This is a genomic window from Natrinema sp. 1APR25-10V2 (assembly GCF_031626495.1).
In the GTDB taxonomy this organism is placed as follows: domain Archaea; phylum Halobacteriota; class Halobacteria; order Halobacteriales; family Natrialbaceae; genus Natrinema.
In genome coordinates, this window is record NZ_JAMQOJ010000005.1 from 1 (window position 1) to 110997 (window position 110997).

The 110997-nt window shown below is 66.5% G+C and carries 115 protein-coding genes, 1 tRNA gene and 1 pseudogene (1 of these 117 only partly in view); 56 read left to right on the top strand and 61 right to left on the bottom strand.

Annotation, left to right across the window (positions count from 1 at the left end):
- Nucleotides 1-236: 236 nt before the first annotated feature.
- From NDO75_RS15785 to NDO75_RS15815, 7 genes and pseudogenes are all read right to left on the bottom strand, one after another.
- Nucleotides 237-2942 carry a valine--tRNA ligase gene (locus tag NDO75_RS15785; protein ID WP_310908073.1) on the bottom strand — a complete coding sequence of 902 codons (2706 nt, stop codon included), beginning with the start codon at nt 2940-2942 and terminating at the stop codon, nt 237-239.
- 576 nt (nt 2943-3518) lie between these two features.
- A complete protein-coding gene (locus NDO75_RS15790) occupies nt 3519-4433 on the bottom strand; it encodes a DUF6293 family protein (protein ID WP_310907552.1) in 915 nt (304 codons plus the stop codon).
- Between the two features lie 107 nt (nt 4434-4540).
- Nucleotides 4541-5545, bottom strand: a complete 1005-nt coding sequence (locus tag NDO75_RS15795) for a hypothetical protein (protein WP_310907553.1) — start codon at nt 5543-5545, stop codon at nt 4541-4543.
- A gap of 163 nt (nt 5546-5708) precedes the next feature.
- Nucleotides 5709-5921 (bottom strand): annotated as a pseudogene (locus NDO75_RS15800) (DUF6293 family protein); the annotation flags it as partial.
- Nucleotides 5922-5972: 51 nt separating this feature from the next.
- Nucleotides 5973-6200 (bottom strand): hypothetical protein, encoded by a 228-nt coding sequence (locus tag NDO75_RS15805; protein ID WP_310907555.1) that lies wholly within the window; start codon nt 6198-6200, stop codon nt 5973-5975.
- A gap of 81 nt (nt 6201-6281) precedes the next feature.
- On the bottom strand, nt 6282-7622 hold the full coding sequence (locus NDO75_RS15810; RefSeq protein ID WP_310907556.1) for an FAD-dependent oxidoreductase: 1341 nt from the start codon (nt 7620-7622) through the stop codon (nt 6282-6284).
- 91 nt (nt 7623-7713) lie between these two features.
- The gene (locus tag NDO75_RS15815) at nt 7714-8361 is read right to left on the bottom strand and encodes a hypothetical protein (protein ID WP_310907557.1); all 648 of its coding nucleotides are present in this window, start codon (nt 8359-8361) and stop codon (nt 7714-7716) included.
- A 467-nt stretch (nt 8362-8828) separates the two neighbouring features.
- Between NDO75_RS15815 and NDO75_RS15820 the strand changes: the two genes are divergently transcribed.
- On the top strand, nt 8829-9287 hold the full coding sequence (locus tag NDO75_RS15820; RefSeq protein ID WP_310907558.1) for a MaoC family dehydratase: 459 nt from the start codon (nt 8829-8831) through the stop codon (nt 9285-9287).
- Nucleotides 9288-9362: 75 nt separating this feature from the next.
- On the opposite strand, the gene NDO75_RS15825 is transcribed toward NDO75_RS15820, so the two are convergent.
- Both NDO75_RS15825 and NDO75_RS15830 read right to left on the bottom strand, forming a co-directional pair.
- Entirely contained in the window at nt 9363-10841 is a 1479-nt protein-coding gene (locus tag NDO75_RS15825) for a sodium:solute symporter family protein (RefSeq protein ID WP_310907559.1), read from the bottom strand.
- Nucleotides 10838-11119, bottom strand: coding sequence for a DUF3311 domain-containing protein (locus NDO75_RS15830; protein ID WP_310907560.1), 282 nt, complete (start codon nt 11117-11119; stop codon nt 10838-10840). The genes NDO75_RS15825 and NDO75_RS15830 overlap by 4 nt, the downstream gene beginning before the upstream one ends.
- A gap of 176 nt (nt 11120-11295) precedes the next feature.
- On the opposite strand from NDO75_RS15830, the gene NDO75_RS15835 reads away from it, so the two are divergent.
- From NDO75_RS15835 to NDO75_RS15845, 3 genes are all read left to right on the top strand, one after another.
- Complete coding sequence (locus NDO75_RS15835; RefSeq protein ID WP_310907561.1) at nt 11296-12072, top strand: helix-turn-helix domain-containing protein; 777 nt, start codon at nt 11296-11298, stop codon at nt 12070-12072.
- A gap of 346 nt (nt 12073-12418) precedes the next feature.
- Nucleotides 12419-13891 (top strand): DNA primase DnaG, encoded by a 1473-nt coding sequence (gene dnaG, locus NDO75_RS15840; protein WP_310907563.1) that lies wholly within the window; start codon nt 12419-12421, stop codon nt 13889-13891.
- 91 nt (nt 13892-13982) lie between these two features.
- A complete protein-coding gene (locus NDO75_RS15845; RefSeq protein ID WP_310907565.1) occupies nt 13983-14186 on the top strand; it encodes a hypothetical protein in 204 nt (67 codons plus the stop codon).
- 63 nt (nt 14187-14249) lie between these two features.
- Here NDO75_RS15845 and NDO75_RS15850 read toward each other — a convergent pair whose 3' ends face one another.
- Nucleotides 14250-15575 (bottom strand): DUF92 domain-containing protein, encoded by a 1326-nt coding sequence (locus NDO75_RS15850; RefSeq protein WP_310907566.1) that lies wholly within the window; start codon nt 15573-15575, stop codon nt 14250-14252.
- A gap of 159 nt (nt 15576-15734) precedes the next feature.
- Here NDO75_RS15850 and NDO75_RS15855 point away from each other — a divergent pair, with 159 nt between their 5' ends.
- Nucleotides 15735-16340 carry an undecaprenyl diphosphate synthase family protein gene (locus tag NDO75_RS15855; protein ID WP_310907567.1) on the top strand — a complete coding sequence of 202 codons (606 nt, stop codon included), beginning with the start codon at nt 15735-15737 and terminating at the stop codon, nt 16338-16340.
- A gap of 34 nt (nt 16341-16374) precedes the next feature.
- Here the strand turns inward: NDO75_RS15855 and NDO75_RS15860 are convergent, their stop codons facing one another.
- Both NDO75_RS15860 and uppS read right to left on the bottom strand, forming a co-directional pair.
- Nucleotides 16375-16725, bottom strand: a complete 351-nt coding sequence (locus tag NDO75_RS15860) for a hypothetical protein (RefSeq protein WP_310907568.1) — start codon at nt 16723-16725, stop codon at nt 16375-16377.
- A 78-nt stretch (nt 16726-16803) separates the two neighbouring features.
- Complete coding sequence (gene uppS, locus NDO75_RS15865) at nt 16804-17736, bottom strand: polyprenyl diphosphate synthase (RefSeq protein ID WP_310907569.1); 933 nt, start codon at nt 17734-17736, stop codon at nt 16804-16806.
- 177 nt (nt 17737-17913) lie between these two features.
- Between uppS and NDO75_RS15870 the strand changes: the two genes are divergently transcribed.
- Genes NDO75_RS15870 through hemA form a run of 4 tightly spaced genes read left to right on the top strand, consistent with a single transcriptional unit; the run spans nt 17914 to nt 21499 of the window.
- Nucleotides 17914-18315: a DUF5778 family protein gene (locus NDO75_RS15870; protein WP_310907570.1), complete on the top strand. Its 402-nt coding sequence runs from the start codon at nt 17914-17916 to the stop codon at nt 18313-18315.
- Nucleotides 18316-18375: 60 nt separating this feature from the next.
- Nucleotides 18376-19464 (top strand): Lrp/AsnC family transcriptional regulator, encoded by a 1089-nt coding sequence (locus NDO75_RS15875; protein ID WP_310907571.1) that lies wholly within the window; start codon nt 18376-18378, stop codon nt 19462-19464.
- Nucleotides 19465-19487: 23 nt separating this feature from the next.
- A complete protein-coding gene (locus tag NDO75_RS15880; protein ID WP_310907572.1) occupies nt 19488-20144 on the top strand; it encodes a bifunctional precorrin-2 dehydrogenase/sirohydrochlorin ferrochelatase in 657 nt (218 codons plus the stop codon).
- A complete protein-coding gene (gene hemA / locus NDO75_RS15885) occupies nt 20144-21499 on the top strand; it encodes a glutamyl-tRNA reductase (RefSeq protein WP_310908074.1) in 1356 nt (451 codons plus the stop codon). The genes NDO75_RS15880 and hemA overlap by 1 nt, the downstream gene beginning before the upstream one ends.
- A gap of 126 nt (nt 21500-21625) precedes the next feature.
- Here the strand turns inward: hemA and NDO75_RS15890 are convergent, their stop codons facing one another.
- Entirely contained in the window at nt 21626-21958 is a 333-nt protein-coding gene (locus NDO75_RS15890; protein WP_310907574.1) for a hypothetical protein, read from the bottom strand.
- Between the two features lie 146 nt (nt 21959-22104).
- Between NDO75_RS15890 and NDO75_RS15895 the strand changes: the two genes are divergently transcribed.
- On the top strand, nt 22105-22365 hold the full coding sequence (locus NDO75_RS15895) for a glutathione S-transferase N-terminal domain-containing protein (RefSeq protein WP_310907575.1): 261 nt from the start codon (nt 22105-22107) through the stop codon (nt 22363-22365).
- Nucleotides 22366-22452: 87 nt separating this feature from the next.
- Here NDO75_RS15895 and NDO75_RS15900 read toward each other — a convergent pair whose 3' ends face one another.
- From NDO75_RS15900 to NDO75_RS15930, 7 genes are all read right to left on the bottom strand, one after another.
- Nucleotides 22453-22650: a hypothetical protein gene (locus tag NDO75_RS15900; protein ID WP_310907576.1), complete on the bottom strand. Its 198-nt coding sequence runs from the start codon at nt 22648-22650 to the stop codon at nt 22453-22455.
- Entirely contained in the window at nt 22647-22955 is a 309-nt protein-coding gene (locus NDO75_RS15905) for a HalOD1 output domain-containing protein (RefSeq protein ID WP_310907577.1), read from the bottom strand. The genes NDO75_RS15900 and NDO75_RS15905 overlap by 4 nt, the downstream gene beginning before the upstream one ends.
- Before the next feature lie 141 nt (nt 22956-23096).
- Nucleotides 23097-23579 (bottom strand): Lrp/AsnC family transcriptional regulator, encoded by a 483-nt coding sequence (locus NDO75_RS15910; RefSeq protein WP_310907578.1) that lies wholly within the window; start codon nt 23577-23579, stop codon nt 23097-23099.
- Nucleotides 23580-23660: 81 nt separating this feature from the next.
- Nucleotides 23661-24296 (bottom strand): HAD family hydrolase, encoded by a 636-nt coding sequence (locus tag NDO75_RS15915; RefSeq protein ID WP_310907579.1) that lies wholly within the window; start codon nt 24294-24296, stop codon nt 23661-23663.
- An 86-nt stretch (nt 24297-24382) separates the two neighbouring features.
- Nucleotides 24383-25360: an ABC transporter substrate-binding protein gene (locus NDO75_RS15920; RefSeq protein WP_310907580.1), complete on the bottom strand. Its 978-nt coding sequence runs from the start codon at nt 25358-25360 to the stop codon at nt 24383-24385.
- Nucleotides 25357-26376: an ABC transporter substrate-binding protein gene (locus tag NDO75_RS15925; RefSeq protein WP_310907581.1), complete on the bottom strand. Its 1020-nt coding sequence runs from the start codon at nt 26374-26376 to the stop codon at nt 25357-25359. The genes NDO75_RS15920 and NDO75_RS15925 overlap by 4 nt, the downstream gene beginning before the upstream one ends.
- A gap of 35 nt (nt 26377-26411) precedes the next feature.
- On the bottom strand, nt 26412-27305 hold the full coding sequence (locus tag NDO75_RS15930; protein WP_310907583.1) for an ABC transporter substrate-binding protein: 894 nt from the start codon (nt 27303-27305) through the stop codon (nt 26412-26414).
- Nucleotides 27306-27388: 83 nt separating this feature from the next.
- Between NDO75_RS15930 and NDO75_RS15935 the strand changes: the two genes are divergently transcribed.
- Both NDO75_RS15935 and NDO75_RS15940 read left to right on the top strand, forming a co-directional pair.
- Nucleotides 27389-27757 (top strand): cupin domain-containing protein, encoded by a 369-nt coding sequence (locus tag NDO75_RS15935; protein ID WP_310907584.1) that lies wholly within the window; start codon nt 27389-27391, stop codon nt 27755-27757.
- Between the two features lie 103 nt (nt 27758-27860).
- A complete protein-coding gene (locus tag NDO75_RS15940; RefSeq protein WP_310907585.1) occupies nt 27861-28289 on the top strand; it encodes a VOC family protein in 429 nt (142 codons plus the stop codon).
- 33 nt (nt 28290-28322) lie between these two features.
- Here NDO75_RS15940 and NDO75_RS15945 read toward each other — a convergent pair whose 3' ends face one another.
- The 5 genes from NDO75_RS15945 to NDO75_RS15965 all read right to left on the bottom strand — a co-directional run bounded on the left by NDO75_RS15945 (nt 28323) and on the right by NDO75_RS15965 (nt 30638).
- The gene (locus tag NDO75_RS15945) at nt 28323-28877 is read right to left on the bottom strand and encodes an HTH domain-containing protein (RefSeq protein ID WP_310907586.1); all 555 of its coding nucleotides are present in this window, start codon (nt 28875-28877) and stop codon (nt 28323-28325) included.
- Nucleotides 28864-29079, bottom strand: a complete 216-nt coding sequence (locus tag NDO75_RS15950) for a MarR family transcriptional regulator (RefSeq protein ID WP_310907587.1) — start codon at nt 29077-29079, stop codon at nt 28864-28866. The genes NDO75_RS15945 and NDO75_RS15950 overlap by 14 nt, the downstream gene beginning before the upstream one ends.
- Before the next feature lie 125 nt (nt 29080-29204).
- Entirely contained in the window at nt 29205-29600 is a 396-nt protein-coding gene (gene lwrS, locus NDO75_RS15955) for an LWR-salt protein (RefSeq protein WP_310907588.1), read from the bottom strand.
- Between the two features lie 15 nt (nt 29601-29615).
- Nucleotides 29616-29897: a 4a-hydroxytetrahydrobiopterin dehydratase gene (locus NDO75_RS15960; protein WP_310907589.1), complete on the bottom strand. Its 282-nt coding sequence runs from the start codon at nt 29895-29897 to the stop codon at nt 29616-29618.
- An 81-nt stretch (nt 29898-29978) separates the two neighbouring features.
- Nucleotides 29979-30638 (bottom strand): helix-turn-helix domain-containing protein, encoded by a 660-nt coding sequence (locus NDO75_RS15965; protein WP_310907590.1) that lies wholly within the window; start codon nt 30636-30638, stop codon nt 29979-29981.
- Between the two features lie 159 nt (nt 30639-30797).
- Between NDO75_RS15965 and NDO75_RS15970 the strand changes: the two genes are divergently transcribed.
- Nucleotides 30798-31205, top strand: coding sequence for a hypothetical protein (locus NDO75_RS15970; RefSeq protein WP_310907591.1), 408 nt, complete (start codon nt 30798-30800; stop codon nt 31203-31205).
- 57 nt (nt 31206-31262) lie between these two features.
- Nucleotides 31263-32600, top strand: coding sequence for a TIGR00341 family protein (locus tag NDO75_RS15975; protein WP_310907593.1), 1338 nt, complete (start codon nt 31263-31265; stop codon nt 32598-32600).
- A 60-nt stretch (nt 32601-32660) separates the two neighbouring features.
- On the opposite strand, the gene NDO75_RS15980 is transcribed toward NDO75_RS15975, so the two are convergent.
- The 3 genes from NDO75_RS15980 to NDO75_RS15990 all read right to left on the bottom strand — a co-directional run bounded on the left by NDO75_RS15980 (nt 32661) and on the right by NDO75_RS15990 (nt 35549).
- Nucleotides 32661-34091, bottom strand: a complete 1431-nt coding sequence (locus NDO75_RS15980; protein WP_310907594.1) for an MATE family efflux transporter — start codon at nt 34089-34091, stop codon at nt 32661-32663.
- 97 nt (nt 34092-34188) lie between these two features.
- Entirely contained in the window at nt 34189-35280 is a 1092-nt protein-coding gene (locus NDO75_RS15985; protein ID WP_310907595.1) for a geranylgeranyl reductase family protein, read from the bottom strand.
- A gap of 89 nt (nt 35281-35369) precedes the next feature.
- A complete protein-coding gene (locus NDO75_RS15990; protein ID WP_310907596.1) occupies nt 35370-35549 on the bottom strand; it encodes a hypothetical protein in 180 nt (59 codons plus the stop codon).
- Between the two features lie 141 nt (nt 35550-35690).
- On the opposite strand from NDO75_RS15990, the gene NDO75_RS15995 reads away from it, so the two are divergent.
- Nucleotides 35691-36515, top strand: coding sequence for a cyclase family protein (locus tag NDO75_RS15995; RefSeq protein WP_310907597.1), 825 nt, complete (start codon nt 35691-35693; stop codon nt 36513-36515).
- Complete coding sequence (locus NDO75_RS16000) at nt 36512-37507, top strand: fumarylacetoacetate hydrolase family protein (protein ID WP_310907599.1); 996 nt, start codon at nt 36512-36514, stop codon at nt 37505-37507. Before NDO75_RS15995 ends, NDO75_RS16000 begins: the two co-directional genes overlap by 4 nt.
- A gap of 27 nt (nt 37508-37534) precedes the next feature.
- On the opposite strand, the gene NDO75_RS16005 is transcribed toward NDO75_RS16000, so the two are convergent.
- From NDO75_RS16005 to NDO75_RS16030, 6 genes are all read right to left on the bottom strand, one after another.
- Nucleotides 37535-40069: an MMPL family transporter gene (locus NDO75_RS16005; RefSeq protein ID WP_310907600.1), complete on the bottom strand. Its 2535-nt coding sequence runs from the start codon at nt 40067-40069 to the stop codon at nt 37535-37537.
- A 213-nt stretch (nt 40070-40282) separates the two neighbouring features.
- Entirely contained in the window at nt 40283-40867 is a 585-nt protein-coding gene (locus NDO75_RS16010; protein WP_310907601.1) for a GTP-dependent dephospho-CoA kinase family protein, read from the bottom strand.
- 4 nt (nt 40868-40871) lie between these two features.
- Nucleotides 40872-41069 carry a transcription elongation factor subunit Spt4 gene (gene spt4, locus NDO75_RS16015; RefSeq protein ID WP_310907602.1) on the bottom strand — a complete coding sequence of 66 codons (198 nt, stop codon included), beginning with the start codon at nt 41067-41069 and terminating at the stop codon, nt 40872-40874.
- A gap of 2 nt (nt 41070-41071) precedes the next feature.
- The gene (locus NDO75_RS16020) at nt 41072-41641 is read right to left on the bottom strand and encodes a DNA-directed RNA polymerase (RefSeq protein WP_254761985.1); all 570 of its coding nucleotides are present in this window, start codon (nt 41639-41641) and stop codon (nt 41072-41074) included.
- Nucleotides 41642-42034, bottom strand: coding sequence for a DUF188 domain-containing protein (locus tag NDO75_RS16025; RefSeq protein WP_310907604.1), 393 nt, complete (start codon nt 42032-42034; stop codon nt 41642-41644).
- Nucleotide 42035: 1 nt separating this feature from the next.
- Nucleotides 42036-43268, bottom strand: coding sequence for a translation initiation factor IF-2 subunit gamma (locus tag NDO75_RS16030; protein ID WP_310907605.1), 1233 nt, complete (start codon nt 43266-43268; stop codon nt 42036-42038).
- Between the two features lie 147 nt (nt 43269-43415).
- Here NDO75_RS16030 and NDO75_RS16035 point away from each other — a divergent pair, with 147 nt between their 5' ends.
- Nucleotides 43416-44414: a DUF5787 family protein gene (locus NDO75_RS16035; RefSeq protein ID WP_310907606.1), complete on the top strand. Its 999-nt coding sequence runs from the start codon at nt 43416-43418 to the stop codon at nt 44412-44414.
- Between the two features lie 94 nt (nt 44415-44508).
- Here NDO75_RS16035 and NDO75_RS16040 read toward each other — a convergent pair whose 3' ends face one another.
- Together NDO75_RS16040 and NDO75_RS16045 are read right to left on the bottom strand one after the other, a co-directional pair.
- Complete coding sequence (locus NDO75_RS16040; RefSeq protein WP_310907607.1) at nt 44509-45333, bottom strand: MBL fold metallo-hydrolase; 825 nt, start codon at nt 45331-45333, stop codon at nt 44509-44511.
- A gap of 63 nt (nt 45334-45396) precedes the next feature.
- Entirely contained in the window at nt 45397-45726 is a 330-nt protein-coding gene (locus NDO75_RS16045; RefSeq protein ID WP_310907608.1) for a hypothetical protein, read from the bottom strand.
- A 263-nt stretch (nt 45727-45989) separates the two neighbouring features.
- Between NDO75_RS16045 and NDO75_RS16050 the strand changes: the two genes are divergently transcribed.
- Nucleotides 45990-46853, top strand: a complete 864-nt coding sequence (locus tag NDO75_RS16050; protein ID WP_310907609.1) for a formate/nitrite transporter family protein — start codon at nt 45990-45992, stop codon at nt 46851-46853.
- A 43-nt stretch (nt 46854-46896) separates the two neighbouring features.
- On the opposite strand, the gene NDO75_RS16055 is transcribed toward NDO75_RS16050, so the two are convergent.
- Nucleotides 46897-48333: an ATP-binding protein gene (locus NDO75_RS16055; protein ID WP_310907610.1), complete on the bottom strand. Its 1437-nt coding sequence runs from the start codon at nt 48331-48333 to the stop codon at nt 46897-46899.
- A gap of 167 nt (nt 48334-48500) precedes the next feature.
- Between NDO75_RS16055 and NDO75_RS16060 the strand changes: the two genes are divergently transcribed.
- Together NDO75_RS16060 and NDO75_RS16065 are read left to right on the top strand one after the other, a co-directional pair.
- On the top strand, nt 48501-48872 hold the full coding sequence (locus NDO75_RS16060; RefSeq protein WP_310907611.1) for a universal stress protein: 372 nt from the start codon (nt 48501-48503) through the stop codon (nt 48870-48872).
- 2 nt (nt 48873-48874) lie between these two features.
- On the top strand, nt 48875-49462 hold the full coding sequence (locus NDO75_RS16065) for a GNAT family N-acetyltransferase (RefSeq protein ID WP_310907613.1): 588 nt from the start codon (nt 48875-48877) through the stop codon (nt 49460-49462).
- A gap of 41 nt (nt 49463-49503) precedes the next feature.
- On the opposite strand, the gene NDO75_RS16070 is transcribed toward NDO75_RS16065, so the two are convergent.
- Complete coding sequence (locus NDO75_RS16070; protein WP_310907614.1) at nt 49504-49962, bottom strand: universal stress protein; 459 nt, start codon at nt 49960-49962, stop codon at nt 49504-49506.
- A gap of 135 nt (nt 49963-50097) precedes the next feature.
- Here NDO75_RS16070 and NDO75_RS16075 point away from each other — a divergent pair, with 135 nt between their 5' ends.
- Together NDO75_RS16075 and NDO75_RS16080 are read left to right on the top strand one after the other, a co-directional pair.
- Nucleotides 50098-50559, top strand: a complete 462-nt coding sequence (locus tag NDO75_RS16075) for a universal stress protein (protein WP_310907615.1) — start codon at nt 50098-50100, stop codon at nt 50557-50559.
- Nucleotides 50560-50663: 104 nt separating this feature from the next.
- Entirely contained in the window at nt 50664-51929 is a 1266-nt protein-coding gene (locus NDO75_RS16080; RefSeq protein WP_310907616.1) for a phosphohydrolase, read from the top strand.
- Nucleotides 51930-52124: 195 nt separating this feature from the next.
- Here the strand turns inward: NDO75_RS16080 and NDO75_RS16085 are convergent, their stop codons facing one another.
- The 4 genes from NDO75_RS16085 to NDO75_RS16100 form a co-directional block, all read right to left on the bottom strand.
- Entirely contained in the window at nt 52125-52820 is a 696-nt protein-coding gene (locus NDO75_RS16085) for a hypothetical protein (protein ID WP_310907618.1), read from the bottom strand.
- A 104-nt stretch (nt 52821-52924) separates the two neighbouring features.
- Nucleotides 52925-53353, bottom strand: a complete 429-nt coding sequence (locus NDO75_RS16090; protein ID WP_310907619.1) for a DUF5807 family protein — start codon at nt 53351-53353, stop codon at nt 52925-52927.
- Nucleotides 53354-53507: 154 nt separating this feature from the next.
- On the bottom strand, nt 53508-53957 hold the full coding sequence (locus NDO75_RS16095; protein WP_310907620.1) for a hypothetical protein: 450 nt from the start codon (nt 53955-53957) through the stop codon (nt 53508-53510).
- A gap of 27 nt (nt 53958-53984) precedes the next feature.
- Nucleotides 53985-54587, bottom strand: a complete 603-nt coding sequence (locus NDO75_RS16100) for an archaellin/type IV pilin N-terminal domain-containing protein (protein ID WP_310907621.1) — start codon at nt 54585-54587, stop codon at nt 53985-53987.
- A gap of 438 nt (nt 54588-55025) precedes the next feature.
- Between NDO75_RS16100 and NDO75_RS16105 the strand changes: the two genes are divergently transcribed.
- From NDO75_RS16105 to NDO75_RS16140, 8 genes are all read left to right on the top strand, one after another.
- Nucleotides 55026-56144 (top strand): FlaD/FlaE family flagellar protein, encoded by a 1119-nt coding sequence (locus NDO75_RS16105; protein ID WP_310907622.1) that lies wholly within the window; start codon nt 55026-55028, stop codon nt 56142-56144.
- Between the two features lie 35 nt (nt 56145-56179).
- Nucleotides 56180-56611 carry a flagellin gene (locus NDO75_RS16110; RefSeq protein ID WP_310907624.1) on the top strand — a complete coding sequence of 144 codons (432 nt, stop codon included), beginning with the start codon at nt 56180-56182 and terminating at the stop codon, nt 56609-56611.
- A gap of 3 nt (nt 56612-56614) precedes the next feature.
- A complete protein-coding gene (locus NDO75_RS16115) occupies nt 56615-57079 on the top strand; it encodes a flagellar protein G (protein WP_310907625.1) in 465 nt (154 codons plus the stop codon).
- Nucleotides 57076-57804 carry an ATPase domain-containing protein gene (locus NDO75_RS16120; RefSeq protein WP_310907626.1) on the top strand — a complete coding sequence of 243 codons (729 nt, stop codon included), beginning with the start codon at nt 57076-57078 and terminating at the stop codon, nt 57802-57804. Before NDO75_RS16115 ends, NDO75_RS16120 begins: the two co-directional genes overlap by 4 nt.
- A complete protein-coding gene (locus NDO75_RS16125; RefSeq protein WP_310907627.1) occupies nt 57805-59484 on the top strand; it encodes a type II/IV secretion system ATPase subunit in 1680 nt (559 codons plus the stop codon).
- 3 nt (nt 59485-59487) lie between these two features.
- On the top strand, nt 59488-61221 hold the full coding sequence (flaJ, locus tag NDO75_RS16130) for an archaellar assembly protein FlaJ (RefSeq protein WP_310907628.1): 1734 nt from the start codon (nt 59488-59490) through the stop codon (nt 61219-61221).
- 133 nt (nt 61222-61354) lie between these two features.
- Complete coding sequence (locus tag NDO75_RS16135; protein ID WP_310907630.1) at nt 61355-61816, top strand: FlaD/FlaE family flagellar protein; 462 nt, start codon at nt 61355-61357, stop codon at nt 61814-61816.
- A gap of 335 nt (nt 61817-62151) precedes the next feature.
- Entirely contained in the window at nt 62152-62652 is a 501-nt protein-coding gene (locus NDO75_RS16140; protein WP_310907632.1) for a helix-turn-helix transcriptional regulator, read from the top strand.
- Between the two features lie 144 nt (nt 62653-62796).
- Here the strand turns inward: NDO75_RS16140 and NDO75_RS16145 are convergent, their stop codons facing one another.
- Entirely contained in the window at nt 62797-63231 is a 435-nt protein-coding gene (locus tag NDO75_RS16145) for a hypothetical protein (protein ID WP_310907634.1), read from the bottom strand.
- 29 nt (nt 63232-63260) lie between these two features.
- Nucleotides 63261-63665, bottom strand: a complete 405-nt coding sequence (locus tag NDO75_RS16150) for a 30S ribosomal protein S6e (protein WP_310907636.1) — start codon at nt 63663-63665, stop codon at nt 63261-63263.
- Nucleotides 63666-64010: 345 nt separating this feature from the next.
- On the opposite strand from NDO75_RS16150, the gene NDO75_RS16155 reads away from it, so the two are divergent.
- The 5 genes from NDO75_RS16155 to NDO75_RS16175 all read left to right on the top strand — a co-directional run bounded on the left by NDO75_RS16155 (nt 64011) and on the right by NDO75_RS16175 (nt 67058).
- Nucleotides 64011-64289 (top strand): hypothetical protein, encoded by a 279-nt coding sequence (locus NDO75_RS16155; protein ID WP_310907637.1) that lies wholly within the window; start codon nt 64011-64013, stop codon nt 64287-64289.
- A gap of 53 nt (nt 64290-64342) precedes the next feature.
- Nucleotides 64343-64687, top strand: a complete 345-nt coding sequence (locus NDO75_RS16160) for a hypothetical protein (RefSeq protein WP_310907639.1) — start codon at nt 64343-64345, stop codon at nt 64685-64687.
- Nucleotides 64688-64794: 107 nt separating this feature from the next.
- Nucleotides 64795-65217, top strand: a complete 423-nt coding sequence (locus NDO75_RS16165; protein ID WP_310907640.1) for an SHOCT domain-containing protein — start codon at nt 64795-64797, stop codon at nt 65215-65217.
- Nucleotides 65218-65299: 82 nt separating this feature from the next.
- Nucleotides 65300-66538 (top strand): MBL fold metallo-hydrolase, encoded by a 1239-nt coding sequence (locus NDO75_RS16170; RefSeq protein WP_310907642.1) that lies wholly within the window; start codon nt 65300-65302, stop codon nt 66536-66538.
- Nucleotides 66539-66623: 85 nt separating this feature from the next.
- Nucleotides 66624-67058: a hypothetical protein gene (locus tag NDO75_RS16175; protein ID WP_310907644.1), complete on the top strand. Its 435-nt coding sequence runs from the start codon at nt 66624-66626 to the stop codon at nt 67056-67058.
- Between the two features lie 31 nt (nt 67059-67089).
- On the opposite strand, the gene NDO75_RS16180 is transcribed toward NDO75_RS16175, so the two are convergent.
- A complete protein-coding gene (locus tag NDO75_RS16180; protein ID WP_310907646.1) occupies nt 67090-67476 on the bottom strand; it encodes a MaoC family dehydratase N-terminal domain-containing protein in 387 nt (128 codons plus the stop codon).
- A 90-nt stretch (nt 67477-67566) separates the two neighbouring features.
- Complete coding sequence (locus NDO75_RS16185) at nt 67567-68832, bottom strand: hypothetical protein (RefSeq protein WP_310907647.1); 1266 nt, start codon at nt 68830-68832, stop codon at nt 67567-67569.
- A 292-nt stretch (nt 68833-69124) separates the two neighbouring features.
- On the opposite strand from NDO75_RS16185, the gene NDO75_RS16190 reads away from it, so the two are divergent.
- The 5 genes from NDO75_RS16190 to NDO75_RS16210 all read left to right on the top strand — a co-directional run bounded on the left by NDO75_RS16190 (nt 69125) and on the right by NDO75_RS16210 (nt 75766).
- A complete protein-coding gene (locus tag NDO75_RS16190) occupies nt 69125-70126 on the top strand; it encodes a zinc ribbon domain-containing protein (protein ID WP_310907648.1) in 1002 nt (333 codons plus the stop codon).
- 177 nt (nt 70127-70303) lie between these two features.
- A complete protein-coding gene (locus NDO75_RS16195) occupies nt 70304-71509 on the top strand; it encodes a VWA domain-containing protein (RefSeq protein WP_310907649.1) in 1206 nt (401 codons plus the stop codon).
- Between the two features lie 50 nt (nt 71510-71559).
- A complete protein-coding gene (locus NDO75_RS16200) occupies nt 71560-72828 on the top strand; it encodes a protein kinase (RefSeq protein ID WP_310907650.1) in 1269 nt (422 codons plus the stop codon).
- A gap of 2 nt (nt 72829-72830) precedes the next feature.
- Nucleotides 72831-74528 (top strand): protein phosphatase 2C domain-containing protein, encoded by a 1698-nt coding sequence (locus NDO75_RS16205; protein WP_310907651.1) that lies wholly within the window; start codon nt 72831-72833, stop codon nt 74526-74528.
- Between the two features lie 17 nt (nt 74529-74545).
- Nucleotides 74546-75766 carry a protein kinase gene (locus NDO75_RS16210; protein ID WP_310907652.1) on the top strand — a complete coding sequence of 407 codons (1221 nt, stop codon included), beginning with the start codon at nt 74546-74548 and terminating at the stop codon, nt 75764-75766.
- A 73-nt stretch (nt 75767-75839) separates the two neighbouring features.
- On the opposite strand, the gene NDO75_RS16215 is transcribed toward NDO75_RS16210, so the two are convergent.
- Together NDO75_RS16215 and NDO75_RS16220 are read right to left on the bottom strand one after the other, a co-directional pair.
- On the bottom strand, nt 75840-76760 hold the full coding sequence (locus tag NDO75_RS16215) for an LLM class oxidoreductase (RefSeq protein ID WP_310907653.1): 921 nt from the start codon (nt 76758-76760) through the stop codon (nt 75840-75842).
- Between the two features lie 142 nt (nt 76761-76902).
- Nucleotides 76903-78876: an aconitate hydratase gene (locus tag NDO75_RS16220; RefSeq protein WP_310907654.1), complete on the bottom strand. Its 1974-nt coding sequence runs from the start codon at nt 78874-78876 to the stop codon at nt 76903-76905.
- Between the two features lie 311 nt (nt 78877-79187).
- Here NDO75_RS16220 and NDO75_RS16225 point away from each other — a divergent pair, with 311 nt between their 5' ends.
- The 9 genes from NDO75_RS16225 to NDO75_RS16265 all read left to right on the top strand — a co-directional run bounded on the left by NDO75_RS16225 (nt 79188) and on the right by NDO75_RS16265 (nt 89081).
- Complete coding sequence (locus NDO75_RS16225) at nt 79188-79670, top strand: deoxyuridine 5'-triphosphate nucleotidohydrolase (RefSeq protein ID WP_310907655.1); 483 nt, start codon at nt 79188-79190, stop codon at nt 79668-79670.
- A gap of 68 nt (nt 79671-79738) precedes the next feature.
- Nucleotides 79739-80293 (top strand): metal-dependent hydrolase, encoded by a 555-nt coding sequence (locus NDO75_RS16230; protein WP_310907656.1) that lies wholly within the window; start codon nt 79739-79741, stop codon nt 80291-80293.
- 89 nt (nt 80294-80382) lie between these two features.
- Nucleotides 80383-80847: a copper resistance protein CopD gene (locus NDO75_RS16235; RefSeq protein WP_310907657.1), complete on the top strand. Its 465-nt coding sequence runs from the start codon at nt 80383-80385 to the stop codon at nt 80845-80847.
- Nucleotides 80848-80939: 92 nt separating this feature from the next.
- Nucleotides 80940-81374: a hypothetical protein gene (locus NDO75_RS16240; protein WP_310907658.1), complete on the top strand. Its 435-nt coding sequence runs from the start codon at nt 80940-80942 to the stop codon at nt 81372-81374.
- A gap of 79 nt (nt 81375-81453) precedes the next feature.
- Nucleotides 81454-83442, top strand: coding sequence for a GAF domain-containing protein (locus tag NDO75_RS16245; RefSeq protein ID WP_310907659.1), 1989 nt, complete (start codon nt 81454-81456; stop codon nt 83440-83442).
- A 100-nt stretch (nt 83443-83542) separates the two neighbouring features.
- Entirely contained in the window at nt 83543-84442 is a 900-nt protein-coding gene (gene gnd, locus NDO75_RS16250) for a phosphogluconate dehydrogenase (NAD(+)-dependent, decarboxylating) (protein WP_310907660.1), read from the top strand.
- 179 nt (nt 84443-84621) lie between these two features.
- A complete protein-coding gene (locus NDO75_RS16255) occupies nt 84622-84927 on the top strand; it encodes a HalOD1 output domain-containing protein (RefSeq protein WP_310907661.1) in 306 nt (101 codons plus the stop codon).
- A gap of 80 nt (nt 84928-85007) precedes the next feature.
- Nucleotides 85008-85163 (top strand) — tRNA-Arg (locus tag NDO75_RS16260).
- 468 nt (nt 85164-85631) lie between these two features.
- On the top strand, nt 85632-89081 hold the full coding sequence (locus NDO75_RS16265; protein WP_310907662.1) for a PAS domain S-box protein: 3450 nt from the start codon (nt 85632-85634) through the stop codon (nt 89079-89081).
- A 314-nt stretch (nt 89082-89395) separates the two neighbouring features.
- Here NDO75_RS16265 and NDO75_RS16270 read toward each other — a convergent pair whose 3' ends face one another.
- Together NDO75_RS16270 and NDO75_RS16275 are read right to left on the bottom strand one after the other, a co-directional pair.
- The gene (locus NDO75_RS16270) at nt 89396-90643 is read right to left on the bottom strand and encodes a hypothetical protein (protein ID WP_310907663.1); all 1248 of its coding nucleotides are present in this window, start codon (nt 90641-90643) and stop codon (nt 89396-89398) included.
- A 55-nt stretch (nt 90644-90698) separates the two neighbouring features.
- Nucleotides 90699-90893 (bottom strand): hypothetical protein, encoded by a 195-nt coding sequence (locus NDO75_RS16275; RefSeq protein ID WP_310907664.1) that lies wholly within the window; start codon nt 90891-90893, stop codon nt 90699-90701.
- A gap of 136 nt (nt 90894-91029) precedes the next feature.
- Between NDO75_RS16275 and NDO75_RS16280 the strand changes: the two genes are divergently transcribed.
- On the top strand, nt 91030-91416 hold the full coding sequence (locus NDO75_RS16280) for a DCC1-like thiol-disulfide oxidoreductase family protein (protein WP_310907665.1): 387 nt from the start codon (nt 91030-91032) through the stop codon (nt 91414-91416).
- A 27-nt stretch (nt 91417-91443) separates the two neighbouring features.
- Here NDO75_RS16280 and NDO75_RS16285 read toward each other — a convergent pair whose 3' ends face one another.
- Entirely contained in the window at nt 91444-92901 is a 1458-nt protein-coding gene (locus NDO75_RS16285) for a lipase maturation factor family protein (RefSeq protein ID WP_310907666.1), read from the bottom strand.
- Between the two features lie 90 nt (nt 92902-92991).
- The gene (locus tag NDO75_RS16290) at nt 92992-94230 is read right to left on the bottom strand and encodes an MFS transporter (RefSeq protein ID WP_310908075.1); all 1239 of its coding nucleotides are present in this window, start codon (nt 94228-94230) and stop codon (nt 92992-92994) included.
- 108 nt (nt 94231-94338) lie between these two features.
- Between NDO75_RS16290 and NDO75_RS16295 the strand changes: the two genes are divergently transcribed.
- The gene (locus NDO75_RS16295) at nt 94339-94812 is read left to right on the top strand and encodes a TIGR03668 family PPOX class F420-dependent oxidoreductase (protein WP_310907667.1); all 474 of its coding nucleotides are present in this window, start codon (nt 94339-94341) and stop codon (nt 94810-94812) included.
- Nucleotides 94813-94855: 43 nt separating this feature from the next.
- Here the strand turns inward: NDO75_RS16295 and NDO75_RS16300 are convergent, their stop codons facing one another.
- From NDO75_RS16300 to NDO75_RS16315, 4 genes are all read right to left on the bottom strand, one after another.
- Nucleotides 94856-97372, bottom strand: a complete 2517-nt coding sequence (locus NDO75_RS16300; RefSeq protein WP_310907668.1) for a heavy metal translocating P-type ATPase — start codon at nt 97370-97372, stop codon at nt 94856-94858.
- A 108-nt stretch (nt 97373-97480) separates the two neighbouring features.
- Nucleotides 97481-98608 (bottom strand): GNAT family N-acetyltransferase, encoded by a 1128-nt coding sequence (locus NDO75_RS16305; protein WP_310907669.1) that lies wholly within the window; start codon nt 98606-98608, stop codon nt 97481-97483.
- 287 nt (nt 98609-98895) lie between these two features.
- On the bottom strand, nt 98896-100191 hold the full coding sequence (locus tag NDO75_RS16310; protein ID WP_310907670.1) for a hypothetical protein: 1296 nt from the start codon (nt 100189-100191) through the stop codon (nt 98896-98898).
- A gap of 201 nt (nt 100192-100392) precedes the next feature.
- Nucleotides 100393-100689 carry an Hsp20/alpha crystallin family protein gene (locus tag NDO75_RS16315; protein ID WP_310907671.1) on the bottom strand — a complete coding sequence of 99 codons (297 nt, stop codon included), beginning with the start codon at nt 100687-100689 and terminating at the stop codon, nt 100393-100395.
- 254 nt (nt 100690-100943) lie between these two features.
- Between NDO75_RS16315 and NDO75_RS16320 the strand changes: the two genes are divergently transcribed.
- Nucleotides 100944-101687 carry a hypothetical protein gene (locus tag NDO75_RS16320; protein WP_310907672.1) on the top strand — a complete coding sequence of 248 codons (744 nt, stop codon included), beginning with the start codon at nt 100944-100946 and terminating at the stop codon, nt 101685-101687.
- 54 nt (nt 101688-101741) lie between these two features.
- Here the strand turns inward: NDO75_RS16320 and NDO75_RS16325 are convergent, their stop codons facing one another.
- Nucleotides 101742-103313 (bottom strand): sulfatase, encoded by a 1572-nt coding sequence (locus NDO75_RS16325; protein ID WP_310907673.1) that lies wholly within the window; start codon nt 103311-103313, stop codon nt 101742-101744.
- A 203-nt stretch (nt 103314-103516) separates the two neighbouring features.
- On the opposite strand from NDO75_RS16325, the gene NDO75_RS16330 reads away from it, so the two are divergent.
- Nucleotides 103517-104404, top strand: coding sequence for a hypothetical protein (locus tag NDO75_RS16330; protein WP_310907674.1), 888 nt, complete (start codon nt 103517-103519; stop codon nt 104402-104404).
- Nucleotides 104405-104442: 38 nt separating this feature from the next.
- On the opposite strand, the gene NDO75_RS16335 is transcribed toward NDO75_RS16330, so the two are convergent.
- Nucleotides 104443-105378 (bottom strand): phosphatase PAP2 family protein, encoded by a 936-nt coding sequence (locus NDO75_RS16335; RefSeq protein ID WP_310907675.1) that lies wholly within the window; start codon nt 105376-105378, stop codon nt 104443-104445.
- Between the two features lie 188 nt (nt 105379-105566).
- On the opposite strand from NDO75_RS16335, the gene NDO75_RS16340 reads away from it, so the two are divergent.
- From NDO75_RS16340 to trpB, 3 genes are all read left to right on the top strand, one after another.
- Nucleotides 105567-106229, top strand: coding sequence for a trimeric intracellular cation channel family protein (locus NDO75_RS16340; RefSeq protein WP_310907676.1), 663 nt, complete (start codon nt 105567-105569; stop codon nt 106227-106229).
- Between the two features lie 329 nt (nt 106230-106558).
- On the top strand, nt 106559-106750 hold the full coding sequence (locus NDO75_RS16345; protein WP_310907677.1) for a hypothetical protein: 192 nt from the start codon (nt 106559-106561) through the stop codon (nt 106748-106750).
- Between the two features lie 110 nt (nt 106751-106860).
- Nucleotides 106861-108012, top strand: coding sequence for a tryptophan synthase subunit beta (gene trpB / locus NDO75_RS16350; protein WP_310907678.1), 1152 nt, complete (start codon nt 106861-106863; stop codon nt 108010-108012).
- A gap of 44 nt (nt 108013-108056) precedes the next feature.
- On the opposite strand, the gene NDO75_RS16355 is transcribed toward trpB, so the two are convergent.
- From NDO75_RS16355 to NDO75_RS16365, 3 genes are all read right to left on the bottom strand, one after another.
- Complete coding sequence (locus NDO75_RS16355) at nt 108057-108473, bottom strand: HIT domain-containing protein (RefSeq protein ID WP_310907679.1); 417 nt, start codon at nt 108471-108473, stop codon at nt 108057-108059.
- A gap of 66 nt (nt 108474-108539) precedes the next feature.
- Nucleotides 108540-109601: a glycosyltransferase gene (locus NDO75_RS16360; protein WP_310907680.1), complete on the bottom strand. Its 1062-nt coding sequence runs from the start codon at nt 109599-109601 to the stop codon at nt 108540-108542.
- Between the two features lie 87 nt (nt 109602-109688).
- On the bottom strand, nt 109689-110997 hold the 3' portion of the coding sequence (locus tag NDO75_RS16365; protein WP_310907681.1) for a PQQ-binding-like beta-propeller repeat protein. 23 nt of this gene lie beyond the right edge of the window; 1309 of the gene's 1332 nt are visible here — the last part of the coding sequence; its start codon lies beyond the right edge, outside the window — the gene reads right to left on this strand; it ends in the stop codon at nt 109689-109691.

Below are 110997 nucleotides of genomic sequence, written 5' to 3' on the forward strand. Positions count from 1 at the left end.
CGCTCACGCTCCCAAGCTTCATCCAATTCCGCCGCGTAGCACTCGCTGAGCAGGTCTGCGAGCATCATAGCCAAACTAGCTCTACGACCTGCTCGCTTCTCAAACCGCGCTAACTAGACGGTGCCCTTCGTCAAGACCTCACACTTGGATGGTCGATCGACGAATCGCGGCTCGAGGTGCAGTCGATCCGGTTCGTGAGTCCGAACGGGCGGCCACGCGGTGAACTGTCCGGCTCCCTACTCGAGGATGACGACCGCCGACTCGGTCTCGATCATCTCGCCCTCACCCGAGTAGGTCCGTTCGAACTCGACCTCGAACAGGTCGTCCTCGAGTTCCTCGCCGGCGACACGAAGGACGCGCCCCTCTCGCGGCTCATCGCCGCTCGAGTCTTCCGAGGCGCTACGCGCCTCGCTGTCCTCGACGATCTCGTACTCGCCGCTCTCGATACCGCTGTCGATCTCGCCGACCTTCGACCCGAACTTGGGGCCGAGCGTCGAGTAATCGAGGTCGATCGAGGCCACCTCGGTCGAGATCTCCGGCTGTTCCTCGAGCACCGTCAGCTCCTGGACGTGCATCACGTGCTGAATCGCGTCCTCGAAGCCGTCGACCGGCCCGTAGACGGCCACCGACTCGAGGTCGGCGTTCAGCGGCAGCTGGTTTTCGCTCTTGTAGCGTCGCAGCGCGGAGATGACCTCCATGGCGGCCTCGCCGGCCTCGAGGTCGGCCTCGTACCCCTGTGGCTCGGGCCACTCGCGGCTGTGGATGCTACTACTGGCGAGGTCCTCGCCGTCAGCGTAGACGGCCTGCCAGATCTCCTCCGTCACGTGCGGCAGGAACGGTGCCCACAGCTCGAGGAACGTCCGGTGTGCGGTCCGCAGCGCGTACTGCGTCGACGGCTCGTCCTCGCGGGTCTTGGCGATCTCGAGGTAGTCGTCGCAGAACGTGTTCCAGAAGAACGTCCGCAGGCGGTCGCGGGCCTTCGCGAACTCGTAGGCCTCGAGGTGGTCGGTGAGATCGGCGACGGCGTCGTCGAGTTCCGCGAGCAGCCAGCGGTCGATGGCCTCGAGTTCGGCGGGTTCCTCGGGCTCGCGCGGCGCGAGCGAGTCGACGAGCTTCGAAGCGTTCCAGAGCTTGCGCAGGAGCTTCTCCCCGGCCGTGAGGTCTTTCTCCTGGTACGGGAAGTCGTCGCCGACGGCGGCGCTGGCCGCCCAGAACCGGACCGCGTCGACGGGGTACTCCGCGAGTACCTCGTCGGGTTCGACGACGTTGCCCCGCGACTTGGACATCTTCTCGCGGTTCTCGTCTAACACGTGGCCGTTGATCATCGTCGCGTCGAACGGCACCTCGCCGGTGTGCTCGTAGCACTTGACGATGGTGTGGAACAGCCAGAACGAGATGATGTCGTGGCCCTGGGGACGCAGGTCGAAGGGGTAGAGCTCGGGGTTGTCCATCGTGAACTCCTCGCTCTCCGCGTCCCAGTCCCAGCCGGCGTTGATGAGCGGGGTCAGCGACGACGTGGCCCAGGTGTCGAAGACGTCTTCCTCGGCCTCGAACTCGTCGCCGCCACACTCCGGACAGCTGTCGACGGGCGGCTCGTCGCTCAGGGGATCGACGGGCAGGTCCTCGCGCTCGGCCATGATCTCGTGGTCGCAGTCCGCGCAGTACCAGACCGGGAACGGAATCCCCGAGTCGCGCTGGCGCGAGATCAGCCAGTCCCACTCGAGACCCTCGATCCAGTGCCGATAGCGGGTGAACATCTTCTCGGGGTACCAGTCCATCTCCCGGCCGGCCTCGAGGTACTCCTCCTTGTGGTCGAGGATCTCGACGTACCACTGCTTGGAGACGCGGAACTCGACGGGGGTGTCACAGCGCTCGTGAACCTGCACGGTGTGGGAGATCTCCCAGCGGTCGCGCAGGTAGCCCTCGTCGTCCAGATCCTCGACGATAGCTTCGCGGGCCTCCTCGGTGGACATGCCCTCGTAGTCGCCGGCGAGGTCGGTCATCGTCGCGGACTCGTCGATGGCGACCCGCAGCGGCAGGTCGTGGGCCTGGTACCACTCGATGTCCTTCTGGTCGCCGAAGGTACAGCACATGACGATCCCGCTGCCCTTCTCCATGTCGACGCGCTCGTCTTCGATGATCGGCACCTCGTGTCCGAACAGCGGAATGCGTGCCGTTTCGCCGACGAGGTCCTGATTGTCCTCGTCGTCGGGGTGGACGAAGACGGAGACGCAGGCCGGGATGAGTTCCGGTCGCGTCGTCGAGATGACGAACTCGTCGCGGGGGGCGTCGTCCCCAACGAGCTCGAACGCGATGTCGTTGAAGTGCGAGCCGCGCTCGTCGTCTTCCATCTCGACCTGCGAGATCGCCGTCTCGCACTCCGGACACCAGATCGCCGGAGCCTTTTTGCGGTACTCGCGGCCCTTCTCGTAGAGATCGAGGAAGGACAGTTGCGAAATGCGCTGGACGCGCGGTTCGATCGTCTTGTAGGTGTTGTTCCAGTCGATCGAACAGCCCAGCCCCTGCATCTTCTCAGTAAACTCTGCCTCGTACTCCGAACAGACTTCCCGGCAGAGCTCCTGAAACTCGCGGCGCTCGTAGTCCTGGTGGCGAATATCGAGTTCGGACTCGGTCAGGCGCTCGCTGGCGATCCCGTTGTCGTCGTAGCCGAACGGAAAGAGCACGTCGCCGTCGGCCATCCGCTGGTATCGTGCCGCGAAGTCCTGCAGGGTGTGGCCGTAGAGGTGGCCCATGTGCAGGCTCCCCGAGACCGTCGGCGGCGGCGTGTCGATCGAGTAGACCGTGTTCGGGTCCCGCTCCGCGTCGCCCTCGTAGGCGTAGACGTCCTCGTCGATCCAGCGCTGCTGCCAGCGCGATTCGACGGCCTCGGGGTCGTAGCCGCCCTCGAGTGACGGTTCGTCTTCCTGCTCCGGCGTGTCCATGCTCATGTTCTCACCGCCCGTCGCGGGCGTCGTCGGTGCGTCGTCCATCCGTATCGTTGACTATCGTCCATAGAGCGGTCGTTGTGCTGTGAATGCTGGTCGGCGACAATACATCCGTCGAATCGGGGTTGGGAAGCAGGGCTACGGGGCCCCTACGAAAACGGTGCCACACGGCCCCCCGCGGCGGACGAACGCGACCGTACCGGAGACTGGCATACTCGTCACTTGGCCCGGCAAGCCTGATAGCATTTTCGTCGTGAGAGTTACTTTCGGGCAACGCGCAGCGAGTGATGGACCCACGGAAACCGCATCGCTCACAGAGCGGGGGTATCGAAGCGACTCGACGCGTACGGACCCGGACCGGAGGGCCTTTATAGCGAGAGGAGAGAGCGAGACGTAGACGGCACGGTCAGGCAGCACCTTTCAGCTCGCGTGGTTTCCACGTGTGGTCACCGCTGACTGACCTACCCCGTCACTTTACTACCCACGAGCCGCTGCTATCGTCGCGCAGAAGACCCATACTGGAGAGGCAGTACGCATACCGACGACCGCTGTCGCTCGAGTTGCCGTTCGCACTCACGGCTCAGTCTCGGTATCGTCCGAGTGAGCCCGAACCCACAGTTCGCCGATCCGCGACAGCCGCGTCCGGTAGGACTTGCCGTGTTCCTCGCGTTCGATGTACCCCTTCCCGCCCGGCCCGAGCCGGTCGACGTTGTAGATGACCTTCGACCGGAAGCTGTCGGTGTACTCCTCGTTGAGTTCGCGGGCCAGCGACTCCGCCAGTTCCGAGACGGAGTCGAATTCGCCGTCCTCGCCGAGTTTGTAGAGGATGAGTTCCTCGAATGGCTTGACGTTCGAGAAGGAGGCGACCGGCAACTCGACGATGTGCTTGCCGTCGATCTCCTTCGCACCGATGGTCGTCCCGCGCTCGTCGAACTCGTCGAGGAGGTCGCAGGCGCTCTCGAGGCGGGTCGTCAACCGCTCGTCCGCGACGCCGTCGTCGGCCTGCTCCTCACGGAGTTCCTCGAGCAGCGCGATCTGTTCGCGCAGTTCCTCGGCGAGTTCGGTCTCGAGGTACTTCTCGGGGGCGGTGTAGTAGGTGTGGATCCCCTCGCGGTCCTCCTGGCGTTCGACCATCAGCGAGTGGGCGGCGGTCGCGAACGCGAAGCTTACCGTCCGGGGCATCGCAGCGACGTTGACCCACACCTCGTTGCCTCGATCGAGTTCGGCGGTGATCAGGTCGTAGGCCTGCTCAAAGGCCTCGTCGTAGTCGTAGACGTCCTCGAGGACGAACCGTTCCGTTTCAGCACCTAGGAGGTTCTTGAAGTCCGTCTCGAGCTTCCGCGAGATGTGCCGGGAGTACTCGACGTTGGCCTCGCTGCCGACGGCCCCCTCGAGGAGAATGACGCTGTCGACGTCGATCTGATCGCGCACCAGTGGCGCGATCAGCCGGTCGTAATCGAAGCCGACCGGGACGATGTGGGTCTGCATACGGTGTGGGTAGCGGTGGCGTTCATAAAAAGCATCAGTCTCCGTACCGTCGATACGGATTGTGGCCGAGGCCTATCGCCGCGCTCCGCCGCTCTATATCGAGCGGTTCAGGACTGATAGCCCAGCGCCCGGAGGTGTTCTTCGACGATGTCTTCGTCGACGTCGCCCCGTTCGACCGGCTCTTCCGCCACGATATCGCGCCTGTGCTCCCACGGGGTGACTAACCACGGAACGAGTCGGAGTTCCGGCGTCCAGACGAATCCGGGGTGTTCGTACCGGTCGCCGGTGAGTCTGGAGTACAGATTCGTCGACTCGCCGAGTAACTCGCCGTGGTCGGCGGTGATGACCGTCTTGCCGTCGAGTCGCTCGAGGAGTTCATCGACGTGCTCGAGGACCAGTTTCAGGTTTTCAACGTACACGTCCTGAAGTTCGGCCGGGGAAACGTATCCCGCCTCCGCGGCGTCCATCAGATATACCATGCCGTCCGACCGACTGGTCACGCTCGTCTCCGACTCCCACGCGGAGAATTCGATCCCGTGGTCCGCCCGGAGGCGTTCCCGCAACCGCTCGGCTTTCGGGCCGAAGTACGGCCCGTGGGGCTGCATGAAGTGGACGAGCAACCGCTTGTCCGGATGTCGATCGTAGGTCTCGACGGCCCTCTTGCGAACGATCTCCGGGTGATAGTTCCGGTAGAGTTCGCTGTCGAGGACCTCCCGCTGGGACTCGGGGTACGTGGACACGAATTCGTGGAAAGTGCCCGCCTCCAAGTGATGTGAAAACCCGTTCGCGGACACGTACACCGTATCGTGAAACGTCTTTCCGGCGAACGTCTTCTCCATGAACTCGTTGCTCGTCGAGGCGACTGAGACGGCGAGATCCAGCTCACCGTCTATCGAGTTGTACTCGGAGAGGTAGTCGTACCTGCAGGCGTCCAAGATCAGCAGATTGTCCCAGTCCGCTTCCATGACGTCGGTGGGACGCCCGTACTTGCGGTAGAAGCGGCGTTTGTTCACGTCCCCGTACCGCTTTTTGAGTTCGTGCTTGAACTTCGCGGGGTTCTTGCACGCCTCAATGAAATTGGAGAAAGTGTACTTTTCCGGGGAGAGATCCATCGCTTCGACCTCCAACTGGACGGTCAATCAATTTTAGGATCTATAATTGAACACGTCAGTCACGAACACGAGAACGTACCGGGAGCGTTCGGACCGCCGCCACCGAACGAACGCGGCGAGGCTCGAGGTGTCACGACGCGTCCGACGACTCGTCGGAGTCGTCGTCCTCGAGGACGAACCGTTCCGTTTCGGCGCCCAGCAGGTTCTTGAAGTCCGTCTCGAGCTTCCGCGAGATGTGCCGGGAGTACTCGACGTTGGCCTCGCTGCCGACGGCCCCCTCGAGGAGGATGACGCTGTCGACGTCGATCTGATCGCGCACGAGCGGCGCGATCAGCCGGTCGTAGTCGAAGCCGACCGGGACGATGTGAGTTTGCATGGTCGACAGTGAGGGAGGGGCGGTTACAAAACCACCGAGTCGGCGGCCCGCTCACTCGACGAGCGGCATGATGATGCCGAACAGGAACGGCGAGGCGAACCCGATGGCGAACCCGACGATCGTCAGCGCGAAAAACAGCGTGTTCTCCCACTGCGGGAGCGAGCCGAACATCGCGTGGCCGATTAGTTCGCTGCCGGTTCCAACGACGAACAGCGCGAGTCCGAGGAAGAATCCCGCCTTCGCCAGTTCGGGATAATCGCGGCCGCTATAGCGTTCCATATCGGATCGTCGACCGTCGATTCGGTAATAGTTTCGATCTCGAGAGCGGAACAGAAAGACTGGGTGTCGTCGTCTCGAGGATCAGTTCGCCCGCGGGAAGTGTCCGATCGTCTCCTCGCGGAACGCCGACTCGTCGAACTCGTACTCGTCGCCGAGGAACTCGAGCAGCGTGTGCGTGTCCCGCATCGCGTTCTTGAGACAGGTCGAGGCGCCCGGCGACGGCGTGATGTTGAAGATGATGTCGTCACCGACGATTTTCGCCTCGCCCATGTCGAGGGACTTGTTCTTCGTGTCGACGATCTGCGGTCGGACGCCGCCGTAGCCCTTCGCGCGCTCGATATCGTCGAGTTCGACGCTCGGGACGACCTTCTGGACGTGCGGGAGGAACTGCTTCGGACCGACCTCGGGGAGGTCGTAGACCAGGTTCCGGAGGACGTAGGGAAGCAGAATCCGGTCGGAGAGGATGTTGGCGTAGCTCAGGAACGCCGCCGCGTTGAGGCCGAAGACGTCGAAGAAGTCGGTGACGGTCGAGATGCGGCCGCGCTCGAGGGCCGGAACGAGCTTCGCGGTCGGGCCGAAGCGCGTGATGCTATCGTCGTGGACGTCGGCGTCACCGTGGACGGCCGCGAAGGGCAGCTTCTTCATCTGGAGCGTGTAGACCTTCCCGTTCAGGAGGTCGTCGGCGAGGAAGAAGCTCCCGGCGACGGGGAGCAGGACTTTGTCCTGGCCGTAGCCGAGTTCTTTCGCGATCTGAAGGCTGTGCGAGCCGGCGGCGACGACGGTCGCGTCGCAGTCGAACCGACCGGCGCTCGTCTCGATCGTGTAGCCGTCCAGCGTCGGTGTGATGTCTTCGACCTTCGTCCCGGTGAAGACGTCGACGTGCGCTTCCTCGCGTGCCTCCTCGACGAACGACTTCGTCGTCTCGCCGTAGTCGACGACGTAGCCGTCGGAGGTCTGCAAGGCGAGCATATCCTTCGAGGGATCGCGGCCCTCGACGACTTTCGGCTCGATCTCGGCGATCTCGTCGCGGCCGATCGGCTCCAGTTTCGGGAAGAGGTCGCCGAAGCCTTCGTCGTCGTATCGCTGCTCGAGCTTGGCGACCTCCTCGTCGCCGACGCCGAGGACCATCTTGCTTCGCTTGGCGTGCATCTCCCGGTCGGGGTCGTGGTTCTCGAGGTAGCCGGCGAGGAGCTCCGCGCCCTCCTTGACCTCTTCGGCCTTCTCGAGGGTGTAGTTAGTCTCGATGTCCCCGAAGTGGAGGGTCTGGGAGTTGTTCGTGTGGTGGGAGTTGATCGCCGCGATCTCGGCTTCCTTCTCGATCAGTGCGATGGATTCGATGTCGGTGAACTTCGCGGTCGTATAGAGCAGGGATGCACCGCTGATTCCGCCACCGACGATAACGAGGTCATACTTGCCAGACATGGTGGTTCTGAAAGGGTGTCATCTGAACGGCTCCACTCCAGACAGATAACTCATCTTCTTTCATCGCGGATCCAGGCGATCGACGAACGAGCTATCGACGATCGCCGCCCGACTCGAGTGGGAGTCCCCGAAACAGGTCGACGATTCGCTCGCGGTCGCGGGCCGGATCGACGTCGAGAGCGGCCGCGAGCAGCTCCGCGTCGGGGGCCTCGAGCGGCAGGAGGCCGCCGGCCACGACGTACGCGGCGGCGGCCGGCCAGACGGCCACGTGAGCCTCTGCGTCGATGGTCGCCGCCTCGGTGTCATCGGTGGTGGAGCCGTCGTCGGGCGCGTTCGCCGAATCGATCGGATAGCCGACCTCGAGCACGGAGAGGTGGCCGACGGCCCCGTCCGGCCGGTCGATGTACTCGCTGGCGCGCTCACCGCGGACCGCAATGCCGTCGTCCTCGAGGGTGTCGGCTACCCCCTCGCGGGCCTTCGGGGCGGCCACTTCGAGCGCGTCGGTCGAGTCGAAGCCGAGGGACTCGAGCGAAGGATCGATACGCACGTCGACGGTGAACAGCGATCGAGCCGGAACGTCGCCGTCGGTGCGGAGTCGCTCGAGGGCGTCGGCGGTCGGCCGGTGTTCGAAGATGGAGGTCTCGGCGGTGATCGTCGCCAGCGAGAGGGAGTTGTCGTCGGTCCGACGGGCGACGCGACGCCAGTCGTCGGCGACCGTCGGCGGCAGGTCGATTGCCATCGTCGCCGGGTACGCGGCCGAAGCCGTTCAGGGTGGCGATCCACGACCCGTCCGACCGCGGTAGCGGTAGCCGGGACGCGATTTCGTCGATCGGAACGAGCGAACGGTCGCGGTACGTAGACGGAAAACGACTGCCGGATCGAATTACCGTCTCTTACGAAGCAGGAGCACACCGATAGCCGCGGCGAGACTTCCACCGACGATACCGTCACCGAGCGAACGGAAGCGGGTCTCATCGGTCACTGGCCGATATACTACAGTCCCAACTGAAACCGACCGCCGACCGCGACGCCCTCCTCGCCGTCTGTCACGAATGCGGTGCGGAGACGATTCGTCACTCCTGATTCTCGCTATCGTTCCCCTGTACCGCGGACCGGCGGAGGGAAAGAGACGGCTTTCGAAGACGGTGTGCGGACTGCGTATCCTACCGGAACCTTTTGCCACTAGCTGTGCCAGAAGGTGATGGTATGTCAGACCAAGACAATCGATATTTCGAGGAGCTGGCTGTCGGTGAGGAGTTCGACTGCGGGAGTATCGACGTCGAGAAAGCGGAGATGCTCGAGTTCGCCGAGCGATACGACCCCCAACCGTTTCACGTCGACGAGGAGGCCGCAGCAGAATCGATGTACGGCGACCTCATCGCGAGCGGTTGGCTGACGTGCGCGCTCACGGCACGGTTGCTGGTCACGGGCTACATGAACAGGAACGCCACGCTCGGCGGGAACGGGATGAACGACGTCCGCTGGCATCGACCCGTATACGCCGGAGACACCCTGTCTGTACGCGTCGAACTGGTCGAAAAGCGATCGGGAGACAATCCGACGTTCGGGCACACGAGGGTGAAGATCACCACGACGAATCAGAACGACGACACCGTGCTTACGATGTACGGCCTTGGCCTGGTCGAAAAGCGCGACGCAGCGTGACCGTTCCGGCGTTCGGTTCGCGGTCCGCTCCGAGCGCAGAGATCGTATTATCGACCGCTGGTAGCTGCTCGAGGGTCAGTCCGCGCCCGGCCCCTCGAAGTAGATCGCGCGGCGCTCGGCGGCCGCCGGCGAGGTGACCAGCGAGACGGTAACGGTGACGAACAGACCGATACCCATGCCGACGAGACCTGCCGTCCAGCCCGCGTAGGAGCTTGGAACGAAGCCGATGAAGAGGCTGGCTCCGTAGAAGAGTTGGCTCGCGAGGATACCGACGGAGATACCCGCTCGAGTAGTCCCCCGCCAGTAGAGCGCGAGCACGACGGGTAACGCGAGTTGTGCGAAGCCGCTGAAGGCGGCCTCACCGATCGCGAACAGCGTCCCGGGCTGGAACAGGCTGACGACGAACGCCGCGGTGGCGAAGAGCACGACGCCGCCGCGGGCGATCAGGTCCTCGCCGCGGTCGGTGAGCCCCCGATCGACGAACGGGCGGTAGAGATCGCGCGTCATATACGACGACCCGGAGAGCAGCATCGAGTCCGAGGAGGACATCATCGCGGCCATCGCGCCGGCGATGACGAGCGCGGCGAACCAGATCGGCGTGTACTCGGCGAGGACGGCCGGGAGGATGTTTCCGCTGTCGGGCATGGCGACGCCGAGGCCGGCGGCCCACGCGCCGAGCATGAACGAGGGGACGAACAGCAAGACACAGAGGATCGGCCAGAGGGCGAGAGAGCGTTTGATGACGGTCCGAGAGCCCGCCGCGAAGAATCGCTGGTTGACCTGCGGGAACATCGCGACGCCGAAGCCGATCGTGATCGCCGTCGACAGGATCCACGGGACCGTGTAGACGCCGCCGCCGAGCGAGAGGTAGCCGGTGGTGTCGGAATTGGCGGCGAGCGCTTCCGTCGCCGCGCCGGGGCCGCCCACGGCCGCGAGGACCCACAGCAGCGCGACCCAGGTCGTGACCAGCATGAACGCTCCCTGGAGCGTGTCGGTCCAGGCGACCCCGCGCATCCCGGCGGCGACGACGTAGAGGATCATGAACACGGTGATCAGCCCAGCTCCGGCGGCGTAGGAGATCGTGCCGTTGGTCAGCGCCTCGAGCGCGGTGCCGGCCCCGACCTGCTGGAGCATGACGTATGGGAAGAGCCACACCAGGCTGACGCCGGCGACGAGTCCGCGGAGCCACCGCGAGCCGAAGCGGTCGCCCAGCATCTCCCCCAGTGTAACGTAGCCGTACCGCTGCCCGAGGAGCCACTGTTTGTAGCCGATGACGTACCAGAGGACGGCGAAGATGATGCCGTCCATCAGCCCCATGACGAGGATCCACTCGGGGCCCTGCTCGTAGGCGATGTTCGGCCCCGCGAAGAAGGTAAACGCCGACAGCAGCGTCGCGAAGGTCGTGAACAGCAGGACGACGGTGCCGAGAGTCCGGCTCGCCAGATAGAAGTCCTCGGCGGTGCGGTCGGTCAGCCGGTAGGCGACCAGTCCGACCGCGAGCGCGATCAGCAGATAGCCGACGATGATCGACAGCTGAATCGTGACCGCTCTCACGGCGAGTCACCTCCGGAGCGCGGCCCGCGAGCGCGGTCGGCCGACGGATCGGGCGCGGTGCTCGAGTCCCCCACGGCCGGTTCGATACCGATTCCCCACGCCCGCTGGGCGAACACCCAGAAGACGACAGACGCGAGCCCCATCCAGCCGACGTGCCACCAGAGCCACACCGGCAGGCCGGCGACGACGGCCGACGACCCCCAGAGGAACCACGGCACCGCGAGCGCGGCGAGGACGATCGCTACCGCGAGCCAGATCCCGGTTTCGTTTCGAGGCATATACGAACGTTGGCCCCGACGTGGGTAATTCTTACTGTTCGAAGGTCGATATCGAAGAGAATTATTCATCGATCCGTCGGACCAGTCACGTCACACGGTTTCCGGTAGCTAAAATCGCTCTTTCACCGAGGAAAAAGGGTATAGGTGTCTGACAGAGAATAGGAATCGAACCCCACATGGCCCGTCTGTTTCCCTTTCGCTCCGAGACGGCCGCCGAAGAGGGCCAGCCCCGCGTCGTCGACCTCGAGGGCGAGGACGCCGACGCGGTCTTCGCCGCCCTCTCCTCGACGACCGCTCGCCGGATCTACGCCCATCTCGACGACGAACCCGCGACGCCGAGCGACATCGCCGACGCGATCGACTCCTCGATTCAGAACGTCCGCTACCACCTGGAGAAACTCGAGGACGCCGGCCTCGTCGAGGTCGTCGACACCTGGTACTCCTCGCGTGGCAACGAGATGAGCGTCTACGCGACGACCGACGGCCCGCTGATCGTGACCAGCGACGAGTCGCGCGCGACGCAGTTGAAGGAGGCCCTCTCGCGGTTCATCGGCGGCGTCGGCGCGCTCGCGGGCGGCAGTCTGCTGGTGCAGTACGGCCTCACGCGGTGGTTGGGACCGGCCCCGACGGGAACCGCGGACGGCGGCTCACAGCCGGAGCCGGACGGGACGGGCGGCGGGAACGCCGGCGGCGACTCGAGCGACGGCGGTGGGTTCGGAATCGAGAGCGTCAACGGCTCGAACGAGACGAGTTCCGGCAGCGGGGGTGCGGAACAGACCGACTCGGCGCTCGACGCCGGCAACGAAACGGCGCAAAACGCTACTGACGGCGGCGTCGAGGCCGCGGAGGCAGTGTTCGAAACCGTCCCGCCCGGGCTCCTCTTTTTCCTCGGCGGGCTCGTCGTTCTGCTCGCGGTGACGATTTACTGGTACTGGTACCGACCGGCGTACTGACGAGGCAGCGCTACCGCCCGTTCCGAGCGTCGGAAGTAGTCGCGTACTCGGAGAACGAGTCGTCCCGCGTGGACCGGCATCACCGAGTCGGACGACGGCTCGCGACCTATACACTGGCCGATACGACAGTCGGCGGTCCCGGTTCGGCCCCGGCGAGGCGCCGGCTGGTCAGTCGACGTGACAGTCCACGGTCGACAGAAACGGGTCGGCCGAACCGGGTTCGAACGTATTCTCGGGATTCTTTCGCGGTCAACAGCTATTTCCCCCCCACGGACGAAATCGTATATAAACCGGTCTCTGTACGCGACTCCCGCGTCACCGCGCCCCTCGCGGGGACAGATCTCCAATGGAAGATACCTCGAAATACCTCATTCACGCGGACGTTACGGCTGACGGGGTCGTCGAGCGCAGCGACGTCGTCGGCGCCATCTTCGGGCAGACCGAAGGCCTGCTCGGCGACGAGTTAGACCTGCGCGACCTCCGCCAGTCCGGCAAAGTCGGCCGTATCGACGTCGAAATCGCAAGCACCGGGGGCAACTCCCACGGGCAGGTGACGATCGCGACCAGCCTCGACAAGGTCGAAACCGCCACCCTCGCGGCCGCCCTCGAGACGATCAGCCGAGTCGGTCCCTGTCGGGCCGACCTCGAGATCCGCGAGATCGAGGACGTGCGCGCGGCGAAGCGAAAGGAAGTCGTCAACCGCGCGAAGGAACTGCTCCGGACGGGCTTCGACGACACGATCATGTCCTCCGACGAGATCCTGGCGGAGGTGCGCGAGCACGTCCGCGTCGAGGACATCACCGAATACGAGGGCCTCCCCGCCGGTCCCCGAGTGACCGACAGCGACGCCATCATCATCGTTGAGGGCCGAGCCGACGTGCTCACCCTGCTCAAATACGGCATCAAAAACGCCATCGCAGTCGAAGGAACCAGCGTCCCCGACGCGGTCGCTGAACTCACCCGCCACCGGACCGTCACCGCGTTCCTCGACGGCGACCGCGGCGGCGACCTCATTCTCGAGGAACTCGCCCAGGTCGGCGATATCGATTACGTCGCGTTCGCCCCCGCCGACAGCTCCGTCGAGGAACTGGATCACCACGAGCTGTTCGCCGCCCTCCGGAACAAGGTCCCCTACGAAACAGTCTCCGAGCTGAACGAGCCCCGAGAGGCGGTCGCCGCGACCGACGGCAGCACGACGCCGGCACCGCCGCCGTCCGACGCCGAAACCGAAACCGCGTCGCCGACGGTCGTCGACGAAGAGGTGACCGATTCCGAAGCGGAAGCCGAATCGTCGGCCCGGGTGGCCGACTCGAACGAAGAGAACACGGCGACAGCGGCGAGCGACGGACAGCCGGCGAGGGCCAAGACCGGACGGATGAACGGAGACGCGACGCCGACTCGAGCGCAGTCGTCGACGCAGTCGCCGAGCGAACCCGCGGAGACCGCGACCGAACGCAGTGAGGGAGAGACACGGACAACGTCCGACACCGCCGAAGATCGAGCGCCCGAAACCGTCTACGGCCACGTGGCGGCGGTCATCCGAGCGGATACCGACCGCGTTCGGTTCCTCGACGCCGACAGCGAAGTGATCGCCGACACCGAAGCGTCCGACGCCTACAGCGCCCTCGAGTCGGTCGAACCGGTCCCGACGACGGTCGTGCTCGACGCGATCCTTGGTCAGCAGTTGCTCGACCTGGCGGCCGATCGTGGCGTCGATCGGATCGTCGCGCGCTCACTGGGACAGTTTACTAAGCGGCCGACCGACGTCCAGATCCACCCGATCGACGAGATCGCCGAGCGGCCGCCGGAGACGGAGTGACGGACGGCCGCACTCGCCAAGCGGGCGTCGCGTCGGCGATCGCCGACCGAGTCCGAGATGTTGATATGCCGGTAGCACCGAACGTCGGCCGATGACACCACCGCCAACGGCCGCGCTCGCGCTCCTCGGTGTCTGGGCCCTCATGATCTTCTGGGTGACCGCTGCCGGGACAGCCGCCCGATCGCGAGCCGACGACCGCCTCGAGGTCCCGCTCGACGACGGACAGTCCGAACGTCACGAACGGCGGTCGGAGTCGGTCTCTTCGAGCGGTTCGTTTCCGACCTCGGACGACTGAGCGGAGTCCGTTCGGCTACGCGGTCGTCCCAGAATCGTCGACCACGCCGTCAGTTGTGTCCGTTCAGACGAGACCGGTAGTCGACAGCACGAGCAGCGAACAGACGATCGCACCGGACAGCGTCGCGAGGAAGTTCACGCCCTGATTGCCCAGCATCGAGCCCTCGAGAGTCGCCCCGAGGAGGCTGTCGACGGTCATGCCGACGATTCCGGCGGCGACGATGATCGCCGCACCGACGACGCCGATCTCGGGAAAGAGCCCGAAGGCAATGGCGGCGACGGCCGTCGCACCGACAATTCCGGCGAGTTCGCCCTGCCAGGTGACGCCCCCGTCGGTGCCGGGATCGACCGGCTCGAGAGTGGTGATCAGCCGCGGCGTCTCGAAGACGCTGCCGATCTCGCTCGAGAGGGTGTCGCTCATCGCGGTCGCGATCGACCCCGTGAAGGCAAAGAGGAACAGATCGGGATCTCGCGGGATGAACCCGGCGTCGCTGGCTGCGTAGCCCAGTACCGCGACGAGCGCGACGGCGGCGTTACCCAGCACGTTCCCGCTTCCTCGAGCGCCGTTGTTGTCCTCGGCAACGCCGAGTTCGGCCTTTCGCTCGTAGCGGAACTTCGTCGAGAGGCCACCGATGGCGAAAAAGGAGATGAGAACGGCGAACCAGCCGTAGCCGCCGAGAACGATCGTCAGCAACGAGAGCAAGACGCCGGTGAGCATCCCCGCGATCGATGCCGTCTCGAGGGCGTAGGAGGCGTAGCCGAGCGCGACGGTGACCGCGAGCGCGATCGCGATGTCGGCCGTCCCGATGGTCGGTTCGAGCTCCGCGAGCAGCCACAGCAAGAGCCCGACCGAAAGGACGACGATCGGATCGTCGGAGCGCAACAGTACGTCGCGTAACAGCGCGGCGAGAAACGCGCCGCTGGCGGCCAGAAAGACGACGATCGGGAGCGCCGACGCGACTGTGCCGGCGACGAGCGAGTGCGTAACGATCTGGCCGACGATCGCTGCCGCGGTCGCCGCGAGCGAGAAGCCGATCACGCAAACGACGTCTCGGTCGGTCCGTAGCTTGACGAGTTGCTCGCCGAAGTTGCCGTAGCCGACGAGCAGGATCGTCCCGACGAAGACGGCGACCGGCATCGATGCGGCGGTCGCCATGAGTCCGAGCGCGACGCCCGCGAGAACGAAGGTGATGAGCCCGTAGAGTCGAGAGTCCTCGTAGTCGCCCGGATAGGCGAGCAAGTCGAACAGCGGCCCGTCGGTGATGACGTACGCCCCGAGCAAGACGACGGCGGCGACGGCCGCACCCACCCGCGGATCGAAGAGGGGAACGGCGAGCGAGAGCGTACAGAGGGCCGCGAACACGCCGGCTCGCCGAACGGGTGCTGTCACGATATCGGTCCCTTTCTGTGGCGGTTACTTCAAGGTTCGTGAACCCGCCTCGAGTCGGCTTTCACCGCCCTTAGCGGCCCGGTCAGGGAGCGTCTCAGCTCCCGCATCGGGCCGTCGCGACCCGTAACCGGTATCATACCGGCGATGAAAGTCATCGCCGTGGGACTGTACGAACGGTATCTCGCCCTCCGGATCCGTCGCCACGAGGCCGACCCGCCTGACCACGTCGCGCTCGTGATCACCGAACGCGACCTGTTAGAGCGGGGTGCTTACGACACGCTCACGGATTTCTTCGAGTGGGCCGTCGAGTACGCCTCGCGGATCACCGTCTACGTGAGCGTCCTCGACGCGGCGGCCGTACCGGCCCTGCGGCGGGAACTCGAGACGATCGAGGCACCGCGTGACGTCGCCGTCCGCGGGCCGGAGGACAGAGCGCGTGCCGACGCGCCGATACAGATCGGCATCGGTCTCGGCGGCAAACACGAGTTCACGAGCGCGGTCAAGACGCTCGCCGAGCGCGTCGAAGCGGGCGAGCTCGCTCCCGACGAGATCGACGACGAACAGGTCGAGGGGCACCTCGTCTTCCCCTCGGAGCCGGATCTGGTCATCAAAACCGGCGCGGAGCGCCTCTCGGATTTCATGATCTGGCAGTCGGTCTATTCGGAGCTGTACTTCACCGACATCAACTGGCGGGACTTCCGCAAGCGGGACTTCCTGCGGGCGGTCCGAGAGTACTGTAACCGGTCGCGACGGTTCGGCCGGTAGTCTCCCGCTACGTGGGTGATCCGTTCGCGCCCGGTTACTCGGCGGCTTCGAGCGCCGGAACCGAGTCGTCGACGGCGACGACCGGCCGCTCGAGCCGAACGATCCCGGCGTCGCGGTCGTACTCGAGCACGTCGTGAGCCTCGAGTTTCGGCAGAACGGTGTGGACGATCGAGACGCGGACGGCGTGCTGGTCGGCGTCGTCCCGGTGGCCGACGATCCGGATCAGCCTGTCGACCGAGAGCGGCGGTTCACACGTCGAGAGGACGTGGAGGGAGCGGCGCGTCCGGGGGTTCGCGAGGAGCGCGTACGCCTCGTCGACCGGGACATCCGTGAGTCGAACGAACCGCTCGACGTCGACGATGGGCGCGGTATCGGGGGGTGACATCGCAGTTACTGTTGTTCGAATGGTAGGTATAGTTCTTATGGTGAAACGGATCGGTTCGCGATCGAGACGTGACGCAGGTCAGTCGGCGATCCGGCTGCTCGAGTCCCCGGCCTCGAGTTCGCTGGCGTCGGGTTGCTCGGCCGATGGCAGCGAGTCACGAAAGCGGTCGACGATCGACCGGGCTTCGGCGAGCTCCGGCTCGCTGACGGCGCCGAGCAACGCGAGCGCCCGACGGGCGCGGGTCCGTCGCCAGGATTCCTGGCGGTGCTCGTACGTTCGGATTCCCCGCAGGAAGTCGGCCTTCGAGAACTCCGGCCAGTAGGGCGCACAGAAGAAGACGGCCGCCTCGTTGCCGTTGGCGTGCCACGGGAGGAAGTTCGAGGTGCGCTCGTCGCCGCCGGTCCGGATAATCAGGTCGACGTCCCGCACCGGTCGATCGTACAGTCGGTCTTCGATGTCCTCGACGTCGATCTCGTCGGGGTCGAGGTCGCCGGCCGCGACGCCTTCGGCGACGCCGCGGACGGCCTCGAGCAACTCCGCGCGACCGCCGTAGGCCAGCGCGATGTTGAGGACGAATCGGTCGTATCCCTGCGTTCGCTCCTCCGCGTAGGCGACGGCGTCACGCACCCGCTCGGGGAGCCGGTCGACGTCGCCGAGCGCTCGAATGCGGACCTCGTTGTCGTGGACGCGGTCCGCGTCGGCGAACTCCCGCAGCTTTTCCTCGAGGAGGTCGAACAGCGCCTCCCGTTCCTCGGGCGGGCGCTCGAAGTTCTCCGTCGAGAACGCGTACAGCGTCAGCTCTTCGACGCCGATGTCCTGACACCACTCGAGGACGCGCTCGGTCGTTTCGGCACCGGCACGGTGGCCCTCGTGGGCGTCGCCGCCCCGCTTGCGGGCGTACCGTCGGTTACCGTCCTGGATCACCGCGACGTGGGTCGGCGCACCCGAGATCTCTCTGGAGAGCAGCCGTTCGTAGGCCGCGTCGACGCGCTGACGGAGCCACCGCTTCATTGCCCGGGGAAAGGTCACCGACGACTATGTGTCTTTTGTATGACGATTTGTCAGTGCAACGACCCATGTGGGGGAGACGATCGACCAGCGAACGCGGGTGAAACCCCTCTATCGGACCCGTCATCCGGTTCGTCGGAATCGTGACGGCTATCCGTCCCGGCCGTGAACGTCCGTCCAATGGCAGACGCGATCGACGACGACCTCTACCAGCGGACCAAGGCACTGCTCGAGCCGGGTGAGATCGACCTCAACGGGGCGATCGTCCACACCGACTACGACGGGCAGGAAGACGTCAAGATGATGCAGGCGACGATCGACGTCGGTGACATCATCGCCGAGCACTCGGGCCACGACCCGAGAGACTGCTACGTCTACTCGGGCAACGACGACACCGACTTCTCCTCGAACCAGCATCAGGGACTGACCCTCGAGGACGAGGAGTTCGTCTGGGAGTGTCAGCAACTGCTCCGAGAGGGGAGTTTCGACATCGTCATCTACTACCGGGCGACGGCCGATCACGAGGCGATCCTCGAGGACGTTCGCGACCTCGGCTACGACGTGACGGGCGTCGAAGGCTGAGCCGACCGTACCGAGAACCGTCCCGGTTCCCTTATACGATCCCAGTCCCGACGATCAGTTATGACCACGGACGTCGACCTCACGGAACGCGAGCGGGCGGTCGTCAACGCCTTTCAGGGCGGCTTTCCCGTCGCGGAACGGCCCTTCGAGCCCGCCGCCGCAGCCATGCGCGATAGCGGGGTCGACATCGACGCTCCGGAGTTGCTCGAGACGATCCGCGACCTCGACGAGCGGGGCGTCCTCTCCCGGTTCGGCCCGCTCGTCAACGCCCAGGAGATCGGCGGCGCGGCGACGCTGGTCGCCATGCACGCCCCCGAAGAGCGGTTCGACGAGGTCGTCGAGACGGTCAACGACCACCGCGAGGTGGCCCACAACTACGAGCGCGAACACCCGCACCTGAACGTCTGGTTCGTCGTCAGCGTCGCCGACGAGGGCCGCGTCGAGGAGGTGCTCGCCGAGATCGAAGACGAGACGGGACAGGAGACGTACAATCTCCCGAAACAGCGGGAGTTCCGCGTCGAGGCCAAGTTCTACGTCGACGGCCCGCTCGACGGCGACGGTGACGTTGCGGCGGCCGGGATCGACTGCACCGACCTCGGCCCCGACGTGACGCCGACCGACGAGTCGACGCTCTCGCCGGCCGAGCGCGATCTAATCCTCGAGGTGCAAGACGGCGTCCCGCTCACGGAGACGCCGTACGCCGACGTGGCCGACGCGATCGAACGGGACGTCGACTGGGTGCTCGAGACCGTCAAGCGGTTCGAGCGCGAGGGGAAGATCCGACGGATCGGCGTCGTTCCCAACCACTACGCGCTCGGGTACACGGAAAACGGGATGACGGTCTGGAACGTGCCCGACGAGGTCGTCCCGGAGGTCGGCCCCGAGGTCGCCGCGCTACCCTTCGTCACCCACTGCTACCAGCGCCCGCGCCACGAGGGAGTCTGGCCGTACAACTTCTTCGCGATGACCCACGGCCGCAGCGAGGCGGAGAGCCGTCAGCGGATCGAACAGGTTCGGGAACGGATGGAGGAGTACTGGGACGTAACATCGGACGACTGGGACAGCTTGCACTCGACGCAAATATTGAAGAAGACCGGTATTCGAATGGCGGAGCGAGCCGATGCCAATACCAGAACGGAGCAACGGTGAACGGCTGACCCACACAACTCACAATGATTCCGCTTTTGCACGATTTCACGAACGCGACGGTACTCGTCTTCGGCGGCGGCCCCGTCGGTGCCCGAAAGGCCCGACGGTTCGCCCGCGAGGCGCGGGTACTCGTCGTCAGCCCGGCGTTCACCGATCGGGAGTTCGGCGACGCCGAGCTGATCCGTGCTGCGCCCGGCCCTGACGACGTCCCGGGCTGGCTCGAGCGGGCGACGCCGGCGCTGGTCGTCGCGGCGACCGACGACGCGGCGATCAACGAGGCCGTCGCCGAGGCGGCCCGCGAGCGGGGAACCCTCGTCAACCGCGCCGACCGATCGGGAGAGCGCGAGCCCGGCAGCGTCGTCGTGCCCGCGACCGTGCGCGAGGAACCCGTCGTCGTCTCGATCGCGACCGGCGGGACGGCACCCGCACTGAGCAAGCACCTCCGGCAGGAACTCGAGGAGACCCTCGAGGGGGCCGGCGAGATGGCCCGAGTCTGTGCAGGATTGCGCGAGGAACTCAAAGCACGCGACGTGCCGGCAGACCGCCGCCGACAGGTCGTCACCGACGTCGTCAATTCTCCGGATCTTTGGACAGCTTTACGTACGGGTACTTCCAACTGTCGCCAAGTGATCGAGGACGTGCTGGGCGAACGACCGTCTGCAGGAGGTGATCGGCCGTGATCTCGACCGGGGTCGTCACGGCAGCGCGAGTGACGCACGACAGCGGTAGCGTCGACCAGCTCGCCGCCGCCAGCCCCGAGAGCCAGGCGGCCGCCGTGACGGAGCTCCTCACCGTTCCCGACATCGAGGAAGCGTACGTTCTCTCGACGTGTAACCGGGTCGAGGCCTACGTCGTCGGCTCGGACCACGCCGTCGGCCGGGCCGCACTCGAGGAATTCTTCGCCGGAATCGACGACGCGGCCGTCGTCACGACCGACCACGACGACAGCCTGCGCCACCTGCTGCGGGTCGCCGCCGGCCTCGAGTCGGTGATCCTCGGCGAGGACCAGATCATCGGGCAAGTTCGAACCGCCTACGAGGACGCCCGCGACGCCGGTGGCATCGGTTCGATGCTCGAGGCCGCCGTGACGAAGGCGATCCACGTCGGCGAGCGCGCCCGCACCGAGACGGCGATCAACGAGGGCGTCGTCTCGCTGGGGTCGGCCGCGACGCGACGCGCCGCCGAGGAACTCGAGGAGCCCCTCGAGGGGGCGACCGCACTGGTCGTCGGAGCCGGCGAGATGGGGCAACTCGCCGCCCGCAGCCTCGCGTCTCATGGCGTCGACGAACTCGTCGTCGCCAACCGGACCGTCGCCCACGCCGACCACATCGTCGACGACGTCGATGGCGAGACCGAGGGCGAGACCGATACACAGGCCGCGCCGCTCGAGGCGCTCGAGACCGTCGCGACCCGCGCCGACGTGGTCATCGCGGCGACCGGCAGCGAAGAGCCGATCCTCGAGCCACGCCATCTCGAACGCGACGGCGACGCGAATAGCCGACAGGTAATCGTCGACCTCGGCCAGCCCCGCGACGTCGCGCCGTCGACCGGTGCGTTACCCGCAGTTCGGGTCTTCGATCTGGACGACCTCGAGTCGATCACCGCCGAGACCCGCGAGCAGCGCGCCGACGCCGCCCGCGAGGTCGAGGCGATGATCGACCGCGAGTTCGACCTGCTCACCGAGCAGTACAAACGCGCCCGCGCCGACGAGGCCATCGCCGCGATGTACGAGTCCGCCGAACGGATCAAGGAACGGGAGGTCGAGACGGCAATCTCGCGACTCGGCGGCGACGAGGTGTCCGACGACCAGCGCGAGGTCGTCGAGGCGATGGCCGATTCGCTCGTCAATCAGTTGCTCGCGCCACCGACCAAGAGCCTGCGCGAGGCGGCGGCCGAAGACGACTGGAGCACCATCCACACCGCGCTCCAGCTGTTCGATCCCGAGTTCGGCGCCGACGACGGCCCGCTCGCACCGCCGTCGATCGCAGCCGTCTCGAACGGCGACAGCGGCATCGGCGCGACCGACGACGACTGAGCCGTCGGCCTCTTGCTACGTTCTCGGGTGGTTCGCGTGAGCCACGACCTCACAGTAACAGAGCGGCGCCGCTATCGTTCGTTGCGACCGGAAAACCCCTCCCGGCGTCGTCGCTCGAGCGACGACTTATCGACCCGGCGCGCCGTACTCGACGTGGACCGTCGGGACGCTCGCGGAGTCGGGCGCTTCGTTGCCGTTCCAGTCGACGAGTCGGACGTTGGCCATCTGACCGGAGAAGCGGAAGCGCTGGACGCCGACGTCGATCGCACCTTCGGCGACGCCGCCAGCGACGACGGTGCCTTCGGCCATGGGGTCGTCGGCGAGCATCTCGAGGTCGCCGTCGACGGCGATTTCGAAGTTCGACGGGACACCGCGGCCGACGATCGTCACGAGATTAGGTAGTTGGTTGTCGTTCGCAGGCGCATCAGTTCGGTTCTGTACCGGCGTATCGCGTGCCATGCTTCGATAAGCCGAACATCCCGGCATAAGCTTTCCTGTCGAGATAATGGTAAAAATGCGTGAATACGGTGACTCGCCTACCAGTCGCCGCCGCTGGTGATCGCCTGGTCAACGTTTACACCGGGCGATGTGGTCGAGACATCCGAATGCTCGAGTTGTACCAGGCCGAGGGCTGCCCGCACAGCAAGCAGGTTCGCGAGAAACTGACCGACCTCGGTGTCTCGTACGTCGTCCACAATCCACGACGACCGGGAAGTGACGGCGAAGTACTCAACGAGTGGACCAAACAGGCGATGATCGACCTCGGCGGAGAGGACGCGATTCCGTTTCTCGTCGATACCGATCGGGAGGAATCGGTCTACGAGAGCGACGAGATCGCCGACTATCTCGATCGACACTACAGCTGAAAACGGTTGCTTCCGCGGTCGTCACCGCTCGGCCAGCGAACCGGCGTGCCCCCAGCGGATCGATCCAGGCGACGGGCACGCAGAGGGTCAGTCACTCGAGGGGACGAGGTCGCGGACGAAGACCTCCCCATCGACGTCGGGCGTCGTCGGGCGGACCAGCGACTCGCTCGAGTCGATCGCGTGTCCCGTTTCGACGTGATGCTCGATCGCCGCCCGAGAGCGGGCGCGTTGGGAGGGCAGGTCGGTCGAATCCACGCACCAGTCGCAGTCGAGGCAGTACTTCATCGTGAGTCCGTCATCGGCCACACTCCTGAATCCCTTTCGGTGTCGGGGTCGTCCTCGAGGTAAATGCTACCGTCGCCCTCGACTCGGACTCGGTATCCGTGAAACCGGAAGGTCACGGTTCCAGACGTTCGCTCACCGGTCTGCGTCGGTTCGAACAGCGCGTCCAGCGCTGCCGGATCGATCGAATCGTGCAAGGGCGGGGACACCTCGAGCGGATCGATTTCCTCCTGTTTCGCGACCGCTTCCACGACGCGAATCGAAACCGACTCCCGGTCGAGAGACGAGTCTGATGCTCGGAGATCCATTGGCAGCATAAGGGCAATCAAATGCATAAACACAATGGTATGTATCGTTGCAACTCGCCAGTAGCGAACATCGTTTCTGTAACTGATCCTGTGAAGAAATAGCGACGTGAGGGGCGGGAACAGGGTGTCGAACGGAGTAAATCACTCGAGAGACGATCCGTTGTCGACGGCGGACCCGAAATAGTCGAACGGACGGCTGTACTCGGATCTGAGCAGTTCCGCTGCGTCGATCTCGAGACCGATCGCGTCCAGTTCCTCGGTAGCGGTTTCGACGTCGTTCGCGTTCCTCCCCACCACTTCGACGTGAACGTTTCGTGTACCGGTCAACAGTTCGCGCGCATGGACGACAGTGGAGACCTGGATCGCGCGCTCACAGAGTTGCTCGCGCTCGGCGATCGGCGCGGTACAGACGAACAGGAGGTGGTGGGGTGCGCCGGCCGCTTCGTAGTCTATGACCGGTTCACAGGCCTCGAGAACGCCGGTGTCTCGGAGCCGCTGGAGACGGTTGCTGACGGTGCTCGAGGAGACGCCGATCCGCTCGGCGATCTCGTCGTGGGTGGCGTCCGTTCGCGTCTCCGCCTGTAACAGGTACAGAATCGCCTGATCCGTATCGTCGATCCCCATGACGGGTGGCCACTGGCCACCGAAAAGGATGCTTCCCTGAAAGTGCCGGCCGTCCTCGACAACGGAGCCGACCGTTCGCGGTCAGTACAGTTCGTCGAACGACTGCACGCGATAGTCGCCGAGGACGCACTGGCCGCGGCGCTCGTGGCCGAGACGCTCCACGTGGATCGCGTCGAGTCCGGCGTTCCACGCCGCGCCGACGTCGCAGGCACCGTCGCCGGCGAGCACGCCGCGGTGGCCGTTGTGGCCGACGCCGAGTTCCGACATGACGCGCTCGACGGGATCCGGCTCGGGTTTCCAGCCGGTCTCCTCGGTACAGCAAAGCTGGGCGTCGAACCAGTCACCGATCCCGACGTTGTCTAACACCGGTTCGGCGAGGAACTCCTGACAGTGGGTGACCAGTCCCACCGGTGCCTCGAGGTCGGCGACGAACGCGGCGTCCTCGTGGAGGTAGGTCTGCTCGGCCCGGACCAGCGGGTCTTCCTCGTCGTGAAAGGCCGTCCAGAACGCCCCGGAGTCGATACCCCACGCCTCGAGCTGGCGGTCCCGGGAGCCAGTCAGGCCGTGCCAGAGGATCTCGGCCTCCCGGTCGGTGAACTCGCGGCCGAGCCGGTCGCCGACCCGGTCGAACACCTCCCGCGTGTAGGACCACTCGACGTCGACGAGAGTACCGTCGAGGTCGAGCAGCCAGAAGTCGTAGTCGGGCTCGGTGGCCATCGGGGACAGCAATACGTGGTTCTCGAGTAAATGTCTATCGCCCGTACGACGGCCGAACGGCACACGGACGGCTCGGCGGATCGTGATCAGTCGGCTGCCGGCCGAACCCGATCCGCGTACTCGGCGACGATCGGCTCGTCGTCGGGGCGAAACTCGCCGGTCCAGACCGCGTCGGGATCGATCTCCCCCTCGAGCAACGCCGTCTCCGAGAGGGTCTCGCCGAGGCGGTGCCAGCGGGCCGGGTCCTGTGCGCCCCAGCCGTGATCGTCTACGTACGGCGTGAACTGGAGCCGGCGGGCGGCGGTCTCGAACTTCAGCTGCTCGATCCCCCGGTTGCGCTCGAGCGTGGCGTTCCGGCCGACGAGCACGTCGATCGCGCGGTCCGGGTCGCGCGTCGCGGCGGCCCACCCGCGGGCGGTCGCCCGGAGGAACGAGCGGACCGTTTCCGGGCGCTCGTCTGCGAACGCAGGGCTCGTGACGAGCGTCATGCCGTAGATGTCGAGGTAGTCGCCGATCGGGAGTTCGTCAGGTGTGCGGTCGTGTTCGCGGCCGATCTCGATCCCGTTGGTGACGACGCCGACCGCCGCGTCGACCGTCCCGTCGATCACCTTGTGCTGGACGCGGTGGTGGGTGTGCGGATCGACGTCCAGCAGATCGACCTCGTCGCGGATGCCCGCGTTCTCGAGCAACTGCGCCGTCAGAATACGCGTCTTCGTCGCGGAAGGCGCGACGGTCCGGCCCGCCAGCTGTTCGGGTTCGGAGAGTTGCTCGCCGAAGACGTCCCGCAGCGTGTAGACGGCGGCCGGCGTCTTCTGGGTCACCGCCGCGACCGCGAGCGGGTCGAACCCCTCGCTCTGTTTCGCGAGAACGGCACTCGCACCGGCCAGCGCGACGTCGGCGTCGCCGCGGGCGGCGCGTTCGGCGGCGTAGGGCGAGCCGTGACCCTCGACGAACTCGATTTCGAGACCCTCGTCCTCGTAAAAGCCCTCCTCACGGGCGAGGAAGTACGGCGACTGGAAGCCGTTGGGCTCCCAGTTGAGCTGGAAGGAGATGGTCGCGGTCATGCTTCCACCTCGAGGTCGGTCCGGAACAGCCCGTCGGGCAGTTCGTCGACGCCCAGCGCGTCCGCGCCGGCGACGGCCTTCAGGCGGTCGAACAGCCGCTCCATCCCCGCGACGGTCGAGGCGTCCCAGTCGGGGACGACCATCGCGCGCCACCGATCGCGGACGGCCCGGATGACGGCCGGATCGTCCTCGTACATGAGCCGGTCGCCGATCTCGTCCCAGAGGTCGTCGTCGCGCTGCAGGCGCTCGACGGCGTCCCGATAGGCCCCCTGGAACCCGCGGACTGCATCGGGGTGGTCGGACAGGTAGCCCTCGCTCGTCAGGAACGTCGAGACGGGGACGGGGCGATCCTCGGCGTCGCTACCGTCGTCGGCGAGTCGATCGACCAGCCGCGACATCGGCAGCACCTCGCGATAGGGGCCAGTCTCGACGATCTCCGGGATGATCTGCCAGAACTGGAGGACAGCGTCGACCTCGCCGTCGCGGAGCAGCCGGGTGAGTTCGACCTTCGAGCCCGCCTCGACCGGCGTCGCCGTCTCGTCGGGATCGAAGCCGTGGAACTCCCGGCAGGCCGCCCGGACGAGGATCCAGTTCTTGTCGAGCCGCCTGACGACGCCGATGCGGTGATCCGAGAGGTCGGCGAGACCCTCGATGGGCGAGTCGTCGGGTACGACGAGGCCGCCGACCGTCTGTCCGTAGGGGTGGAAGGCGACGATCGGCGCACCGTCGGCGCGCTCGCGGGCCGTCGAAATGTAGTCGATGTCGATCAGGTCGGCGTCGCCCTCCTGGAGCTTCGCCTCGACGGTCTCGAGGCCCGACTCGAGTTCGTCGGAGACGAGTTGCAGGTCGAGGTGGAAGCCGTGATCGTGATCGTAGCCGAAGCGCTTGATGGTGTACAGCATGTACCGCGGGCTACCGTTGTGCTCGAACCGCGCGCGCAGTACCGGCCGGTCGCCAGGGTCGCCGTGGTACTCGTCGATCGCAGTCTGTTGGGAATCGATGTCGATGTCGGTCATTGGTGGCTGGGTGTGTGTCGCTGGTCGGGAGTCGATCAGAGCGGCGCAACGATGTCGTCGATCGCCGCGTCCTCGTCGAGCAGTCCGCGGGCCTGCATCCAGGCGAGGTGGTCGTCGAGTTCGTCGCGGTCGACGGGATCGGGCACCTCGTAGCGCGGGACGGTGATCTCCTCGCGGACGGCGTCGATGTCGACCTCGTCGAACAGGTCCGGCGCGATCGACTCCTCGGCCTCGAGCAGTTCGAGATACGTCTCGCGGAACGCGTCCGGATCGGCGTTGATGTCGGCGACAGCGCGCTCGTAGGCGCGCAGGAACGCCTCGAGGAGGTCGCGGTCGACCGCGTCGCTGCCGACGATCCCCATGTGGTTGTCGTACTCGAGGAGTCGCCGGAAGCCGAGGTGGTCGGCCAGCGTGCTGTGAGGGTCGATGAGCGTTACGGCGTCGACGTGCCCCTCGTGGAGCGCCTGGAGCCGATCGGTCGGCATGCCGCAGCCGACGAGGTCGACCGCGTCGGCGGGAACGTGTTCCTCCAGGGCCTTTCGCGCGGTGTACTCCTGGCCGGTCCGCAGGTTGACGCCGACCGGGACGTTCGCGAGGTCGGCCGGCGTCTCGATGTCGGAATCGGGTCGAGTAAAAACGGTATAGGGGAGGTTCGCGAACGTGCCGTTCGCGACGATGCGCCCGTCGTCCATATCCCACGTCCGGCGGATGCTCTCCCACTTGCAGATCGGATAGAGGTCCACGTCGTAGTCGTCGGTCAGCGTCTCCTCGGCGGGGATGTACTTCACCTCGACGTCGCGCCGGTCGCGCTCGACCAGATCGATCGCGAGCCCCTCTTCGCGGAAGTAGCCCCGTTCCGTCGCCACCTTCTGTGGCAGCATGAACGAGAACGGGAGGTGGAACAGTCGCACTGGTTGGTGTGCTAACATGGGACAATCGACACCGAAGAGGGGCTTAAAACGTTTCCATGATACGTTTATCAGTGCCGGCGTGGGGAGTGTTGCCTGTCCTCATGCAGCAGCTATCGACGACCCGCGCAGCGTTCGACGAGGTCGCCGACGGAGTGTACCTCGCGGACCTGCCGACGGGAAACCGAGCGGGAATGGTCTACTGGCGGATCGAATCGGGGGCGACGCTACCGGTCCACGAACACGCGAACGAACAGATCGGGTTCGTCATCGAGGGCGAACTCACCGCGCTCGTCGAGGGCGAGGAGTACCCCCTCGAGGCCGGCGACGCATACATGTTCCGCAGTAACGAACGGCACGGCGCGGAGAACCGAACGAGCGAGGACGCGGTCGGCATCGGCGTCCTCGCGCCGCCGCGGGAGGAACCCGACTGGCGGCAGACGCCGTCGCGCTCGCGGGCCGACCGGGTCTGACGCGCTCGTGGGGTCGCCGTCGTCGGCCGCCTCGAGCCGCTGGCGCGGAGCCGGCGGCTACGCCTCGGACACCCTCTTGGGGTTGCCCGTGGTAGCACCGCACATGGACGCCGTCGATCACATCAACCTCGACGTAGACGAACTCGAGCCCTGCTACGAGTTCTATCGCGACAGGCTCGAACTCGAACTGGTCAGACCCCCCGAAGACTTCCAGGGCGCGCACGCGATGTTCCGGGCCGGTGAGACGGTCGTCACGCTGGCGGAAACCGGTCGCGCCGAGAACTGGGGCGAACGGGGGCTCGATCACCCGCTCGACAAGGCCCATCTGGCGTTCGCCACCGATCGCGAGCGCTACGAGGCGCTGATGGACGAATTAGACGGACAGTTTCCGAAACAGGGACCGTACGACTGGGACGAGTTCGAGGGGTTCTACTTCCTCGATCCGGACGGGAACCTGCTCGAGGTCATCACCTACGACGCGCCCGACGGCGAGCGGTCGCGGCCGCTGCTCACGCACGACGACGTCGACTAACGGGTTCGGTCCGGGTTTCGGCGCGTGGCGTCGCTACTGCCGTCCGCGCAGGAACGCCGTCGGCTCGTCGGACGACGTATCGAGGGAGAGCTCGACGGCCTGCGTTTCGGCCGCGGTCAGCCACTGTTCGACGGTGTACGTTCGGCCCTCCTCGGGCTGCGGGCGATCCGTGTACGGGACGACGCCGCGGAGTCGCTCGTCGTCCCCGTAGAGTGCCAGTGCCAGCAACGGGACGCGGATCCGCTCGACCTGCTCGTCGCCGAGGCCGAGCGGCGACGTGGGGACCTGCTGTCGACGGAAGGCCGGCTCGAGCGAGTAGCCCCGCTGGTCGGCCCAGCGTTCGAACTCGGCGACGAGGTCGTCGCGGGTCGGCGACGACTCACCCGTGAGCGCGTGTCGCGACGGCCACGGATCGAGCTGCACGTCGGCGACGGTATCGCGGTCGTCGAGCGTCCGGAGGCGGTCGACGACGGTGCTGATTTGCTGGGAAACCGCGCTGGGGACGCCGGAACGCACGTAACACTCGATCCGAACGTCGTCCCTGAGAACCGTCTCGACGGCCGGAACGGCGGGATTATCGGCAGACATAGCCACCCCCCGTTCGCCGAACGAGGTCCTTGGCGGCGAGCGACTCGAGGACGGCAAAGAGCGAGAGCTTGGACAGCCCGAGCGTCCGCTGGAGGTCGGTCGCTCCCGTCTCGCCGCCGACGCGAAGGGCGAGATACACGAGTTTGGCCTGTGGTGAGTCGAGTTCGTTCGGGACTGTGGGGTGTTGTCTGCTCGTAGCCATTGACAGAGTTGGCCACGAACGAGTATATAAATACACGTCGAGGCATGTGCACGAATGCCATATGGGACTCGAGAGAACCGTCGATCCGGCCCTGGTGGTCGGTGGGAACCCGAAAGAACGGCCCTTCAACCGGTCGAGTCAGTGACGCGAATACTCGAGCCCAGATACTTCGAGAGGACTTCCGAGACGTTCTCAGCCTTGAACGCCTCGAGATCGGTTGCGATTTCCGCTTTTAGCGCGTCGAAGTACGCCTCGTCGGTCTGTAGTTCGCGGAAATCGACGGCCTCGACGGTCCGTTCGGGGACGCCGAGCCACTCCGCGGCGAGTCGGCGTGCGTAGTCCTCGTCTGCCACCTCGCCGCGCCACAACGTGTCCCGGAAGAACAGCCAGCCCTCGGTGCCCGGCTCCGCAGCCTCGCGAAAGAGCGTGATCGATGTCTCTGCGCTTCCCGGCTCGAGGGTGACGTCCGCTCGGGCGGGCTCGAGGCGGACCCGAACGCGGAAGGCGTAGCGGGCGTCCATCTCGACCGTCGGGAATCAGGCGTTGCGCTCGGACTCGATCAGGTCGGCCATCTCGAGGTCGGCGTCGGTGATACCGCCCTCCTCGTGGGAGGTTAGCCGGACCTCGACTTCGGAGTAGCGGATGACGATCTCGGGGTGGTGGAACTGCGCTTCCGCGATCTCGCCGACCATCTGGGCGAAGTTGACGCCGCGGAGGTAGTCGTCGAACTCGTAGACGCGGACGATCTCGTCGCCGTCGCGTGCCCACTCGTCTGGAAGTTCCGCCTCGATCTCGTCGTCGGAAAGCAGATCAGCCATGTGGGGCCGAACGCAAGCCACCCAGATAACGATTGTGCCACGTTGGCATCTCAGCGCGGCGTCCCGGCGGCCGATCAGTCGTCAGTCGAGTCGCGATTCTTCACCCGCGGGCTGGAGTTCGGCGTCGACCAATGTTTCGTACGCCCGGCGGAACCGCTCGGAGAGCGCCTGATGAGAGATGCCCAGTTCCGCTGCCAGCTCCTCCATCGAGATACTGCGCGGAATCTCGAAGTAGCCGTACTCGAGGGCGGCCTCGAGCGCCTCCTGCTGTTCGGGTGTCAGCCGCGTCTCGTGGTCGTCGACGTCGGTCACGTCGGTCACCCGCCGGAGATCGGCGTTGACGCCGCGCTCGACCAACTGATCGTAAGCGTCACAGAGCGCGTCTCGATCGCGGTAGCGCACTGTCACCTGCCACCAGCCGTCGGTCGCCCGCGCCTCGAGCAGCGAGCCGCCGTCGGCGAGCAGGTCGTCCCAGAGGCGGTCCGTGCCCGATCTCTCCGAGAACGTCACGTCGTACAGCAGTCGCGAGTCCGTCTCGACGAGGAGTTCCGCGGCCTCGACCGACGGATCCGCGGCGAAGGCGGCGTCGGCCGTCTCGCGATCGACACCGTCCGCCCACAGCGAGGGCCGGGTCTTCGATACCGAGGACTCGAGTTCGAACGTGGCCGCCGGCGCGCGTTCGAAGGCGATCGCCAACGCCGTGTCCGCCGCCGGGAGCCGGAGATCGGCTATCGTCGACATCGGGCGTTGTACACCGTCAGGGCGTAAAAACCGCTGTTGCGGTGAGACTGACTGTCGGGATCGGTGATACCGACCGATCCGATTCAGGACCGTCCGGTCCGCTCGAATGCCGGAACTGGCCGGCCCCACTGTCAAGCCCCGCGGTCACCGAATGCGGCTATGCCCTCTCGTCTCGACGCCGCGACCGACTTCGAAGAACTGGCCGCTCGCATCCGTACCCAGTCGCAGCACGCGCCGGGGTCCGACACCGAACGCGTGACGATTCGCTCGTTCGAGGCCGTCAGTGCCGACGGCCTGGCGACCCTGCTCGAGGCGGCGGAGAGCGAACACCTCGAGCCGGGCGAACTGGTGTTCGTCCTCTCGCGGGCCAACGCCGAACTGCTCTGCGAGCGCGAGTTCGACATCGACGACGTCGACGAACTCGAGGAGGAACTCGGCCGACGGGTTCGGGTCGAGGACGAGATGCCGGACGACACGATCCTCCTGTTGCACCCCGACGCCGTCGAGGGCGAGGACCTCGTCGAACCGGAGGCGATCGCCTGCGGTATCGTCGGGACGGACGACTGACCGAAACCCGTCCACTGCCGCCCATTGGATTTTCCGGCGATCGGTCGTGCTCCAGGTATGCGGTATGTAGAGATCACGGTGCCCGAGGGGAAGCGACGGGCAGTCCTCGACATCCTCGAGGACGAAGAGATCGACTACGTTCTCAGCGACGAGACCAGCGGTCGAGGGTTCGCGGCCGTCGTTCGGTTCCCGATTCCGACACGCGCCGTCGAGCCGCTTCTCGATCGGCTGAAGGGGGCTGGGATCAGCGAGGAGGCGAGGATCGTCGTGATCAACGCCGAAACGGTCGTTTCGGAGCGGTTCGCGACGCTCCGAAACCGGTACAGTCGCGGCGGTCAGATCGAATCGCGTACCTCGAGACAGGTGTTGCGCACGAAGGCAGACGAGCTCACGCCTCCGTTTTCGATCTACGCCGTGATGTTGCTCATCAGCGCCGTCGTCGCCACTGCCGGCTTGCTCGCCGACTCGCCGGCGGTCGTGATCGGCGCGATGGTCATCGCGCCGCTGCTCGGGCCCGCCCTCGCGGCAAACGTCGGGATCGTTACCGGCGACGATCGGCTCAAATCGACCGGCTTCAGGTACCAACTCGTCGGCGTAACGATAGTCGTCGTCGCCTCCATCGGTCTCGCCACGCTCGCGCGGCTGGCCGGCCTCGAGCCCGCGGGCGTCGACATCGTCGTCGCCACCGAACTTCAGGAGCGAGTCTCACCGAACCTGTTCTCGCTGGCGGTCGCCCTCGGCGCCGGGATCGCCGGCATACTGAGCCTCACGCGGGGGTTTTCGGAGGCCATCGTCGGCGTCATGATCGCCGCCGCGCTCATCCCGCCGTCGGCCGCGGTCGGGATCACGGTCGCCTGGGGGATGTCCGGTGCGGCGGTCGGTGCCGCCGCCCTCGTGATCGTCAACCTCCTGTCGATCAACCTCGCCGCGCTGGCGACGCTGTGGACCGCCGGCTACCGTCCGCAGGGGCTGTTCGAGGTGTCACCGACCAGACGGCCGACCTACGTCTACGCGGCCGTCTTCGGAATCGGACTGCTGGTGCTCGCCGCGCCGCTGGCCGGCATCACGTTGCTCGACTTCCACACGACCGAGCTCGAGTCGGCGGCCGAAGCGGAGACCGAGGCGGTGCTCGCGGAGTCGCAGTACGATCACCTCGAGACCGGCGACGTCGCAGTCGAACTCGACGGCGAGTACCCGTTCCAATCGATCGAACGGGTCGTTGTCACGGTCTCCGGACCGGAATCCGGACCGGAACCCGGGCTGGCCGACCGGCTCTACGAGGAGATCAGGCCCCACGGCGACGAACCGCTGATCGTCGAGGTCCAGTACGTCGTCGCTCAGGAGCGGGGGAGCGACGCCGACGGGGGGATCGCCGAGCGCTCGAGCGGGCCGTGAGTCGCGCTCGTCTCTCGAGGCTTGCAGCGAGAGGGGCGCCCTCGGACCGACGAGTCGGGATCACCCGGGCTCCGACGACGGCCGATACCGCCGACTCACGGCTTTCCACCGCCCGGACCGGAACAGCCAGTAGTTGATCCCGCCCGGCACGGCCGTCTCGAGAAAGAGCGCCAGATAGAGCCCGCCGACGCCGAGCGGCGTGACCAGCCCGAGCGCGGCCGCCGGGAGGGCGAACGCGTACCGACCGAGCAGCGAGGCGACGAACGGCCAGCGGGTGTCGCCGGCGCCCAGAAGCGCCCCCGCCGCGGCCCCGTCGATCCCGAAGCCGACCGAACTGACCGCCCCGACGACGACGAAGACGGCGGCTTGCGCGACCGCGTCGGGGTCGGAGACGAACAGCCCCGCGATCGGCTCCGCGAACACCACGACTAGGGCCGCCACCCCCGTGTAGATCAGGGTCGAGAGCCGAACGATCGCCGCTCCGTAGGCGTCCGCCTCCGCCTCTTCGGCCGCGCCCAGCCGCTGACCGACCAACGAACTCGAGGCCAGCGACAGCCCCCAGTTGACGCTGTTGATCAGCCCGCGCACGCGCCGGCCTACCTCGAGAGCGGTGACGACGACCGGGCCGAACGTGGCGGCGATCCACAGCAGCGGGAAGACGACCAGCCCCTGGGCGAGCCGACGGCCGATCTCCGGCGTCGAGATCTCGATCAACTGGCGGATCATCGAGACGTCGAACAGCGGATTCGAGCGGGTTATCGGGACGGGGCTCGGCTGCATCCCGAGCCGGCCGTACGAGCGGCCGAACATCCCCCACGCGAGGACGACGGTCACGAAGCCGCTCGCGAGCGTCGTCCCGATCGCCGCGCCGGCGACGCCCATCCCGAGCCCGAAGATGAACGCGCCGCTGAGGACGATGTTGAGGACCGCCCCGCCGGCACGAGCCATCATCTCCGTGAACGTGTCACCGACGCCCGTGTACGTGCGGCTGGCGACGAGGTTGAGCAGCTCGAAGACCACGGCCGGGGCAACGTAGACGAGGTAGATCTCCCCGTAGCGACGCGGGGCCGGGTCGGCACCGAGCAGGTCGATCAGCGGCCCGGCGTAGGCGAGAAACGCGGCCACGACCGGGATCGACAGCGCGATCGCGAGCACGGCGCTCTGTGCGACGGCCAGCGACGCGCGGTCGGTCGCCTCGCCGCCGTAGTTCTGCGAGACGAGCGTGACGGTCCCCCCCGCGAGGCCGAGGCCCAGCATCGTCACCATCTGCCAGTAGCCGAGCGCGAATGCCAGCCCCGCGGTGCCGGCGGTGCCGACGGCGACCCCGACCATCGCGAGGTCGGCCGTCTGTTTGGACATGATCGCGAAACCCGTGACGATCCGCGGCCACGCGAGTTTCATCGTCGGCCAGAACCGCTCGGCGTCGATGATCCCCAGACGCTCGAGTGTGCCCACGAGGACCGAGACGCCGGCCAACTGCCGCACCTTCATCGCCCGTTCTTTCGGTACCGCGGTCTTCGGTCTGTCGGCTCCGGCACGCTGGGCTAGTATCGGAAATGGAACCGTATCACGGGTGCGGGACGGCCGTTCAGCTTCGGAAGCGAGAAAGCATCGCCTTGAGATGGGTCGGGGAGACCAGCGAGGTCGGCCGGTCCATGTGGACGCCGATCTCGCCCGACAGCGCGCCCAGCCCGAGCCGCTGGACGGGTTCCGGCAGCGAGTACGCACGCCGAAGCCAGTGGCCGATCTCCTGTTCGCGCTCGAGGTCGTCGCGCCAGACCCGCTCGTAGGCCGCGAGCGTTGTCGGTCGATCGGGATCGATCTCGCGGGCGGCGTGATCGGCGCTGGTCATGCCGTACAGAATGCCGCCGCCGGTGAAGGGTTTGGTCTGGGCCGCTGCGTCGCCGATGAGGAAGGCCCGGCGCGTCGTGACGCGGTCCGGTGGACCGATCGGGATCGCACCCGAACAGCGATGAGAGACGTCGATCTCGTACCCGTCGATCAGCTCTTCGAAGTGCTTGGTGACCTGCACGCCAGGTGGGGCCGCCAGCCCGTACTCGACGCCTGCCTCGCCACGGGGAATGCGCCACGCGAAGAACGTCGGCGGCGTGAGGTGGACGTCGACGAAGTCCTGGTGGTCGTCCTCCTCGGAAAACGCGAGGACGCCGTGGAGCAACTCCTCTGGCTGCGGTAACGCGAGCTGGTCGCGCACCCGCGAGCGCGGGCCGTCGCAGCCGGCGAGCATCTTCGCTTCGACCTCGAGGGTCCCGTCCGGACCGTTGGCGACGATCTCGACGCGGTCGCGGTGTTCGGTGACCTCGGTGACCGTGTGCTCCTCGCGGACGTCCGCGCCGGCCTCGCGAGCCAGCTCCGCGAGGTGGCGATCCAGACCGACGCGGTCGATGACGTTCGAGGCGACCTCCCGTTTGTAGAACGGATAGGCGTCGCTGCGCGGACCGCCGACGTGAAACCGCGCCCCGTAGATCTCGTTCTGGAACAGGTCGTCGCGAGCGCCCTCGCCGGTGAAGTTCCAGATGTCCGTACTGACGTGGCCCGAACAGGCCAGCGGCTCGCCGATCGTCCCCTTCTCGAGGGCGAGCACGTCGTAGCCTTCTTCTGCGGCCCGTCGAGCGAAGCGTGCGCCCGGCGGTCCGACGCCGACGACGACGAAATCGTACATAGCCGTCGGGTTCACGCCGGGGAGTAAATAAGTTCTCGAGATGTGCTCGAGAGAGCAGTCGATCCTGACCTGCCGCGATTCGTCGGCGATCAGCTCGATGGGGTCCTCGAGACGGCTCGAGACGCCGCGAGGATCGCCAGGAGAAGCGCCAGTCCCAGCACCGCGTACTGGACGTACCACACCGCCGAATCGAGTATCGTGACGCCGGCGACGGTAAGCGCCATGGCCGTCGTCAAGAGCGCGACCCACGAATCGCCCTGCTCGTCCATGGGTTCGGATCGGGCTACCAGAGCCTAATACATGTCGGTTTTCTATCATCAGTCTCCTACCCGACGTTCGCTCCAGACTGCGCAAAGTCGCGGACGGCCGGTGCAGTCACGCTTACATAGCTTCCCCGAAACGTGGCCACCATGCGCGATTTGTTGACAGCCGACGATGCCACGCTGATCGACCTGAGCATCGGCCTCGAGGACGGTGTCGCGAGCGAACCTACTCCGCCGAAGATAGACGCCTTCGACCACGAAGCGGGCGCGGAGCGGCTCGCCGAAAACCTGCGAGCGCAGGGGTACGATGTCGACGCAGAGGACTTCCCTGACGGCATGGGGCTGGCCTGGGAGGACCTCGAGGTGATCCCTCACGCGGGCACCCACATGGACGCGCCCTGGCACTACGGCCCCGAGGTGGACGGCGAGCCAGCGAAGACGATCGAGGAGATTCCCCTCGAGTGGTGTCGCGGGAGCGCGGTCGTCCTCGACTTCCGGTGGATGGAGGCCGGCGCGGAGATCTCCGTGGCCGACCTCGAGGACGCCCTCGACGACCTGAACCACGAGCTCTCGCCCGGCGAGATCGTTCTGATCCAGACCGGTGCCGACGAGCTGTGGGGCCAGCCCGAGTACCTGACCGAGTTCCCGGGAATGAGCGCCGAGGGGACGAAGTACCTCGTCGAGCAGGGCGTGACAGTCATCGGGACGGACGCCTACGGCTTCGACAAGCCCTTCGCCGCGATGGGCGAGCGCTACGTCGAATCGGGCGACGAGGACGAGCTCTGGCCGGCCCACTTCGCCGGTCGCGAGGTGGAGTACTGCCAGATCGAGAAGATGGCGAACCTCGACGCGCTCCCCCGGAAGACCGACGTGCCGATCGTCGCGTTCCCCATTACAATCGAGAACGCGAGCGGCGGCTGGGTGCGACCGGTCGCCTTTATCGACGACGAGACGGGAGGTGAGACCGCATGAAACTCGCGACCTTCGAAGTCGACACCCCCGTCGGTCCCGTCGAACGCATCGGTGCCGTGGACGAGTCGACCGAGTCGGACGACGCACCGGCCGGCGAAGCGACCCTCGTGGATCTCACCGCCGCCCACGGCGCGGCCCTCGCTGCCGGGGGCGAACCCGCGCCCGCCGACCTCGCCCGCGCGCACGTACCGCCGGAGATGATCGCCTTCTTGGAGCGCGGCGACCGGGCCATCGCGGACGCCAGAGAGGCCCTCGAGTACGCGGCCGAGACGGACGCCGAGCGCGGCCCCGGCGGCGCGAAGCTCCGGTACGGTCCCGGCGAGTACCGGCTGCTCGCACCCTTACCGCGGCCGAACTCGATGCGCGACTGCATGGCTATCGAAGAGCACGTCCAGAACAGCATGGACGGCGAGATCGCGGACGTCTGGTACGAACTGCCGGTCTACTACAAGGGCAACGCCGACAGCGTGGTATCCCCCGGCGAAACGATCCAGTGGCCCGACTACTCCGAGATCATGGACTACGAACTCGAGATCGCGGCCGTGATCGGCAAGCGCGGTCGCGACATTTCGGCCGCGGAGGCCGAGGAGTACATCGCCGGCTACACCGTGTTCAACGACTTCAGCGCCCGCGACATCCAGGGCCAGGAGATGGAGGGACGGCTCGGCCCCGCGAAGGGAAAGGACTTCGCGAACGGACTCGGCCCGTACTTCGTCCCTCGCGATGACATCGATGTGCTCTCGGCTCCGATGACCGCCCGGATCGACGGCGAGGTCTGGTCCGAAGGCACCGTCGACGAGATGTACCACTCCTTCGCGGAGATCGTCGAACACATCTCCCAGTCCGAGACGCTCCACCCCGGCGACGTCATCGGCAGCGGCACCGTCGGCGAGGGCTGCGGCCTCGAGCTCGGCCAGTGGCTGGAAGACGGCGACACCGTCGAACTCGAGGTCGAGGGGATCGGGACACTCGAGCACACGGTCGTCGAATAGGACGGGGACGACGCCGCTCGTCGGCCGTCAGTCGTCGACCGTGGTCGCCGGTGTCGGCTCCGCATCGCCCGCGACGCGGCTCACGTCGGCGTACCGCGCCCAGAGCGCGAGCATGCTCGGGAGGACGAGCACGCTCACGAGGAACGACGTGACGAGCGCGAGCACGACGAGGAGACCGAGACTCTCGATCTGCGGGTGGGGATGTAACAGCAGCGCCAGGAACGCCGCCGCTGAGGTGAGCGTGCTGCCGAGCAACGCGCCGCCCGTTCCGACGACGGCCGCCTCGAGCGCCTCGTAGGCGCTCCCGCGGCGCTCGAGTTCCTGCGCGAAGCGGTCGCTGACGTGGATGTTGTAGTCGATCCCCAGCCCGACGACCAGGCTCATCAGGAGCGCCGTGAGCAGGGTCAGGGGCACGTCCAGCAGGAACATGCTCCCGATGACGAGCCCGGCGACCAGGACGATGGGGACGACGGTCACGGCCCCGAGGCTCGCACTGCCCTCGGTCAGTCGGTAGATACCGACTAGGCTGACTGCGATCACGCCCAGCGCGAGGAGCAGCACGTAGAGGATTCCCTCCGTCACTTCCGACAGTTCGGCCTGCATGACCGCCGCGGGACCGGCCGCGGTCGCGGTCAGGTCCGCGTCGCCGTCTTCGATCGCGGCGGCCGCCGCTTGCATCCCGTCCGCGCGCTCGTCGGCCGTCTCGCTCCGATCGACGGTGACGAGCAGTCGAAGGGATCGATACTCGCCCTCGTCCGTCCGTTCGATCACCTGACTCGCCTCGTCGGGCGCGACCGCGAAGAGGTGGTCGTAGACCGATTCGATGTCGCGGTCCGGGATTCCGTCGTCGTTCGCGTCCGCCGCCTCGAGCGTCGCGGCGAACGACTCGTTTTCAGCGGCGGCGACCTTCATGACCGATAGCGGCGACACCACCGAGTCGGTGCCCTGCCGGTCGAACGCCACTCCCGTCTCGTGGGCTCGTTCGACCCCGCTGTCGACCTGCTCGAGGGCAGCGTCGGCCGTCACGTCGCCCTCGATCAGTAGCTGTGATCGGCCCGTGTCGTCGCTACTCGACTGGTACTGTTCGGTAACGTACAGTCGGTTCTCGATGAACGCCGATTCCTCCCACGCCATCGGTCCCGGCAGTTCCGTCTTCCAGTCGTCGACGGGTTCGGTCTGCTGCTGGTAGCTCGCCTGGTCCAGTGCGGGCCAGGCCATCGCTCCGGCGGTCCCCGCGACGAGCGCGACGACGATGACGACGGGCGCGGCCCGCTTGGCGAGGCCAACGCTCCCACCGAGTGCGCGCCGCAGATAGCGGCCGTGGCCGAGCGGCTCCTTGCGACGCTCGAGGCCGACGCGTTCGCAGAGCCCGTCGAGACTGATCTTCAGCGCGGGAACGAGCGTGACGAAGATGACGAACGCCGAGATCACGCCGAGCGTGATCCCGATCGCCATGTTCCGGATCGAGTTCACCGGGTTGACGACGTTGGAGAGGAAGCCGATCGCCGTCGTCACCGTGACCAGTACGAGTGCGACGGCGACCGACCGGACCGATCTGAACATCGGCGGGCGGATCCCCTCGTCGCTGCCGCGCTGTTCCCGATAGCGCATGAAGACGTGGAAGCCGAAGTCGATGCTGATGCCGGCGATCATCACTGGCCCGATGATCATCGTAATCCCCGCCGAGACGCCCAGCCAGCCCAGGATGCCGAACATCCAGACGATCGAGACGACGACGCCGATCATGCCGACGACGACGTCGATCAGGTCGCGGTAGGTGAAAGCGAGGATACCGAGAATGAGCGCCAGCGCGACCGGCAGGACGAGCGTCACCGTGTTGTCGTACATCTGCCGGTTGAGATCGCCCACCGCGTGCTCGCCGAGCGTGAAGTAGTTCGGGTCGTCGCGCTCGGTCGCCGCCTCGTAGAGCGCCCGTTGTGCGTCGCTCGGGACCCCGGCCGACTCGGCGGTCCCGTCCGTCTCGAAGCGGAAGACCGTCCGACGGCTCTCGGCCGTCGCGCTTCCGGGGTCGTAGCTGCGCGGCAACAGCGAGAGCGCGCCTGACTCCTCGGTCAGCGTCTCCGCGACGAGCGCCTCGACCTCGTCGTCGTCGGTCGACTCGAGGGCCGCGATCTGTTCCTCGAGCGTCGCGTTTCGATCGCCCGCGGCCCGCGTCGCGATCACGTTCGCGACGCCGGTGATACCCCGCTCGTCTGCGAGTGCCGCCGACACCGACTCGTTCTCGAGCACCGCTCGCTGGTACTCGAGCGACTCGAGCAGCGCCGCCTTGGAGAGCACGTTGCCGTCCTCGGCTCGGACGTAGACGGCCGCGACCGAGACGTTCTCCCGCCGATCGCTACCGTCGCCGTAGTGCTCGTCGATGTATGCCGCCTTCCGTTCGGCCGTCGTCTCGCCGACGTCGCCGCCGCCCGCCTGACTGGACGTGTCGAGATTCCCCATCCCGACGACCATCCCGGCGGTCATGAGCAACAGGACGACGATCACGATCCGGTTGTGGCTCGTGACCGCGTCGATACACCTGTCGAGTACGTCGCGTACCATGTCGATTCGGACTCGAGCCGGAACGTCCATAAAAAGGGAATCACGGTTTCCGACCGTGAAACTCGGCGAGGATCGCCGCACGGGGTGAGGAAAACCGCCGGTTGCGCCGAGAGCGCAGACGAAGCATTCGGTATCGAACGCTCTCTGGCGGTAGCGCCGAAACGTATCGTGAGAACGAACGCGATCGCCGCTCCGAACGCGACGACTCGACGGTCAGTCTTCGCTCGAGCCCTCGAGCAACGCCCAGAACCGCTCGGTGTCGCCTTCGAATCGCTCGAGCAGGTCGCGCATCTCCGTGCGGTGATCGTCGGCGACTTTCACGTGGACCATTCCCTCGTCGGGCTGGCCGTAGACGACGCTCGCACCCTCGGGCGCGGCGACGATGGCGGGTAGCGCGACCAGATCCTCCTCGCCGTCGACCAAGATTGTGGTCGGCTCGTCGGTCGCGAGCGCACGCTGGAGCGCTCGAACGACGGGGGCACCGAGTTCGGCGGGCGGATTTTTGACTTCGATGCTCGCGCCCTCGGTGACCACGTCGCGGATCTCCTCGTCGACGGCAGTGCGTTTCGTCCGGCCGTCGACCAGCGCCACCTCGGGCTGGCGGCCAGCCTGCAGCAGGTGGTAGGTGACGACGTCGCCGACGGCGATCAGCGGCCCGTCGACGGCCTCCAAGAGCCGGTCGGCGTCGGTCTCGATGGGGCCCAGCGGTTCTTTGAGTTCGTGGCGGAGGTCGTCCGGGAGAACCAGCAGCCGCTCGTCGCGGTCGGCGGGCGCCGAATCGCGATCGTCGCGAGTCACGGTGTCAGCGGACCTTCAGGGCGTACGCGCCCGGTTCGGTGATCTGCATCTCCGTCGCGATCTGACTCTCTTCGGGGTGGGCGATGATGACGTAGCCCGCCCAGTCCTCGGTCAGCGACGAGGAGTTGCAGGCCTCACAGGTCTCGTTGTCCGGTTCGTTGACCCGGTGACACTCGCGACAGACGAGACGGTCGGATGCCATGGTTATTCACCTGCGGTCGCTTCGCGCTTCTCGCGTTCTTCCTCGAGCCAGCCGTGTTTTCCGAGGCCGGGCTGTTTCGCGGTGAGCCCGATCTTGGAGTCGCGAGGGTTGCGCTCGTCGATGCTCTTGGTGACGATGCGGGCCCGGACGGCGTCGTCGACGCCGAGCGAACGGGCGGACTCGTTCGAGGCGAGGCGCTGGTTCTCGCCGTCGAATGCCAGGTACTCGTCGCTGATCTGCGAGACGTGCAGCAGTCCGTCGACGGGGCCGATGCCGACGAAGGCCCCGAACTCGACGACCTCGACGACGGTGCCGTCGACGACCTCCTGCATCTGCGGATCGAAGGTGACGGCGTCGAACTCGGCCTCGTAGTAGACGCCCGGCCGGTTGGGCAGCACCGTCCCCTCGCCGATGTCGTGAACCTCGGTGACGGAGACGACGCTGCCGACTTCTTCGTCCATCCGTCCCTCGAGTTTGTCCTGAAGCAGGCGCTTGACTCGATCCGGCGAGACGTCGCCGAGCTCTTCCGGCGGTACTTCTACTGTATCCTTCAATCTGACCCGTTTGTACATCTATGGTTGAGTGATCGCTAACTTGTTTCTCCCGCGTAATGCAATTACCGGTATACTCGCCTCGAGTACCCGGTCGCGCAGCGGGCGGTCGTTCGTGACGACGTAGTCGACCGCGCCCTCGCGGGCGAGTTCGACCAGCGCGTCGTCGGCGTACGATGCCTTCGTGTCGACCGCGAGACAGCGTTCGGTCGCCAGGTCGTGGCCGACGTTCGCGGCCGTCCCCTCCTCGCCGCCCTTCTCGGAGAGGCGACGTAATTCCTCGAGGACGGCCTGCGGAATCGTGGGCTCGTAGTCGTCCAAGAGCCGCTCGAGCTCGTCGAACAGCCGCACGTCGAGTTCGACGGGCATCATGAGCGCGCTCGTATCGAGGGCGACCCGCGTCCGCGTCGTCATGCTATTCCGTGAGCGTTCCCAGCCCGATCAGTCGCCAGCGTGCGCCGATGCGGCGGTTGATCGCGATCTTCGTGCCCGGATCGGCGGCGACGGGTCGTTTGAGGTTGACCTCGCACTCGCCGCTTCGGGCGCTGGTGACGGCTCCGACGGTCGTGGCGGTGCCGACGGTCATCATCAGCGGTTCGCCGGTGCTGATCTCGTCGACCGTCTCGCCGCTCTCCGCGCCGACGACCCGCTCGAGCAGGTCGACCTCCATCGTGAACTCGTTCCACGTCGGCGGGAGCGTGCCCGGCGGGCCGGCCATCCGTCCGGCCAGCGCGTCGCCCTTGGTGAGCGAGGGGTCGAGCCCGGTGCCGACGCCGAGGAGGCCGCCCGGCGTGACGGCGTCGACGGTTTCGCCGCCGGCCTGTAGCGATCGGACCGTCGTCTCGATCGGGACGTACTCGGTCCGGCCGCCCTCCTCGACCTCGCGGCCGGGTCGGATCTCGATCTCGTCGCCGACCTCGAGTTCGCCCCGGACGAGACTGCCGCCGAGGACGCCGCCGGCGAGGTCTTTCGCTGTCGTCCCGGGTTTGTTGATGTCGAAACTGCGGGCGACGTGCATCCGAGGGTCGGCCTCGGGATCCCGCTCGGGGGTCGGAATCTCCTCCTCGATGGCCTGGATGAGCAGGTCGAGGTTGACCTCCTGGCCCGCGGAGACGGGGACGATGGGGGCGTCTTCGGCGACCGTGCCGGAGACGAACTCTTTGATCTGGTCGTAGTTGTTCCGGGCGGTGTCGGCGTCGACGAGGTCGACCTTGTTCTGGGCGATGACGATGTTGTCGATGCCGATGATGTCCAGCGCCATCAGGTGCTCCTCGGTCTGGGGCTGGGGAACGGGCTCGTTGGCGCTGACCACGAGCACCGCGCCGTCCATCAGGGACGCGCCGGAGAGCATCGTCGCCATCAGGGTCTCGTGACCCGGGGCGTCGACGAACGAGACGGTCCGGAGCGGCTCGCTTTCGGAGCCGTCCGGACACTCCTCCTCGACGGTGTAACAGTCGGGTTCCTCGAGTCCCTCGCAGTAACGGAACGTCGCGTCGGCGTAGCCGAGCCTGATCGAGATGCCGCGTTTCATCTCTTCCGAGTGCTGATCCGTCCACGAGCCGCTGAGGGCTTGCACCAGCGTCGTCTTGCCGTGGTCGACGTGACCGACGAGCCCGATGTTCACCTCCGGTTGTCGATTTCCTGCCATAAGACGAGAGTAATCTTAGATAGAGGTTCCGCTGTGCGCTTGATAAAGGTTGCGAGCTATCCCCGTCGCACACCGCGGTCCCGGAACCGCCGTCCGGCGACTCGTTGTGCCCGACGACTTATCTCGCTGCCGTCCCTCACGGCTACTGTGTCCGAATTCGCGTTCGAACTCGAGCTCTGTGCGGGCCTCGAGTCGCGCCGGGCGGGGATCGTCGCCCGCCAGCTCGGCGCGAGCGTCGCCGATCCCGGCGGCCGGATCCTCGACGTGGTCTGTCTCGAGCCCGGCCCCGAGTTCGACGACCGCGTCGCGCTCACGAGCGAGTCGATCCCCGACGCAGCCATCGAATCCGCCGTCGGCACCGGCCGAGCGCGCTACTGGAAAGACGCCTTCGACTGCCATCCCGAGCGCGCCCGCAGCGCCGTCGAGCGGGCGCTCGAGATCGGCTTCTTCGAACGCGATCACGGGATGAACGCGGACGCGGGCCGCGACTACGTCCGTCAGGTGGACCGCTACCCGGACTGGTACGGCCGCATCGTCGGGATCGAGAACAAGCCCGACCTCGGCCGGCCGGGCGACCTCGAGGCCCAGTTGCGAACGGACGCGAGCCTCGCCGTCGTCGACGAGGCGATCCTCGCGACCGAGAGCTACGTCACGCGCGCTCACCTGAACCGCATCCCCGAGGAGATCGGCGTCTGGCGGGTCCACCGCGACGAAGACGCGACGGAAATCGAGATCGAGGTGGTCCGCGATCCGACGGCGCTGCCGGTCGACGAACCCGGGATCGAACCCCTCGAGTACCACCCCGGTCGAACCGAGATCGCCGTCGTCGACGCCGACGCGAAGGCCCGCGCCCGTCGCCGGCTCGCCGAACGGGCCTACGGGAAGGGGTGGCGAGCGTACGACTTCCCCGGCTGTGGGGCCTGTCGCGCGGACGACTCGAGCGGCGCGACGCTTCCTCGCTGCGACTGGAAGGGGCGCGTCGTCGACGCCGCGACGGAGTGCGGTCCCTCGTGTCCGGGCCACCAGTCGGCTACCGCTCCCGCAGATAGGGACGACCTCGAGGCCGAACGCGAGCGGCGAACGCCGTGGCAGGCGAATCCCGACGGGAAACGGCGGCGGCAGACGGGACTGGATCGGTTCGGCTGAGCGAAGTCGATTCCGGTGGTCGCGGCGCGCCCCTCGGCGAGTCACACGTGGCTCGAGACGAGTCGTAGCGGTTCCTGGAAGTCGTGGGGCCGCGTTAGAGAACGTACTCTTCGCCGTCGATCGCCAGCGGCTCTTCGAACGCCTCGTCGACCGAATAGTAGTGAGCCACGTGAACGAGCCGCGTCTGCGCCGCGTTCAGTTCGTCGGCCAGCGCGAGCGCCCCCTCTCGAGTCATGTGTTTCGTCCCGAACGTCCGGGGAACGCCGTCGGCGTCCTCGTGGCGGCCGCCGAGGGGGTGGTATTCACAGAGGTCGGCGGGGACGATGCCGTCGGCCAGCAACAGGTCGGGATCGGAGAGGACCGCACGGGACTCCTCGGGCAGGCCGTAGCTCGTGTCGCCCGACAGCGAGAGCTTCGCGCCCGTTTCGGGGTCCTCGACCGCGAGTCCGTAACAGACCAGCGGTGGGTGATCGACCGGCACCAGCGTTACGTCGAGCCCGCAGATCCGCACCGGCTCGAGGGGCGCCGTCGGCCTGACGGTGACGGCATCGAGGTAATGATAGTCGTCCTGGACCGTTTCGGCGACGCTCTTGCCCGTCTCTGGGTCCGTTTCGTCGGCCGCGTACACCTCGAGGTCGTCGAAGACACGAAAGACGTTGCCCAATCCGTCGAGGTGGTCGAAGTGGATGTGCGTAATGACGGCGGCGTCGGGCAGGGGGACCTCGTCGCGGAGGAACTGGTAGCGGAAGTCGGGGCTGAAATCGATCAGCAACGACTCGCCGGTCCGCTCGTTCTCGACGTGAACCGAAAAGCGCGTGCGCTCGACGCCGCGCTCGCGGGCCGCGGTACAGGTGTCGCAGTCGCAGCCGACCGTCGGCGTCCCGGTCGTGTCGCCGGTGCCGAGCAGGGTCACCCGCATCGGCGGTTCACCTCGCTCCGTCCCGCCGTGTGCCGCCGGCCCGACGGCGCGAAGGCCGTCGCCCTACACATACGCTCGTCCTTCCTCGAACGCCGTTCGAACGAACGGATGCTCCTCGTTCGCCTCGAACCGGTCGGCCGGCAACACGTGGAGGGTGACGACCACGCCGTGCTCGAGTCCGACGGTCTCGGCGAGGCGCTCGAGTTCCTGCTCGACCGTCGGCTCGTCGGTTTCGAGGACCAGCAGTACCTCGACCTCGGTGTGGACGCCGCGGTCGTCGCCCCGGACGGCCGCGCCGAACGCGACGAGGTGTCGGATCGACTCGCCGTGGGCCGTCCGTGCCTGCTCGGCGAACGCGTCCGCGGCGTCGCCCGCTGACGCTCCATCGCTCATGCGTCGTGATAGACGGCCGTCGCATAAAGGGTATGCTGTTCGCCGAACGCGGCTGACGATGGACTCCTCCCGTCAGGGGCATCGATGACGAGCTATCGGCCGCGTAGTATTCTATAGCCGGCATACAGCGCGGTCGCCGCGAGCCCGGCAGTTCTGCACTCGAGGAGAGGGTCACGACACGTTGCTACCTGACGCCTGCACTCGCACACGTTGGGCTCTCGTGTCCGCCCGCCGTCCCTCAGAGACGTGACCGTGTCTCGACTATGAGCAACGACGGTGGCGACGATCGGGTCACGAACGCGGAAACCGACCCAAATCGAGGCGAAAAGTCCTATCGGGAAGTCCTCGCTCAGGAGCTAGAGAAAGGTGTCCTGGAACTCAACAGGCCCCACGCCGGCATCTTTCTGTCCGGCCTCTCGGCGGGCCTCGACATCGGCTTCGGGCCGCTGCTGATGGCGGCGCTACTGGCCACGCCCACGGGCGACCTCTCTCCGGTCGTGCACGACCTCATCGTCTCGAGCGCCTACGCCGTCGGGTTCATCTTCGTCGTCATCGGTCGCTCGGACCTGTTCACCGAACATACGACGCTGGCCATCATCCCCGTCCTCGACGGCAAAGCGTCGTGGGGGGAACTCGCTCGAGTCTGGGGGCTGATCTACAGTTCGAATCTTATCGGCGCAACGGCGTTCGCCGCGCTCGCCGTCCTGTTGGGGCCGGCGTACGACGTCACCACTGCGGCCGCGTTCGGCGAACTCGCACGTCCGCTACTCCGGTTTTCGTGGTGGGCGACGCTGCTGGCCGCGGTGTTCGCGGGATGGCTGATGGGATTGCTCACGTGGCTCGTGAGCGCCTCCCGGGGCACCGTCAGTGCACTCGTCTCCGTCTGGCTCGTGGCGCTCGTTATCGGATACGGACACCTCCCACACTCGATCGCCGGCACCGTCGAAGTGCTGTTCGGCTTCTTCGCCGGTCAGGGCGTCTCCGTCGCCGATGTCAGTCGCTTCCTCTTGCTCTCGACGGTCGGGAACGTCATCGGTGGAACGGTGTTCGTCGGGCTGCTCAAGTACGGCCACGCGACCCAGGCCGGTAGAGAACGCGGGGACGCGGCGAGCGCACCCGAGGACTGACCGGCGTTCCGGAACCGCAGTTCCTCGAGTGCCAGCGACAGAATCAGTGATCGTGGTCGTGGTCGTGGTCGTGCGAGTGCCCGCTCGGCTCACCACCGTCGCTGGCGGCGTCGCTGAGGTCACCGCCGGCGACGAGCGCGTCGTGGTCGCCGCCCATCATGTCCATGTTCTTCAACGTGTCTCGTTCTTCGAACTCCTCGACGGCGTTCATGAGGTCCTCCTGGGTGAGCGTCGTCCGGTCCTCGGTCAGCGCCTCGAGCACCGCCTCGCGCAGCACCATCCGGAGGTCGCTGCCCGTCAGTCCCTCGGTGACCTCGGCGATGAGATGGGGATCGAACTCGTCGATATCCATCGTTCGAGTGATGAGTCCGAGGATGTCCGCTCGCATGCCGCGATCGGGTTTGGGGAAGTTGATGATCTCGTCGAAGCGCCGCCACGCGGCGTCGTCTAGCTGGTCGGGGTGGTTGGTCGCGCCGATGAGCAGGACGTCGTCCTCGATGAGCGAGATGTTGTCGATGCTCTTGAGGAGGGTGTTGACGGCTCGCTTCAGGGCGGCGTGTTCGTCGCTGCGACGGGTCTTGGCGACGAAGTCGAACTCGTCGATGAACAGAATGCAGGGCGAGAGCCGCTTCGCGACCTCGAACGTCTTGTCGACGTTTTTCGCCGTCTCGCCGAGATACTGGCTCGTGATCATGGAGAGTTTGACCTCGACGAACGGCAGATCCATGTCCTGGGCCAGCGCCTGTGCGGTCGAGGTCTTCCCGGTCCCCGGTGGCCCGACGAACAGCAGTTTTCCGATCTCGCGCAGTCCGATGTTGGCGAGGTAGTCCCGGTGTTCGATCGCCTTCGAGATCTTGTCGAGTTCGTTCTGCTGATCCTCGGTGAGCACGAGATCGTCGAGGGACATGTCGACCTCTTCGGGGGCGCGGACCTCGACGAGGTCGAGCATCTCCTCGTCTTCCTCCTCGTCGAAGTACTCGTTCAGCAGGCCGTCGATCCAGACGCGATCGGCCTGGATCGGCCGGTTCTGTTCCCGGGCCTCCTCGTGGGTCGCGGCGAACTCGTAGTCGTCGTGGCGCTCGAAGTGTTTCGCCAGCGTCGGGTTCTCGAGCAGGCGCTCGTCGTCGACGCGTTCGGCGAACCACTCCTCGGCCATCTCCTGCTGGGCGAGGGTGATCGTTCCGGAGAACTCGTCGCGCTCGGTGAACATCAGGTCGGCGACGGCCTCCCACGGTCGGTCGACGCCGGTCGCCTCCCGCGCGGTGCTGGTCGTGACGGACAGCGGGCGACTGATTCCGGCGGGTTTCCGGTTGCTCCCGTCGTTGCCCCCGTTCCCGCCCCCGCTCTCGTCGTCGACGCCGCCGGTCCAGTAGACCCGGCGGAACGACGGCGGGAGATCGTTCTCGTCTAGCGTCCGGTCGTCCGAATACACGCTCGTCGTGAGCAGGAACTCCACGACATCGAGCGCCGCGTCACTCATTCCGTGAACGTATTCACCACACGTTCTTAACAGCGTCGTCCCGCGCAACGTATGTGACGGCGTTCCACGGAAGCGGCGGGCGGTCCCGCTCGGGCGCTGAGGGCCGCGCTCCCGCATCCCGCTCGAATGGCACAACCGTTTTCGTCCATCGGCACACAGTCAGGGGTATGAACGTGTTGCTGGGTCTCGGCGGCAGCGACGAGTCGGTGAAGACGCTGCGACGGACCATCGAGCGGACGCGCGAGGTCGGTGACGAGCTCACCGTCGTCGTCGTCGACAAACCCGAATCGAAACGCTCGCAAGACGAGATGTACCAAGAGGCCGTCGACCACCTCGAGGAGGCCGGGCTCGACGACGTCACCGTCGAGACGCTCGAGGGCGATCCGGGGAGTGCCCTGGTCAACTACGCCGAACGAGGCGAGTACGACCAGCTCGTCATCGGCGGGGGCACTCTGAGCCCGATGGGGAAGATCCAGCTCGGTCCGATCACCGAGTTCGTCCTGCTAAACGCGCCGACGACGGTCAAACTGGTGCGATAACGATGGCGGGCTCGCGTCAGTATCCCGACGAACCGTCCGGCCCGTTCCCCTCGCCGCCGACGACTGTCGAGGACCGAGAGGGGCGAACGATCGAGATCCAGGCACCGGCCGAGTTCACCGACGAATCGCTCGACGACGTCGTCGCAATGTACACCGAGTTCGATCCGACCGACCGGGCACAGGGGATCCCGCCGACCGGCGAGGCCCGCATCCGCAACTGGCTCGAGGCGATCGGCGACCACAGCGTCAACGTGGTCGCCCGCCACGACGGTGACGTGGTCGCCCACGCGATGCTGGTTCCCGACACCGACGACCCGTCCGAGATCGAACACAACGGGGACATCGAGTGGGAACTCGCCATCTTCGTCCTGCAGGCCTACCAGCGGGCCGGCATCGGGACGGTGTTACTCGAGAACCTGCTGGGCCACGCGAGCGAGGTCGGTATCACCCACGTCTGGCTGACCGTCGAGCGATGGAACAACCCGGCGATCGCCCTCTACAAGCGGGTCGGCTTCGAGTCGACCGGGACCGAGAGCTTCGAACAGGAGATGGCGATCCTGCTCGACGCCGACGAGGGCGACGACCGCTGATCTCCGTTTTTACTGCCGCTCTTCGCCCGCCGGGGATCGCCTCAAACCGATAGCACGGGCTGGCTCGCGTAGGAGAGGACGTACTCGGCGGCCTGCTCGAGAACCTCCGCCTCGGTACCGGTGACGGGCTCGCGCGGGAGGACGATGAAGTCGGCGTCGATGGCGTCGGCGGTGTCGAGGACGACGTTGCCGGGATGGCGAGTTTTCCGCGTCTTCGAGAAGCCGTCGTCGACGGAGGTGACGAGCGGAACGTCGGCCTCGTCGGCGATCTCGCCGATGCCGTCGAAGAATCCCTGGGTGTTCTCCGCCACGTCCGTTTCGTCGACGGTGCCAGCGTCGAGCCCGTAGACGACGCCGCGTCCGAGGATGAACAGCGCGTGCACGGCGGCGTCGTAGCGGTCGGCGACGGCGACGGCGTACTCGACGGCGGTGGCTGACTCGTCGCTCCCGTCGACCGGCGCGAGAACGGTGTCGACCGTAAACGGCTCGCTGGCGTCCATACGCGGCAGTGGACGGCCCGTGATAAAAAAGCCATCCCACCGCCGCGCGGAGACGCGAGCCGTCGTCCGCTCCCGGTCGAGCCCGTCGCAGTTCGAACGGCGGTGTTTAAGCGATCGCGGGAGTAATCTGCGCCCATGTTCGATACGGTCGTGGTCGCCACCGACGGCTCCGACAGCGTCAAACGGGCCGTCGACGTCGCGCTCGATCTTGCCGACCGGTTCGACGCCGAGATTCACGCGCTCTCGGTGATCGACGCCAGCGAAGTCGACGCCTCACCCCAACAGCTCCGGGACGAACTCGAGACCGCCCTCGAGACGACCGCCGACGCCGCGCTCGCCACCGTCGAGGAGCGCACGGATCGAGACGTCACGACGGCGGTTCGCGAGGGCCACCCCGCGGTCGAGGTCTGCGAGTACGCCCGCGAGATCGACGCCGACGTAATCGCGACCGGGACCCGCGGCCGCCACGGCGAGAACCGCCTCCTGCTCGGCAGCGTCGCGGAGCGAATCGTCCGAACGTCACCGGTCCCCGTGCTGACGGTCCGGCAACTCGATCCGACCGGGGACGACGAGGCCGAGACGGCTGCGGACGCCTGAGCGCGCTCGGTCGGACCGCAGCGGCATTCGCCCGATGTGTCTAGGATGCGGCCTCTGCTCGCGATACCGGCGGTTACTTCCCCGCCGGTCACGCAGCAGAGAGCATGTACGACGAACTCATCGAGAGCGGCGATCTCCCCCTCGCGCGCAAATCCGTGCTGCCGGGAACCGGGTTCTTCCTGCCCGACGCGCTCGAGGAGGACCTGGAGGACCAGCAGACCGAAGCCGCACTCGAGGGAGCCGACGTCGCCGTCATCGCTGACCCGGACGCCGACGGGCTGGCCTGCGTGGCACTCATCCGGGAGGCATACGGCGACGTGCGGAACGTGCCCGAACCCGACAGCGGGGCCGAAGACGGCGACGACGAAGCCGCGCCGGTCGCCGACGCGACGGACGACGCGGACGAGCAAAACGTCGTCATCGCGGCCGGCGAGGCCGAGGAGCCGCTCGAGGAACCCGAGCCGACGCCGCACGACGTCGCGCTCGTCCCCGCCAGCCCCCACGACGTGGAGGACGCGCTGGCCCGCGTCGCCGAGTACGGCGACGAGGGGATCGATATCTTCGTCTGCGACCTCGCGCCCGACCGGTACGAGTACGTCGAGGACGAACTCGACGCGGCGCTCGAGACCGCCGACCGGATCGCGTGGTACGACCACCACCAGTGGGGCGACGACGTGGCGCGGGCGGTCCGCGACGCCGGCGTCGACCTCGTCATCGGCGACTCCGACGAGGAGTGTTCCGCCGACGTGGTCTACCGCTCGCTCGAGTTCGACTTCGACCCGCTGTACGAGGAACTTGCCGCCGTGACTCGGGATCACGACCTCTGGCTGCGCGAGGACCCGCGCAGCGACGACCTGGCGGACTACGCCTACTGGACCGATCCCGCCGAGTACGTCGAGGTCGTCCGCGAGTACGGCGTCGACCTGCCCGACTGGGCCCAGGAGTACATCGCCGAGCGCCGCGTCGAGAAGGAGGCGCTCATCGAGCAGGCGGTCGGCCGCGCGGAACTCCGCGAAATCGGTGGCTACACGGTGGGCATCACCTACGGCCGCTGTTCGCAAAACGAGGTCGCCGAAGCGATGCGCGAGCAGGGAGCCGACGCGTCGGTGATCGTCAAACCCGCCGGCTCGGCTTCCATACGCGGCACGGACGAGTTCGACCGCTGCCACGAGGTCGCGGGGAAGGTAAACGGCGGCGGGCATCCGAAAGCCGCGGGCTGCAAACCCGACATCTACGACGACATGCTCGACTACGCGAACCACTGGACGACCCGCGGTGCCGTGACGAAGCGGGTCATCCTCGACGCGTTCCGCGACGTCGTCGACGAAGCAGACGAAGACGGCGAGAACGACGCGGAAGCGACCAACTGAGACCAGCCATCCGCGTGCGGTGGCGCGCGCTGTCGAGCGATGAACGTCAGTGAATCGCGAGACGATATCGTGCGAGGGATGAGTGAGGGAACAACGTGACCGAACGAATCGGTTGGGGAGGGCGTGGCGAAGCCCTGTCGCCACGGTGGGAGCATACGATCCCGGCTCTCATTCGCCCTCGAGTCCACCCCACGATTACCCTCGCGACGCGAAGTACCGCAACACGAGTTGCAGGACGTGAACGAAGACGCCGGCGACGGCGATGTAGACGCCGATCGTCTGTAAGGCGACCGACGCGGTCCGCTGATCGCGCACCTTCCAGATCTCCCAGCCCAGCCGCAGCAGGAACCCCAGAAAGATCAGCACGAAGCCGAGGAGCAACACCGGCGGGACGAACGTCCCGACGAGAATCGCGACGAGACCGCCGATGAAGGCGTAGTTGGCGTACGACCCCCAGTGCTCGAAGGTCTTCGATCGCGCGTAGACGTAGGCGGCGATGGCGGCGGTCAGCACGGCGACGACGAGCGCCGTCACGACGAGGATCGTCGGCTGGGACGCTCGAGGCGCGAACCGAAGCACGCCGGCGCCGAAGATTCCGAACGCCAGTTGCAAGAGTACCATCCCGACGAACGCGATGCCGGTATCGCCGCCCCGGACGCCCCGTTCGGCGACGAGTTGGCCGGCCATGATCGCCGCGCCGTAGACGACCGCGCCGATGATCGGCACCGAGAACAGGTAGTCGTTGACCGCCGCGAGCGGCGTCGCGACGAGGGCGTACATCACCGCCACGTTGATCGCCATCAGGACGCTGGCGCCGCCGATCACGCGGGCGTCTCGGCTCGAGAGACCGACCCCGCCGCCGGTCTCGTACGGGGTTTCGGTCGAACTCATCGCGTCCGACTACGCTACTGAACCGCAAAAGGCTACGGCTTACACCCGACAGACCGCCCGTCTCGTGGCCGCCGACTGCGAACCGACAGCCGTCGACGCGTCCCTTACGACTCGCTCGCGTTCCACCGATCCGAGTACGCCGTCCCGCACGTACACTGAGCGTAGGCGTGTACGACGTCTCCGTCGGCGTAGATGCCGCCGACCTCCTCGTTCTGTTCCTCGGCGAACGCGAAGATGAACTCCACCGCGTGGTCCGCCCCGTCGCCGGCCGCCGGACACTCACCGTCGGTCAGTTCGTCGTCGATGTGCCCTTCGTTGCTCATCGCCGACTTGGCGAACTCCATCGCGCCGGTGCCGGTCGCGGCCTGAAACGCGCTCCGCCCGCTCTCGCCGTCGACGACGATCAGTATGCCCTCGTCGACGCGATCCCCGAATTTCTCTAACCGGTCGTCTGAGACGTACGAATCGGCCAGAAACAGCGCGACGTCCTCGGGTCGCTCGCCCGCCAGAAACTCCTCGCGTGGGTTGCTCATACCGGCGGATTGGCGCTCGAGGTGGAAAAAGGACTGTATTTGTGGTCGTTCCCGTGTCGCGAAATCGTCGGTTGGCCAGCGCTGTCGCTGAAAAGCAAGTGTCAAAGAAGTGTACTCCGTTGGATTCCCTGTCGTGCGTGAGGAGACGAGGGGATCAGACCTCGAGATCGGACGCGGCCAGCATGACTCGCAACGCTTCGCTCGGCGACAGATCGTCGTCGAGCTGGCCGGCGTACCAGGTCAGGAGGTCGACGAACACCTCGCGAACGTCGTGCGACGTCGCGTGGTGGTGTGCGATCTCCCCGTCGGTCTTCAGTGTGATGTCGACCCCGTGGGGCTCGGGTGCGTCGGCGAGTGCGTGATCGGCGTGGTGTGTGCGTGCGTGATCGCCACCCTCGCCGCGGTCGCCTCCAGCGGGCCGGTCGCCTGCTGGAGGTGCGTCCGCGGCCTCGAGGGCCGCCGAATTCGCCGCGCGTTTCGAGCCGGATCCCTCGGAGCGAACGAGAAAGCGGTTCTCACCCAGTTCGTCGACGCGGTCGTCTTCTAACCGCAGCTCGTCAGGGGCGAGGATTCCGTCGTCGTGCTCGAGGGGATCGGAGGTCATCAGTGTGTGATTTTGGATGGAAGGCCGTTAGACCTCGACCACACTCTTATCGCCGAAGGTGCTCGGAACCTTCACGCCGTACGTGTATTGTGCGCCGGACTGATCGACGAGTTTGAGGGTCGCGTCAGCCCCGCCCTGGAGGCCATTTCCTCCTTCAATCGTTGCCGTATCAATCGTGACGACGACTCGCTGCTCTGTGTCGGTCAGTGAGTTGTCGTTATATCCGTCAACACCGTTAGTGACGAACTCTGAGCCGCCGGCAAAACTGGAGACATTATTGCCCCCGTGAACGAGGGTAACGGCGTTGTCATCACTCGTATACTGGATAGTCGTCGAATTGAGATCGATCGCGTTCGATCCAGCCGACTTCTTGATCGTTAGGTTAAGTCGATCGACTCGATCGGCGCTGGAAACGTTTCCAACCGCGTGAATCACGTCGATCTGATTCGCGACTTCCTCTTGTGTCTCCGAGCCGGTGTCGGACGCCTGGCTCTGCAGGACACCCGCCGTGTTGATCAGTACGTCTGCTGCGATCGCCGCGACCAGGACCATCGCGATAAACACGATGAGCGTCCCGATCCCGACCTGCCCGCGATCGTCGGTATCGTAGTCTGTTATTGCTTCGAACATTATGTGTACACCCTGTATGCCGCCCTCGTCCGCATCGTGCCAGCTGCGTCGCGACACGAGGCGTCCGCGCGGACGCTCCCCGCCGGCTCGACGGGCCGAGCCCGTCGCTCCCTCCGTGGGCGTGGCGACGGGACACCGGTGGCGTCCCGTCGAAGGCCGGCGCGTGACGAGGTGTGTGGCATCACAGATTCTGGGGATGTACCCCGGCCGGCACAAGGGATAGTCAGAGTATCAAGCTCAGTATCACTTCAGGCGGCGTATCGAGCTTCGACTCACGACTCGAAACACGGGCCGATTCGGCGGACGAACTCGAGCGTACACCTTTAGGACCGCCCTCGCTACTGGGGAGTAGCATGACCGCATCGTCCGATGGGGACCGCCACCACCGCTGCTGCCGGCGATCGGCGACGGGCCGACTGACGTGCACGCGGAGGTAAGATGGACTTCGGACTCGATTCCCTGCGCGACCTCATCGAAGACTTCCTCAGTGACAGCGGCGGCCGCCGGGGTCGCGAACGCGAGCAGCGCCGGCAGCAGCGACCCGACGAGCCCGCCGGCGATGCGACGGCCGACGCACAGGCGCGCGACGAAACTGCGTCGGCCACGGCCGAGACGACGGCCGACGCGGGAGCCGCCGAGGACGATTCCGGCGGCAGCGGTGGCGGAGGCGGACTCTTCGGACGCGGATCGGAGTCGGCCGACGAGGACGACCTCGACGACCTCTACTACCGGCTCGAGGAGCTCGAGGAGAAGGAGTCGACGCTCGGCACGGTCCGGGACTCCCAACAGCAGGTCGCGGATCAGGTCGAGGAGATGAACGACACGGTCCGCCAGCTGCTCGGCGTCTACGACATGTTGACCGACGACGTGAACCCGTTCACCGGCGAAGGCGAGGAGCGAAAGGGGTTCGGCGTCTTCGGCGAGGACGAGCCGGCGGCCGACGGCGGCAGGCAGGCGGGGCTCGGGCTCGAGGAGTCCGGTCAGCAGAGCAGCGAGGAGACGGTATCGTTCGACGATCTGAAGGGCGTCATCGAGGACGCGGCGGCCGCGCAGTCCGGTGGGTCCGGCGGCGAGCGGATCACGTTCGACGAGGACGACGTTGGCGAACCCGACGACGGTGACGACGACACCCGCGTCGAAGTGCAGGCGACCGAGAGCGTCGACGGCCCCAGCGCAAGTAACGGCGGGGGCGGGTCGGGCGACGCGAACGACGGTGACGACGGCTCGGACGTCACTCTCGAGACGCTCGCGGACACGTACGCGACGGACATCATCGTGTTCGAGTGGTTGACCGAACTGGTTCGGACGGCCAGACCGGCGGCGACGCTGCGGGCGATCTCCTACTACGCGGAGATCGGCTGGATCGACGAGGAGGTCAGAGAACAGCTCGAGGCGGTACTCAGCGGTCTCGATCTCGATATTCACGTCGATCCGGGGGCGACGCCGGACGAGCTGACCGCCGAGGATCACGCCGATAGCTATACGTACATCATGAAGCTTCAGGAGATCCACGAGACGAAACGGGAGGTCGAACCGGACGTCGAGTCGGGGGCGTAGCCGTGATCTGGGACGACGGAGGACGGTGATCGAACGTGGGATTCAGTACCAGCGGGGCGACGGCGATCATCTTCATCGGGGTACTCGTCGCGGCGGGGATCGCCGTCCCCGTCCTCCAGACGGCACAGGAAGAACGCCGGGCGGCGATAGACGAGCGCGACGATCGGGCGCTCGCGATGCGAAACACCGCGATCGAGGTCGCGTCGTGGGGCTACAACGAAAGCGGGAACAACGACTTCACAATGGACGTAAACAACACCGGATCGACGGTGCTCTCGGTCCCCGAGACGGATCTGCTGATCGACGGCGTCTACCAGGGGACGTACGAGACGAGCGTCGATGGGACCGCCGACCGCGAGCTCTGGCAGCCCGGCGAGACGCTGACAGTGACGGTCTCGACGTCGCGGCCGGACAGAGTAAAGCTCGTGACCGAACACGGGATCGCCGAAACGGTGACGGGGGTGTGACCGATGGCCGGTGACTCCGTCTCGACGTTGATCCTCTTTATCGCCGCGATGCTCGTCGCCGCCGGCGTCGCCGGGACGCTGGTGACCAACGTCAACGAACTCAGCAACTCGGTCGACACCCACAGCGCCGAGGTCACGGAGAAGATCGACACCGACATCGAGATCATCAGCGACCCCGGGAGCGACGCAGTGTACAATGCCAGCGGCTCCGAGAACATCACGATTCTCGTGAAAAACACCGGTCAGGAGACGCTGCCAGCGGACGGGACCGCCGTCGACGTGCTGGTCAACGGCTCGTACGTCTCGAACGACGAGTTCACCGTGACGGTCCGAGACGGCGGCGGGGTCTGGCGGGACGGGACGGTCGCCGAACTCGAGATCGATCGGTCGCTGGCGACGCCGGCCGAACACCGGGTCGTCGTGACCGTCAACGGCGCGGAGGAGGTGTTCGAATTCTACGCACCATGACCGACTACTACTCCATCGGACTGAGCGGGCGGGATCGCGTGAACAACGCCATCGGGGGCGGCGTCCCTGCGGGAAGCATCGTCCTCATCGAGGGACAGGACGGCGCGGGCAAAAGCGCGCTCTCCCAGCGCCTCTCCTACGGGATGGCGACCGAGGACGCCTACGTCACCTACGTCTCGACGGAACTCGAGTCCTGGGAGTTCGTCCAGCAGATGAACTCGCTGTCCTACGACGTGGTCGATCTCCTGCTGGGCGAACAGTTGCTGTTCCTGCACGCGAACGTCGACACGCACAACGAGGGACGCGAACGCCAGCTGCTGGCCCGACTCGCGAGCGCGGAGACGCTCTGGAAGGCGGACGTGGTCTTCGTCGACACTCTCTCGGCACTCCTGCGGAACGACCCGAACTACGAGGCGGTCATCGAGGAGGGCGACGAGGACCACGTCATTCAGCGGCTCGTCACGTTCCTGCGGCAGATGACCATGCGAGACAAAGCCGTCGTCCTGACGGTCGATCCGACGAGCGTCAGGGAAGACGCGTTACGCCCGCTACGGAACGTGGCGGACGTCTACTTCGAGATCGAAACGAACACCGTCGGTCAGGAGATCAGACGAAAGATTCTGGTCCGGCGGTTCCAGAACATGAAGAATCCGGTCGACGACTCCATCGGCTTCAGCGTTCAGCAGGGCCGCGGGGTCTCGATCGTCAGCAGGACGGTGGCATAAATGTCCGACTTCGGCACCGCACGACTCGAGAACGAACTGGACGCACTGGCCGCCGAGTACCCACATCTCCGGGAACACCTCGACTGGTTCTACGAGGAGTACGGCGAGTACCCGAAGCTCATCGGCGAGCCGTCGGGCGAATGGGAGTCAGACCGGCCGAACGTCATCTACGAGGCCGAAGCGCCGATCTACTGTCACGTCCACGGCGACCTCGGGATCGACACGACCTACTACTGCGTCGAGCCCACCCTCGAGGACGAGGACAAGGCGCTGTACAACCGAATTCGGCAGCGAATTCTGGACAAGAGCGTCACGCGGCCGGCCCCGGGCGACAACGAAGAGTTCGAAGAACACTTAGACGAGTTGCTGGACGAGGTCGTCGAGATCACGTCGGGGATCACCGGGCAGTCGATCGGCCGGCTCAAGTCCCTCGGTGGCAGCAAGGTCTCCCTCTCGAAGAACCAGTTCGACCGACTTCGCTACCAGCTCCAGCGCGACATCGTTGGCCTCGGACCGCTCGAGCCGGTGATGGTCGACCCGGCCAACGAGGACATCCACGTCATCGGGCCGAAGCAGTGTTACCTCGATCACGGCACCTACGGCATGATCTCGGCGACGGTCGACTTCGGCACGCCCGAGGAGTTCGAGCAGTGGCTGCGGAACATGGGCGAGCGGATGAACCACCCGGTCAGCGACTCCGACCCGGTGATCGACGCGACGCTGCCCGACGGCTCGCGTATCAACATCATCTACTCCGACGACGTCTCCGTCCAGGGGCCCTCGCTGACCATCCGACAAGGCGAGGAGATTCCGCTGTCGGTCTTCCAGATCACGAAGTGGGGGACGATCTCCCCGGAACTGGCGGCCTACCTCTGGCTTTGCCTCGAGAACGAACAGACCGTCTTCGTCGTCGGCGAGACGGCGTCCGGGAAGACGACGACGCTGAACGCCGCGCTGTCGTTCATCCCGCGGGACGCGAAGATCTACACCGCGGAGGACACGGCGGAGGTCATTCCGCCCCACGACACCTGGCAGCAGTTGCTCACTCGCGAGGGATCGGGCGACGAGTCGGCCGACGTAGACATGTTCGATCTGGTCGCGGCCGCGCTGCGCTCGCGACCCGACTACATCGTCGTGGGTGAGGTGCGCGGAGCGGAAGGACAGATGGCCTTCCAGGCGGCCCAGACCGGTCACCCGGTCATGCTGACGTTCCACGCCAGCGACATCGTCTCGATGATCCAGCGGTTTACCGGCGCCCCGATCAACGTCCCCGAGACGTTCATGGACAACTGTGACGTCGCACTGTTCCAGAACCGCGTCAAGCAGGGCGACGACGTCCTCCGGCGGGTCACCTCGGTCCAGGAGATCGAGGGCTACTCCGACTACGAGGGCGGCGTCGTCACCCGACAGGCGTTCAAATGGGACCCCCGCGACGACGAGGTCTCCTTTACCGGTCGGAACAATTCGTACGTCCTCGAGGAGCAGATCGCGACGCTGCTTGGCTACGAGGACACCCGACTGATCTACGACGAACTCGACCGACGGGCGGAGATCATCCGCCAGCTCATCGACGCCGACATTCTGGGCTACCACGAGGTCAACAAGGCGATCGCCGACTTCCAGCGCGACGGCCTCGAGGGGCTGCCAATCCGGATCAGCGGCATCGACCAGTTCGCTTAGACCATGGCGACCGACAACCAGTCCCAGTCCGCGCCCGATATGAGCGCCCGAACGGTCCTCGAGTCGCTCAATCGAGCGTACGCGAACATGGAGATGTCCGCGTCACGGTACCTCCTGTTGGTCATCTTCCCCGCCTTCGTCTTCTTCCTCGGGACTGGCGTGGCGGCGCTCGTCCTCGGACTCTCGCTGATGCTCGCGCTCCCGGTCGTGTTACTGGGCGCGCTCGCGATGGTGGTCGCAGTCATCTACCCGAAACTGGCCCAGGATCGCAAGCGCAAGCAGGTCCGCCAGCGCTTTCACCTCTTCCTGACCCACATCACCGTCCTCTCGATGACGAACATCAACCGCGTCGAGATTTTCCGCACGCTCGCGGAGGAAGACGAGTACGATGCCCTAGCCGAGGAGATGGGCCACCTCGTCGCGATGGTCGACACCTGGAACCAGAGCCTCGACGACGCCTGTCGGCTGCGCGCCAAGCAGACGACGAGCCCGCTCCTGACGGACTTCTTAGAGCGGCTGGCGTACACGGTCGGCGGCGGCCAGCAGATCAGCGAGTTCCTGATGGACGAGCAGGGGACGATCATCCAGCAGTTCGTCACCCGGTACGAGGCGGACCTGGCGAAACTCGACGTGATGAAAGAGCTCTACATGTCGATGATGCTGTCGGTGGCGTTCGTCCTCGTGTTCGCGATCGTCCTCCCGATCCTGATCGGGATCAGTCCGACGCTACTGATCGCCGGGACGATCGTCATGTTCTCGATCGTCCAGGCGGGGTTCGTCTACGCGATCCACGTCATCTCGCCGTACGATCCCGTCTGGTACATCGAGGAGACCGAGGGGACCGGACCGTTGACCCGGATCCCGCGGGCGCTCGCGATCGGCGTCGGCTGTAGCCTCGTCCTCGCGGCCATCGTGGTGCTCGCCGTCCTCGGGATCGTTCCGGGAATCGCGAGTCGCGTCCCGCTGCCGATCATGGCCGCGCTCCCCGTGACGCCGCTGTTGCTCCCCGGGTGGCGGATGCGCCAGGAAGAACAGAAGGTGAAAGTCCGCGACGGGGAGTTTCCGAGCTTCATTCGCGCGCTCGGAGCCGTCGAGAGCGTCAAACAGACGTCGACCGGCAGCGTTCTAGAGAGCCTGCGGCGGAAGGACTTCGGGGCGCTGACCGACAACGTCGACGCGCTCTACAAGCGGCTCAACATGCGGATCGACGACGTCCGGTCCTGGCGGCTGTTCGCCGCGGAAACCGGCTCCTACCTCATCCAGAAGTTCGGCGACATGTACGTCGTCGGTCGCCAGATGGGGGGCGACCCGCAGGTACTCGGCCAGGTAATCAGCGAGAACCAGAACGAGGTACTGAAAGTCCGCGAGAAACGCGAGCAGGCGACGATGACGCTGATCGGCGTCCTCTACGGCATCACCGCCGCGGCCGTCTTCTCGTTTTTCGTCGGCCTCGAGGTCGTCGAGATCATGATGGGGATCACCAGCGAAATGAACCTTCAGGAACAGAGCGACGTCGCCGGAAACTTGCTCAGCACCGAGCAGTACGACATTCAGACGATCGAGTACTTGCTCTTACTGACCATACTCATCAACGCTGCCCTCTCGGCGGTCATGATTCGGATCACCGATCGCGGCCACATCATCAGCGGGTTGGTTCACTTCGTATTCATGACGTGGCTCGGGGCCGTGATCGCGGTCGTCACGCAGTTCGTGGTCAACGCGGTCATCAGCGTCTGAAGCGGGGCCGATTCGGATCCGTCGCCGGGGGCTGGCCGCACGTTGCCGATCGCGACTCACGATTCGTAATGACGTGAATCTACTTGAGTGCCGGGTGACTGAAACAACAGTAGACCGGCGACGCCGGCCACTCATGTCAGACTCACAACCCTACCTCGAGACGCTCGAACGATCGGCCGGGCGAACCGACGCCACCATCCAGTGGGCGCGCTTTCTGGGCGAGACTTTCGGAACGACCGGCGCGCTGAATTGCCTGCGGTACTACGAGGATCTGGGCTGGATCAGCCCGCTCGTCCGCGAACAGATGACGTCGTATCTGCGCGGCCTCTCACTGGGCGAGATCCACAACAAACGCTACGACGAGCCGACCACCCTCGAGTATCCACTCGAGTCGCTCAGCGGGACGTTGTTCGGCGCACACGCCCAGAGCCTCGAATACATCGCCAAGATTCGCGGTGACGACCTCGAGGAACACGTCATGATCGCACGCATGGCCGAACGACGGGTCGAACGGCGGATTGACGACGACGAGGACGCAGCCGACGAGCCGAGCGAAATGGTGAGTGTCATTCGCGATGGGCCGTCGGCACACTGATCATTCATCCGGCAGGAGGCCACAACCCTTATCAATGATGTTGTTTAGCCCCTATGATTATACAATTGTCTAATAAACAGTGCTTTTCGCATATGTAGATCTATTTCTGAGCTGGAGATAGTGAATACTGTACCAGTTCCAGACAAGACCGTTATTGTGTAATTCACGACCGATTTATTTACAGGTATTAGATACTGTTCATATACCCGTCTCTTAATATGTAGCGGTGTCAGACACTGAGTACTCGTGCGCAGATCGGCTTCGATCGGCCGACGGCAGTGCGTGGCCGTCAGTCGCGGACCGACCGCGTCACGAACCCCCCCAGGTGATCGTCAATGCGTGAGGACACACCCGATACCGAATCCGTGCTCGACGAACTGTCGAGGGCGGCGACTGCGGACAACCAGTCGGAATCGTACGATATCTCGCTCGGAACGACCGAGGAGACGACCAGAGACGTCGAGCGCGAACTCGACGAACTGATGGAGCAGGTAAACAGTGCGCTCCCGACCGACGAGGTTCAGTTCAACGAGGCCATCATCAAGGAAAACTTAGACGAAATCCTCCTGATGCTCATCGCGCTCCACGAGGAGACCCACGGGAAGGAACTGCTCTCGGACCTGACTCACCTCTTCGGAGCTCAGTTAAGTCCGGGTACCGTCTACCCGAGCCTCCACAACTTAGAGGAAGAGGACGTGCTCTCGATGCACGCCAAGGTCCGCACCAAGGAGTACTCGATCGCCGACGAGGAGTACGTCCGTGCGACCGTCGAGCGAACGATGGTACAGCACCTCGCCTTCGGCCTGCTGCTGTACGCCTTCCTCCCGCGGCTCTGAGGGAGGTCACATTTCGGTTTTGTTTTCGACTCGAGAAGCGATCGCGCTGTCTGTAGTCACCGACCGACGGAACCCGGAGCGGGGGCTGTCCACCGCGAACCGACGACCGCTCGGCCGCCGTCCGTCGAGCACCCGGGATCGGGCTCAGTCCTCGAGATCCTTCGCGATCTCGCTCAGACTATCGCTCGGCGGTTCGCGGGCATCGTAGAAGGCCGTCTCGCCGGGCGCGCGAAGCCCGTAGAGGAATTCGGGCTCGACGACGTCGATCAGGACCGAACCGCCCATCGGAACGTCGGCCTCGTCGATCCACTCGCGGAGTCGATCGGTCGCGCCGCTCGGATCTCGCGCCTGGTCGGGCGTCTCGTAGACGCCTGGCACCGCGAGCTCGTCGCCCGTCAATGCCCGCTCGACCCGCGCGAACAGTTCCTCGCCTCCGACGACGACCCGGACGACCTCGTCGGTCGTGAACGCGTCGCGGTCCTCGGCCGGTACCTCGAGTTTGACGCCGGTCGCCGTCTCCGTACACGTCGACCGAACCGTCTGCACCGAGGGATGATCGCTCGCAATTCTGTCAGCCATGGGAAAACGAATGGATGGATCGGCGTCGCTTACTCCTCGTCGCCGTCGCCGCCCTCGCCGAGCAGTTCGTCGACATCAGTGCTGCCGCGACCGACGATCGAGGCGTTGATCTGTGCGACGGCGTCGGACACCTCGCGGCCCCGAACCGTGATCCGGCGGCGCTCGCCGTCACGCGAGGGCTTGTAGCCGGTCTGGCGCTCCTTCATGAGCACTTCCTTCAGACTCGAGCCGGCGACCTCGCGGTTGAGCGGGCGCCCGGCGTCGTCGGAGCCGCCGGTGATCTCGAGCGTGTAGCCGTCGAGTCCGACCGCATCGCCGTCGACTTCCTCGCCGATCGACTTGCCGATGAACCGGTTCGCGTCCTGCTCCTCCGCCTCGAGCTGGTATGACGACCCGGAATCGGGGTCGCCGACAACGACAGTGAAACTTGCCATGCCCGACGGAAGACGGCCGTCGCTCAAAAGAACATCGATATCCCCGACCTTTTGCGCTGCGTTCTGAGCGGCCGGAGGCGCTGTTAGCGCCTCCGGCGGCTCGTCACTCGGCAAACGGTCGATCAAAAGCACTCCTCCCTCCGTTCGTTTCACTCACATCGGTCGTCGGCCCGCTCCCTCGCGCCTCCGGCGCTCACTCGCGGTGGGCATCGGGGGACTGCCTGCCCTCCCCCGAGTTGGACGGCTCTCGCGGTGCTCGAGCCGTCCGCCCGGCCAGTGGAATCTGCGCCGGTTCGGGTTCCGTTCGCTCGAACAGTCAAGTGTGTCGACCTCGTACGTCGACGCGTGTTCATCGATCCCGGGCGCCTCGAGATTCGCCTGCGCGACGAGTTCGGCGGGACGACGGGCCAGTCTCGCGTCGTCGTGCGCCAGGCCGTCGACCTCGCGGATTCCGGCCGGTACGAGGACGACGCGGGGGTGACGCTGACGAACGATCTCGTCATCGACGAGCTGTCGGACGCCCCCGACGGGACCCCGCCGGAGCGGTGGAACTGGTGGATCGGCTCGCTCGAGGTCGCATACGGCGGTTACGACCGGTTCGGGATCAACGTCTATCGGAAATGACCGATCGATACGAAGGAGAACAACGAATAGGGTTCGCGACGAAGGGGGAGCCGATGAGACGTCTGTCGCGACCGGTCTGGCCGGCCTACCTGCTGTCGGTGCTCGTCGCCGGCCTCGGCCACTGTTACCTCGGTCGGTGGAAACGCGGCGGGATCTGGTTCGGCTGTTACGGCCTCGCGATCGCGTTTCTGAGCGCGCGCTCGCTGGCGGGTGCGCTCAGGCCGGGCGAGCCGTTCGTCGTGACGGCCCTGCAGGTCGAGTCGGTCAGCTACACCGACGTGGCCGTGCCGCTCGCGATTTTGCTCGTCTGTCTGCTCGACGTCTACCTCATCGGGCTGACCGAGCGGACGGCCGCCCGAACGACCGGGACCGAGGACCTGAGTTCGAACAGCACCTGAGCGACGATGGCACCGCGAACCTGCGCCGGATCCTGACAGTCACGAACGACTGAACGGTCGTTAGCGGCCCTCGCTACGCTTTTGTGCCCGTCTCTCGAACGTCGCCTATGGGTCGACTCAGTTCCGTTCTGCTACGAGCGGTCGGCGTCCTCGTCCTGACGCTCGTCGCGCTGAGCGTCGTCGCGACGATCGTCGGGATCGCGCTGTCCGTCGTCGCGGCCGTCCTCTCGGTGGTCGTGACGCTCATCGTCTTCGCCGTGTTCGCGCTGGCACTCGTCGGTCTGGGCTCGCTGCTCCGTCACGACTCGAGCGCTGAGACCGAGACGGACGGCCCACCTCGGTCGGAGACTCGCGCCGATGCCGAAGCGCGGCTCCGGTCACGGTACGTCGCCGGCGAACTCGACGACGTGGAGTTCGAACGGGAACTCGAGCGCGTGCTCCGGGCCGACGAGGGACCCGGTCGGAGACGGTCGGATCGGGTGGCCGCTCGAGAGCCCGCCACCGACCGCCGTCGGTACCGGGACCGATAGTCCCGCCGCGCCTCGAGTCGGCTCGAATTGCGCTCGGCCGAAACCAACGGAAGCAAACCGGCCGAGCCCCAAGCGGGTCGTCATGGACGTCGAGTTTCTGGGTGGGGCGGGCGAGATCGGTCGGAGCGCGATCTGTATCGACGGGACGCTCTTGCTCGATTTCGGCATGGATTCCGGGAATCCGCCGGCGTTTCCCGTCGGTGACGTCGACCCCGAGGCCGTCGTCGTCAGTCACGGCCACCTCGATCACGTCGGCTCCGTCCCGTCGCTCCTCTCGGGCGACGCGCGGCCGTCGATCCACTGGACGCAGCCGACGTACGACCTCACGATGGTGCTGGCCCGCGACACGCTGAAACTCCACGGCGGAAGCTACGACTGCCCGTTCACCGAGGCGGAACTCGCTCGCGTCGCGGAAGTGTCAGTGGCTCACGGCTACCGCGAGCGCTTCGACGCCGCCGGCTACGAGATTACCTTCTTCGACGCCGGTCACGTCCCCGGCAGCGCCCACGTGCTGGTGGACGATGGCGACACCCGACTACTCTACACCGGGGACTTCCACACCGAGGAACAGCGGCTGCTCGCCGGCACGACAGCGCGGCCCGACGCCGACGCCGTCATCTGCGAGAGTACCTACTCGGACGTGACGCGACCACCGCGCCCGGAAATCGAACGCGAGTTCGCCGAGAGCCTGCGAACCACGATCTGGGAGGGCGGCACCGTCGTCGTCCCCGCCTTCGGGATCGGCCGCACGCAGGAGGTGCTGTGCATCTGCGAGGAGTACGACCTCGAGTGCTACGTCGACGGGATGGGCAAGCGCGTCACGGAGCTCTTCCTCCGGACGGGGAACCGCGACTATCTGCGCGATCCCGACCTGTTGCGCCGAGCGAAGGGTAACGCCCGCTTCGTCGACGGCCGCGACGGGCAGCGCCGGCGCATCGCCGAGCAGAACACCGTGATCGTGACCACCAGCGGGATGCTCCACGGCGGGCCCGCGATGACATACGTGCCCGCGATCCGCTCGCACCCGACGAACAAGATCGCCATGACCGGCTACCAGGTCGAGGGGACGCCCGGCCGCGATCTGCTCGAGACCGGGAGCGCCGAGATCGACGGCCGGGTGATGCCGGTCAGCGCACGGGTCGAACAGTACGACTTCTCCGCGCACGCGGATCGAGACGGGCTCGAATCGTTCCTCGAGTCCTACGACGACGCGCAGATACTCGTCAATCACGGCGACCGCTGTCCGGCGTTCGCGGCGGAGTTGCGTGATGACGGCTACGACGCGACCGCGCCGGAACTGGGCGAGCGGCTCGCGGTCTGATCGCTCACCGGAGCCATCGCGCGAAACACGGCCGGTCGGCAGGTTCAACGAGGACGGTTTTGTCTCGAGAAGCGGTAGCGCTCCCGTGACCGATATCGACTCGAACGCCGGCCCCGATGCGGACGTCGATCCGGACGACCTCTCGCTGAGCGACGCCGAACAAGAGGCGCTCCACGAGCTACAGTTGAGTATCGAACACGTCCACCGCGCCTACGGCACGCTGCTCGAGTTCCATCACGAACTCGGCCACGCGATGGGGCGGATGAGCGACGCGGAGGAACGGCTCCGAGAGGCCGACCACGAAGAGTGGGCGGACGAACTCCGGGACGATCACCTCCCGGCGGGCGCGATCAGCGATCAGTGGACGTTCGAACTCGTCGAGGAGTTCTCGAACGAGTTCCTAGAGGAGGTCGACGAATTCGAGGCGAGCGTCAGAGACGAGTTGGCCGACGGCGTCGATCACGTGACCGAACGGCAGCAGAAGCGCCGGCTTCGCGAGCGTGCGGAAGGCGACGAGTGACCGGGAGAAACCGCGCTCGAGCGGCACCGAGCTACTCGTCTTTCCAGATAATTCCCTCGGTCGTCGAAGTCAGCACGGTCTCACCGTCTTCGTTCTCGCAGACGACGTCCGACGTGAATTCGTAGCGGTCGTCTCGCTCGACGACCGTGTCGAACGTGGATCGGCAGGTAATCGTTTCGCCGGTGTAAACCGGCTGATGGAAGTTGAACTCCATCGTACTGGCCAACACTTCGTTTTCGCTCCCCAGTTTCGTCGGGAGCGTCGCGGTCAGCAACCCCTGTACCATCACGTTCCCGTCGTCGTCCGGCTCGGTATGCCGAGGCTGATCGTCGCCGGAGAGTTCGGCAAACCGCTGTACGTCTTCGACCGTGAACGTTCGCTCGAACGTTCTCGTCTCGCCTTCAGTTGGCTGCGTCATCGGATTCGACCTCGAGAATGCGGTCCGTAGTACAACAAGATGCCGATGACGAGACGGCTATATCGCTCGTCGACCGGGAATCGTAACCGCTCAAAGCTCGCCGCCGCAGAACGGACAGAAGTTGTAGACTCCGTCGGACGGAATCTCTTTCTCGCAGTCGGGACACCGGTCGACGGGCGATTCGTCGGCGACGTACTGATCGAAGTCGTCGGTGAAAATCTGTGTGTCGGAGCCGGTGCCCCCGGTACTCGAGCCAGCGGCCGCGCTAACGGTCTCGCCGGGTGTCGCGCCGTCCGTGCCGGCGTCGTCGCGGTCCTCGCTCGGAGACTGGTCGTCCTCCCGGGATGCGTCCGAACTGCTCGCGGCTCGATCGTCGGTCGACGACGCCGCGGCGCGTTCGTTCGATGGCCGTGAGTCGGCGCCATCGTTACCATCGTCGTCGCTCGAGCGACCGCGACGAGCGGGCCCCGCTCCCGGGCTGGACGGGATGACCGCGCCCGACGTTCGATTGCGGTCCGACCGAGTCGAACCGTCGGACGAGCGGCCCGACTCGGACGACGTTCGCCCGCTCGCTGCGCCGGCGGGCTGGTGACCGGACGGCTCCGATCGGTTTCGAAACAGGTGATCGAACCGCGAAAGCCGGGGTCGGGGAATCGACCAGTCGGAACGTACCCGCGGTACCTGCGTATCGGAGAGCGTCCCGATGCCGTAGAGTGCCGTGACGAGGAGCGGAACGGCGAGTACGGCGGTCCGGACGACCGGCGATTCCGTGCCGGCTACGACCGCGTCGAGCGTCCGCCCGACCGGGCGGTCCGAACCGAGCGTTCCATTGGCGAACGCGACGAGCGCGACGGCGGCGGGCAACGCCGTGAGGGAGCCGACCACGAGACTCGCCGGGCCGCGGTCCTCGCGAAGCGAGTCGATCGCGATCGTTCGGTACGCCAGCGCGTGCGTCATGATCGCGGCGAGGAGAAAGAGCCCAGAAGATAGCCGTAGCGCGCCGGTGTTCCAGACCGCGTACCCGAGCGGAGTGACGATACCGATCACCGGAACGAGCAACAGGGGCAACGGACTGACGTCCTCGAATCGGGTGCCGACGAAGCGACGGTAGCCGACGACGAGGAATCCGCCGGCGGTGGCGAGTACCAGCAGTGTACCGAACGCGAGGACGGCCGTTCCGAGTTCGATGACCGCGTCACCGCCACCCGCAGCCGCGGTCGCGATCCGGAGGGCGGCGACGCCGACGTCGGCGAGAACCAGCGTGAGAACTGTCGCCAGCACCGCGACGGGAACCGCGACCAGCTCCAGAAAAACGAGTGTTGCGTGGTCGGTACCTGATCGGTTCGGGAGGCGCATGGTATCCAGACATATTGTGTCTGACGTAAATAAGTAGTGTTCGTTACGGCGACTGGTTTCAAGATAGACTGTTGACGAGGACTGCGGTGGGGACAGAGCGTCCCGTCTATCTCAACGCGATCGTTCACGAACCGACGGGCGTAACTACCGAGCGGCTAATCTACCACTCTACTGAGCTATCGGCCCTGATTCGACCGAAATCGTCCACTGAACGGATCGCGGCGGTCCAATAAGAATACGCCAGTTCTGGCATACTTTTTTCTATTATGACTGAGAAAGTGCGCTGAATACCATGGCAGAACAAACCGAATTCAGCTGCGTCTCGTGTGAAACGACGTTCGATCCGTCGCCGAACGGCGGCTTCTGTCCGAACTGTGATACGCCACATCCGGACTACGAAGCGCCGGCCGACGACGGTAGCGCCGAGGAAGCCGATGGCGAGGACGAGCCGGAGACCGCCGACGAGGAAGCCGACGACGGTGACGAGTCGGCCGAACTGGAGTACGACGAGGCGGACGAGGAAGACGAACCCGTCGTCGAAGACGCCGAGGACGAGGCGGAGAGCGACTCGGCCGAAGACGACGCTGACGCCGTAGCGGACGACGCAGACGACGCGAGTGGAGACGAAGAAGACGAGGCGGACGCCGACGAAGACGATGCCGACGAACCGGCGACAGTCGAGTGCCAATCGTGTGAGTCGACGGTCGACGCGTCGGCGTCGTTCTGTCCGAACTGCGGCGAGGAACTCGAGGACGAAGCCGAGGACGAGCCGGTGGAACTCGAGGCCTGTCCGGACTGCGGGAACGCGGTCGACGACGAGTCGTTCTGTCCGAACTGCGGGACGGATCTGGACGCGATCCGCGAGGCCGGCGGGACCGACGACGATGCGCCGGAGGAAGAAGACGAGAGCGGCGCCGACGACGAGGACGCCGAAGTCGACGACGTCGAGGTCGACAACGATGCGGGCGAAGACGACGCGGACGACGTGCCGACCGAAGTCACCCTCGAGATCGACGGCGAATCGTACACGTTCGAAGACGGCGACGTGTTCGGCCGGCGTGACGAGGAGTGGCTCGCCGATCTGGTCGCGGCCAGTGGCGGCCGCGAGGAAGCGCGCTATCTCTCGAGCGAGCACCTCGAGTTCGCGGTCGAGGACGACGGCGTCTACGTGACCGACGTCAGTACGAACGGGACGGCGCTCAACGGCGCTGCCATGAACGGTTCCGAGGAGAAACTCGAGGACGGCGACACGCTGACGCTCGCCGATCGCGCGGAGATCGACGTCTCGCTGTGAGGCGGGAGCGCGGTCGTCCGTAGCGGACGGCACGCGACGGTCCGAATCGAGCAGTCGGGCACGACGAGACGCTGGTTTTTATCGCCAGGTCGCTCCCAGCGGAATTCGTGTCAGGTCTGAGTAAATATTGGGGAAAAAGTTATCAGATCATCCTGAGACATACGATCAGTTACCGCAATGACGACCGACCTCTCAGTCGAACTCAACCGGCCGTACGTACCGGAGAACGGTGGCGGAATTAGCTGCGAGCTGACGATCGAGCCGGACGAGACGCAACGCGACGAGCCAGCCGAGCGACACATCGCGCTCTGTATCGACAGCAGCGGCTCGATGTCCTACAAGAAGATGGATCAGGTCCGGGACGCGACGAACCTCGTCTTCGGCCTGCTGAACGATCAGGACTACCTGAGCATCGTCACGTTCGATACCGAAGTCGACGTCATCATGGAAGCGACACGGTGGGGCGACATCGAGCGAAGCGAGGCCGAAGCGAAACTCGACGACATCGAGACGCGCGGCGGAACCGACATCTACGCGGGCCTCGAGGAGGCCCGAAAGTCGCTCCGCGGCCTCGACGAGGGCGAGGGGATCGCAAAGCGGATCCTGCTGCTCTCGGACGGGCGCGACATCCGACTCGAGGAGCCGGACTTCGAGCCGCTGGCGAAGGCGACCGCCGACGGCGGGACCTCGATCTACTCCGCCGGCATCGGGTCGAACTACGACAAGGGGATCATTCGGACGCTGGGCGAACACTCCCAGGGCCAGTGGGCCCACGTCGAGAACCCGACGGACATTCGGTCCTTCTTCGGGGACGTCGTTCAGGAGGCGTCGACGGTCGTCGCGAACAACCCCGAGTTAGTGATCGACCTCGAGGAGGGCTGCGAGGTCGGCGACGTCTACCGTCGGCTCCCGCAGGTGCAGGAAGTCGACGTCGAGTACGCGGGCAACCGTGCGGTCATCGGCCTTCCGGACCTGCTCGACCGCGAGAAACAGCAGCTCGTCCTGACGATGGACGCCCCGGCGGGCGAACTCGAGACGACGGCGACGATCGCGGACGTCGAGTTGCAGGCCGGTTCGTCGTCGGCGACGACCGATATCTCAGTGACGTACACAGACGACGAGTCGAAGCTGGCGACGCAGAACGAGGACGTTACGCTCACCTATCACGAGACCGACCTCCGGACGCGCATCGCCCACGCCGAGGACGACGACCTCGACGACGTCAAGGACCTGATCGACGAGACCGAGGTCATCACCGGCGAGACGGAGATCACGGACGCGCTCAGGGAGAACGTGACCCGGATCGAGGAGGGCGACGAAGAAGAGGTCCGCGAGATTCAGGAGGACACGACGGTCGTCTACGACGCCGGTCGATTCGACTGATCGCTGACGGCCCGCTGCGGACGATTATAGAGCTATAACTGTCAATGAGTATGTCAGAACCAACAGTCGGGGACGAACTCGCCGGCCGGTACGAGATCCGCGAACAGCTCGGGCGAGGCGGGTTCGGCGTCGTGTGGGGAGCCGACGACGCCGAAACGGGCCGCCCGGTCGCACTGAAACACCCCAATTACAACGGAAACGCACCGGACGACCTCGTCGACAAGTACTTCGAGCGAGAGACGGACGTTCTGGAGGACATCCGCGATGCGGGCGGACACCCGAACATCATGGGGTACCACGGGAAAGAACACGGGTTCGGGATGCCGGTCCTCGTCGTCGAGCCGATCGAGGGCGAGGAGTTGGGGACCGTCGTCCGGAACGACGACCCGATCACCGACGACGACGAGGTCCGCGAGATCGGCATCGGGATCTGTGACGCGCTATCCTTCCTCCACGATCACGACCTCATCTACCGTGACCTGAAGCCCGACAACGTCATGATCGACGGAGCCGGAACGCCGAAGATCATCGACTTCACCACGGCCAAGGGCTTCGTCCCGGAACGTGGCGGCGCCGAGTTTACGACGGGCGAGGCCTCGAGTTCCGCGGCCGGGGAGTCGAACGCGGACTCGACCGTCCCCGGCGAGTTCAAACCGCCGGAACTGAATCAGGGGTCGGAGCAGCGACAGGGGCCCTGGAGCGACGTGTACTCGATCGGGAAGATCCTCTGCTTTCTCAAGGTCGGCTGGGTGCCGGACGACGACGGCGTCGCGCCGTCGGACTTCGGCATCGAGACGGCGCCGTACATGGACGAGATCATCGAGCGATCGACCCGTCACGACACCGTCGACCGCTACCCGAACGCGTCGGTACTCAAGCGGTCGCTCGAGGAACGCGACGCGACGATGCCGACGCAGGCGTCGGTCCGCTGGCTCGGCCGCGACGACCAGTGGACGATCAGTCCGGGCGACACCATCGGCAGGGAGACGGCGGACGGCCCGCGACCCTCGATCATGCTCGCGGACGACCGACACAAGGCGCTCTCAGCCGTCCACTGCCGGTTCGATACGGACGAGGCCGGCAACTGGCGCGTGATCGACACCAGCCTCAACGGCACCTACATCAGCAAACACGACGAGCGGGAGTGGAACCTCCTGCTCTCCGAGACCGGACAGGAGCGACAACGGCGGCGGGGCGAATCGGTCCCCGACGACCTCGAGGCCGCGAGCGCCCTCGAGCCGGGGGACACCATCGCGCTGGTCAGTCCCTCCTATCCGGAACGGTTCTACTTTCAGTTCGATCAACAACCCGTGGAATGACAATGGAATACGCGAGCACTATCGATATCGGCGCGCGAAAGCAACGACGCGACGGAATCAACGAAGACGCGATCGCGACGGCGATCTTCGAGAACCACCACCGACAGACCGAGCGGCCGGTCGGGATCTTCGTCCTCGGCGACGGAGTCGGCGGCGAGGCCTGCGGCGACGTCGCCGCCTTCCTGGCGACGACCGTCGTCAGGAAGCGGCTCACGGACGAACTCCTCGGCCCGGGAACGGATCGTCCGGAGCAGTTCGGCATCGACTCCTACGATCCGACGCCGCCGACGGTCGACGCGGCCGACGGGTCGGACGAGGCTATCTCCGAGGAGCGGATTCGGGCCGCGATTCAGGACGGCATCGACGCCGCCCAGCGTCACGTCCAGGAGTTCGCCCAGACCATCGGCGGCCGCCCGGCGACGACGCTCGTCGTCGGCGTCTATATCGATGGCTACCTCCACTACGGCTGGGTCGGCGACAGCCGGATCTACGTCATCAACGAGCGCCACGAGGAGACACGGCAGCTCACGCGCGACCATGCCGTGACGAACGACCTGCTCGAGCGCGGCGAGATCGACGACGAGGTGTACGCGCGCATTCACCCCGACGCGACGGCGATCACGAACGCCGTCGGCGGCTCCGCACACGGCCAGCCGAGCGTCGACGTCGAGTTCGGCTCCACGGAGATCTATCGCGACGACATCATCCTGTTTACCAGCGACGGACTGATCGACGCGTTCCCGGACAACCGCTCGCTGCGCCAGGACTACCAGCAGGCGACGGACGTCGACGCCGTCCGCGAGGAGATCCGCGAATCGCTCGTCACGGACGACGAGATCCGGGAGATCGTCCTCGAGGCCGACGACCTCCGCGAGGCCGTCGAAACGCTCGTCTCGTTCGCCAACGAGCGCGGCGGCAAGGACAACCTTTCCCTCACGCTCGCCCGGGATCCGGGCACGACGCCGTCGCCGGACGCACCTCCGTTCCGGGGTGAGGTCGACTCCCGGGAGCTGACCGACCGCGAGACGGTCATCGAGCCGGCCGAGAGCGACGACAGCGATCCGACGACGGAGTCGGAGCGGAAAGACGGCGACACGGGTTCGGGGGCCACCGAACGCGGATCGTCTACGTCGTCGGGCGACTCGGGACCGGACGAATCGAACGGCGCACCGACGGAGGGCGGCACCGCGAAGGTGGTCTCGGCCGGCGAGGGCGACCCGCCGTCGGCGGCGGTCACGATCGCGGGCGACGAAACCATCTTCGAGATCGTCGACGGCGTCACCATCGGTCGGACGACGGACGACCGCGACCGGAACCCGAACATCGGTCTCGTCGTCGACGACGACGACCCCGTCGAATCCACTCACGCCCGGCTGGAGTTCGACGACGGCGACTGGCGCGTTCGCGACATCAGCGCCGTCGGGACGTTCGTCGAAGAGGCCGACGGGGAGTGGGCAGTACTCCTCTCGAGCGAGGGAGCGGAGCTGCACCGCCAGCACGGGTTCGACCCGACCGCCGCCGCCGACGGGGAGCTCGAGGAGACGTCGCGACTGCGGGACGGAACGGCGTTCACGCTCGATGATCCACGGAAGGAGAACCCGATCACGTTTCGCTTCTTCTCGTCGGTCGACCACGCCCGGAACCGGACGCGCTGGAGCGACCCGACCGGCGGGAGGCCCTTCAGCGGGTTCCGCACGTAGTCCCGAAGCCCACCGGCATGACGGACGAACTGCGGTCCGGGACCGTCATCGACGGCCGCTTTCGACTCGAGGACCGACTCGATTCGGGCGGGCTCGGGACGGTCTGGCGGGCGATCGACTGCGAGCGGGATCTGCCGGTCGCGCTCAAGTGCGAAACCGACGGTGCTCACGACCGAGAGCAGGTCCGGGCACACTTTCGAGGGGAACTACAGTGGTTTCGCCGGTTCGAAGGCGGGCCGGTCCCCGGATCGCTCGTTCACTTCATCGACGGAACGGACAGTGGGGAGACGGCGTATATCGCCACGGAACTGATCGACGGCGGCTCGGTCGCCGGTCTCTTCGACCGCGACGGCGAGGACCCCTCCCTCGAGGCCGTTCGCGAGATCGGCGGTCCGGTCTGCAGGGCGCTCGCGTTCCTCCACCGCACCGGCGTCTGTCATCTCGACCTGAAGCCGAGCAACGTGCTCGTTCGCCGTTCCGGTCGGCCCGCGGTGATCGATCTGAACGCCGCGGTATCGACCGAGACGGACCCCGACGTGCGCTTCGGTCGGGACCCGTTCAAAGCGCCCGAACTGACGCGGACGGAGGCCGACGGGGGACCGATCGGGCCGCGGTCCGACGTCTTCGCGCTCGGCGCGTTTCTCTCGTTCCTCCTGACCGGCGCGGCGACGACGGAGACGGGGTCGCCGAACGCGACGGCAGCGGGCGTCGATCCCCGATCGCACGACGCGAGCCCGTCGTCCGCCCTGACCGACCTCGTCCGGCGAGCGACCGCGACGAACCCCAGCGATCGGTTCGGCGACGCCGACGGCCTGTACGACGCCCTCGTCCCGGTTCTCGAGGTGCCGGAGCGGTCGGCCCGCCTCGTCCACGAGCCGTCGGGACAGGCCGTCCGCGTTCATCCCGGCGAGACGATCGGCCGCTGGGCGCCGGATCGACGGGTGCCGACCGTCGTCCTCCCCGACGACGAGCAGTACCTCGATCCGGACCACGCGGTCCTCGAGCACGACGGGGTGGCCTGGCACCTGCGAGACCGGAGTCTCAACGGCACCTACGTCCGCAGGGACGGCGGCTGGGAGCCCCTCCTCTCTCGAGACGGGCGAAAACGCCGACAGCGTGCCGACGCGCCGCTTCCCCACCCCGACCCACAGACGTCGACCAGGCTCTCGGACGGTGACCGAATCGCCCCCGTCAGCCCCGACTACGGCTGTCAGTTGGTGTTCCGACCTGAAAAGTAACGGAGCGGCTCGAGTTCGTCACTGGCGGGACCAGCATCCGCGTCGAAACCGTCCGGTTCGGACGTGAAAACAGCTACAGTCGGTCGATGATCTCGTGGGCGAACGTCGACAGGGCCTGCTCCGGATCGTCGCTCTGTAGCCCGACGATGACGTGGTCGACGCCGAGCTCCTCGAGGTCGCGGAAGTACTCCCGGAACCACTCGAGACCAGCGCGATAGCCGAGGTGGAGCGGCTCGGGCTCCGCGCTGGGGTCGTCGGCTAGTTCGACGCGGACAGCCATCGCGTAGGGTTTGTCGCCCGCGGCCGCGCGCCAGTCGGCGACGTAGTCCGCGAGCGTGCGCTCGGGCAGGTGATAGAACAGCCAGCCGTCGCCGTGCTCGGCGATCCACTCGCGGGACTGGCGGGCGTGACCCGTCGGCAGCAGCGGAATCGTCCCAGCGGTCGGCTTCGGAACCACGTCGAGGTCGCCCTCGAGCGATCCCCACCGCCCCTCGAGTGCCGGGAACTCCTCGCGCCAGACCGTTCGGAGGACCTCGACGGACTCGCGAAAGAGCGCGCCGCGCTCGTCGGGATCGACGTCGAACGCGGGGTACTCGGGGTCGCGGTCACCGGAGGCGACGCCGAGGACGAGTCGGCCGTCCGAGAGCCGGTCGACGGTCGCAGCCGATTTGGCGACGTGCAACGGGTGGCGGAGCGTGAGGACGATACTCGAGGTGCCGAGCGCGACCTCGTCGGTGTGAGCCGCGACGTGGGAGAGCCACGGCCAGGTGTCGAACGTCTGACCGGCGTCGCCGAATTTCGGCCAGTAAGTCGGCACGTCACGCGCCCAGAGGCCGTCGAAACCGACCGATTCGGCGTGTGCCGCGAGCCGAAGCTCGTCGTCGATCGCCGGCGTCGATCGGTTGGCTCCCGTCAGCGGGAAGCCGGTGCCGAACGTCATCCCGTCGGGCTCGAACAGTCGTCGGTAGCCAGCGTTCTCGTGTCCGTCGGCCATTCGGTCGTGCTACCGGCCACTCGGCCATGACGGTAACGGTGTTCGGGCCTCCGCCGCGGTCGGGCTTGTGCCGTCGCTCGTCGACGATCGAAAAAACGGAAAACGGAACGGGAATCAGCAGCCGGGTCGTCGCTCGAGCCGATCAGTCGTCGGCGGGCGCAGCGCCGCTGTCGCCTTCGGCCTGCTCTTTCGTCCAGGCGAGCTTGCCACCGGCGGCGAGAATTGCGCGTTCGCGCTCGGAGGCGTCCAGCGTCGCCGTGTACTCGTCTTCGCCGTTGATGCGGACGGTGAACTCCTCCTGTCCGCTGGTGACGGCGTCGTAGACGTCGTCGACGATCTCGACGTTGTCGCCCTGGTCGATGTTCTCGTAGGTGTCCTCGTCGATCGTCAGCGGGACGATCCCGAAGTTGAAGAGGTTCGCGCGGTGGATCCGGGCGAAGCTCTGTGCGAGGACGCCCTCGATACCGAGGTACATCGGACAGAGAGCGGCGTGTTCTCGCGAGGAGCCCTGCCCGTAGTTCTCGCCAGCGACGAGGAAGCCACCGTCGGCGTCCAGTGCGCGCTGTGCGAAGGTGTCGTCGACGCGGCTGAGGGTGAACTCGCTCAGTTTGGGGACGTTCGACCGGTACATCAGGATGTCCTGCGTCGCGGGGATGATGTGGTCGGTCGTAATGTTGTCCTCCATCTTGAGGAGCGCCTCACCCTCGATATCGGTATCGAGTTGGTCCTTGAGCGGGACGTCGCCGATGTTCGGGCCCTTGATGAGTTCGTCGTCGACGGCCTCGTCGGGGCTGATGAGGTCCGTCTTGGAGCCGTCGTACTCGTCGGGGAGCTCGACGCCGGGTGCCTCGAGGTCGCCCAGTTCGTCGGCGAGGTTGCGCGGATCGACGATTTCGCCTTTGAGCGACGCCGCGGCGGCGACTTCCGGCGAACAGAGGTAGACGTTGTCGTCTTCGATGCCCGAGCGACCCTCGAAGTTGCGGTTGAACGTCCGCAGCGAGACGGAGTCCGAGGAGGGGACGTGACCGATGCCGATACAGGCACCGCACGTCGCCTCGGAGAAGTTGACGCCGGCGGCCATCATCTCCGCGACCCAGCCCTCGCGGGCGAGCATCTCGGAGGCCTGCTTGGAGCCGGGTGCGACGATCGTCTCGGTCTCCATCGAGGTTTCGCGGCCCTCGAGCATCTTGGCGACGGGGAGGATGTCCTCGTAGCCGCCGTTGGTACAGGAGCCGACGATGACCTGCTCGACGGATTCGCCTTCGACTTCGCTGACGGGAACGACCTTGTCCGGCATCGAGGGCTGTGCGATCAGCGGCTCGAGGTCGGAGAGGTCGACGACGATCTCGTCGTCGTACTCGGCGTCGTCGTCGGGCTGGAGCTCGACGTACTCGTCGCCGCGGCCGACGCGCTGGAGGTAGTCCTCGGTCTGCTCGTCGGTCGGGAAGATCGACGTCGTCGCGCCGAGTTCGGTCCCCATGTTGGTGATCGTCATCCGCTCGGGCGCGGTCAGCGTCTCGACGCCGGGCCCGGTGTACTCGAGGATCTTGCCGACGCCACCCTTGACGCTCAGGCGACGGAGCATCTCGAGGATGACGTCTTTCGCGGTGGCCCACTCGGGGAGCTCGCCCTCGAGGCGGACGTTGACGACTTCGGGCATCTCGATGTAGTACGGTGCGCCGCCCATGGCGACGGTGACGTCGATCCCGCCGGCGCCGATGGCGAGTTCGCCGAGGCCGCCGGGCGTGGGCGTGTGACTGTCCGAGCCGAGCAGCGTCTTGCCGGGGGCCGCGAAGTTCTCGCGGTGGACGTTGTGGCAGATGCCGTTACCGGGGCGAGAGAAGTGAGCGCCGTATTTGCCGGCCGCAGAACGGAGGAAACGGTGGTCGTCGGTGTTCTTAAAGTCGAACTGATAGGTCTGGTGGTCACAGTACTGTGCAGCGATTTCGGTCTGCACTTCGTCCAGCCCCATCGCTTCGAACTGGAGCCAGACCATCGTACCGGTCGTGTCCTGGGTAAGTACCTGGTCGATCTCGATCCCGATCTCCTCGCCGGTCTCGAGTTCGCCCTCGACGAGGTGGTCGTCGAGAATCTTCTCGGTGAGAGTCTGTCCCATAGCACACAGAACTCGGCCGCCCGCCCTGATAAATCCAGCGTGTTTCTGTGAGCTAGGACCGCCGTACTGCCCGCCACAGCGGAACGTTCCGAGAAAATATTGCCGGTCGGACGACCGCCCGTCAACCGGGCCGCAATCCCGCTCGTCGATCCGTGAGTACCTGCCCCGAGTCGGTGTCTGCGAACGGCTGCACCGAGCGGTTCGGCGCCTGTCGGATCGACCCTGTCGGACCGAAGCGTGTCGAATGATAGCGCACCCTCGAGCCGTCCCGAACGGATACGTTTTTGCCGTCGCCGCGGCCTTGGCACCACATGTTCCGTTCCGGTTCCTTCGTCGCCGACCACGTCTCGCCGACGACCGACGCGCAGATACAGCCAAACGGCGTGGATCTCACCGCGGACGTCGTTTTCGAGCAGCTCGAACCGGGCCGTATCGGTCGGGACGGCAAGGAGATCGGTGAGCGGATCGCTCGCCCGCTCGAGGAACTCGAGGAGGCGGATCCCGACACGTACTACCTGCCGAAGGGAGCCTACGTCGTTCGCTACGGCGAGCGGATCGCGATCCCGGAGGACCACGTCGGCTTCGTCTACCCGCGCTCGTCGCTCATGCGCAACTCCTGTATGCTCAACACGGCGGTCTGGGACGCCGGCTACGAGGGACGCGGCGAGGGGCTGTTGCAGGTCCACCACGACATCGAACTCGAGCGGGGTGCCAGGATCGCGCAACTGGTCTTCGCCGACGCCGGCCACGAGGACGTCTACGACGGGAGCTACCAGGGCGAGAACCTCGAGTAGCCGAACGGATCGACCGCCGGTTCACACACCGTTTTGCCGCTCCCCGCCTTACGCTCGAGCGAGTGCCGATGATGGCGACCACACACGTGTTCACCGGGCTGGCGCTCGTCGCACCGATCGCCTATTTCGTCCCCGAGTTCGCGCTCGCGCTCGGGGTCGGTGCGACCCTCGGCGGACTCGCGCCCGATTTCGATCTCGTCTTCGCGCATCGGCGGACGCTACACTTTCCGGTCGCCGGACTCGCCGTCGCCGTTCCCGCAGTCACGGTCGCTGCGATCGCCCCCTCGAGTCCGACGTTTGCGGGAGCAGCCTTCGCCGTCACGGCCTGGCTCCACGCCGCCAGCGACGCGCTCGGCGGCGGGCCGGAGATGGACCCGTGGAACGACCGCACCGAGCGCGCGGTCTACGACCACGTCCGCCGTCGGTGGATCCGACCGCGACGGTGGATCCGCTACGACGGCGCGCCCGAGGACGCCGTCGTCGCGGTCGCGCTCGCCGTACCGGCGCTGCTCGTATTCGACGGCTGGTTCGTCGCCGTGATCGCCGGCTGCGTCGTCGTCTCGCTACTCTACGCGCTGCTCCGGCGACGGCTGGTCGCGTGGACGCCCGGCTGGCTCGAGTAATTTGGCAGCTACCGAATAGTTCGCAGGTAGCGACTGTCACGCGGTCCGAAGTCGGAACGCTGATACGCCCGCTGGCCGAGCGATTCCGTATGGTCGACGAGCTCGTCGCACGAACGACACATCTGGTCTTCGCCGCCCTCTGGGCCGGCAGCGTCTGCTTCGTCGCCGCCGTCGTCTTGCCGCTCGCTCGCGACGGGGCGTTCAACACGACCCGGCCGCTCGAGGTGATCTCGGGGAAACTCACGACGATTTCCCGCGTGAGTTCCCTCGTCCTCTTTCTCTCCGGCGGTCACATGGCCGGCACCGGTTACACGGCCGAGGGGCTCTTCGGATCGACCAGCGGGTGGCTCGTGCTCGCGATGGTCGCGCTCTGGCTCCTCCTGACAGCGCTCGTCGAGATCGGCGCGAAACGACTCGACGCAGGGCTCACCGGAAAGAAGATCCGCGAGCCCGCCCGCGACGCGCTGCCCGTCTTTCGGGGGGCGGCGCTCGTCGCGATCGGGTTGCTCGTCGTCGCAGGCTTGCTGTCGGCCAACGTCGGACAGTTCCTCTGAGACGGATGCTGGCGACGGTTTTCGTCCCGAACATATTAGAAATGAACGTTCTTGCGAAAGATACTTAGTCAGTTACTGTAAGGTAGTGGCTAATGATCAGGGGCAAAGACATGGCCATCTCACTGCTCGCAGTGGGGACAGCCGCCGTGGCCGGCTACGTCCTGCGGACGGAGCAGTCGGAGACGTACACATCGCGATCGAAAGCAGACCTCGGTGCACGTCTCATCGGACCCGAAGACGTTCCGGACGACGCGACCGTCGTTGACGCCTCCGCACAGCGCCTCGGCGAGATCCCCGGCGCGCGGCGGGCGCTCGACCGGGCGGTCCGGAACGGCGCACGAAACGAGTGGGAGCACATCACGCTCGAGCGCGACGGTGCCTGGTCCGTCGTCGACCGTATCCGAGAATCACTTCCCTACTACGACGCCGACGACGGCGCGTACAACGGCGTCTACGTCCGGTACAACGACCGGATCGTCGTCCTCGACGCGATCGGCTGGGCGCGACTCGAGGATCCGATCCAGTAAGCAGGTTCGCTATCACGTCGCTGTTCTGTCCAATCCGCCATAACTTTCATCTCCAACGACTTCCTCGATTGGGCCGACAGTGACTCGAGCCGGACAGTCCGTCGTCGTCGTCGGCGACGAGCGGACGCCGCCCCAAGCGCTCGACGACGCGTTCGAGGTAGATGTGGTGCAGGACCGAGCAGCGGTCCTTGAGCGCGTCGAAACGGCTCCCGTCGGCTGCGTGGTCGTCGACGGGAGCGACTCCGATCGCATCGAGACCGTCGCAGCGATCCGCGACGCGGCTCCGACGGTGCCGATCGCCTACGCGACGGCGACGCCGGACGGTACTGCTGCGGCCGCGGCAACGCGTGCGGGCGCAACCGAATACTTCGCGGAGACGACCGACGAGACGCTCGCCGATCGTATCGCGGCCATCTCGTCCGACCGCGATCGAACGGCCACACAGACCGTCGCGTCCGAGATCGTATGCGGCGCTTCGACGGAGCGCCACGCTGACGGCGCAGTCGTCAACGGCGGAACGACGAGCGACGAGCGACCCGGCGGTTTCACGGATGCGGCCGGAAACCGTCGTGCGGACGTCGTCACCGAGTTGCTCGAGACGACGCGGGCCCTGTTCTCCTGTGAATCGCAGACGGACGTCGCGGAGGTCGTCGTCGACGCCGCCGAGCGCGTCCTCGGGTTCGACGTCGTTACCGTCCGCCTCTACGACCCCGAGACAGAAGCGGTGGTGCTGGCGGCAGCCTCCGACGCAGTCAGCGACCTGTTCGACGTGCGGAAACGCGTCGGGCTCCACGAAAGCGGGATGGGCAGAGCGTTCCGGCGAGGCGAGCCGATCGTCTTCGAGGACGTCACGACAGATTCGCCGTACGACTACGGGGCGTTCCGTAGCGCGATCAGCATCCCGCTCGGCGACCACGGACTCCTCAACGTCGGCTCGCCGAAAAGCGGCGCGTTCGACGACCATCACGTCCAGCTCGCACAACTGCTGACGGCGAGCGCCGCCGCCGCGCTCGAGCGCGCCGACCGCCGCGAGGACCTTCTCCGGCACGAACAGGTCCTCGAGACCGTCGAGGGAATGGTGTACGCGACCGACGAAGATGCGCACCTCTCGCTGGTCACGGACCCGTTCGCGGAGCGGCTGGGCTACGACCGTGAGGACCTCCTGGGCGAGCACGTCTCGATGGTCTTCGACGACGAAGCGTACGAGCGCGCAGTCGAGCACGTCATGGGCCTGCTCGCGGACCCCGAGACCGATACCGGCCCGTTCGAAGCCACCTACACTACCGCCGGAGGCGAGGAGTTCCCGGTCGAAATCGAGTGCTCGCTCCTGCCGCGCGAGGACGAGGCGGTCGCAAACGAGGCCTTCCGCGGAACCGTCGGCGTCGTCAGGGATATCACCCAGCGCAAGGAGCGTGAGCAGTACCTCCAGGTGTTGAACCGCGTCCTCCGACACAATCTGCGCAACGATCTCACCGTCGTCATCGGCTACGCCGAACTCCTCTGTGAGCAACTCGAGGACCAGAACCTCGCGGCCGCCGCGAGTACCCTCCGGCAGACCGCGACCGACCTCGCCGCCACCAGCGAGAAGACGCGGGCGATCCAGTACGCCCTCGAGCGCGACGGCGAGCGCGAACCGGTCGACATCACCGCGGTCGTCGACGAGGCGGTCGCAGACTGCGATATCGCCGACGGGACCGTCACCGTCTCGGCGACGGGCACCCACCGCGTGCTGGCCGATCCGGGCGTCGAACTCATCGTCGATAACCTGCTCGAGAACGCGATCCGCCACGCGAAACCGGAACCGGCCGTCGAGATCTCGATCACGCGCGACGACGATCTGATTCGGCTCGCGGTCGCCGACGACGGTCCCGGCATCCCGCCGGCCGAGATCGACGTGGTCACCGGCGAGAGCGATATCACGCAACTCACCCACAGCAGCGGCCTCGGACTCTGGCTCGTCCGCTGGATGGTCGACAGCTACGACGGCTCCGTCTCGTTCTCCCGGCCGGCCACGGGTGGCAGCCGCGTCGAGGTTACGCTCGAGGCTGCTCCGTCGGACGCATCGTAACGACACGATCCGCGATTCGCGGCCCGACTGGCCCGCGGACGCTCCGCCGCAACGTCACGGAACCGCAACCACTACCACACCGGCCGGCCGACGCCTACCCATGCAACTGGGCCTGATCGGACTCGGGCGGATGGGACAGATCGTCGTCGAGCGCACCCTCGCGGCGGACCACGATATCGTCGCCTTCGATCTCGACGAGGCGGCCGTTGAGACGGCCGCCGACGCCGGTGCCGAGCCCGCCGACTCGATCGAAGATTTCGTCGATCGACTCGAGGGGGACAAGCGCATCTGGCTGATGGTCCCCGCCGGCGAGGCGGTCGACGTGACCCTCGAGGAACTCGCGCCCCACCTCGACGGCGACGACATCGTCGTCGACGGCGGCAACTCCTACTTTGAGGACTCAGTGCGCCGCGCCGAGTCCTGCCCCGCGGCCTACCTCGACTGCGGTACCTCCGGCGGCCCCGCCGGCGCCGAACTCGGCTTCTCGCTGATGGTCGGCGGCCCCCAGTGGGCCTACGACGAACTCGAGCCTGTCTTCGACGCCGTCGCGACCGGCCCGGACGGCCACGAGCGGATGGGGGCCGCTGGGACGGGCCACTACGTCAAGATGATCCACAACGGCGTCGAGTACGCCCTGATGCAGGCCTACGGCGAGGGGTTCGAGTTGCTCCACGAGGGCCGGTACGATCTGGACCTCGAGAACGTGGCCTCGGTCTGGAACAACGGCGCGGTCATCCGTTCGTGGCTGCTCGAGCTCTGCGAGGAGGCCTTCCGCGAGGAGGGAAGCGATCTGGGTACCGTCGCCGACCGCGTCGAAGGCGGCTCGACCGGCACCTGGACCGTCCAAGAGGGCCTCGAGCAGGAGGTCCCCCTCCCGCTGATCTACACGGCACTCGCCGAACGGTTCGGGTCGCGGGCCGACGATGGCCGGTTCTCCCGACGACTCGCGAACCGGCTTCGGTACGGCTTCGGCCGCCACGAAGTCCCGCGCCGCGAGTGAGCAGTCCGAGGAGCGAGAGCGATCGAATACCGTAACACGTATGTCTCCCTTCGGAGTACTCGGCGGCAGTCGAAGTGTCCCTTCCGCGTAGTTCGACGTGCTGAATCGTTCTTTTCTCCGGAATTGGCTGGTTGAAATATTAGAACAGCTTCTTTACTCCCGGTCGCCCACCCCGAGTTATGAATCCGTTCGAGTCGACATCTGTCTCTGCCGACGAATCGCTCAGCATGACCGTTATCGATCTCGTTGCCACCGCCGACGACACCGACCCGGTCTCGCTCGAGCCCCTCTACGGTACGATCGACCCCGACCTCCTCGACTCGCTTCCCGATTCGGACGGCTTCACCAGCCTCGAATTTTCGTATCACGGCTACTCCGTCACGGTCGAGGACGCGCCCGACGGCGTCGAGGTCGCCCTCGAGCGGGCAGGGGTTTCGGCCGACGACTCGAGCAACGACCTCGTCGGCACCGGCTCGTCGACGTAGGCGGGACTGCGGCTCTCGCGACGAGGAACCGGGGGTAGGGGGAATCGTTATTCTTTCGTCGGCGCTATAGTGTCGCTCGAGGGCGCGTAGCTCAGTGGACAGAGTCCTTGGTTCCGGACCAAGATGTCGGGGGTGAGCGTGAGCGGAGCGAACGCGAACTACGGAAGCCGCAGCCCGCACAGCGCCGAAGGCGCGAGCAGGACCGTCTTCCGGCAGTTCGAATCCCTCCGCGCCCGTTTCGCTTTATATCGTCGGGAATCCGACCGATAGCGTCGGGGTGTTTATATCATCGTCGCTCAGCGGCCAGTGGATTTGAACCATCTACGTATTTCGGGTTGGCCTCGTCGGTCGGTTTACAACTTCTAATAATCCAAACCATGGTATAGTCCTAACCCCTACTTAGCCAGCCGATTGTCTCGCTTGATCTGCTCCGAGAAACGGCTGACGAGACGACTGCCGATCGCTGGCCGTAGTCGATGTTTCTCAGACCGACCATACCACCGCGGCCGCGTCGTCTCGGTCGACGCCGTCGCGGAGTAGATCGATCGACGCCTGACGTGAACTCTCGAGCTCCGGATCAGCAGCGGGGTAAACGGAGCGAAGGGCGAGCCGATCACATTTCGAAACGGACCGATCGGTGACGGAGCTTCCGCCGGGAACCGGACCGAGACCTTTTACCCACTTCATCACTGTAACTAGGTAGAATGGGTACGTCTTCGCGCACAGATGCGGATTTCGAGGGTTCTATCCGTCGTCAGGAACTCATCACCGATCTCAGTCGGCAGGCGGTGACGACGGGCGACCTCGACCAGTTCTTCCGCGATGCGATAGGTGCGGTTGCGGAGACAGTCGGCACCGAGTACTGCGCCGTCGTCGAGCAGGTACCGAGCCGGGTCGATGGCGTTCTGCGCCAAGGTATCGGCTGGGAAACGGTCACCGACGGCGCGACGGTATCCACGAGCCGCGAGTCGCAGACAGGATATACGCTCCACACCGAGGAGCCGGTCGTCATCGGTGATTTGCACCACGACGGCCGGTTCTCCGGTTCCGCGTTGCTCACCGAGCACGACGTCACCAGCGGCATCAGCGTCGCTCTCGGCTCGAGCGACGACCCGTGGGGCGTGTTGGGGGCGTACACGTCCGATAAGCGGGATTTTACCGAGCACGATACGGTGTTCGTCCAGCACGTCGCAGCGGTCGTCACGGCGGCCATCGAACGCACGGAGCGCGAGCGGGACCTGCGGCGGAAGGAACGCCAGTACCAGGCTATCTTCGAGGATCCGAACATCCTGATCGGCCTGCTCGAGCCCGACGGAACAGTCGTCGACATCAACGAGACGGCGATGGAGTACGTCGACACCGATCTCGAGGACGTAACCGCCAATCCGTTCTGGGAGACGCCCTGGTGGGGCGATGATGGGGTTCAGGACGATGTCCGGGAGTGGGTCGAGCGAGCGGCGGCCGGCGAGTACGTCGACTTCGAGGCCGACCTCACCCGTCCCGACGGACGGCGATACGTCCTCAGCGGCTACTTCCGGCCAGTCACCGACGACGACGGCGAGGTCGTGTCGATCATCGTCTCGAACCGCGACGTCACCGAGCGCAAGGAGCGCGAGCGCGCCCTCGAGGAGTCCGAGCAGCGCTACCGGGCACTGGTCGAGCACTTCCCCAACGGGGCGGTGGCGCTCGTCGACGAGGACCTCCGCTATCGGACCGTCGGCGGTACCCCTCCCGACGCGGTGGGTGCCACGGCCGAGGAGGTGGAGGGACAGCCGGTCCGAGAGATCCTGCCGCCGGAACTGGCCGACGGACTCGTCCCACGCTACGAGACCGCGTTCGAGGGGGACTCCAGCGCGTTCGAGCTCGAAGCCGACGGTCGCGTCTACCAGCTTCAGGTCGTGCCGGTCCGGGACAAGGACGGAGACGTCTTCGCTGCGCTCGGGATGTCGCAGGACATTACCGAGCACGTCGAAACCCAGCGTAAACTCGCGGAGAGTGAGCGCCGCTACCGAACGCTGGTCGAGAACTTCCCCGACGGATCGGTGGGGCTGTTCGACGAGGACCTGAGATACACCGCCGTCGGCGGGCAGCTCCTGAACGCGCTCGACGTGGATCCGGCGGATCGGATCGGGCGCAACATCCGCGAGCTCCATCCCGACGACCTCCTCGACGAGATCGAACCGTACTTCGACGCAGCACTCGAGGGCGACGCCAACTCCTTCGAGATCGAGTACCGCGGCCGGTACCTGCACGCGAACGCCCTCCCGATCGAGAACGCCGCCGGCGAGGTCGACGCGGGCATGCTCGTCGTCCAAGACGACACCGAGCGCCGTCGGTACGAGCGCGACCTGGAGCGGTACCGGGAGTACACGGACCAGATCTTGGACGCGATCGACGACATGTTCTACGTGATCGACGCGGACGGGACCATTCAGCGGTGGAACGAGAGCGTCGGCGAGGTGACTGGCTTTTCGGACGACGAGATCACGTCGTTGCGGGCCCTGAACGCCATCGCGAAGGACGATCGCGAGACTGTCGAAGACGCCATCGCCGAGGCGTTCGACACCGGGAGCGCACAGGTCGAGGCAGGCCTGATCACCCGGGACGGCGAGCGCGTCCCCTACGAGTTCGTCGCGTCGGCGCTCGAGGACCCCGACGGGGACTCGGTGCTGGCAGGCATCGGCCGAGACATCACCGAGCGAAAGGAGCGCGAGCGGGCCCTGAAAGAGAGCGAGGCGAAGTTCCGGATGCTCGCAGAGAACCTCGACGAGATGGTCTGGATCTCCGACCCCGAAACGCGGGAGATCCTGCACATCAATCCCGCCTACGAGGAGATCTGGGGCCGCGACAGGGAGTCGGTGTACGACGATCCCACCACGTTCCTCGAGGCGATCCACCCCGACGACCGCGAACGCGTCGAGCGATCGTACGCCGCCGTGCCGGACGAGGGGTTCGACGAGGAGTATCGCATCGTTCGGCCCGACGGTGAGGTCCGGTGGCTCGACGTCCGGGCCGGTCTCGTCCGCGACGAGGGGAGAGAGCGCGTCATCGGTATCGCCGAGGACGTCACCGAGCGCAAGGAGCGCGAGCGCGCCCTCGAGGAGTCCGAACGGCGCTACCGGACGCTCGCGGAGGATTTCCCCAACGGAGCGGTGGCACTGTTCGACGAGGACCTGTGCTACACGGCCGTGGGCGGTCAACTCATGCAAGCGCAAGGCGTCGATCCCGAGGACCGGATCAGCCACAGCATCCGCGAGCTCTATCCGGACGACATCGTCGAGGAGGTCGAACCGTACTTCCATGCCGCGCTGGAGGGGGAGACGAACACCTTCGAGGCCGAGTACTCAGGGCGGCACCTGTACAATCAGACCCTGCCCGTCAGGAACGCCGACGACGAGGTGTACGCGGGGATGCTCGTCGTCCAGGACGTCACCGAACGGCGGGAGTACGAGCGCAAACTGGAGGAGTCCAACAAGCGGTTGGAACAGTTCGCCTACGCGGCCTCCCACGACCTGCAGGAACCGCTGCGGATGGTCACGAGCTATCTCTCGCTCATCGAGGACCGCTACGGCGACGACCTCGACGACGACGGCGAAGAGTTCCTCGAATTCGCGGTCGACGGCGCCGAGCGCATGCGCGAGATGATCGACGGCCTCCTCGAGTACTCCCGGATCGAGACGCGGGGCGAACCGTTCGAATCGCTGGACCTGAACGCCGTCCTCGAGGACGTGCTCGCGGACCTGCAGCTACAAATCGAGGAGAGCGGCGCCGAGATCACGACCGAGGACCTCCCTCACGTCGAGGGCGACCCCAGCCAGCTCCGCCAGGTGTTCCAGAACCTGCTGTCGAACGCGATTACCTACAGCGGTGACGAGCCACCACGCGTCCACGTCGGTGCCGAATGCCGAAACGGGAAGTGGCTGATCTCGGTCGCGGACGAGGGAATCGGGATCGATCCCGACGACCAGGATCGCGTATTCACGGTCTTCGACCGACTACACAGTCGCGACGAGTACGACGGCACCGGCATCGGACTCGCGCTCTGCAAGCGGATTGTCGAACGCCACGACGGAGAAATCTGGGTCGACTCCGAACCCGGGGAGGGATCGACGTTCTCCCTTACCCTTCCCGCGACGACCGATTCCGATCGGTGACCCCACTGTCGTTCAGCGAGTGACGGATTCGATAAAGCGGGTCGTTCGATCCGCTGGGGCTCGACGCAGACACGTCCGTTGTCGGAGTCCGATTCGCGAGGCGTGGTTGGTCGTTTAGACCGCCCACGTAACTCGAGTCGAACGTGGGTATTACGAGACCACCGAACCGGTGTGGCGTATCTCGAGGGAGACCTCGATGCCGAGGCTCTCGAATCGGACGACCAGTAACGATCTGACGACTCCGCGGTGGAGGAAGTCCGACTACGACGGTCTGGGTACCGTATCGTCCTCCACCGGTGACCGAACCGGGCGAGTCAAACCGGTTCGCGAAGCGCCCAGACGTCCTCGAGCGGCTCGAGCCGGTGAGGCTCTTTTCCGCGCTCGGTCAGGATCCCGGCGTGGTAGAGCATCGCCTTCAGCTGGAAGACGGTCGGCGAGTGATAGATCGACCCGTCCGCGAGTTCCGAGCGTCGGAGGTCGCCGTCTTCGGTCAGGACGCGGCTCCTGACGCCGTCGTCGCCCCGAACGAACAGTTCGACGGTGAACGAGGGATGGAGTTCGTGCAGGTACACGACGAGATCCACGAGCGACGGCTCGGCGATCCCGTCGTCGTGCATGGTCTGTAGTTCCGTGACCAGCAACTCGGTCGCCGGGTAGGTGAAGATCACCCGACGGGCCAGCTGCCCCCACTCGGGCGCGAGATCGACGAACCGGTTCCGCGATCGGTACCAGGTTTCGAACTCCTCGAGCGCCCCCTCCACGGATCCGTAGCGGCTCAGCGCGAACCGGACGACCTCCCGCCCGAGCCCCGTCAGTTCGACCCCTTCCGGGCCGTCTTCGATCAATCCCAGGAACGCTGCGCCCCGTCGCGCGTCGGAGACGGCACTCACGACCTTGTACTCCGACAGCAGCGCCGCCGTCTCTCCGTCCGCGTAGTGGGCCAGCGGATAACCGAGGTAGTTCTTCGGGTGGTTCAGCCCGAACGACCTGTTCGCGACGCCCTGCGTACTGGCCTGGAATCGCAGCGCCGTCGTCTCGCTCGTCGTCCGGTTCCCGACGACGCGGGGGACCTCGAGCGCCTCGACCGTCCCCGCGGCGTCGACGCCGAGGACGCCGACGTTCAGTTCGCGTGCGAGCGTCCGGTCGGTCGCCGAGATCGCGGCCGCCGGCGCGGCGAGATAGGCGGCGTTGGCCTCGTGAAGCCGATCGTAGGCCTGGACGATCCCACGTTGCGTGTCGACGCCGCCGCCGGCGTACCCCTTCGCCTCGATCGCGATCAGCGGCGGCTCGTCGCCGAGGCGCTCGACGGCCAGCAGGTCGGACTCGAGGGTCCGCACGCCCACGAGATCCGGATAGCCGCCGCCGATCCGAACGTGATTGAACGGGGCCAGACACTCGCGAACCGTCGGGTCGACGGGCTCGCCGGGCCGCCACTCGTCCTGCGAAAACTGCGTGTCTGCGACCGCGTAGGCGGTCGAATCGTCCGCATCCGTCGGAAAGAGTCGCCGCTTGGTGTGGGCCAGCACCTGCGGTTCCGAGAGCGACGGGGCCGCGCTGCTCATGCCCGAGGATTGGACAGTAGTCTCAATAATGTTCTGGCGACGGGTCGGCCGGCGGTCACTCCTCGCCGACCGCGAACGCCCCTGGCTCGAGCTCCCGCGCCATCCCGGCGAAAACGGCACCCGTCCCGAGCAGCGCGAGCGCGACCCCGACCAGCCACGGGGCCGAACCGTACTCGACGAGCGCCGCGAGCCGGAGCGCGCCGATCAGGAGGACGCCCCCGGCGACGATCAGCTGGACGAACCGCTCCATACCGCTCGGTCGTCCCTCCCGGTTCAAGTATTCCGGCGCTCGAGCCGCGGCGAACGACACACCGTGCACCGCCGACCCGCTGCGGACGAGCACGAGCGAGAACAAGCGTTTGTGTCTCGAGCCCGTTTACACGGCTATGACCGAGCCGACGCTCGTCTACGACGACGACTGCGGCTTCTGTACGTGGTGGGCGGAGTACTTCGAGAAACGCACGGAGATCCGCATCGTCGGCTTCAGCGATCTCACCGACGACCTGCGCGAGCGGCTGCCGGCCGACTACGAGGACTGCGCGCACCTGGTGACCGACGACGGGGTCTACTCCTGTGGCGCATCGATCGAACAGGCGTTCGTCCGCACCGATCTCGCCGAGCCCGCCGACGAGGTCGTCGAATTCCTGCGCCAGTTCGACGACTACAAACGCCTTCGCGAGCGGTCCTATCGGTGGGTCGCGAACCGCCGCGATCAGTGGGGAGAGTTTCTCTCACGGACGCCGCCGGCACGCGGGAAATCGGACGGCGACTGAGGTGCCGATCGACGGACACTGCGGACACTACAACCGCGGCTGGCGAACCCGAAGCTCTTCGAGCGAGACCGGGCGGACGTACGTCCCGACGCGCTCGCGTTCCCACCAGCGGCCGGTCTCGGCGCGCTCCTCGGGCGTCGTGTACCGGTAGCGGTACCGCACTGCACGGACGCGGGCTGGCGGCTCGCCGTCGAACGGATCCGCGGCGAGCAACGAGAGCGTCTCCGAGTCGGCCTCGAGCAGTTTCGCCAGCAGCCGCGGGAACCACGGGCTCCGGCGCGGGCTCGGCGACATCGCGGCGAACCAGAGCTGCCAGTCGAGCCGGAGGTGGTACGGCGCGACCTGCGGCGGCCGGCGATCGGGGTCGGTCGGCTTCCCCTCGAACCGGTAGGCCTGCCACTCGGTCTCCGGCGTCACGTCCTCGTCGGTCGTCCCCTCGACGACGATCTCGTAGCGGTCCCGGGTGATCGATCCGAACGCGCCGTAGGTGTTGACGAGGTGCAGCGGATCGAACGCGGTGTTCATGATCTGGCTCTCCGAGAGGGTGTTGCGCACCGGCTGCACGCTCAGCGCGACCACGAGGAGGGCGACGAGCATCGCGAGCGCCTGAAGGTAGAGCGGCGTCGGCGCGGTCGCGGGCGCGGCGATCGGCAGGACGGTCGTGAGAACGCCGTCGCTGAACGTCGGAATCGCCAGCACGATCGTCAGCGCGTTCAGCCAGGCGAAGTTGCCCGTCACCATGAGCCAGCCCTGGAAGCCGATCGTCGCGAGCCCTGCCAGCGCCGAGAGCGGCTGCGGCGCGAAGTAGAGAAACGGAATCAACAGCTCGAGGACGTGATTGCCGAAGGTCTCGACCCGGTGAAACCGGTCCGGGAGGTGGTGGGCGTACCAGCTCACCGGGTTCGGGATCGGCTGGGTCTCGTAGTGGTAGTCCATGCAGGTCAGGTCGCGCCAGCAGTCGTCCCCTCGGAGCTTGATCAGCCCCGCACCGAACATGTTGCGGAAGAGCACCCACTGTAGCAGTACGATGACGACGAACGGCGGCGCGACCGGTCCCGCGCCCAGGAAGATCGCGAGAAACCCCGTCTCGAGCAGCATCGACTCCCAGCCGTAGCCGTAGAACGTCTGGCCGGCGTTGACGAACGACTGGTAGAGCGCCCACAGCGTCGCCCAGAGGAGCATCGAGACCGGCGTGGCGTACCCGGCCGGCAGCCAGTAGGGCAGTCCGACCAGCGCCAGCGCCGACAGCCCGACGCCCGTCCAGGCCGCGATTCCGATCGCCCGATCACTCGGAACGAAGTAAAAGAGGCTCAGTCGCTCCCGAAACGACGCGCTCTCGGTGTACCACTCGAGGGGAAGCAGTCCGTCCTCTCCAGCGAGCGGCCGGAACTGGTACGCCGCGACGAGGAAGGCGAGCAGATAGAGCAGCGCGAGCCCCCGCTGGAAGAGGAGGCGGACGAGCCAGTAGCCCTCTCCCTGCCACATACGCGGCCGTAACTCGGTGGATCGGCAAAGGAGTAACGCGTGCGAGCACGCGCCGTCTCGAGCGCTTCGGGCCCGGTTCGCCCCACGTCGTCAGGAATCGCCGTACCGATACCGCAACACGCCCCCGGCGACCGCGACGACGAGGCCGCCCGAAGCCAACACGAGGAGCCCCGGCACGTACGACCCCGTGAGGTCGCGTAACGCCCCCACGAGTACCGGACCGAGGAAGCCGCCGATCTCACCGACGGCGAAGATGAAGCCGACGGCCGTGCCGGTCAGCCGAGCGCCGATCCCCTCGAGCTCCGGTGGAATCGCCCGGATGAGCGGCGAGAGCCCGCCGAAGCCGAACCCGGTGACGAGGATGCTCCCGAGCAGCAGGAGGCCGACGCCGCTGGCGACTACGCCGGAGATTCCGAGTGCGGCGACGAGCCCACAAACCATCAGCGCCGTGCGACGAACGCCGAACCGATCCGCCACCGCCGGGATGGTCAGCACGCCGACGACGTTGGCCGCCACGAGCAAGCTCGTGGTCCGACCGGCTCGGTCCGCCGAGAACCCGCGGGCCTCGAGCAGCGTCGGGAGCCACCCCTGCATGCCGTGGGCGATCAGCAGGTACATCGTACCGACGACGACGACGAGCTGCAGCTCGCGGTGGGTGAGGACGAGTTTCAAATCCCGGCGGATCGCGGCGAGCGTGAGCGACGAGTCCGCCGCGTCGGCGTCGTTGGCCGCGCGGTTGCGGTCGTCGATCCCCAGTCGCAGGGCGACGACGAGCCACAGCAGGCCGTAGCCGACCGCGACGACGCCGCTCCAGAGGAACAGCTCGCGCCAGCCGCCGAGCAGCGGCCCCAGGATCGGCCGGCCGACGGCGAAGGCGCTTGCCGTCCCCGCCGACGCGCCGACGAGGTAGATCGAGGACGGAAAGCCGGTTTCGTCGGGCGGAAACAGCACCGAGACGAGCTTCGGTAATCCGAACGTGATGGCCGTCGCGCCGACGCCGATCAGCAGCGTCGTTCCGAGCAGCGACGGAAAGCCGGCGGCGAAGCTGCGGCCGACCTGGGCGACGCCGTAGATCAGGACGCCGGCCGCGAGACTCCGCCCCGGCCCGACCCGGTCGACGACCGTTCCCGTAAACAGCGCGATCGGGATGTACGTCAGCGGGACCGCCCCCGCGACCACGCCCGCCTGCGTCCCGGACAGCCCAAGGTCGTCGATGATCGTCGAGAGGTACGCCGGCAGCGAGAACCAGACGAACATCAGGCAGGTGTAGCCGAGCGTCCCGACGACGACGGCCGCGTACGCGCGACGACGAGCCATCCGTTCGGTCATCCGTCCGTGGGTGGACGGGCGCGACCCGAGTATCTTGCCGTAGCGGTAGCCTGGCCCGGCGACGGCGATGGGTGCCATCATTTCTATCTGGGTATCGTCCGTCGATCCATGACGCCCGCAGAGCAGGCGTTCCTCGAGCGCGCCCGCGTCGCCGCGCTCGCGACGGTCGACGGCGAGGGTCGGCCGCACGCCGTTCCGATCTGTTTCGCGCTGCTCGCGGCTGATGAGACCACCGCAGCGCGAGCTAACAGCGACCGCGAGGACGCGACGGCCGAGCGAACGATCGTCTCGGCGATCGACGAAAAGCCGAAAGCGACCCGCGAACTCAAACGCGTTCGGAATATCCGGACGAACCCCCGCGTGACGGTATTGGTCGACCGCTACCGCGAGGACTGGTCGCGACTCGCGTGGGTGCAAGTTCGCGGCCGGGCGCGGATCCTCGAGCCGGGAAAATCAGGTCACGATACCGCAATAGGCGCGCTCGAGGCGAAATACGACCAGTACGCGGACCACGACCTCGAGGACCGGTCGGTTATCGCGATCCGCGAGGGGCTCACCGTCTCGTGGGGCGCGCTCGAGTGAGGAGTCACGACGGCGAACGCGGCGACGGCCGTCGTCTCACCGATCAGTCGTCGACGAGCGATCGCTCCGCGTTCCCGACGATGAGGAGGGAGCCGACGACGACGGCGACGGTCGTCACCAGCGGGTTGACGATCCCGAGGACGGCGGCGGGAACGGCGATCGCGTTGTAGACGAACGCGAGCCCGACGTTCTGCCGGAGTCGGTCGCGGGCCGTCGTCGCCAGCGCGAACGCGCGCTCGACCGCGGCCAGATCGTCGTCGGCGATCGCGATGTCGGCCGCGTCGGCGGCGAGCGCGGTGCCGCTGCCCAGCGAGATGCCCAGATCGGCCGCGGCGAGGGCGGGCGCGTCGTTCGTCCCGTCGCCGACCATCGCGACCCGGTTCTCGGCTCGCATCCGCCCGACGGCCGCCGTCTTCGCATCGGGCGAGACGCCCGCGAAGACGTGATCGACGCCCGGATGCTCCGCGAAGATCTCGGAGGCGGCCCCCTCGTCGCCGGTCAGCACGACGACGTCGATCCCGTCGTCGTCCAGTGCCGCGATCGTCTCGTCCCATCCGTCGCGTGGGTCGTCGCCGACGATCACGAGCCCTTCGGCCTCGCCGTCACGGCCGACGACGACCGGGAGGCGACCGGCCTCGCGGGCGCGCTCGAGTCGCGCCTCGAGATCGCCGCCGAGCGCCCAGTCGCGCTCGCGGAAGAGGTCGGGGTGGCCGACCAGGACGGTCCGGCCGTCGACGGTCCCCTCGACGCCGGTCGCGTGGGTGTGGAAGTCCTCGACCGCCAGTTCGGCCGGCGCGGTGGAGCCGCCGTCCGCTCGAGTCGCCGGCCCCGATTCGTCACCGGGGTCGCGGTCGAACGCCTCGGCGATCGCTGCGGCGGCGGGGTGGGCCGCGCGCTGCTCCAGGGCGGCGGCGGCCTCGAGCAGGTCGGCGGGCGCGTCGGCCTCGCGGACGGACATCTCGCCGGTGGTGAGCGTGCCGGTCTTGTCGAAGACGACGACGTCGACCGCGCGCAGGCGCTCGAAAATCGTCTCGTCGAAGACGACGATCCCGCGCTCGAGGGCCGCCTGGAGGCTCGCGGCGACGGTGTACGGCGTCGCGAAGCCCAGCGCCCACGGGCTGGCGACCATGATCGCCATGCAGGCGGCCAGCGCGGTCGCCACCGGACTCGCACCGAGGAGGAACGAGCCCGCGCCGACGACGACCGCGGCGGCGAGGACGACCGGGACGAGGACCGCGGCGAACTCGTTGGCCCGCCGCGTGACGCCGTGGTCCGCGCTCTGGACGTTCCAGACGACCTGCGTGAGCCGTTCGATGCTGCTTGTCGTCCGCTCGCCGACGTCGACGACCGCCGCGTCGGTCGTGACGACCGAACCGCCGATCACCGCGTCGCCCGCGCGTTTCGTGACCGGCAGCGACTCGCCCGTGACGATGGCTTCGTCGACCGCGCACTCGCCCTCCGCGAGCGTCCCGTCGACGGGGATGCGCTCGCCCTCGCGGACGAGCACCCGATCGTCCGACTCGAGGTCGGCGACCGGGATCTCCGTCGTCGAGCCGTCCGACGCGTACAGCCGGGCCGTGTCGACCTGTGAAACGGTGAGGTCGGTCAGCCGGTCGGCCGCGCGGCGCTTGATCGTCGACTCGTAGTAGATCGCGCCCATCACGAGCGCGGCGACGACGATCGTCAGGTCGAAGTAGACGTCGGTCCCGCCGAGGGTGGAGACGATCGCGGCGTAGACGTAGGCGCTACAGACGGTCAGTGCCGCGAGCAGGTCCGTCGTCGGCCGTCGGAGCTTCAGACTGACGTACGCGCCCCGGAGCAGCGGACCACCGGTCAGATAGACGATGGCCCCCGTCAGCACGATGAACAGGGGGAGATACAGCGATCCGTCGAAGCCGGTGAACGCGCCCTCGAAGTGGGCGATCGCGCCCCAGTCGGTGAACGCGGTGAGGTACATCGGGTAGAACACCGCCACGAACGGCAACAGGAGGAAGGAGCCGAAGACGACGCCCACGATGTACCGCATCTCGAGCATGTCGTCCGCCCGGCGCTTTCGCAGCCCGGACATCTCGCGTGAGCGGCGCGTCCCGCCGCTCTCGTCGTCGGCGGTCGCGTCGTCCCGCAGGTAGGCCGTGTAGCCGACCGTGCTCAGCGCGTCCTCGAGGGCGGCCGGCGAGATCCGATCCGGGTCGTGATCGACGCGGACCGTCTCCGTGACGTAGCTCGCCTCGGCGTCGGTCACGCCGTCGCGGCCCTCGGCGACCGACTCGAGGAACGCCTCGCAGGTCGCCGAGTGCATGCCGTCGATCCGGAGGAACGTGCTGGTCGTCACGTCCGGCCCGTTCCGCTGGCCGTCGCTCCGGTGACCGGGCCCGCCGTCACCCGGGTCACCGGTAGCGGGCCCGCTATCGCCGTCGCTCGCGCCGTACTCGGCGGCGATGTCGCGGCAACCGGTCGAACAGAAGCCGACCGGTTCGGACTCGGCGGCGGGAGCCGACAGCGGCGTCCCGCACAGCCGGCAGCGCTCGCGCCGGTCGCTCTCCGCGCGTCGATCGCTCACAGTCGTCGCTCCGGGTTCGACGGCAATAACAGTGACCGATCCGGTCGCCCGCCGGGTGCTGCGTCGGCCCGCCCCGTCACTTCGTGTCCAGATCGAACCGCGAGCGCGTCACGTCGTATCTAGATCGAGCCGCGAGAACGACCACGCGTCGATCGAACTCGACTCGAGGCCGAGGCCGTCGCCGAGGTCGCGCGCGAGGAGCGTCCGCGCGGTCGGCTGCAGGAGCGCCGACAGCGGCAAGCGCGTATCGGGGTAGAAGCGGAAGCGCAGCGGAGCCGGCAGCGTCTCCCCGAACGCCTCCGCGTAGCCGCGGTCCGCGTGGTCGTCGAGCGCCGCCACGAGCAGGCGCTCGAGGCCCGCCACGTCCTCGAGCGTGCGCGGAAGCGTCTCGACGATCCGCGTGTACTCGTCGGTGCTCGAGGTGACGAGCGCGGCGACGGGCTCGCCGTCCCGTCGGGCGACGTAGGCCGCGTACGTCCGGGCGGGGTTGGCGAACCGCCAGCGGTAGAATGACGCGGTGCGGTTCGTGTGGATTTCGTCGGGGACCGAGCGGCGGTAGACCGTCTCGAGGGTTTCGGCCGGCGGCGTCTCGTAGCGCTCGATCTCGAGGGCGCCGTCGGAGCCGACGAGCAGCCGGTCGCCGGCCCGGTGGGAGGTCGCGATCGCGCCCTCGAGGGCGTCCGCGAGCGCGGCGATTCGCCGGCCGTCGGCCGCTCGCGGATCGGTGGCGGGCGAAGACGAATCGTCGTCGGTCCGGTCCTCGAGGACGCCGACGGGGTTTTGCGGGCGGTAGTAGGCCGGCACCGTCCCGATCTCCTGCCAGCCGTGCGCGAGGTTGCCGGGTTTCGAGTTCTCGTTGGGGAAGTTGAAGAAGAACGACGGCGGGCCGTCGGCGTAGCGGTCGATGGCGTGCTCGTTCATGCGACCGAACAGCCCCTGTTCACGATGGTCGGCGTGAACCATCGTATCGCAGGGCTGGAACGCGGTCCGAACGGCCCCGCCGATCCGCATCTCCTGGGCGAAAAACGATCGGAACCCGATCGGTTCGCCGTCGACGGTCGCGACGACGATCGGAACGTGATCGGCGTACGGGTTCTCGCGGAACTTCCAGCGGAACCAGTCGCGGCTTCTCTCGTGGCCGAACACAGTCTCGTACAGCGACAGGAACGCCGCTTGGTCGGCGGGTTCGAACCCGCGGACGGCGTATCGCGTCGCCGTTCGTTGTGTTGTGTTCATGATCAAGGCCGTTTCACGGCCAGCTGCAGGGAAATCTCGAACGCCTTCCCGTGCTGTCGTGACGGGTAAACGTTCGGCCGAGGTCGGAATACCAGTTGGGCCTTAATACGCCGATTTCGATAGTTTCGTAGACTATTTCCGGAATCCGACTGTCAACTACTCGTATTTACAGTGCCGGGCACGGAGCGGATCGACGGGACGTTCGGCGGCACCAGAAGTCGAGAAGAACGCTCGTAGGCGATTCGAGAACCGACTTCCCCGGCGGAACCGGTCACGGTGTGATTGGTTCAGCGCCGCTCGAGGACCGTCCCGTCTTCACCGACCGCAACCGCCCGATCGCCACCGGACTCGACCGAAACGGCCAACAACGCCTCCGACGCGCCGGCGTCCGCCCGATTCCACTCCGCCGCGTCGGTCCGCTCGTAAATCGCTCCGTCGGCGCTACAGGCGAGCGTCTCTCCCTCCCGACGGGCTAGCCCGCAGATCGCTTCCTCGCCGACCCGCTCCGGCGTCCACGTCCCGCCGCCGTAGCGGTGAACGACGCCATCGTCAGCGCTCACCAGGCAGTCCTCGTGGCCGAGCGTTGCGACGGCCTCGAGCGTGCCGTCCGCACCGACCGGCCCGACGCTCGAAAAGGAGCCGCCGCCGTCGGTCGTCTCGAAGACGCCGTCGTTCGTGTCACAGCAGTAGCCGACCGGGGAATCGGCGAGGTCGATGCCGCTCAGGCTCGAGCCGCCGCCGGGCGCCATCGGCTCGTCCCACGAGGGCTCGCCGTCGCGATAGCGTCCGCGACAGACCGCGCCGGAGCCGTTGATCAGCAGCACCGTCTCGTCGCCCGCTGCGCCGCCGACGGCGATCCCCAGCCAGTTGTCGGTGATTCCGGCCGGTGCCGTGTAATCGGTGTGCCGGCCGCTATCCGTCTCGAGTCGCGCCACTGCGCCGCCGTCGCCCGCGAGCCAGACGGCGTCGCCGTCGGCCGTCGCCTCGACCCCGCAGAGGTCGGCCCCCGAAGCTGCCGGGCCGTCCTCGAGGACGACCGCCCAGTCCCGATCGTCGCCGCTCGCGTCGCCTCGGGTGTCGGCGACGGTCACGCCGCCGTCACCGACCGCGTAGGCCGCACCCCCGTCGGTGACGGTAACGTCGCGAAGCGTCGCCTCGGTCGGAACGGCGGCGACGTTCCAGCCGGGGGATCGGTCGGCCCGCGATTCGGTATCCGCGCTGCCGGCCGACGCACCGGCCGGCATGCCCTCGTCAGTCGTCGCGGACGGCTTCCGGTCGGCCGGCGTCGACTCGAGTCCGCGATCGTCGGCCGTCGTGTCCGCCCCTCGGTCGGGTGGAGTCGCGCCGTCGTTGCTGTCGTCCGGAGCGACGCCCTCGGTGTCGTCCAGCGGCCGCTGGACGTATAGCACGATCGGGGGCACGACGTACGCGGCCAGTGCAAGGGCGACGAACCAGCGATTGACGAACGTCAGCGTCCCAAACGCGGTCAGGAGGGCCGTCGCGACCGCGTGGACCCACGTCTTCGTGTACCGGCGAAAGAAGGGGACGAACCCGTCGGCGGACCGCGCGTCGTGAGTAGCCATCGGTCGAGCGAAGCGCCTTGGGTCACCCTATCCGACTGGCGAGCAAAAGGGTGTTGCAGGCATCCGGTCGGCGGAATCGGCGGTCGGATGGCCTCGAGTCGGAACCCGCGGTGTTCGTCGATCAGAACGGGCTGCGTCCGATCGGCGATCCGCCCTGTTGGCGGAGCGAACGCCGGAGAGAGCGGTCGGGCTGCGGTCACGCTATCGGCGTCGAGGAACCGTCTCGAGCGAGAGGCTGAGGACGCCGTTGTTGTAGACCGCCTCGCGGTCGTCACCGAACTCGAGATCGCGGGGAAGCGGCGTGACCGTCCGCTCGGCCACGTCGTCGCCGCGGGCGACCGCGATCCGGATACGTCTCGAGCCGGCTTCGACCGTCAGATCGTCGACGGTCGCGGGGGCGACGTCGACGGTGACGCGCAGCCGATGCGTCGGCCCGTCGTAGACGACCTGCGTCGGATACGGAAACGACGCCGTTTCGGGGGGCGAGGTGGAGGACACGGGGGGTAGTCTCGACCGCGGTTGGAAACCCCTCTGGCTGGACAGTTGTACGGTTGATATGCTCCCACAGACCGCATCGCCGTTCGATCGACGCAGTCTCCGAAAACCGGCGCCGTCCGTTCCGCCCGCCGCGTCGGACCGAACGACACCCCCGTATCGATCGGCGGAACATCCCGCACTGGGCCGGACGAACGCCACGCCGGCGAACGTGTTGGAACAATAATATTATGTGAGAGCAGTGTTGTTACCGAAATATGACGCATAAACTCAACATCGGACGTGTCCTCAGATATGGGTTCGATCGAGTGACGACCCGCGGCGGAGCGATGCTCCTCGGCGCGTACGTCCTCTTTCAGCTCGCAAATCAGGTCGGGTTCCAGTCACTGGTCTTCGGACTGCTCGCTGAAACGGTCTCCGAGGACCAACTCTCACAGGGATATCCACTCGCCGTCGATATGCCAACCACCGTCAGCGCCGGGCTGATCGTCCTCCTCATGATTGCAGGGCTCGCGCTCGGTGTCGTGACGATGCGAGCGATCTACGCAGATATCGACAGTCTCCCGACGGCCGACCACACGCGGCGACTCGGCCGAACCGTCGGCGTGGCATTCGTCGTTATGGTCATCACCACGCTGGCGGTGATGATCGCGATGCCGTTTTTCCTCCTGCCTGGTATCTACGTCGGAATCAGCCTGATGTTCGCTTACATCGTCGTCGCTATCGAGGACGCCGGCGTCGTCGAGTCGCTCGAGCGGAGCTGGGAACTCGCATCCGGAAACCGGCTCGAACTGTTCGGTCTCGGATTCGTACTCGTCGTCGTAGGCGGTATGACAGGCGCACTCGTCGCCATCGTCGGGCTGTTCGTTCCCGTCGTCAGCATCCTCGGACTTCCGATCGCGATCGGCGTCTTGAGCGTCTACAGCGTCGCCGTACAGGTCGGTGCGTACCGACAGCTCGCAGGCGAAAGCGAGACGACCAGTTCGGCAGCGAGTTGGTGACGAGGGACACGACCGAACGGACGCTAACTCGAGACCAGACCGATCCGACCGGCCTCAGAGATAGCCGAGATCCGCCAGCCGCTCTTTCGTCCCCTCGCGCATCGATACCTCTCCCGTCTCCTCGGCCGCCGCAAGCGGTTCGAAGTGTTCCTCGAGCCGCCGTCGGAGCGCCCGTGCTTTTTCGGGCTGGTCGTCGCTGATGTCATCGCGTTCGAACGGATCGGTCGAGATGCGGTGGAGGCGCTCGAAGCCGTCGTCGCCGCGGACGTACTTGTACTCGTCAGTCCGGACCGCTCGCAGTCGTCGGTCGAACTCGCGGACGCGGTCCGGAATCTCGCCGAAGCGAGCCTCGAGACGGTCGATCGATGGCTGCGGAGCGACGTACTCGGCGAAGACCGCGTCGCGGGACCCGGTGTCCGAGTCGGGATGGAACGACCGACTCGACCACTGCTCGCGGAGTTCGGGATCGTCGACCCCGACGGTCTCGAGCAGCGTGGCGGGAAGGTCGAGTAACTGGACGAAGTCATCGCGACGGCCGCCATCAGTGAACGCGCCACCGTGACAGACCAGTGGAACGTGGAGCAGCGTGTCGTAGAGGTTGTACTGGTGGCCGAAGAAGCCGTGTTCACCGATGTGCTCGCCGTGGTCGCCACAGACGGCGAACAGGGTGTCCTCCCACTCGCCGGCGGCCTCGAGGGCGGCCCGGAGCTGACCGAGCTGCTGATCGACGTAGGCGAGCTCGGCCCGGTAGAGCCCGCGGAGCAGGGCGAACTCGTGATCGGAGATCGCGTACTCCTCGCAGTCGTAGGCGCGGGGGTCCTGTCTGATCGCGGTGGCCTCTTCGTAACTGGCTCCGTCGGGGAGGAACCGCTCGGCGTGCTCCCGCGGGGGATCGTACCGGACGTGGGGTTCGATGAAGTTACAGAACAGGAAGAACGGGCGGTCGTCGTCGCGGTCGGCGAGCCAGTCGGCGACCCAGTCCGTCGATCGATCGGCCCCATCGTCGCCGGCCGGCTGCAAGAACTCGCTGTAAAGGATGTTGGCCGCGTTGACGACGGGATTGCCGTCGAAAAGCCGGTTCCGGGTCGCCGCGACTTTCTCGCGGAAGTCCTCGCCGCGCACGACCGCACCCATGTCGGCGTCGGACTGGATGTACTGCCAGCCCTTGCGGAGGTCGTCGAACCCCCGGTCGAAGCCGAACTCCTCGGTGATCCAGGTGTTGTTCGAGACGCCGATCGTCCGGAAGCCGGCGTCGTCGAACGCCTCCGGGAGGGTTCGGAGAGCGTCGTCAAGATACGTGTGATCACCGTGCGTGCCGTGGTGAGAGGGGTAGGTACCGGTGAAAAAAGACGCGTGGGAGGGAAGCGTCCAGGGGGCGGGGGCGAACGCGTTCTCGAACGCGGTCCCTTCGTCTGCGAGTCGCGTCAGGGATGGCGTTGGATCCGTATTTTTGGCGTCGGGGTCGGAGGCGGTTGCCGCATCAATACCGTCCGCGTCGACCACCTGCCGATTCGCGGAAGCCGTCTGCGTTCCAATACTCTTCGCCCGGGCCGTATCGAGAACGACGAGAACGACGTTCCGCACAGTACTATGTGACTCGTCGTCACGTCCGTTGGACTCCGACATGATACGGTACTTCCACGCCACGCGGGGAAGGTCACAAGCCCGGAGTATGCAGGCCCGTAATCGGTGATACCGGCCGCTCCTCGGGCGAACGCGTCCGTTCGCAGGGCCTCGGTCGCCGTCGACGGTTTCGACGACGGGCGCGTCCGCAAACGATGTGTTCAGTTGCCGGTCGAATCTTCATCCGACGGGACCGCATACGTCCCATGAGCGACGCTGGAGTCCGCCGTGCCGTCCCCGCGGACCGATCCCGTTCGACGGCGGGACCGCCAGCGCTGTCGCTCGGAGGCGTTTCGATGACCGAGCACCACGATCACGACGCAGCGACGGACGAGTCGATGGACGAATTTCCCGGGCTCGAGCGGCGCGAGGAGCCCGCGGCACCGATCGAGAGCGCCACCGCGGCGGCGGCCGAGGCACACGACCGCGGGACGCTGCCGCTGGTCGGCGGCGGGATCCTGCTCGCGGCCGCGATCCGCTCGCTGGCCGCGAACCGATCCCGAGCGATCCCGCTCGGCATCGCCGGCACCGGGCTGGTCGGCGTCGGCCTCCGGAAGCGGCGTGCGAGCCGCCAGAAGCAAGAAAGCGGCCCGCCGACGGTCGAAGGTGGAAGTGAGGGCAAGGAGACCTCGGACGAGGCGAGCGCCGCCGCCGAGCGCGCCGACGCCGGCCGCGTCTCCGAGATCGAACCCGACGGCGAGATCGCCGAGGAGCCCGAGATCGGCGAGAGCGAACCGGAGGGTTCCGAGATCGAGTTTACCGACGAGCACGACAGCAGCGAGCCCCGCTCGAGCCCGAACCTCGGGAGCGAAGCCGAGGAGGATCCGCGGCGCGAGACGGAGGCCGACGGGGTCACGGTCGACGTCTCCGATCCGGCGATGGCCGACGAGGAGAGCGAGGCGACGGGGCCCGACCCCGAGCAGGCCCAGCCGACCCAGACCGCGGACACCGAGCCCGAGGAGAGCCCCGCCGAGGACGCCTCGCACATGAAGGTCGATCCGCCGGACGGGGACGACGAGACGGAGTCGACGGACGGCGAAGAAACCGTCGCAGACGACGGGAACGCCGACGAAGGAGACGAGGACGATCAGTGAGGCAGCGTCTCGAGTGACGCTCGAGCGAACGCGAGAGGCTACCGAGACCCGGAAGGCGATCCGCCCGCCGTCCGGTGGACGTGTTCGCGGCGATAGAGGACGGGGGCGGTAACGAACGCGGCGCTGACTATGCCGAGCGCACCGCTGCCGCCGGCCAGCGAGAGCGGGCCGTAGGAGGCCGCGGCGATGGCAAGCGACGCGATCAGGAGCGCCGCGGCGGCGGCTCTGGCGGTGAGGGCGCGATCCGAACGGATCGGACCCCGACCGTCACCCAGTCGCCGAGCGATGACGGCGAGTTGCCAGCCGGCGAACGCGCCGAGAGACGTGCCGAACAGGAGCACAGCGTCGGGAGTCAGATCGGAGACGACGAGGGCGGCGATGGCGACGACGACTGCGAGGCCGAACCCGAGCGTGCCGCGGTGGGACGGAAAGCGATTCAAGAGAGCGGACGCGAGGAGTAGAAACGCGAGCCCTGCGATGACGCCGGCGACGACGTCGGCCAGATAGTGGACGCCGAGTCCGACGCGGGAGAGACAGACGATCGTCACCATCACTGCAGCACCGAGGTACCGCCGCCGAGCGGTGCTGACCGACCAGTACTCGGCCAGGCTCAGATAGACGACCGTCGACATCAGCGCGTGCCCGCTGGGAAAGCCGTAGCCGGTCGCCGTCGTGGTCGCCTCGTACAGCGGCCGCGCGAGCGTCGGCACTGCCCCGCTCTCTACGAGCACGCGCTCCGGCCGCGGGAGCGCGAAGAAGGCTTTCAGTCCCGTGATGAGCGAGAGACCAGACAGGGTGAGTCCGAGGATCACGGCGCCCTCGTCTCGATCCGACGTGTCCGTCCAGTAGACGGCGCTGACGAGCAAGCCGAGAAACCAGACGTCGCCGAGCTGGGTGACGAGCCCGAGCAGGATCACGCTCCACTCGGGCACGATCTCTCGGAAGGCGTCGAACCAGCCGATCCCGCGAGACATATTCCACGTTACGGGCGACGAGATACATAAGCGATTCCGCTGACGAATCGCGAGACCCCCGTTCGCCGCGAGCGGGAATCATCGCGAGGCGGGCGAACTCTCCTTCCGCGTCACCTCTACGCGATCGGCCGGGACGACCACCGGTCGATTCACAGTACTCAAGACGCTCGCATCCGTGGCTGACGGTAGTGGTTCGGGACGTTATCGGCGTACTGCTCGAGGACCCGTTCGCCGTGATGAACACGATCGGATTGGTCGCGTTCGCGCTGGTGGGCGCGACGAAGGCGATCCGCGAGGAGTTCGATCTGTTCGGGGTCGCCGTCGTCGGGTTGACGACGGCCTTCGCCGGCGGGGCGACGCGGGACGTCCTCGTGGGCCGCGTGCCCCTGGCGCTCCGATCGACGGGCGAAATGAGCCTCGGCGTGCTCGGCGTCTGTCTGGCGGTCGGGCTGAACGTCGCGCTGGCTCGCCCGGACGAGCACCCGATCACGCAGTTCTCCGACGCGATCGGACTCGCGGCGTTCGCTACCGCCGGCGCCATCGTCGCGACGGCCACCGGCACGTCGGGTTTCGGCGTCGTCGTCATCGCCACGATCAACGCGGTCGGCGGCGGCGCGTTCGCGGACATCCTGTTGAACCGGTCGCCGTTCGTCCTGCTCGAGGACTTCTATGCGAGCTGTGCGGTCCTGGGCGGCGGCACCTACTGGCTGGCGACCACCGTCGGTGCGACGGGGAGCATCGCCGCCGCAGCCTGCGCTCTGGTGACGATCGGGACGCGACTGGCCGCGGTCACGTACGGGTGGACGCTGCCGACGGCGCAACTCCGCGGACTGGCGCGTGACGGCACGTAAGGGATCGCTCGCGCGGAATACGGACGATCGCCACGTACGTTTAATTATTCCGATCGAACACGTCGAAATATGAGCGTCCGAAGCGTCATCGTCGGCGAACCGCGGCCTCGATCGTACGTCGCAGTACTCGCGGTCGGAATCCCGCTTTCGGCGTCCGTGTTGTTTCTGTCGGAGTACGACTGGGTTCTCGGCGCGCCGGTGCTGCTCCCGCCGATGGCGGTCGCCTTCTACGCGGGATGGACGCGTGCCGGCGTGCTGGCGGGAGCAGGAGCCGTCTTTCTCACTATTCTCTGGCGATTCGTCTTCCCACCGTTCGTTGGCTATCGCCGGTGGTCGATGGCACGCGGTACACGCCACCCCGTCTGCTCGGATACAAACGCTCCCCGCGCGGCGAACTGCTCGAGGGACTCACCCACGGCCCCGTGTACGCCCTCGCCGGCGCGGTCGTCGCCGGCGGGTTCGCGTACCTTGGGGGAGCGACGATCCGACGGCTTGTCCGACAACGGATCGCGGAGGGCTAACGGGCCCCTCCGTTCCGTTGACCCCGCGAACGTAGACCGAACGGACGGTTCGCTGTCCAACGGCGACAGCACAGAACATATTTGACGGTGAGCGCGCAATCTACCGGCATATGTCCAACGGAGAGTTCGAAGGGTACGGTGGGAGACACGTTCCGGAGCCGCTTCGGGAACCGCTCGAGCAACTGGCGGCCGCGTACGACGACGTCGCGACCACCGACGAGTTCCAGTCGGAGCTGCGCGGTCTGCTCGAGGAGTTCGCGGGTCGGCCGAGCCCGCTGTACTACGCGCGCAATCTGAGCGAGCGCTACGGCGCGGAGATCTACCTCAAACGCGAGGACCTGCTCCACGGCGGCGCACACAAGATCAACAACTGTCTCGGGCAGGCCCTGCTGGCGAAGCAGGCCGGCCGCGATCGGCTGATCGCCGAGACGGGTGCGGGCCAGCACGGCACGGCGACCGCGATGGTCGGCGCGCTGCTCGGCCTCGACACGGAGATCTACATGGGGAAGAAGGACGTCGAACGACAGGAGATGAACGTCTTCCGAATGCGGCTCATGGGTGCCGAGGTCAACGAAGTCACCCGCGGCGACGAGGGGCTGGCCGACGCCGTCGATGCCGCGCTCGAGGACTTCGCCCAGAACGTCGAAAACACCCACTACCTGGTGGGCAGCGTCGTCGGGCCGGACCCGTTCCCGCGGATGGTCCGGGACTTCCAGAGCGTCATCGGCCGCGAGGCCCGCGAACAGATTCGGGAGCGGACGGGCGACCTGCCCGACGCCGCTGTCGCCTGCGTCGGCGGCGGCTCGAACGCGATCGGCCTCTTTCACGCCTTCCGCGACGACGACGTCGAGTTCTACGGTGCCGAAGGCGGCGGCGAAGGATCGGACTCGGGCCGCCACGCCGCCCCGCTCGCGAAGGGGACCGACGACGTGATCCACGGGATGAAAACGCGGGTCATCGACGAGGACGTGGAGGTCCACTCCGTCTCCGCGGGACTCGACTACCCCGGTGTCGGCCCCGAGCACGCCATGTTCCGGGCCGTCGGCCGCTGTGAGTACACCGGCGTCACCGACGACGAGGCGCTCGCGGCCTTCCGCGAACTCAGCGAGACGGAGGGGATCATCCCCGCGCTCGAGTCCAGTCACGCGATCGCCCGCGCGATCGAGCTCGCGGAGGAAGGGGACCACGACACCATCCTCGTGAACCTCTCGGGCCGGGGCGACAAGGACATGGAGACCGCGGCCGCGAAGTTCGACCTCTAGGCGGTGGCTTCCGGCGGTGAGGAATCGCGACGCCTGACCCCCGCTTAGCGCTCGAGGTGCGCCCGAACGCGATCCGTTAGTACCGAAGCATCGTCGTCGTCGAGTTCCGTCCGTGGCAGCGACAGCGCCACGTCGTCGTCCGCGAACCGGGGGACGACGTGGACGTGGGCGTGATCGACGGTCCCGACCAGCGGGCCGCTGGTGTGAAACGTGCTGAACCCGTCGGGCTCGAGCACCGCCTCGAGCCCGTTCGCGACGGTCCGAACGGTCTCGAAGACGGCGGCCGACGTCGCCCCGTCGATCGTTACGATCTCCTCCTCGTGAGCACGTGGAACGACGAGCGCGTGTCCGACCACGGCCGGATTCGTATCGAGAAACGAGAGCGTCAGTTCGTCTTCGTACAGGACGTGCGCCGGCCGGTCGCCGGCGACGATTTCGCAGAACTGGCAGTCGTCGTGCATAGCGTGACGTTTGTCCGAACCGACAAATAGGTACGTCCGCTCGACGGGAGCGACGCGCCGGTTGACCTACAGTAGCCCCTGCGCTTCCTGAACTGCCTGATAGATGTCCAGATACCGATCGGCCACCGCCGAGCGGTCGTAGTCGGCGAACCGATCGTCGTACTCGCGGTGCTCGAGGTCGCCCGCAGCGAGGATGGCCTCGGCCAGTTCGTCCTCGCTGGTGGTCCGGAATCCGCGGTCCCACCCCTCGACGAGTTCGTGGGCGCTCGCGTTCGCGTGGTACTCGACGATGCCGACACAGCCAGCGGCCAGCGCCCACAGCATCTCCGTCGGGAAGACGCAGTGTTCGGCCGTCTGCGCGAACAGGTGCGCACCGCGGTAGGCCGCGATCCGATCCTCGAGCGGGAGGCTGCCGGCGAACGTCACCCGGTCGTCGATCCGGAGGTCGCGCGCCAGTCGCTCGTAGCGCTCCCGTTCGGGGCCGTCACCGACGACTTTCGCCGACCAGTCGCGGTCCCTGAGTTCGGCCAGCGCGAGCAGCAGGCTCTCGAGGTTCGCCCCCTCGTCGAGTCGCCGGGCGTAGATCACGTCGACGTCCTCGCCGGGTTCGACGTCCCGAACCAGCTCGCAGTCGATCGGGTTCGGAACGGTCTCGACGATGTCGCCGTCGGCCCCGATCTCCCGGACCCACGTTCCGACCAGTTCCGAGGGTGTGACGATCCGGTCCGGTCGCCCCGTCGCGAGCCGCGTCCACCGGGTGTCGTCGACGCCACCGTCGCCGTACCACTCGGCGACCAGCGGCACGCGGGCGAGCGTCGCGCCAACGCGAGCGGGCAGCACCTGCCCCGCCGGCCGCGCGTCGACGTGGATCACGTCCGGGTTCGCGGCCGCGAGGACGAACGGCAGCCGCAGCGTGAACGCACTGCGGGCCTCGGGGCCGCTCGAGACCGCGTGGTACGTGATTCCGTCCCGCTCGAACGTCGTCCCCTCGCCGGCCCAGAAGCCGGCACAGTAACAGTGAACGTCGTGGCCACGTTCCGTGAGGAGCTCACAGACGGTCCGCAACCGCTGGTTCGTCTCGGTATCGCGGTGGTGTACCGTTTCGAACGAGACGAACGCGACCTGCATCTGCTCGAGGAATGTGAGCGAACGGGTAAAAACTCTACTTGTTTCGGCCGAATTCCGGCGAGCGTCGGTCACGGCGCTGAGCAGGCCTTACTCTGCCGCGCCAAATCGATAGAATCCGCCACTGTCGCTCTCCGTCGCGCGGTTGGCGAGATAGAACGATCCGTCGCGGACGAGCGGCGTACTCGAGACATGGCCGGACGTGTTGTAGTCCCAGACGTGCTCACCGCTCTCCTTATCGAGGACGTACACGTTCGTATCGTTAGATCCGAATACCACGTGTTCTGCTGTGACAGTCGGGCATCCCATTACGTCGCCCTCGGTTTCGTACCGCCACTGTTCCTCGCCGCTCTCGCAGTCTAGTGCGTAGAGGGCATTGTCGTTGCTTCCGATGTAGAGCCGACCGGCGTCGGTATCGATTGCCGGCCCGGACATAACAGTCGAATCCGTGGTAAACGATCGGTTCCACTGTTCTTCACCGTCGTCAATGCCAACCCGGTAGACGTTGTAGTCCCACGATCCGAAGAAAACTGCCCCGTCGTATATCGCGACGGGCCCTTTGATCGGCCGGCCGGTGTTGAACTTCCAGGCGAACTCCCGATCAGAGAAGTGCCACGCGTAGCAGTACCCGTCGTTCGCGCCGACGGCGAGGATATCCGCGGTAGTATCGATCGCGAGCGTCGAATGAGGATGGCTCGTGGGCTCGGTCGCTTCCCACTCGAGGTCGCCGGTTTTCGCGTCGACGGCTACGACGCTTCCGTCGGGGTCACCGAATTCGACAGCCGTGTATATCGTGCCGTCGTGATATGCGGGACTCGAGCCGATGAACCCGGCGACGACGGTCTTCCACCGTCGTTGACCCGTCTCTACATCGAACGCGTAGAGCGCTCCATCGTATGCGCCCACGTACACCGTCCCATCTGCGATAACCGGCGTCCCGTGAATGCCGCTTGGGGAAGGGTCGGTTGCCGCGGACCACCGGACCTCACCCTCGGGGGTTACGGCGTAAATCGATCCCGTATCAGCAGCGATGATGAGATCGCCCGTTGGCGCGGCGACTGGGCTCGACTTTGCCGCCCCATAATTACTCTTGTTAACACCGTCCAGTCGCCACTGCCGGTCGAGGGATTCGGGGAGTTTCTCATCGGGGAAGTAGCCGTGCCGCTGTAGATTGCCACGGAATATTGCGTCCTGCTCGAGTGTCTGTGCTTGATTTGTGATCCTGGCCGTCGATTTCGCTCCTGATTCGCCGTTCGTTGCACTCGAACCAACAACGTTCGCAATGACTGCGGTTCCGGCTATTCCAGTTAGTCGTAGGTATTGGCGTCGTGATCGAGTCATCTTGATGTTATTTCGTTTGTGTATTAGTCCGCACCTGTTCGTACAATCAGATGAGACG

Excerpts from the sequence above, each read along its gene's own strand:
- NDO75_RS15785 (WP_310908073.1), bottom strand. The coding sequence starts at position 2,942 with ATGGACACGCCGGAGCAGGAAGACGAACCGTCACTCGAGGGCGGCTAC.
- NDO75_RS15790 (WP_310907552.1), bottom strand. The coding sequence starts at position 4,433 with ATGCAGACCCACATCGTCCCGGTCGGCTTCGATTACGACCGGCTGATC.
- NDO75_RS15795 (WP_310907553.1), bottom strand. The coding sequence starts at position 5,545 with ATGGATCTCTCCCCGGAAAAGTACACTTTCTCCAATTTCATTGAGGCG.
- NDO75_RS15805 (WP_310907555.1), bottom strand. The coding sequence starts at position 6,200 with ATGGAACGCTATAGCGGCCGCGATTATCCCGAACTGGCGAAGGCGGGA.
- NDO75_RS15810 (WP_310907556.1), bottom strand. The coding sequence starts at position 7,622 with ATGTCTGGCAAGTATGACCTCGTTATCGTCGGTGGCGGAATCAGCGGT.
- NDO75_RS15815 (WP_310907557.1), bottom strand. The coding sequence starts at position 8,361 with ATGGCAATCGACCTGCCGCCGACGGTCGCCGACGACTGGCGTCGCGTC.
- NDO75_RS15820 (WP_310907558.1), top strand. The coding sequence starts at position 8,829 with ATGTCAGACCAAGACAATCGATATTTCGAGGAGCTGGCTGTCGGTGAG.
- NDO75_RS15830 (WP_310907560.1), bottom strand. The coding sequence starts at position 11,119 with ATGCCTCGAAACGAAACCGGGATCTGGCTCGCGGTAGCGATCGTCCTC.
- NDO75_RS15835 (WP_310907561.1), top strand. The coding sequence starts at position 11,296 with ATGGCCCGTCTGTTTCCCTTTCGCTCCGAGACGGCCGCCGAAGAGGGC.
- dnaG (WP_310907563.1), top strand. The coding sequence starts at position 12,419 with ATGGAAGATACCTCGAAATACCTCATTCACGCGGACGTTACGGCTGAC.
- NDO75_RS15845 (WP_310907565.1), top strand. The coding sequence starts at position 13,983 with ATGACACCACCGCCAACGGCCGCGCTCGCGCTCCTCGGTGTCTGGGCC.
- NDO75_RS15860 (WP_310907568.1), bottom strand. The coding sequence starts at position 16,725 with ATGTCACCCCCCGATACCGCGCCCATCGTCGACGTCGAGCGGTTCGTT.
- uppS (WP_310907569.1), bottom strand. The coding sequence starts at position 17,736 with ATGAAGCGGTGGCTCCGTCAGCGCGTCGACGCGGCCTACGAACGGCTG.
- NDO75_RS15870 (WP_310907570.1), top strand. The coding sequence starts at position 17,914 with ATGGCAGACGCGATCGACGACGACCTCTACCAGCGGACCAAGGCACTG.
- NDO75_RS15875 (WP_310907571.1), top strand. The coding sequence starts at position 18,376 with ATGACCACGGACGTCGACCTCACGGAACGCGAGCGGGCGGTCGTCAAC.
- NDO75_RS15880 (WP_310907572.1), top strand. The coding sequence starts at position 19,488 with ATGATTCCGCTTTTGCACGATTTCACGAACGCGACGGTACTCGTCTTC.
- NDO75_RS15890 (WP_310907574.1), bottom strand. The coding sequence starts at position 21,958 with ATGGCACGCGATACGCCGGTACAGAACCGAACTGATGCGCCTGCGAAC.
- NDO75_RS15895 (WP_310907575.1), top strand. The coding sequence starts at position 22,105 with ATGCTCGAGTTGTACCAGGCCGAGGGCTGCCCGCACAGCAAGCAGGTT.
- NDO75_RS15900 (WP_310907576.1), bottom strand. The coding sequence starts at position 22,650 with ATGAAGTACTGCCTCGACTGCGACTGGTGCGTGGATTCGACCGACCTG.
- NDO75_RS15905 (WP_310907577.1), bottom strand. The coding sequence starts at position 22,955 with ATGGATCTCCGAGCATCAGACTCGTCTCTCGACCGGGAGTCGGTTTCG.
- NDO75_RS15910 (WP_310907578.1), bottom strand. The coding sequence starts at position 23,579 with ATGGGGATCGACGATACGGATCAGGCGATTCTGTACCTGTTACAGGCG.
- NDO75_RS15915 (WP_310907579.1), bottom strand. The coding sequence starts at position 24,296 with ATGGCCACCGAGCCCGACTACGACTTCTGGCTGCTCGACCTCGACGGT.
- NDO75_RS15920 (WP_310907580.1), bottom strand. The coding sequence starts at position 25,360 with ATGACCGCGACCATCTCCTTCCAGCTCAACTGGGAGCCCAACGGCTTC.
- NDO75_RS15925 (WP_310907581.1), bottom strand. The coding sequence starts at position 26,376 with ATGACCGACATCGACATCGATTCCCAACAGACTGCGATCGACGAGTAC.
- NDO75_RS15930 (WP_310907583.1), bottom strand. The coding sequence starts at position 27,305 with ATGTTAGCACACCAACCAGTGCGACTGTTCCACCTCCCGTTCTCGTTC.
- NDO75_RS15935 (WP_310907584.1), top strand. The coding sequence starts at position 27,389 with ATGCAGCAGCTATCGACGACCCGCGCAGCGTTCGACGAGGTCGCCGAC.
- NDO75_RS15940 (WP_310907585.1), top strand. The coding sequence starts at position 27,861 with ATGGACGCCGTCGATCACATCAACCTCGACGTAGACGAACTCGAGCCC.
- NDO75_RS15945 (WP_310907586.1), bottom strand. The coding sequence starts at position 28,877 with ATGTCTGCCGATAATCCCGCCGTTCCGGCCGTCGAGACGGTTCTCAGG.
- NDO75_RS15950 (WP_310907587.1), bottom strand. The coding sequence starts at position 29,079 with ATGGCTACGAGCAGACAACACCCCACAGTCCCGAACGAACTCGACTCA.
- lwrS (WP_310907588.1), bottom strand. The coding sequence starts at position 29,600 with ATGGACGCCCGCTACGCCTTCCGCGTTCGGGTCCGCCTCGAGCCCGCC.
- NDO75_RS15960 (WP_310907589.1), bottom strand. The coding sequence starts at position 29,897 with ATGGCTGATCTGCTTTCCGACGACGAGATCGAGGCGGAACTTCCAGAC.
- NDO75_RS15965 (WP_310907590.1), bottom strand. The coding sequence starts at position 30,638 with ATGTCGACGATAGCCGATCTCCGGCTCCCGGCGGCGGACACGGCGTTG.
- NDO75_RS15970 (WP_310907591.1), top strand. The coding sequence starts at position 30,798 with ATGCCCTCTCGTCTCGACGCCGCGACCGACTTCGAAGAACTGGCCGCT.
- NDO75_RS15975 (WP_310907593.1), top strand. The coding sequence starts at position 31,263 with ATGCGGTATGTAGAGATCACGGTGCCCGAGGGGAAGCGACGGGCAGTC.
- NDO75_RS15980 (WP_310907594.1), bottom strand. The coding sequence starts at position 34,091 with ATGAAGGTGCGGCAGTTGGCCGGCGTCTCGGTCCTCGTGGGCACACTC.
- NDO75_RS15985 (WP_310907595.1), bottom strand. The coding sequence starts at position 35,280 with ATGTACGATTTCGTCGTCGTCGGCGTCGGACCGCCGGGCGCACGCTTC.
- NDO75_RS15990 (WP_310907596.1), bottom strand. The coding sequence starts at position 35,549 with ATGGACGAGCAGGGCGATTCGTGGGTCGCGCTCTTGACGACGGCCATG.
- NDO75_RS15995 (WP_310907597.1), top strand. The coding sequence starts at position 35,691 with ATGCGCGATTTGTTGACAGCCGACGATGCCACGCTGATCGACCTGAGC.
- NDO75_RS16000 (WP_310907599.1), top strand. The coding sequence starts at position 36,512 with ATGAAACTCGCGACCTTCGAAGTCGACACCCCCGTCGGTCCCGTCGAA.
- NDO75_RS16005 (WP_310907600.1), bottom strand. The coding sequence starts at position 40,069 with ATGGTACGCGACGTACTCGACAGGTGTATCGACGCGGTCACGAGCCAC.
- spt4 (WP_310907602.1), bottom strand. The coding sequence starts at position 41,069 with ATGGCATCCGACCGTCTCGTCTGTCGCGAGTGTCACCGGGTCAACGAA.
- NDO75_RS16020 (WP_254761985.1), bottom strand. The coding sequence starts at position 41,641 with ATGTACAAACGGGTCAGATTGAAGGATACAGTAGAAGTACCGCCGGAA.
- NDO75_RS16025 (WP_310907604.1), bottom strand. The coding sequence starts at position 42,034 with ATGACGACGCGGACGCGGGTCGCCCTCGATACGAGCGCGCTCATGATG.
- NDO75_RS16030 (WP_310907605.1), bottom strand. The coding sequence starts at position 43,268 with ATGGCAGGAAATCGACAACCGGAGGTGAACATCGGGCTCGTCGGTCAC.
- NDO75_RS16040 (WP_310907607.1), bottom strand. The coding sequence starts at position 45,333 with ATGCGGGTGACCCTGCTCGGCACCGGCGACACGACCGGGACGCCGACG.
- NDO75_RS16045 (WP_310907608.1), bottom strand. The coding sequence starts at position 45,726 with ATGAGCGATGGAGCGTCAGCGGGCGACGCCGCGGACGCGTTCGCCGAG.
- NDO75_RS16050 (WP_310907609.1), top strand. The coding sequence starts at position 45,990 with ATGAGCAACGACGGTGGCGACGATCGGGTCACGAACGCGGAAACCGAC.
- NDO75_RS16055 (WP_310907610.1), bottom strand. The coding sequence starts at position 48,333 with ATGAGTGACGCGGCGCTCGATGTCGTGGAGTTCCTGCTCACGACGAGC.
- NDO75_RS16060 (WP_310907611.1), top strand. The coding sequence starts at position 48,501 with ATGAACGTGTTGCTGGGTCTCGGCGGCAGCGACGAGTCGGTGAAGACG.
- NDO75_RS16065 (WP_310907613.1), top strand. The coding sequence starts at position 48,875 with ATGGCGGGCTCGCGTCAGTATCCCGACGAACCGTCCGGCCCGTTCCCC.
- NDO75_RS16070 (WP_310907614.1), bottom strand. The coding sequence starts at position 49,962 with ATGGACGCCAGCGAGCCGTTTACGGTCGACACCGTTCTCGCGCCGGTC.
- NDO75_RS16075 (WP_310907615.1), top strand. The coding sequence starts at position 50,098 with ATGTTCGATACGGTCGTGGTCGCCACCGACGGCTCCGACAGCGTCAAA.
- NDO75_RS16080 (WP_310907616.1), top strand. The coding sequence starts at position 50,664 with ATGTACGACGAACTCATCGAGAGCGGCGATCTCCCCCTCGCGCGCAAA.
- NDO75_RS16085 (WP_310907618.1), bottom strand. The coding sequence starts at position 52,820 with ATGAGTTCGACCGAAACCCCGTACGAGACCGGCGGCGGGGTCGGTCTC.
- NDO75_RS16090 (WP_310907619.1), bottom strand. The coding sequence starts at position 53,353 with ATGAGCAACCCACGCGAGGAGTTTCTGGCGGGCGAGCGACCCGAGGAC.
- NDO75_RS16095 (WP_310907620.1), bottom strand. The coding sequence starts at position 53,957 with ATGACCTCCGATCCCCTCGAGCACGACGACGGAATCCTCGCCCCTGAC.
- NDO75_RS16100 (WP_310907621.1), bottom strand. The coding sequence starts at position 54,587 with ATGTTCGAAGCAATAACAGACTACGATACCGACGATCGCGGGCAGGTC.
- NDO75_RS16105 (WP_310907622.1), top strand. The coding sequence starts at position 55,026 with ATGGACTTCGGACTCGATTCCCTGCGCGACCTCATCGAAGACTTCCTC.
- NDO75_RS16115 (WP_310907625.1), top strand. The coding sequence starts at position 56,615 with ATGGCCGGTGACTCCGTCTCGACGTTGATCCTCTTTATCGCCGCGATG.
- NDO75_RS16120 (WP_310907626.1), top strand. The coding sequence starts at position 57,076 with ATGACCGACTACTACTCCATCGGACTGAGCGGGCGGGATCGCGTGAAC.
- NDO75_RS16125 (WP_310907627.1), top strand. The coding sequence starts at position 57,805 with ATGTCCGACTTCGGCACCGCACGACTCGAGAACGAACTGGACGCACTG.
- flaJ (WP_310907628.1), top strand. The coding sequence starts at position 59,488 with ATGGCGACCGACAACCAGTCCCAGTCCGCGCCCGATATGAGCGCCCGA.
- NDO75_RS16135 (WP_310907630.1), top strand. The coding sequence starts at position 61,355 with ATGTCAGACTCACAACCCTACCTCGAGACGCTCGAACGATCGGCCGGG.
- NDO75_RS16140 (WP_310907632.1), top strand. The coding sequence starts at position 62,152 with ATGCGTGAGGACACACCCGATACCGAATCCGTGCTCGACGAACTGTCG.
- NDO75_RS16145 (WP_310907634.1), bottom strand. The coding sequence starts at position 63,231 with ATGGCTGACAGAATTGCGAGCGATCATCCCTCGGTGCAGACGGTTCGG.
- NDO75_RS16150 (WP_310907636.1), bottom strand. The coding sequence starts at position 63,665 with ATGGCAAGTTTCACTGTCGTTGTCGGCGACCCCGATTCCGGGTCGTCA.
- NDO75_RS16160 (WP_310907639.1), top strand. The coding sequence starts at position 64,343 with ATGAGACGTCTGTCGCGACCGGTCTGGCCGGCCTACCTGCTGTCGGTG.
- NDO75_RS16165 (WP_310907640.1), top strand. The coding sequence starts at position 64,795 with ATGGGTCGACTCAGTTCCGTTCTGCTACGAGCGGTCGGCGTCCTCGTC.
- NDO75_RS16170 (WP_310907642.1), top strand. The coding sequence starts at position 65,300 with ATGGACGTCGAGTTTCTGGGTGGGGCGGGCGAGATCGGTCGGAGCGCG.
- NDO75_RS16180 (WP_310907646.1), bottom strand. The coding sequence starts at position 67,476 with ATGACGCAGCCAACTGAAGGCGAGACGAGAACGTTCGAGCGAACGTTC.
- NDO75_RS16185 (WP_310907647.1), bottom strand. The coding sequence starts at position 68,832 with ATGCGCCTCCCGAACCGATCAGGTACCGACCACGCAACACTCGTTTTT.
- NDO75_RS16190 (WP_310907648.1), top strand. The coding sequence starts at position 69,125 with ATGGCAGAACAAACCGAATTCAGCTGCGTCTCGTGTGAAACGACGTTC.
- NDO75_RS16195 (WP_310907649.1), top strand. The coding sequence starts at position 70,304 with ATGACGACCGACCTCTCAGTCGAACTCAACCGGCCGTACGTACCGGAG.
- NDO75_RS16200 (WP_310907650.1), top strand. The coding sequence starts at position 71,560 with ATGTCAGAACCAACAGTCGGGGACGAACTCGCCGGCCGGTACGAGATC.
- NDO75_RS16205 (WP_310907651.1), top strand. The coding sequence starts at position 72,831 with ATGGAATACGCGAGCACTATCGATATCGGCGCGCGAAAGCAACGACGC.
- NDO75_RS16210 (WP_310907652.1), top strand. The coding sequence starts at position 74,546 with ATGACGGACGAACTGCGGTCCGGGACCGTCATCGACGGCCGCTTTCGA.
- NDO75_RS16215 (WP_310907653.1), bottom strand. The coding sequence starts at position 76,760 with ATGGCCGACGGACACGAGAACGCTGGCTACCGACGACTGTTCGAGCCC.
- NDO75_RS16220 (WP_310907654.1), bottom strand. The coding sequence starts at position 78,876 with ATGGGACAGACTCTCACCGAGAAGATTCTCGACGACCACCTCGTCGAG.
- NDO75_RS16225 (WP_310907655.1), top strand. The coding sequence starts at position 79,188 with ATGTTCCGTTCCGGTTCCTTCGTCGCCGACCACGTCTCGCCGACGACC.
- NDO75_RS16230 (WP_310907656.1), top strand. The coding sequence starts at position 79,739 with ATGATGGCGACCACACACGTGTTCACCGGGCTGGCGCTCGTCGCACCG.
- NDO75_RS16235 (WP_310907657.1), top strand. The coding sequence starts at position 80,383 with ATGGTCGACGAGCTCGTCGCACGAACGACACATCTGGTCTTCGCCGCC.
- NDO75_RS16240 (WP_310907658.1), top strand. The coding sequence starts at position 80,940 with ATGATCAGGGGCAAAGACATGGCCATCTCACTGCTCGCAGTGGGGACA.
- gnd (WP_310907660.1), top strand. The coding sequence starts at position 83,543 with ATGCAACTGGGCCTGATCGGACTCGGGCGGATGGGACAGATCGTCGTC.
- NDO75_RS16255 (WP_310907661.1), top strand. The coding sequence starts at position 84,622 with ATGAATCCGTTCGAGTCGACATCTGTCTCTGCCGACGAATCGCTCAGC.
- NDO75_RS16265 (WP_310907662.1), top strand. The coding sequence starts at position 85,632 with ATGGGTACGTCTTCGCGCACAGATGCGGATTTCGAGGGTTCTATCCGT.
- NDO75_RS16270 (WP_310907663.1), bottom strand. The coding sequence starts at position 90,643 with ATGAGCAGCGCGGCCCCGTCGCTCTCGGAACCGCAGGTGCTGGCCCAC.
- NDO75_RS16275 (WP_310907664.1), bottom strand. The coding sequence starts at position 90,893 with ATGGAGCGGTTCGTCCAGCTGATCGTCGCCGGGGGCGTCCTCCTGATC.
- NDO75_RS16280 (WP_310907665.1), top strand. The coding sequence starts at position 91,030 with ATGACCGAGCCGACGCTCGTCTACGACGACGACTGCGGCTTCTGTACG.
- NDO75_RS16285 (WP_310907666.1), bottom strand. The coding sequence starts at position 92,901 with ATGTGGCAGGGAGAGGGCTACTGGCTCGTCCGCCTCCTCTTCCAGCGG.
- NDO75_RS16290 (WP_310908075.1), bottom strand. The coding sequence starts at position 94,230 with ATGACCGAACGGATGGCTCGTCGTCGCGCGTACGCGGCCGTCGTCGTC.
- NDO75_RS16295 (WP_310907667.1), top strand. The coding sequence starts at position 94,339 with ATGACGCCCGCAGAGCAGGCGTTCCTCGAGCGCGCCCGCGTCGCCGCG.
- NDO75_RS16305 (WP_310907669.1), bottom strand. The coding sequence starts at position 98,608 with ATGAACACAACACAACGAACGGCGACGCGATACGCCGTCCGCGGGTTC.
- NDO75_RS16310 (WP_310907670.1), bottom strand. The coding sequence starts at position 100,191 with ATGGCTACTCACGACGCGCGGTCCGCCGACGGGTTCGTCCCCTTCTTT.
- NDO75_RS16320 (WP_310907672.1), top strand. The coding sequence starts at position 100,944 with ATGACGCATAAACTCAACATCGGACGTGTCCTCAGATATGGGTTCGAT.
- NDO75_RS16325 (WP_310907673.1), bottom strand. The coding sequence starts at position 103,313 with ATGTCGGAGTCCAACGGACGTGACGACGAGTCACATAGTACTGTGCGG.
- NDO75_RS16330 (WP_310907674.1), top strand. The coding sequence starts at position 103,517 with ATGAGCGACGCTGGAGTCCGCCGTGCCGTCCCCGCGGACCGATCCCGT.
- NDO75_RS16335 (WP_310907675.1), bottom strand. The coding sequence starts at position 105,378 with ATGTCTCGCGGGATCGGCTGGTTCGACGCCTTCCGAGAGATCGTGCCC.
- trpB (WP_310907678.1), top strand. The coding sequence starts at position 106,861 with ATGTCCAACGGAGAGTTCGAAGGGTACGGTGGGAGACACGTTCCGGAG.
- NDO75_RS16355 (WP_310907679.1), bottom strand. The coding sequence starts at position 108,473 with ATGCACGACGACTGCCAGTTCTGCGAAATCGTCGCCGGCGACCGGCCG.
- NDO75_RS16360 (WP_310907680.1), bottom strand. The coding sequence starts at position 109,601 with ATGCAGGTCGCGTTCGTCTCGTTCGAAACGGTACACCACCGCGATACC.